Origin of the sequence: Luteibacter jiangsuensis, from assembly GCF_011742555.1 — a bacterium.
GTDB lineage: Bacteria > Pseudomonadota > Gammaproteobacteria > Xanthomonadales > Rhodanobacteraceae > Luteibacter > Luteibacter jiangsuensis.
The window spans coordinates 113,863-229,205 of the sequence record NZ_JAAQQR010000003.1; the positions used below are offsets into that span (position 1 = coordinate 113,863).

The 115,343-nt window shown below is 65.7% G+C and carries 96 protein-coding genes and 1 pseudogene (2 of these 97 only partly in view); 64 read left to right on the forward strand and 33 right to left on the reverse strand.

Going from position 1 to position 115,343, the window contains the following annotated elements; all coding sequences use genetic code 11:
- On the forward strand, window positions 1-495 hold the 3' portion of the coding sequence (locus HBF26_RS07365; RefSeq protein ID WP_167029409.1) for a response regulator. Its footprint begins 165 nt before the window's first position; 495 of the gene's 660 nt are visible here — the last part of the coding sequence; its start codon lies beyond the left edge, outside the window; its stop codon occupies window positions 493-495.
- Here the strand turns inward: HBF26_RS07365 and HBF26_RS07370 are convergent.
- Window positions 492-4,115 (reverse strand): ATP-binding protein, encoded by a 3,624-nt coding sequence (locus HBF26_RS07370; RefSeq protein ID WP_167124617.1) that lies wholly within the window; start codon window positions 4,113-4,115, stop codon window positions 492-494. The two genes, HBF26_RS07365 and HBF26_RS07370, sit on opposite strands and share 4 nt — an antisense overlap.
- Before the next feature lie 255 nt (window positions 4,116-4,370).
- Between HBF26_RS07370 and HBF26_RS07375 the strand changes: the two genes are divergently transcribed.
- From HBF26_RS07375 to HBF26_RS07435, 13 genes and pseudogenes are all read left to right on the forward strand, one after another.
- Complete coding sequence (locus HBF26_RS07375; protein WP_167029403.1) at window positions 4,371-5,408, forward strand: fimbrial protein; 1,038 nt, start codon at window positions 4,371-4,373, stop codon at window positions 5,406-5,408.
- A gap of 229 nt (window positions 5,409-5,637) precedes the next feature.
- Window positions 5,638-6,174 (forward strand): type 4 pilus major pilin, encoded by a 537-nt coding sequence (locus tag HBF26_RS07380; protein ID WP_205287602.1) that lies wholly within the window; start codon window positions 5,638-5,640, stop codon window positions 6,172-6,174.
- Between the two features lie 68 nt (window positions 6,175-6,242).
- A complete protein-coding gene (locus HBF26_RS07385; protein WP_167124619.1) occupies window positions 6,243-7,031 on the forward strand; it encodes a prepilin peptidase in 789 nt (262 codons plus the stop codon).
- An 18-nt stretch (window positions 7,032-7,049) separates the two neighbouring features.
- On the forward strand, window positions 7,050-8,573 hold the full coding sequence (gene pilV / locus HBF26_RS07390) for a shufflon system plasmid conjugative transfer pilus tip adhesin PilV (RefSeq protein WP_167124621.1): 1,524 nt from the start codon (window positions 7,050-7,052) through the stop codon (window positions 8,571-8,573).
- Window positions 8,574-8,594: 21 nt separating this feature from the next.
- The gene (locus tag HBF26_RS07395; protein WP_167124623.1) at window positions 8,595-9,110 is read left to right on the forward strand and encodes a hypothetical protein; all 516 of its coding nucleotides are present in this window, start codon (window positions 8,595-8,597) and stop codon (window positions 9,108-9,110) included.
- An 89-nt stretch (window positions 9,111-9,199) separates the two neighbouring features.
- Window positions 9,200-9,577 (forward strand): toxin co-regulated pilus biosynthesis Q family protein, encoded by a 378-nt coding sequence (locus tag HBF26_RS07400; RefSeq protein WP_205287603.1) that lies wholly within the window; start codon window positions 9,200-9,202, stop codon window positions 9,575-9,577.
- A gap of 2 nt (window positions 9,578-9,579) precedes the next feature.
- Complete coding sequence (pilN, locus tag HBF26_RS07405) at window positions 9,580-11,262, forward strand: PilN family type IVB pilus formation outer membrane protein (RefSeq protein WP_167029392.1); 1,683 nt, start codon at window positions 9,580-9,582, stop codon at window positions 11,260-11,262.
- 3 nt (window positions 11,263-11,265) lie between these two features.
- Window positions 11,266-12,546, forward strand: a complete 1,281-nt coding sequence (gene pilO2 / locus HBF26_RS07410; protein WP_167124625.1) for a type 4b pilus protein PilO2 — start codon at window positions 11,266-11,268, stop codon at window positions 12,544-12,546.
- Window positions 12,533-13,072, forward strand: a complete 540-nt coding sequence (pilP, locus tag HBF26_RS07415; RefSeq protein ID WP_167124627.1) for a type IV pilus biogenesis protein PilP — start codon at window positions 12,533-12,535, stop codon at window positions 13,070-13,072. The genes pilO2 and pilP overlap by 14 nt, the downstream gene beginning before the upstream one ends.
- Before the next feature lie 16 nt (window positions 13,073-13,088).
- Window positions 13,089-14,663 (forward strand): GspE/PulE family protein, encoded by a 1,575-nt coding sequence (locus HBF26_RS07420; protein ID WP_167029382.1) that lies wholly within the window; start codon window positions 13,089-13,091, stop codon window positions 14,661-14,663.
- Window positions 14,660-15,751 carry a type II secretion system F family protein gene (locus tag HBF26_RS07425; protein ID WP_167124629.1) on the forward strand — a complete coding sequence of 364 codons (1,092 nt, stop codon included), beginning with the start codon at window positions 14,660-14,662 and terminating at the stop codon, window positions 15,749-15,751. Before HBF26_RS07420 ends, HBF26_RS07425 begins: the two co-directional genes overlap by 4 nt.
- A gap of 28 nt (window positions 15,752-15,779) precedes the next feature.
- Window positions 15,780-16,868 (forward strand): ATPase, T2SS/T4P/T4SS family, encoded by a 1,089-nt coding sequence (locus HBF26_RS07430; RefSeq protein ID WP_167029376.1) that lies wholly within the window; start codon window positions 15,780-15,782, stop codon window positions 16,866-16,868.
- Window positions 16,869-16,932: 64 nt separating this feature from the next.
- Window positions 16,933-17,379, forward strand: a pseudogene (locus HBF26_RS07435) (lysozyme family protein); the annotation flags it as partial.
- A gap of 33 nt (window positions 17,380-17,412) precedes the next feature.
- Here HBF26_RS07435 and HBF26_RS07440 read toward each other — a convergent pair.
- Genes HBF26_RS07440 through HBF26_RS07465 form a run of 6 tightly spaced genes read right to left on the reverse strand, consistent with a single transcriptional unit; the run spans window position 17,413 to window position 22,544 of the window.
- Window positions 17,413-18,201 carry a c-type cytochrome gene (locus tag HBF26_RS07440; protein WP_167124633.1) on the reverse strand — a complete coding sequence of 263 codons (789 nt, stop codon included), beginning with the start codon at window positions 18,199-18,201 and terminating at the stop codon, window positions 17,413-17,415.
- Window positions 18,198-19,823, reverse strand: a complete 1,626-nt coding sequence (locus tag HBF26_RS07445; RefSeq protein ID WP_205287604.1) for a cbb3-type cytochrome c oxidase subunit I — start codon at window positions 19,821-19,823, stop codon at window positions 18,198-18,200. Before HBF26_RS07445 ends, HBF26_RS07440 begins: the two co-directional genes overlap by 4 nt.
- Window positions 19,813-20,379 (reverse strand): cupredoxin domain-containing protein, encoded by a 567-nt coding sequence (locus HBF26_RS07450; protein ID WP_167124635.1) that lies wholly within the window; start codon window positions 20,377-20,379, stop codon window positions 19,813-19,815. Before HBF26_RS07450 ends, HBF26_RS07445 begins: the two co-directional genes overlap by 11 nt.
- 9 nt (window positions 20,380-20,388) lie before the next feature.
- Window positions 20,389-20,562: a hypothetical protein gene (locus HBF26_RS07455; RefSeq protein ID WP_205287605.1), complete on the reverse strand. Its 174-nt coding sequence runs from the start codon at window positions 20,560-20,562 to the stop codon at window positions 20,389-20,391.
- A 12-nt stretch (window positions 20,563-20,574) separates the two neighbouring features.
- Window positions 20,575-21,816 (reverse strand): c-type cytochrome, encoded by a 1,242-nt coding sequence (locus HBF26_RS07460; protein ID WP_167124639.1) that lies wholly within the window; start codon window positions 21,814-21,816, stop codon window positions 20,575-20,577.
- Window positions 21,816-22,544, reverse strand: a complete 729-nt coding sequence (locus HBF26_RS07465) for a c-type cytochrome (protein ID WP_205287606.1) — start codon at window positions 22,542-22,544, stop codon at window positions 21,816-21,818. The genes HBF26_RS07460 and HBF26_RS07465 overlap by 1 nt, the downstream gene beginning before the upstream one ends.
- 321 nt (window positions 22,545-22,865) lie before the next feature.
- On the opposite strand from HBF26_RS07465, the gene HBF26_RS07470 reads away from it, so the two are divergent.
- From HBF26_RS07470 to HBF26_RS07485, 4 genes are all read left to right on the forward strand, one after another.
- Complete coding sequence (locus HBF26_RS07470) at window positions 22,866-23,306, forward strand: SRPBCC family protein (protein WP_167124641.1); 441 nt, start codon at window positions 22,866-22,868, stop codon at window positions 23,304-23,306.
- Between the two features lie 100 nt (window positions 23,307-23,406).
- Window positions 23,407-24,726: an ABC transporter permease gene (locus tag HBF26_RS07475; RefSeq protein WP_167124644.1), complete on the forward strand. Its 1,320-nt coding sequence runs from the start codon at window positions 23,407-23,409 to the stop codon at window positions 24,724-24,726.
- Window positions 24,727-24,736: 10 nt separating this feature from the next.
- Window positions 24,737-25,948 carry an FtsX-like permease family protein gene (locus HBF26_RS07480; RefSeq protein WP_167125487.1) on the forward strand — a complete coding sequence of 404 codons (1,212 nt, stop codon included), beginning with the start codon at window positions 24,737-24,739 and terminating at the stop codon, window positions 25,946-25,948.
- 158 nt (window positions 25,949-26,106) lie between these two features.
- Window positions 26,107-27,468 (forward strand): TolC family outer membrane protein, encoded by a 1,362-nt coding sequence (locus HBF26_RS07485; RefSeq protein WP_167124646.1) that lies wholly within the window; start codon window positions 26,107-26,109, stop codon window positions 27,466-27,468.
- A 16-nt stretch (window positions 27,469-27,484) separates the two neighbouring features.
- On the opposite strand, the gene HBF26_RS07490 is transcribed toward HBF26_RS07485, so the two are convergent.
- Together HBF26_RS07490 and HBF26_RS07495 are read right to left on the reverse strand one after the other, a co-directional pair.
- Window positions 27,485-28,021, reverse strand: a complete 537-nt coding sequence (locus HBF26_RS07490) for an energy transducer TonB (protein ID WP_167124648.1) — start codon at window positions 28,019-28,021, stop codon at window positions 27,485-27,487.
- A gap of 59 nt (window positions 28,022-28,080) precedes the next feature.
- A complete protein-coding gene (locus HBF26_RS07495; RefSeq protein WP_205287607.1) occupies window positions 28,081-28,698 on the reverse strand; it encodes a CGNR zinc finger domain-containing protein in 618 nt (205 codons plus the stop codon).
- Between the two features lie 180 nt (window positions 28,699-28,878).
- On the opposite strand from HBF26_RS07495, the gene HBF26_RS07500 reads away from it, so the two are divergent.
- From HBF26_RS07500 to HBF26_RS07520, 5 genes are all read left to right on the forward strand, one after another.
- Window positions 28,879-29,733, forward strand: a complete 855-nt coding sequence (locus tag HBF26_RS07500; protein ID WP_167124650.1) for an alpha/beta fold hydrolase — start codon at window positions 28,879-28,881, stop codon at window positions 29,731-29,733.
- 467 nt (window positions 29,734-30,200) lie between these two features.
- The gene (gene paoA, locus HBF26_RS07505) at window positions 30,201-30,791 is read left to right on the forward strand and encodes an aldehyde dehydrogenase iron-sulfur subunit PaoA (RefSeq protein WP_425482981.1); all 591 of its coding nucleotides are present in this window, start codon (window positions 30,201-30,203) and stop codon (window positions 30,789-30,791) included.
- Window positions 30,788-31,747: an FAD binding domain-containing protein gene (locus tag HBF26_RS07510; protein WP_167124655.1), complete on the forward strand. Its 960-nt coding sequence runs from the start codon at window positions 30,788-30,790 to the stop codon at window positions 31,745-31,747. Before paoA ends, HBF26_RS07510 begins: the two co-directional genes overlap by 4 nt.
- The gene (gene paoC / locus HBF26_RS07515) at window positions 31,744-33,939 is read left to right on the forward strand and encodes an aldehyde oxidoreductase molybdenum-binding subunit PaoC (protein ID WP_167124658.1); all 2,196 of its coding nucleotides are present in this window, start codon (window positions 31,744-31,746) and stop codon (window positions 33,937-33,939) included. Before HBF26_RS07510 ends, paoC begins: the two co-directional genes overlap by 4 nt.
- Window positions 33,940-34,091: 152 nt before the next feature.
- Window positions 34,092-35,165 (forward strand): NAD(P)H-dependent flavin oxidoreductase, encoded by a 1,074-nt coding sequence (locus tag HBF26_RS07520; RefSeq protein WP_167124660.1) that lies wholly within the window; start codon window positions 34,092-34,094, stop codon window positions 35,163-35,165.
- A gap of 178 nt (window positions 35,166-35,343) precedes the next feature.
- On the opposite strand, the gene HBF26_RS07525 is transcribed toward HBF26_RS07520, so the two are convergent.
- Window positions 35,344-36,111 carry a glycosyltransferase family 2 protein gene (locus HBF26_RS07525; RefSeq protein ID WP_167124662.1) on the reverse strand — a complete coding sequence of 256 codons (768 nt, stop codon included), beginning with the start codon at window positions 36,109-36,111 and terminating at the stop codon, window positions 35,344-35,346.
- A 78-nt stretch (window positions 36,112-36,189) separates the two neighbouring features.
- On the opposite strand from HBF26_RS07525, the gene HBF26_RS07530 reads away from it, so the two are divergent.
- The 4 genes from HBF26_RS07530 to HBF26_RS07545 all read left to right on the forward strand — a co-directional run bounded on the left by HBF26_RS07530 (window position 36,190) and on the right by HBF26_RS07545 (window position 41,203).
- On the forward strand, window positions 36,190-37,224 hold the full coding sequence (locus tag HBF26_RS07530) for a CDP-glycerol glycerophosphotransferase family protein (RefSeq protein WP_193569836.1): 1,035 nt from the start codon (window positions 36,190-36,192) through the stop codon (window positions 37,222-37,224).
- Window positions 37,225-37,355: 131 nt separating this feature from the next.
- Window positions 37,356-39,464: a TonB-dependent siderophore receptor gene (locus HBF26_RS07535; RefSeq protein ID WP_167124665.1), complete on the forward strand. Its 2,109-nt coding sequence runs from the start codon at window positions 37,356-37,358 to the stop codon at window positions 39,462-39,464.
- Window positions 39,465-39,537: 73 nt separating this feature from the next.
- Entirely contained in the window at window positions 39,538-40,530 is a 993-nt protein-coding gene (locus tag HBF26_RS07540) for a glycoside hydrolase family 43 protein (RefSeq protein ID WP_167124667.1), read from the forward strand.
- Between the two features lie 88 nt (window positions 40,531-40,618).
- Window positions 40,619-41,203, forward strand: a complete 585-nt coding sequence (locus HBF26_RS07545; RefSeq protein ID WP_167124669.1) for a TetR/AcrR family transcriptional regulator — start codon at window positions 40,619-40,621, stop codon at window positions 41,201-41,203.
- On the opposite strand, the gene HBF26_RS07550 is transcribed toward HBF26_RS07545, so the two are convergent.
- On the reverse strand, window positions 41,204-42,157 hold the full coding sequence (locus HBF26_RS07550; RefSeq protein WP_425482982.1) for a patatin-like phospholipase family protein: 954 nt from the start codon (window positions 42,155-42,157) through the stop codon (window positions 41,204-41,206). It abuts the gene before it with no gap.
- Between the two features lie 55 nt (window positions 42,158-42,212).
- Entirely contained in the window at window positions 42,213-43,238 is a 1,026-nt protein-coding gene (locus HBF26_RS07555; protein WP_167124673.1) for a class 1 fructose-bisphosphatase, read from the reverse strand.
- A 130-nt stretch (window positions 43,239-43,368) separates the two neighbouring features.
- Here HBF26_RS07555 and HBF26_RS07560 point away from each other — a divergent pair, with 130 nt between their 5' ends.
- The 7 genes from HBF26_RS07560 (at window position 43,369) to HBF26_RS07590 (ending at window position 48,974) form a co-directional block, all read left to right on the forward strand.
- Window positions 43,369-43,584, forward strand: coding sequence for a hypothetical protein (locus HBF26_RS07560; RefSeq protein WP_167124675.1), 216 nt, complete (start codon window positions 43,369-43,371; stop codon window positions 43,582-43,584).
- A complete protein-coding gene (locus HBF26_RS07565) occupies window positions 43,581-44,222 on the forward strand; it encodes a glutathione S-transferase family protein (RefSeq protein ID WP_167124678.1) in 642 nt (213 codons plus the stop codon). The genes HBF26_RS07560 and HBF26_RS07565 overlap by 4 nt, the downstream gene beginning before the upstream one ends.
- A 113-nt stretch (window positions 44,223-44,335) precedes the next feature.
- Window positions 44,336-45,040, forward strand: a complete 705-nt coding sequence (locus HBF26_RS07570) for a helix-turn-helix transcriptional regulator (RefSeq protein ID WP_167124680.1) — start codon at window positions 44,336-44,338, stop codon at window positions 45,038-45,040.
- A gap of 183 nt (window positions 45,041-45,223) precedes the next feature.
- Entirely contained in the window at window positions 45,224-46,951 is a 1,728-nt protein-coding gene (locus tag HBF26_RS07575; protein ID WP_167124682.1) for a DUF885 domain-containing protein, read from the forward strand.
- A 164-nt stretch (window positions 46,952-47,115) separates the two neighbouring features.
- Window positions 47,116-47,517 (forward strand): MbcA/ParS/Xre antitoxin family protein, encoded by a 402-nt coding sequence (locus HBF26_RS07580; RefSeq protein WP_167124684.1) that lies wholly within the window; start codon window positions 47,116-47,118, stop codon window positions 47,515-47,517.
- The gene (locus HBF26_RS07585; RefSeq protein ID WP_167124686.1) at window positions 47,514-48,209 is read left to right on the forward strand and encodes an RES family NAD+ phosphorylase; all 696 of its coding nucleotides are present in this window, start codon (window positions 47,514-47,516) and stop codon (window positions 48,207-48,209) included. The genes HBF26_RS07580 and HBF26_RS07585 overlap by 4 nt, the downstream gene beginning before the upstream one ends.
- 57 nt (window positions 48,210-48,266) lie before the next feature.
- Window positions 48,267-48,974 (forward strand): SGNH/GDSL hydrolase family protein, encoded by a 708-nt coding sequence (locus tag HBF26_RS07590; protein WP_167124688.1) that lies wholly within the window; start codon window positions 48,267-48,269, stop codon window positions 48,972-48,974.
- A gap of 318 nt (window positions 48,975-49,292) precedes the next feature.
- Here HBF26_RS07590 and HBF26_RS07595 read toward each other — a convergent pair whose 3' ends face one another.
- Both HBF26_RS07595 and phhA read right to left on the reverse strand, forming a co-directional pair.
- On the reverse strand, window positions 49,293-49,562 hold the full coding sequence (locus tag HBF26_RS07595; protein WP_167124690.1) for a hypothetical protein: 270 nt from the start codon (window positions 49,560-49,562) through the stop codon (window positions 49,293-49,295).
- 49 nt (window positions 49,563-49,611) lie between these two features.
- A complete protein-coding gene (gene phhA, locus HBF26_RS07600; RefSeq protein ID WP_167124692.1) occupies window positions 49,612-50,499 on the reverse strand; it encodes a phenylalanine 4-monooxygenase in 888 nt (295 codons plus the stop codon).
- Between the two features lie 118 nt (window positions 50,500-50,617).
- Between phhA and HBF26_RS07605 the strand changes: the two genes are divergently transcribed.
- From HBF26_RS07605 to HBF26_RS07655, 11 genes are all read left to right on the forward strand, one after another.
- A complete protein-coding gene (locus HBF26_RS07605) occupies window positions 50,618-51,103 on the forward strand; it encodes an Lrp/AsnC family transcriptional regulator (protein ID WP_425482983.1) in 486 nt (161 codons plus the stop codon).
- 83 nt (window positions 51,104-51,186) lie between these two features.
- On the forward strand, window positions 51,187-51,987 hold the full coding sequence (locus HBF26_RS07610) for a lysophospholipid acyltransferase family protein (RefSeq protein WP_167124694.1): 801 nt from the start codon (window positions 51,187-51,189) through the stop codon (window positions 51,985-51,987).
- A complete protein-coding gene (locus tag HBF26_RS07615; protein ID WP_167124696.1) occupies window positions 51,984-52,985 on the forward strand; it encodes a YheT family hydrolase in 1,002 nt (333 codons plus the stop codon). Before HBF26_RS07610 ends, HBF26_RS07615 begins: the two co-directional genes overlap by 4 nt.
- Window positions 52,986-53,020: 35 nt before the next feature.
- Complete coding sequence (locus HBF26_RS07620) at window positions 53,021-54,112, forward strand: PQQ-dependent sugar dehydrogenase (protein ID WP_167124698.1); 1,092 nt, start codon at window positions 53,021-53,023, stop codon at window positions 54,110-54,112.
- A gap of 14 nt (window positions 54,113-54,126) precedes the next feature.
- Window positions 54,127-54,750, forward strand: coding sequence for a YbhB/YbcL family Raf kinase inhibitor-like protein (locus HBF26_RS07625; RefSeq protein ID WP_167124700.1), 624 nt, complete (start codon window positions 54,127-54,129; stop codon window positions 54,748-54,750).
- 113 nt (window positions 54,751-54,863) lie between these two features.
- Window positions 54,864-55,022: a DUF1328 domain-containing protein gene (locus tag HBF26_RS07630; RefSeq protein WP_046965775.1), complete on the forward strand. Its 159-nt coding sequence runs from the start codon at window positions 54,864-54,866 to the stop codon at window positions 55,020-55,022.
- Window positions 55,023-55,088: 66 nt separating this feature from the next.
- Window positions 55,089-55,478 carry a DUF883 family protein gene (locus HBF26_RS07635; RefSeq protein ID WP_167124702.1) on the forward strand — a complete coding sequence of 130 codons (390 nt, stop codon included), beginning with the start codon at window positions 55,089-55,091 and terminating at the stop codon, window positions 55,476-55,478.
- Between the two features lie 26 nt (window positions 55,479-55,504).
- The gene (locus tag HBF26_RS07640; RefSeq protein ID WP_193569823.1) at window positions 55,505-55,987 is read left to right on the forward strand and encodes an ABC transporter ATP-binding protein; all 483 of its coding nucleotides are present in this window, start codon (window positions 55,505-55,507) and stop codon (window positions 55,985-55,987) included.
- A gap of 4 nt (window positions 55,988-55,991) precedes the next feature.
- Window positions 55,992-56,309, forward strand: coding sequence for a hypothetical protein (locus tag HBF26_RS07645; protein WP_167124704.1), 318 nt, complete (start codon window positions 55,992-55,994; stop codon window positions 56,307-56,309).
- Window positions 56,306-57,469, forward strand: a complete 1,164-nt coding sequence (locus HBF26_RS07650) for an AI-2E family transporter (RefSeq protein WP_167124706.1) — start codon at window positions 56,306-56,308, stop codon at window positions 57,467-57,469. Before HBF26_RS07645 ends, HBF26_RS07650 begins: the two co-directional genes overlap by 4 nt.
- A 977-nt stretch (window positions 57,470-58,446) precedes the next feature.
- Window positions 58,447-62,991 (forward strand): RHS repeat-associated core domain-containing protein, encoded by a 4,545-nt coding sequence (locus HBF26_RS07655; protein ID WP_167124708.1) that lies wholly within the window; start codon window positions 58,447-58,449, stop codon window positions 62,989-62,991.
- A 1,209-nt stretch (window positions 62,992-64,200) separates the two neighbouring features.
- Here HBF26_RS07655 and HBF26_RS07660 read toward each other — a convergent pair.
- From HBF26_RS07660 to HBF26_RS07675, 4 genes are read right to left on the reverse strand one after another with little or no spacing between them, the layout of a single operon-like run.
- Window positions 64,201-64,974, reverse strand: a complete 774-nt coding sequence (locus HBF26_RS07660) for an SDR family NAD(P)-dependent oxidoreductase (RefSeq protein WP_167124710.1) — start codon at window positions 64,972-64,974, stop codon at window positions 64,201-64,203.
- The gene (locus HBF26_RS07665; RefSeq protein ID WP_167124712.1) at window positions 64,971-66,404 is read right to left on the reverse strand and encodes an efflux transporter outer membrane subunit; all 1,434 of its coding nucleotides are present in this window, start codon (window positions 66,402-66,404) and stop codon (window positions 64,971-64,973) included. Before HBF26_RS07665 ends, HBF26_RS07660 begins: the two co-directional genes overlap by 4 nt.
- 2 nt (window positions 66,405-66,406) lie before the next feature.
- Window positions 66,407-69,598 (reverse strand): efflux RND transporter permease subunit, encoded by a 3,192-nt coding sequence (locus HBF26_RS07670; protein ID WP_167124714.1) that lies wholly within the window; start codon window positions 69,596-69,598, stop codon window positions 66,407-66,409.
- A 7-nt stretch (window positions 69,599-69,605) separates the two neighbouring features.
- A complete protein-coding gene (locus tag HBF26_RS07675) occupies window positions 69,606-70,811 on the reverse strand; it encodes an efflux RND transporter periplasmic adaptor subunit (protein WP_167124716.1) in 1,206 nt (401 codons plus the stop codon).
- 194 nt (window positions 70,812-71,005) lie between these two features.
- On the opposite strand from HBF26_RS07675, the gene HBF26_RS07680 reads away from it, so the two are divergent.
- Together HBF26_RS07680 and HBF26_RS07685 are read left to right on the forward strand one after the other, a co-directional pair.
- Window positions 71,006-71,989, forward strand: coding sequence for a LysR family transcriptional regulator (locus HBF26_RS07680; protein WP_167124718.1), 984 nt, complete (start codon window positions 71,006-71,008; stop codon window positions 71,987-71,989).
- 197 nt (window positions 71,990-72,186) lie between these two features.
- Window positions 72,187-73,305 carry a serine hydrolase domain-containing protein gene (locus HBF26_RS07685; RefSeq protein WP_167124720.1) on the forward strand — a complete coding sequence of 373 codons (1,119 nt, stop codon included), beginning with the start codon at window positions 72,187-72,189 and terminating at the stop codon, window positions 73,303-73,305.
- Window positions 73,306-73,425: 120 nt separating this feature from the next.
- On the opposite strand, the gene HBF26_RS07690 is transcribed toward HBF26_RS07685, so the two are convergent.
- Together HBF26_RS07690 and HBF26_RS07695 are read right to left on the reverse strand one after the other, a co-directional pair.
- The gene (locus tag HBF26_RS07690) at window positions 73,426-74,988 is read right to left on the reverse strand and encodes a winged helix-turn-helix domain-containing protein (RefSeq protein WP_167124722.1); all 1,563 of its coding nucleotides are present in this window, start codon (window positions 74,986-74,988) and stop codon (window positions 73,426-73,428) included.
- Between the two features lie 4 nt (window positions 74,989-74,992).
- The gene (locus HBF26_RS07695; protein ID WP_338039643.1) at window positions 74,993-75,787 is read right to left on the reverse strand and encodes an undecaprenyl-diphosphate phosphatase; all 795 of its coding nucleotides are present in this window, start codon (window positions 75,785-75,787) and stop codon (window positions 74,993-74,995) included.
- A gap of 215 nt (window positions 75,788-76,002) precedes the next feature.
- Here HBF26_RS07695 and HBF26_RS07700 point away from each other — a divergent pair, with 215 nt between their 5' ends.
- The 3 genes from HBF26_RS07700 to HBF26_RS07710 are packed head-to-tail and all read left to right on the forward strand — an operon-like array spanning window position 76,003 to window position 80,423.
- The gene (locus tag HBF26_RS07700) at window positions 76,003-77,457 is read left to right on the forward strand and encodes an efflux transporter outer membrane subunit (RefSeq protein ID WP_167124727.1); all 1,455 of its coding nucleotides are present in this window, start codon (window positions 76,003-76,005) and stop codon (window positions 77,455-77,457) included.
- A complete protein-coding gene (locus tag HBF26_RS07705) occupies window positions 77,454-78,872 on the forward strand; it encodes an HlyD family secretion protein (protein ID WP_167124729.1) in 1,419 nt (472 codons plus the stop codon). The genes HBF26_RS07700 and HBF26_RS07705 overlap by 4 nt, the downstream gene beginning before the upstream one ends.
- Window positions 78,873-78,875: 3 nt before the next feature.
- Window positions 78,876-80,423 carry a DHA2 family efflux MFS transporter permease subunit gene (locus HBF26_RS07710; RefSeq protein ID WP_167124731.1) on the forward strand — a complete coding sequence of 516 codons (1,548 nt, stop codon included), beginning with the start codon at window positions 78,876-78,878 and terminating at the stop codon, window positions 80,421-80,423.
- 132 nt (window positions 80,424-80,555) lie between these two features.
- Here HBF26_RS07710 and acpA read toward each other — a convergent pair whose 3' ends face one another.
- A complete protein-coding gene (gene acpA, locus HBF26_RS07715) occupies window positions 80,556-82,232 on the reverse strand; it encodes an acid phosphatase (RefSeq protein WP_167124733.1) in 1,677 nt (558 codons plus the stop codon).
- 36 nt (window positions 82,233-82,268) lie between these two features.
- On the reverse strand, window positions 82,269-84,089 hold the full coding sequence (locus HBF26_RS07720) for a family 43 glycosylhydrolase (RefSeq protein ID WP_167124735.1): 1,821 nt from the start codon (window positions 84,087-84,089) through the stop codon (window positions 82,269-82,271).
- 243 nt (window positions 84,090-84,332) lie between these two features.
- Here HBF26_RS07720 and glnA point away from each other — a divergent pair, with 243 nt between their 5' ends.
- Entirely contained in the window at window positions 84,333-85,745 is a 1,413-nt protein-coding gene (glnA, locus tag HBF26_RS07725; RefSeq protein ID WP_072323472.1) for a type I glutamate--ammonia ligase, read from the forward strand.
- Window positions 85,746-85,933: 188 nt separating this feature from the next.
- Window positions 85,934-87,121 (forward strand): OprO/OprP family phosphate-selective porin, encoded by a 1,188-nt coding sequence (locus HBF26_RS07730; protein ID WP_338039644.1) that lies wholly within the window; start codon window positions 85,934-85,936, stop codon window positions 87,119-87,121.
- Between the two features lie 12 nt (window positions 87,122-87,133).
- Here the strand turns inward: HBF26_RS07730 and HBF26_RS07735 are convergent, their stop codons facing one another.
- From HBF26_RS07735 to HBF26_RS07745, 3 genes are all read right to left on the reverse strand, one after another.
- Window positions 87,134-88,810: an alpha/beta fold hydrolase gene (locus HBF26_RS07735; RefSeq protein WP_167124740.1), complete on the reverse strand. Its 1,677-nt coding sequence runs from the start codon at window positions 88,808-88,810 to the stop codon at window positions 87,134-87,136.
- Window positions 88,811-88,821: 11 nt separating this feature from the next.
- Window positions 88,822-90,513, reverse strand: a complete 1,692-nt coding sequence (locus HBF26_RS07740; protein WP_167124742.1) for an alpha/beta fold hydrolase — start codon at window positions 90,511-90,513, stop codon at window positions 88,822-88,824.
- Window positions 90,514-90,617: 104 nt separating this feature from the next.
- The gene (locus HBF26_RS07745) at window positions 90,618-92,795 is read right to left on the reverse strand and encodes a glycoside hydrolase family 3 N-terminal domain-containing protein (protein ID WP_167124744.1); all 2,178 of its coding nucleotides are present in this window, start codon (window positions 92,793-92,795) and stop codon (window positions 90,618-90,620) included.
- Between the two features lie 336 nt (window positions 92,796-93,131).
- On the opposite strand from HBF26_RS07745, the gene HBF26_RS07750 reads away from it, so the two are divergent.
- The 6 genes from HBF26_RS07750 (at window position 93,132) to lanKC (ending at window position 102,093) form a co-directional block, all read left to right on the forward strand.
- On the forward strand, window positions 93,132-93,896 hold the full coding sequence (locus HBF26_RS07750) for an ABC transporter ATP-binding protein (RefSeq protein ID WP_167124746.1): 765 nt from the start codon (window positions 93,132-93,134) through the stop codon (window positions 93,894-93,896).
- A complete protein-coding gene (locus tag HBF26_RS07755; protein ID WP_167124748.1) occupies window positions 93,893-96,256 on the forward strand; it encodes an FtsX-like permease family protein in 2,364 nt (787 codons plus the stop codon). The genes HBF26_RS07750 and HBF26_RS07755 overlap by 4 nt, the downstream gene beginning before the upstream one ends.
- 19 nt (window positions 96,257-96,275) lie before the next feature.
- Complete coding sequence (locus tag HBF26_RS07760; protein ID WP_167124750.1) at window positions 96,276-97,652, forward strand: sigma-54-dependent transcriptional regulator; 1,377 nt, start codon at window positions 96,276-96,278, stop codon at window positions 97,650-97,652.
- Window positions 97,543-99,015, forward strand: coding sequence for a sensor histidine kinase (locus HBF26_RS07765; RefSeq protein WP_167124752.1), 1,473 nt, complete (start codon window positions 97,543-97,545; stop codon window positions 99,013-99,015). Before HBF26_RS07760 ends, HBF26_RS07765 begins: the two co-directional genes overlap by 110 nt.
- Window positions 99,016-99,214: 199 nt before the next feature.
- Window positions 99,215-99,349 (forward strand): hypothetical protein, encoded by a 135-nt coding sequence (locus tag HBF26_RS19750; RefSeq protein ID WP_275690570.1) that lies wholly within the window; start codon window positions 99,215-99,217, stop codon window positions 99,347-99,349.
- A gap of 68 nt (window positions 99,350-99,417) precedes the next feature.
- Window positions 99,418-102,093 (forward strand): class III lanthionine synthetase LanKC, encoded by a 2,676-nt coding sequence (gene lanKC / locus HBF26_RS07770; protein ID WP_167124754.1) that lies wholly within the window; start codon window positions 99,418-99,420, stop codon window positions 102,091-102,093.
- Here lanKC and HBF26_RS07775 read toward each other — a convergent pair.
- The 5 genes from HBF26_RS07775 to HBF26_RS07795 form a co-directional block, all read right to left on the reverse strand.
- Window positions 102,088-104,394, reverse strand: a complete 2,307-nt coding sequence (locus HBF26_RS07775; protein ID WP_167124756.1) for a TonB-dependent receptor — start codon at window positions 104,392-104,394, stop codon at window positions 102,088-102,090. The genes lanKC and HBF26_RS07775 overlap by 6 nt on opposite strands.
- A gap of 43 nt (window positions 104,395-104,437) precedes the next feature.
- Window positions 104,438-104,791 carry a DUF2946 family protein gene (locus HBF26_RS07780; protein ID WP_167124758.1) on the reverse strand — a complete coding sequence of 118 codons (354 nt, stop codon included), beginning with the start codon at window positions 104,789-104,791 and terminating at the stop codon, window positions 104,438-104,440.
- 134 nt (window positions 104,792-104,925) lie between these two features.
- Window positions 104,926-106,518, reverse strand: coding sequence for an MFS transporter (locus HBF26_RS07785; protein WP_167124760.1), 1,593 nt, complete (start codon window positions 106,516-106,518; stop codon window positions 104,926-104,928).
- Window positions 106,515-107,942, reverse strand: a complete 1,428-nt coding sequence (locus tag HBF26_RS07790; protein WP_167124762.1) for an efflux transporter outer membrane subunit — start codon at window positions 107,940-107,942, stop codon at window positions 106,515-106,517. Before HBF26_RS07790 ends, HBF26_RS07785 begins: the two co-directional genes overlap by 4 nt.
- Window positions 107,939-108,931, reverse strand: coding sequence for an HlyD family secretion protein (locus HBF26_RS07795; RefSeq protein ID WP_167124764.1), 993 nt, complete (start codon window positions 108,929-108,931; stop codon window positions 107,939-107,941). The genes HBF26_RS07790 and HBF26_RS07795 overlap by 4 nt, the downstream gene beginning before the upstream one ends.
- A gap of 148 nt (window positions 108,932-109,079) precedes the next feature.
- On the opposite strand from HBF26_RS07795, the gene modA reads away from it, so the two are divergent.
- From modA to HBF26_RS07810, 3 genes are read left to right on the forward strand one after another with little or no spacing between them, the layout of a single operon-like run.
- The gene (gene modA / locus HBF26_RS07800) at window positions 109,080-109,826 is read left to right on the forward strand and encodes a molybdate ABC transporter substrate-binding protein (protein ID WP_167124766.1); all 747 of its coding nucleotides are present in this window, start codon (window positions 109,080-109,082) and stop codon (window positions 109,824-109,826) included.
- 5 nt (window positions 109,827-109,831) lie between these two features.
- A complete protein-coding gene (modB, locus tag HBF26_RS07805) occupies window positions 109,832-110,506 on the forward strand; it encodes a molybdate ABC transporter permease subunit (RefSeq protein WP_167124768.1) in 675 nt (224 codons plus the stop codon).
- Window positions 110,503-111,180 carry an ATP-binding cassette domain-containing protein gene (locus tag HBF26_RS07810; protein ID WP_167124770.1) on the forward strand — a complete coding sequence of 226 codons (678 nt, stop codon included), beginning with the start codon at window positions 110,503-110,505 and terminating at the stop codon, window positions 111,178-111,180. Before modB ends, HBF26_RS07810 begins: the two co-directional genes overlap by 4 nt.
- Window positions 111,181-111,277: 97 nt before the next feature.
- Here the strand turns inward: HBF26_RS07810 and modE are convergent, their stop codons facing one another.
- Window positions 111,278-112,072, reverse strand: coding sequence for a molybdenum-dependent transcriptional regulator ModE (modE, locus tag HBF26_RS07815; protein ID WP_167124772.1), 795 nt, complete (start codon window positions 112,070-112,072; stop codon window positions 111,278-111,280).
- Window positions 112,073-112,221: 149 nt separating this feature from the next.
- Here modE and HBF26_RS07820 point away from each other — a divergent pair, with 149 nt between their 5' ends.
- From HBF26_RS07820 to HBF26_RS07830, 3 genes are read left to right on the forward strand one after another with little or no spacing between them, the layout of a single operon-like run.
- Window positions 112,222-113,109 (forward strand): lysylphosphatidylglycerol synthase transmembrane domain-containing protein, encoded by an 888-nt coding sequence (locus tag HBF26_RS07820; protein ID WP_167124775.1) that lies wholly within the window; start codon window positions 112,222-112,224, stop codon window positions 113,107-113,109.
- Window positions 113,106-114,245, forward strand: a complete 1,140-nt coding sequence (locus HBF26_RS07825; RefSeq protein WP_167124777.1) for a serine hydrolase domain-containing protein — start codon at window positions 113,106-113,108, stop codon at window positions 114,243-114,245. The genes HBF26_RS07820 and HBF26_RS07825 overlap by 4 nt, the downstream gene beginning before the upstream one ends.
- Window positions 114,246-114,284: 39 nt before the next feature.
- Window positions 114,285-114,761: a T6SS immunity protein Tdi1 domain-containing protein gene (locus HBF26_RS07830; protein WP_167124779.1), complete on the forward strand. Its 477-nt coding sequence runs from the start codon at window positions 114,285-114,287 to the stop codon at window positions 114,759-114,761.
- Window positions 114,762-114,774: 13 nt separating this feature from the next.
- Here the strand turns inward: HBF26_RS07830 and HBF26_RS07835 are convergent, their stop codons facing one another.
- Together HBF26_RS07835 and HBF26_RS07840 are read right to left on the reverse strand one after the other, a co-directional pair.
- Window positions 114,775-115,074, reverse strand: coding sequence for a type II toxin-antitoxin system RelE/ParE family toxin (locus HBF26_RS07835; protein ID WP_167124781.1), 300 nt, complete (start codon window positions 115,072-115,074; stop codon window positions 114,775-114,777).
- Window positions 115,071-115,343, reverse strand: partial view of a YlcI/YnfO family protein gene (locus HBF26_RS07840; protein WP_167124783.1) — the 3' portion only. It continues 3 nt past the right edge of the window; 273 of the gene's 276 nt are visible here — the last part of the coding sequence; the start codon falls outside the window, past its right edge; the stop codon is at window positions 115,071-115,073. The genes HBF26_RS07835 and HBF26_RS07840 overlap by 4 nt, the downstream gene beginning before the upstream one ends.

Here is a 115,343-nt window from a genome sequence, read left to right on the forward strand (position 1 = left end):
ATCATCGTCACCGACTTCTCGATGCCCGACGATCAGGGCCGCGACGGTCTCTCGCTGATCGAGCGGTTGCGCAGGCTCTACCCCGACATTCCAGTGGTCGTCATCACGGCCTTGCGCAACGCGGGTTTGCTCGCATCGCTGATGCGCCAGGGTGTAGCCGGTCTGGTCGAAAAGGAAGGCGACGTCGGAGAGCTGGGACTGGCCCTCCAAGCGGCCTCCAAGGGCCGCGAATTCGTGAGTCGCAACCTGCGCACGCTTCTCCTCGAGAACGAGGTGGCCATGAAGGGCAAGGACACCCCGAAGCTAACCGATGCGGAAATCGAAGTGCTGCGCCTGTTTGCGTACGACGGGCTCACCTCACAGCAGATATCGGAACGGCTCAACCGCTCGCGCAAGACCATCAGCCGGCACAAGCGCAGTGCCCAGGCCAAGCTCGGCCTGAACACCAACCAGGAACTACTCGACTATTGCCGACAGGTGGATCTCAAGGGCTAACCCTTGAGGAACGCATTCACGGCGGCTTCGAGTTCCGCCAGGGCTTCTTCGTGACCGCGTTCCTCGCTCGCGGCATCCTCGAAGCCTTCCGCGGCGTCGATAATGCTTTCGAGCTTGAACCATCGCGCCGCGCCGAGAATGCGGTGTGCCGCGGCGGCTGCATCCGTCAGGTTGTCGTGCGCGTAGGTCTCGCGGAGCTTGCGCATGTCATCTACGAAGCCCTCTCGCAGGCGCGCCAATAGCGCCGGCATCTGCTCGGCAGGAATGCCCGGTGGTATGTGCACCGGCGGCGCGTCGGTCGTGGACGGCGTGCTCTGAGCTTTGTCCGAACCCGGACCCACGGCTCGCTTGAGCAGGGAGGACAGCTGCTCGAGTTCGACCGGCTTGATCAGCACTTCGTCGACACCCGCCTCCATGCATTCGGTCTTCTGCGTATCGGTGGCGTTGGCCGTGAGCGCTACGAGGTAAGCACGCGGGGCGCCCCCGGCTTCGCGAGCCCGGATGCGGCGGATCAATTCCACGCCGTCCATCACCGGCATGGCGCAGTCGGTGATCACCAGAGGGAAGTGGCCCTTGTCGAGCGCCTTCAACGCTTCCTGCCCATTTCCGGCAAGCTCGCAGTCCGTCACGTGCAACGCCGCCAATTGTCGCAGCAGCAGTTCCTGGTTGATCGGTTGGTCTTCCACCACGAGTACCCGGCCGGGGAACGCCATACCCTTGGCGCCGTCATTCACGTCCGACGAAAGGCTGTCAAGCGCGGGGCCGTCCGAATCCTCAGCGTCGGCCACGCGCAAGGCGGCCACGATCTCGGCCCAGCGTAGCGGGTTGATGCTCAAACGGTGGTCCCCACCCTGCATGCCGAGCATCGGCGCTTCCACATCCCGGCTTACCTCGAACACGACGAGCGGGCGTTCGATGAGCGGTAGTGCGAGCCGCGTTTCGCGGAACACCAACAGGGGCTCCTCGCTGGCCTTCACGAGATCCGCCGACGTAACGATGCGCACGTTCAGCGCTTTCAGGTACTCGGCCAGGGCGCGCTGGGCCGCCTGATCGCCGATGGAAAGCCATGCCTCCCGTGCCCGCTTCGACCGCGTGGTATCGCGGATCACCGGCAGTGCGATCTCCACCACGACCTCGGTGCCTTCGCCGGGGCGGCTGTGCAACGTCACCGTGCCGTCCATCGCCTCGGCAAGCTGGCGGCAGATGGCCAGCCCCAGACCCGTACCGCCGAAGCGGCGCGAGGTCGACGCGTCGGCTTGGCTGAAGGGCACGAAGAGGTGGTCCTGGTCTTCCTGGGCAATGCCGATCCCGGTGTCGCGCACCTTCAGGCGCAGGCGCTGGGAGCCGCCCTTTGTCTCGTCCCCTTCCACCGCGATCGACACCCCACCGCTCTCGGTGAACTTGAGTGCGTTGCTCACGAGGTTCAGCAGCACCTGGCTTACGCGGTGCTGGTCGCCCACGTGGCGCATGGCCACCTCGGAGCGTACCTCCACGTCGAAACGCAGGCCTTTGCGATGCATCTCGGGCGCGAAGAGCCCGGACACTTCGTCCACCAGCTCGCGCATGGCGAAGGGGATAGCCTCCAGCGCAAGATCGCCGCGCTGGTTCTTGGAAAAATCGAGAATATCGTTGAGGATGCGCATCAGCGTACCGGCCGAACCGCGCGCCATGTCGAGCAGGTGCTGCTGGTCGGCTGACAGCGCCGAGCGGTTCATGAGGTCGAGCACCCCGATCATGCCGCTCATCGGTGTGCGTATCTCATGGCTCATCGTGGCGAGGAAGGTGTCCTTCACTCGCGAGGCTTCTTCCGCCGCATGCTTGGCGGCGGCGAGCGATTCGGCCTGTCGCTTCGCGTAGGTCACATCGATGAGGTAACCGCTGAGGATGTGCGCCGATCCGGTATCGGGCCGCGACACCGCTTCCAGTCGCACCCACGCCTCGTCGCCGTCGGCTCGGCGCAGCGGAAACTCCAGCTCGCGCATGCTCTGGCCGCGCACGGCTTCGAGCAGCGCGCGTTCCACACGGCGCCAGTCGGCCGGTGGCACCCTTTCGAGGAAAAGCCGTGGCTCTTCCACCAGTTGCTCCGGCGATAGGCCCACCAATGCGCGTGCGTGCTCGCTCACGAAGATCGGCGTGAAGCCCCAGTGTGGCGTGAAGCGCAGCTGGAAGGTCACAGCCGGCAACATCTTGGTCAATTCCTCGAGCTGGAGCTTGAGCTCCATCTCGCGCCGCTCGATGTTGCGCAGCTCGGTGAGGTCGATGGAGGCGCCGAGCACGGCACGAGGTGTCTTGTCGTCGGCGTAGCAAAGGCGAAGCCAGTACATGGCGTCGCGCGTCTCGCCGCGGCTCGACACGTATTGCAACGAGCCATGGGCCGGTTCGCCGGTGGCGATCACCTGCTCGCTGAGCTGGTTGAATCGGTCCGCGCCTTCCTTTGCCACATGGGAGGCCTGCAGGCTGGTCTTGCCCAGGAGGTCCACGGCACGGACGCCCACCGTTTCCTCGTAGGCCGGATTGATCGCCACATAGCGGTTGTCCAGGTCCTTGACGAAGATCGGAATGGGCACCGTGTTCATCAGCATCTGCTGGAACTGCCATTGGTAGCGCAGCTCGCGCTCCGTCCAGCGCCGCTGCCGCACTTCGCGCCGCAGGAAGAAGATGATGACGCCCAGCACCGCGATGAATGCCAAGGTGACGATCGCCACCGGCACGATCACGTGCCAGAGCGTACGCGCCGGCAGCTTGTACTGCACGCGGGTGGAGAGCCAGGTGTTCTGAATTCGCTCGTGGTCGTCCTGCGACACGGCCTGGAGCACACGATCGATAAGCGGCAGCAGATCGGCGTATTGGGACGAGACGGCAAAATGCAGCGACTCGCTGTACCCGGTGGGCGCAGCGACCCGCAGCACCCCGGGGTAGTTCCTGCGAATAAGGGTTTCCACCACGCCGAGGTTGCCGATGTACGCGTAAACGGAACCGTGTGCCACGCGCGCGAGGCCATCCTCGGCGGATGTCGCGGTAATGAACTGCACGTTCTGCGTTTCCGGCTCGAAACCGACGTCGCTGCCTTCGATCACCGCCACGCGCGACCCAGTGAGGTTGCCGATACCGTCTACGTAGGGCGCTTCCTGCCGCGTGACGATCACCGAAGGATATTCGTTGTACTGACGGCTCAGGAGGAACCCGGATCCCAATGCGGTGTTCTGAGTGACCGACGCGAGCAAGTCCACCCGGCCCTGGTTGGCGAGCTTGAGGGTCTCCGGCCACGTGGCACTCGGCACGCGCTCCACCTTCAGGCCGAGCGAGGTGGTGATGTAGCGCAGATAGTCACCGGAGATACCGCTCGGATGACCATCGGCGTCGACGAAGGCGAACGGCTGCCAGTCGGGCGCGATCCCCAGGCGCAACGTCGGCAGCGAGGCCAGGTACGCCTTCTCGTCGTCCGTCAGCGGGATCTTGAGATCGAAACGTTCGTCGAACGCTTCCGCGTGCGGGTCGGATTCGACGGGCGTTGCGTGCAGAAGCGGCGTCGCCAAGGCGAGGAAGAGGGCAACCAGGCAAGGCACGATGACGCGCAGAGCGGGGGCCCTCACCCAGGACGACATGGTTCCCGAACTCATGGACACCCCCTGTTCGATGTATCGCTGCAGGCTACAAGAGCTTGATTCGCACAGGCAACCCGGCAATGGAACGGTTCGGGTTTCATAGGAGATGAGCGATGGTCCGGGAAACCCGAGCGATCCTCCACGGGATTTGTCTCAGGCGTACCTGATGCAGTTCGACACTGCGAGACAAATCCCATCGGAAGGAAGCGCCTGCTTCGTCAAGATGGCTCCCATCCAGGAAACGGCGATTCGCCGCGGGAGCCCATCACCATGCGCAACACATGCATTACTCTTCGAATCTTCGCCTCGCTATTCCTGCTGGCGTGCGCTTTCGCGTCGTCGCACGCAACAGCGGCGACGACGTGCGACGCGGCGCCGTCCTCGAAGGGCTCGGATACCGGCACGTCGATCACGAGCTCCCGTCGAAGCTTCGGCGCGAGAGAGGTCATCACGCCGAATCTCGTCAACTTGAATTGGCTGCGTAGCGGCAACGGATCCACCGTCGTGACCGGAGGATTTCAATCGTGCTCTGAAGGCGGGGAAGACACAGGAACGTTGCAACTGGCGATAAACGGCACGCCGGATGGGCTTACGCTGATCGGAAATTCGCCTGCCATCACGTTCGACATCGGAAACCCCGACTATCTGGTAGCGATCGCCATCGAGGCGAGCAGTCAAGGCCGATCGGGCGGCTGGCAGTGGCTGAACAATCAATCGTTGACGTTTACCGCACCCCGCATCAATGCAGGCGGCAGCATGGTCTTCAACACCCGCGCGATCCTTGTATCCAGTCACGCCCTGTCCCCGCCCGTCGACTTCCCATCCAGCGCAGATATCGGGATCACAATAAGCGGTACGGCCACCTACGGTGGCACCACCGTGCCCCTGTCGTCAGGGCCGCTCAAGATGCAACCGGTGACATTCGTGCCAGTTACCTGCGATTGGTCGCCTTCCGACACGGATGTGTCGTTCGGTGACATAAATATCCTCGGTCTCGAGACACAGCCAGTGACGAAGCCCTTCAACATTGCGGCGAACGGCTGCAACGCGGAGAGCGTGAAAGTCAGCTTCAGCGCCGTTCCAAACATGGAAGACCCTACCCTGTTCGAAACATCCGACGAGCACCTCGGTCTGTATATCCAGGATGACAACGGCACCATCGTGGCGCCCGGCAACACCCGCACCTGGCCGGTCAATAGCAGCATCAGCCATACGTTCACCGCGACGCTGAAGAAAACAGGCACCGCACCGCTCACGCCGACGGATAGTGGAACGGCACAGATAAAGATGCTGATCGATTATCCCTGAAGTCCGCCGCGTTCGCCGCGGTGTCAGAACGACAGTGCGCCACACATGAACACACCTGGCGAACTGCTGCCACGGCCGTCGGCCAGGCAACGGAAGGAAAAGTCCACACGCCGGGTTTCGATCTCAATCATGAGACAAATCGAATCGTATCGGCGCCCGCGACCGGATGTAATTCAACTGCTTTGGTCTTACTGAGGCAATCAATCAACCAATCAATGGAGTCTGCAAAGTGGAAATCAACAAGTCAAAGCGTCGCTTCGACAGCCAGAAGGGTTTCACCCTGATCGAGGCCCTCGTCGTGATGATCGTGGGTATCGTGATCCTGGCCGCGGCGGCCGCCGGCATCGGCAAGCTGTTCCGTACGTCGGAAATATCGACCGAAGCGGCGAACATCACCCAGATGGCGGCCAACCTGCGGTCGCTGAAGAACGGTGCGAATGGCTACACGGGCCTCGATACGAAGCTCGCAGTCCAGTACAAGGCCGTGCCCGCCAACATGTCGCAGACCAGCGCTGGCGTGGTCAAGAACAGCTGGAACGGCGACGTGACCATCGGTGAGACGACGACTCACCAGGAATACACCATCGAGTACGCGAACGTTCCGGACGACGCCTGCATGCAGTTGGTGCAGAAGCTCGCCAATGCCGGTTGGTCGAAGGTCGAGGCAGGCGGCAAGACGCTCACTCCGACCTCGTCGCTGTCCGACATCCAGGCCGGCTGCACCGACCCCACGGCCAACGCCATCACCTTCACCTCCGCCAACTGATCCCGCGGACCGACGGCGCGGGCAGTCATGTCCGCGCCGCTCCCGGGTCCTTTACGAAGAGCCTTTCCATGATCTCCAGCCCGACGACATCGCCATGGTGGACCACCGCCTTCGCAGGGTTCGTGGGTCTGTGCGTGGGAAGCTTCCTAAACGTGGTCATCCATCGGCTTCCGCCGCTGCTGTTTGCCCGCGCTGCCGATGAAACGGTTACCGAAGGGCTCTGTTTCTCGCGATCGCGGTGCAATGCGTGCCGCACCGCTATCGCAGCACGCGACAACATTCCGCTGCTCAGCTACGTGTTACTTCGGGGGCGTTGTCGTCGGTGTCATGCGCGGATTTCCCTGCGTTACCCCATCGTCGAAGGATCGGTAGCGCTGCTTTTCGGTTACCTCGCTGCCGCGAAGGGCCTGAGCTACACGACCGTCGGGCTGGGGGCGCTGTTCGCCTGCCTCGTCGTCCTGGCGGCCATCGACCTGGACCACATGTTGCTGCCGGACGTCATCACGCTTCCGCTGCTGGCAGCAGGTTTGGCATTCAATGCGGGCCCGGGCCTGGTGGCCTTCCCGGCCGCGGCCGTCGGTGCGGCGATGGGACTGCTATTCCTGTGGGCCGTGGCGCTGGTGGCGAAACGGCTGGCCGGCCGTGAAGCCCTCGGCTTTGGCGATGCGAAGTTGCTGGCAGCCGTGGGCGCGTGGCTCGGCTTCGCGTGCATCGTGCCGACGGTGCTCATCGCCATCGTCGTTACATCCGCAGCCATGCTGGGTGCACGCTCCTGCCCGCGTCTGCGTCACACGTCGCCCATGCCATTCGGACCCGGCCTCGCCCTCGGCGCCGTCCTGGTGGCGCTCTACACATGAGACATGACTATGCAGTGCATGAATACAACTTATGGACGATCTGCACGAGGCTTCACCCTGGTTGAGGTGATCGTCGCGCTCATCGTGCTCACCTCAATGCTCGCTGTCGGCGCCGTGTTCCTGGCGCGGCACGATGACCAGGTGGCGAACGAAACCGTGGCTGGACAGATGAAGCGACTGGGCGACGCCGTGTCGCACTACGTAGACGATAATTACGCATCGCTGACCGGGGGCGCGGGCACTGCATCGATCAACTGGGTAGACGTCAAGCCTTACCTTCCCGCGGGCATCGATCAGAACACGGTCAACCCATTCGGCACGCGTTATGACGGCGCCCTCCGCGTCGTGACCATGCCCGGTGGCAAGAAGCGCGTGGACGCACTGATTTATACGGTACCTGTGGCTGGTGCCACTCAACCTGATGTGGCGACCCACTCCATGAAGGTGGCGCAGATCATCGGTGCGGGTGGCCTGTACCTGGATCACGACAGCCGCAATCCAGGCGCCGGCGCGAAGTACTGGGGCAGCTACGGAGAGATCGCCGATCAGGCCAGCATGGGCGGTTTCTTCGGCACCGCGCCCACTGCCATCGGCCAGATCTTCTATGCGCCCTTCATGCGCGATACCTCCACCTACGGCCCGGGCACGCTCGCCGGCGACCTGCTCCATCGCAAGGCCACTGCCGGTCATCCGGAGTGGAACCGCATGGAGACCGACATCGACATGAACAGCCACGAACTCAACAAGGTGGACACCATGGCGATGCAGGGTACCGGTGTGATCAGCGGCGTGAATCGCGTGGAGTTCGGTGGCGGTACGCATTCGTACATTACCCAGAGCACGACCGGTGACATCGTGGCGACACCCGCGGGCATGCCCGGCAGGCCTGGCACGTTTATCGTGAGCGACGGCGCCGGGGGTACTGGCGCAGTGCTCGCGAAGAGCGTGCATGCGGAGGCCGGTGTTCTTTCCGATACCGACGTCGAGGCGACGAACGATGTGGTCGCCGGAAACGATCTGTTCATCGGCAAGCACGACAAGGTCGCAGGCGCGACCTGCCCAAACCTCGGCCACGTCGGCATGGACCGCGACGGCGACGTCATGATCTGTAAGGACGATGGCGCAGGCCTCGTGTGGAACAGCGTCTTGACCCAGAAGCAGTTCGATCATCCGTACGGCGGCGGCATGGCGTGGTATGGCTCGAGCGGAGGGGACTCCAGCTTCGGACAGACGAAGGGAAATACCCAGCCGATGGAGAACCCGCTGGACGTGCCGATCTTCGTCACCGCCGCTACGGGCGGAGTTTCGGACAAGTGGCACGCACGGTGCGCGATCTTTGTCTATGAGGCCAATTCGTCAGGCAACACGCCCGATGGCGCCTGGCCGATCGCCCTTCAGCAGGTCGGCATGCATAACACATCCTATTCATCCGGTTTCCTTCGCATGGATACCTGCAGCACCAGCTTCATGGCCCGTCCGCACGCGCGTTACAACATCACAACGCTCAACTCGACGGGCATCAACTTCGCATACACGTACTGAGCCGAACCCAGGAGAACGGCCATGTGGCCCCTAGCTATCGTCCTCGTCATCGCCTTGTATTTCATGCACATCGTCACCGGTGTGTCGTCGAATGAGCAACACATCCAGAACGTTCGTGAAAGTGAAGGCGCCGCGTCGCTCTTTCGCAGCTACGACGCTGCCGGTGCGTCGATGATTGCGGCGAACCCTGCGTTGTCCGGAGCGATCGACAGTGCGCATATGAACAGTGCGCTGCGCGATGTGCACATGGACTGGGCCGGCACCGCCGGGTGGTGCGACCGCGGTGTCGTCAACTGTAGCTGGGGCGCGATCGCCGACAGCGGACAGTTCTACGTTTACCGCAACGATCTTAGCGAGGGTACCTTGCTGAGGAGCGTTTATCGCGACTTGCTGACATGGACGTCCGCACCCGATCAACTTGGCTTCAAGCGGGGCAGCAACCTGCTCGGCGCCGACGGCATACCCCTTCGCGGACGAACGTTGCCCTCCTCGGTTCAGAGCACGGTGCCCGACGGCGCATTGCTGAAGATCCTCTGATCGACCACCGCCGACGTACCCAACCTGCCGCATGCGTGCGGCGGGCCAGGCTTCGACGGCCCGAAGAATCCCCAAAGGAACCCACGACGATGAAAAACCCGATGATTTACGCCCTGGCGGCGGTGGCCTGTGCGATGAGCGCCTGCGCCTGCGCAGCTACCTCGACCAACGATCCCACCGAGCCGCCGACGGCCCCGACGACGGCCGCGCATCCCGCGAGCGTCTGGCAGGCCGTACCCGGCCAGAGTCTGCGCCAGGTCGCCAAGACCTGGGCTTCCCGTGCCGGCTACGAAGTCGTCTGGGACGCAGGCTTCGACTACCCCGTTCGCGCAAGCCTGCGCATGGACGGTGACTTCATCAACGCCATCACCGGCTTGTTCGACGCGTATGCCGCGGCCGATCGCCCGCTGTCGGTGGACATCTACAAGGAACAGAAGCTCGTGCACGTGCAGGCACGGGGAGAATGACCATGACCACGATTCGTACGCTCGTCCGGCTCACCATGGCCGCTTCCATCGCCGTCGCGCTCAGCGGCTGCGCCACCTCCGCCCTGCGCAGTGCCGAGCGCACGAACGACCAGGACATGTCCCTCGCGGGTGCGCAGGTTGCCACCATGCGTGCCATACAGGCTCCCACGGTGCGCGTGCACGAGCATGGCTACTGGGTAGCCAAGGAATCGCAACCGCTGTCCGCGGCGCCGGAAACGGTCTCCTGCGACCTCACGATGTTCGAGGCCAGCCCGGTCACGCTAAGCCAGTTCGCCGACAAGGTGTCGCGCATCTGCAAGATTCCGGTGCATGTGAGCGCCGATGCATTGCACGTGCCGCAAGCTTCGGGCAAGGGTGGCGATGACAACGTCGCCGGACACACCGTGATCCTCGGGCCGCCGCAAGCGAGTGCAAACAATGCGCCGGAAGAACCGCGGGTGTCGCTCAACTGGCAGGGTTCCCTCGTCGGCTTGCTCGATTCCGTGGGCGCGCAGCTTGACCTGCACTGGCGTGTGCGCAACGGCGCGGTACATATCTTCCGCACCGAAACGCGCACCTTCCAGATCTATGCGCTTCCGGGCACGGACGCGCTGTCGAGCAGTGTCACGACGAGCACGATGTCGTCGATGGGCATCGGTGGCGGCTCGAGTGGTGGTGGCGGCAGCGGTGGAGATTCGGGCGCTTCGGCGGGTGCGTCCCCGGGCGGTGGTGCCGGCGGTGCCGGTGGCAGCGGTGGCGGCGTCAGCGGCCAGGCAGGCAGCGCGCAGTCGGTGGCGACCACGCTCACCAGCTCGGTGATGGACGACGTGTCCAACGCCGTATCCGGCATGCTCACGCCGGGCCAGAGCAAGTTCACCCTGTCGAAGGCCACGGCTTCGATCACGGTGACCGATTCCCCTGACGTACTGGACCGCATCGCCTCGTATATCGACCACGAGAACAAGCTGTTGACCACGCAGGTGGTCCTGAACGTAAAGATCCTGAATATCACGTTCGACCGCACCGACCAGTACGGCGTGGACTGGAACCTCGCCTACAACAGCGCCCGTGCCGGCTCGATCGGCACGGCAGCGACCGACGTGAAAGGCAACACGGCCAACGTCCACATTCTCAAGGGCCCGTTCAAGGACTCGTCGCTGCTGATCAAGGCCTTGTCCGAGCAGGGTAAGGTGTCCGTCGTGACGCAACCTTCGGTGACCACGCTCAACCTTCAGGCGGTTCCCATGCAGGTGGCCACGCAGAAGGCTTATATCGCCTCGGTCAGCAACACCGCGGTTGCTCAGGTCGGTACGTCGACGGGTATCCAGCCCGGCACGGTGACCACCGGCTTCAACATGATGCTGCTGCCATACGCCATGGCCGACAACCAGCTGCTGCTCCAGTACAACATCAGCCTGAGCGACCTGGCGGACCTGGTCACCATGGGTGACAAGGATTCGCCCACCTCTATCCAGCTGCCTACCGTGGACCTGCGTGCATTCGCGCAGAAGGTGCGCCTGCGTTCGGGCGAGACTTTGGCGCTGTCGGGTTTTGAACAAAATACTGACGACAGCCAGCGCTCCGGTGTGGGCAGCCCGAACAACCAGTTCCTCGGCGGTAGCCGCAAGGCGGTGAAGAACCACAGCGTGATCGTGATCCTCATCACGCCGGTCGTGGCGAGCTGAGCCATGGCCAGGACCGACAAGGGGGCGGCGCAAGCCGCCCAAACGAAACTGTACGGCAAGGCGCTGGTGGCGGGCCTCGTCTGGCAGCCGCCCGTGCCGAAGATCAGCCGCGCGGCCATGCAACGCCAGGGCAAGGCCGCCGACTTCGGCCTGGCCGTACGGCACATGGCGGGCGCGACCACGCAGATCGGCTATGGGCCGAAGGACATCGGCGAGCCGGGCTTCCATTCGCTGGCCGCCGTGCTGGCGAAGGCGGTGGACAAGCCGGACTGGATCGGTGCGTTCCGCCTGCCCGATACCCGCTACGCGCTGGTCGGTGTACGGCAGGGTGCCATCATGGCCGGTCGCGACATCATCGGTACTCGTGGCGAGGTGGAAGCGCTGTTGCGCGACACCGTGCAACTCGTGGAAGACGCGGGCGAAAAGTGGGATGCCATCTACGCCCCGAAGGAGTTCGAAACACCGTGGCCGGAGGCGCCGCTGGTATCGCTCCTGCCGCGATCGGCGCTGAAGTCGGCCGGCAAGCTGGAATCGCTGACGGGCGAGATGACCCGGCAGCAGAAGAACCTGCTGTTCGGTATCGCCGCGGGTGTGGTGATCCTCGGCGCGGCGGGCTGGGCGATCCACGCGTATCGCGACCGGTTGGCGGCGCAGTTCGCCGCGCGCTCGAATGAAACGGTCCAGGTGCCGCCCCCGCATCCGTGGAAGTCGCAACCGCGTCCGTTGTTGCAGCTCGCCGTGTGGAAGCAGGCGATGAATCGCATTCCGTTGACCCTCGCCGGTTGGCGTGCGGATTCGATCGCACTCGATGCCGGCTCGGCAACGGTGGACTACCGCCGCGACAACGGCATGCCGGTCGCCGTGTTCCAGGCTGCCGCCGTCGCCGCTTTCGGCCAGGGACCGCAGGTCTCGCAGATGGGTGAACAGGCGCAGGTCAGCTTGACGCTGCAAGCGGCGCCAGGCGAAGAGGAAGCACTGCAATCACAGGACACAGCCCTGATCGGACTGACCTCGCACTTCCAGTCGCTCGGCCTCAAGGTGCCGTCGCTGACGAAGGGCCAGGCCCAGCTTCCGCCGCCACCACCCTCCGTACCCGGTTCGCCGCGGCAAGTATGGGCACCGGCCGACTGGCAGACCTACAACTGGACGCTCACCACCACGATGCCGCCGGACACGCTGCTCGCACAGCCGTTCCCGGGACTGCGCGTGACCACCATGAAAGTTCTCTTTTCTGACAGCGCCCCACAGTGGTCGCTCAATGGAGTGTTTTATGCGAAAGACTAATGTTGTGCTGCTTGCCGCGACGGGCCTGCTGGCCGCCTCCGCGATCCATGCACAGACTCTTCCCGCTGCGCCGGCGCCGGCCTCTGCGGCAACTACTGCCCCGGCCGTTCCGGTCGCACCCATGGACGACGCTGTGGCCACGCAGCTCGAGAAGCTGCAGACCGAAGTGATGCTGCTGAAGGCACAGACCGCCCGCGCACAGGCACAGGCGGATCTGGACAAGGCCTCAGGGGTGGGTGCCCCCGGCGGTACGTCCGCCATCGGCATGCCTGCCGTGAAAGCCATCTACGGCCGCGGTGGGGCGCTGAGCGCCACGCTCCGCCTGAACAGCGGTAGCGTGATGGACGCCCGTGTCGGCGACAGCGTACCGGGCGGCTATCGCGTGTCCCGTATTTCGGCCGGCACCGTCACCTTCAGCAAGGGCGGCCGCGAATACAGGGCCGGCCTCACGGCCGACATGCCGGCACTGCCGGGGATGCAGGGTAACGGGCTGATGGTCGCGCCACCCTTGCCAGACCGCAGTTGACGGGGAGGACGGTGCGATGAACTACACGCTTTCCGACCTGATCGCGTTGGTCCTGAATGGCGCGCGCATCCTGTCTACTGAGAAGGGCGCGCTCGAGGTCGAGGAAGACAACCGGGGGTTGATGTGCCTGGTCGAGATTCCGAGGCAGCCGGGCCGTTGCATCCTGGCCGTGTCGTCCTCGCACCGTCTCGACCCGCACGTGCTCAGCTACCACGAGACCGCGCGCCGGCATGGCTTCGAGTGCGAGGTGATCACCTGCGGCATGCGCAATGTGCTGGACCTTTACCGCCTGGGCAAGGGCCGGCAGCGTCAGTCGGTGGGCAGCGAGAGCGAAGCGCAGCGCTACATCGTGGACCTGATTCGCGAAGCGACCGCGATGCGCGCGTCCGATCTGCATATCGTGGCCCGCCACGACTACTGCGAAATCCGTTGCCGCATCGACGGCTACCTGCGCCCCGTGGAACAGCTTCGCCCCGACGAAGGGCTGCGCATCTGCGCCACGATCTACCAGAGCATGTGCGACGTCGCGGAGCCGACGTTCAAGCCCATGCAGGCGCAGCGCGCGCGTATGAAGGACGAGTTTCTGAGTGAATGCGGGCTTTCCGGTGCGCGTATCAATACCCGGCCCCTGGACCGCGGCATGATGATGGTGCTGCGCCTGCTGTACGCCGACAGCCCGGGCGCCGCACCGAAGCTGGCCGACCTCGGCTACCTGCCGGAACAGTGCGAGGCCATCGAGGAGCTGATGGAACATCGCACCGGCGTGGTGCTGCTGTCCGGTCCTACCGGCAGCGGCAAGAGCACCACACTGAAGGTGGTGATGCAGAAGCTGATGGCCGAACACACGGGCATCCACCTGCTCACGCTGGAAGATCCGCCGGAGTACGAGATCGAAGGCGCGAACCAGTCGCCGGTGAGCGGCGAGCGGGGCAGCAGCGCGGGCGTAGAACAGGAATGGGCGAACGCGATTGCGGATGCGATGCGTCTCGACCCGGATGTGATCATGGTAGGCGAGGTGCGCGATGCCGTGACGGCCAAGATGGCCTTCCGTGCCGCGATGACGGGCCATCTCATCTGGACCACCATCCACGCCAACGATGCGCTGGCCATTCTGCCGCGCCTGGAAGACGAAGGCGTGATGCAGTCGCTGCTCACCGATTCCAGCCTCGTGATCGGCCTCGTCAACCAGTCGCTGGTGCAGCGCCTCTGCAACGAGTGCAGCATTCCGCTCAAAGGCAATGAGGAACTGCTGGGCGAACGCCTGATGAAGCGCCTGACGCGTTACTGCGACCTCGACGGCGTGCGCCTGCAAGGCGACGGCTGCGAGCGCTGCAAGCAGCAGGGAACCGCCGGCCGAACCGTGGTGGCCGAGGTGATACGCACGTCGCCGGGCCTTATGCAGGCCTACATCCGCGGCCACCACCTGGAAGCCACGCGTCACTGGATCCAGGAAGGCGGTGGCATCGGCAAGGCCGATGCGCTCATTCGCAAGATCAACCAGGGCATCGTGGACCCGCGCGCCGGCGAACGCATTGTCGGCCCCATCCGCTCGACGGGAGCTTCGTTCCACCTGCCGGACGCCATCTCATGAGCAGCGCACTCGAACGACTGAACCACAAGATGGCCAAGTTCCAGTTTGGAGCGAAGAAGCGCATACGCTTCTATGGCCACCTCACCATGATGCTGGAAAACCGCATCATGCTGATCGACGCGCTGCGCGAGATGTACAACGTCGCCAGCGAGGAAGGCAAGAAGCCGGGGAACGGGTACGCCATCATTCTCGACAGTTGCTACGAGGCCGTGAGCCAGGGCAGCACGTTGGCCGAAGGTCTGCGTCCCTGGGTGAACGCGAACGAGGTGGCGGTGATCGCCGCCGGCGAGCAATCCGGTGACATGCGCAGCGCGTTCCAGGATGCCATCGCCATGATCGAGGCCGGCTCCAAGATCCGTGGCGCGATCATCGGTGCCTCCATCTACCCGGTGGTGCTGCTGGCCATGCTATGCGTGCTGTTGCATATCGTGGCGGGCAGCCTGGTGCCGAAGCTCTCGGCCATCTCCAATCCGCAGACATGGTCGGGCGCCGCGTATTTCCTCTACGAACTGGGCACCTTCGTCAATGAATGGGGCCTCTATGCGCTCGCATTCATCCTGATCCTGGCCGTCGGTATCGGGCTTTCGCTTCCCTTGTTGGGCGGACCCGTACGAACCGTGGTGGACCGCTTTCCACCGTGGTCGCTCTATCGAACGATCCACGGCAGCATCTTCATGCTCAACGTTTCCCTGCTGATCCGCTCGGGCATGATGCTGCAATCGGCGTTGGAGCTTCTGCTCGAACGGGCCGGCTCGCGATGGCTGCGCGACCGTATCGAGGCCACGCTTGAAAACATCGCGGCGGGCTCCGGCTTCGGCGATGCGCTGCGCGACACCGGTTACGACTTCCCCGACGGCGAGGCGATCAGCTACCTGCGCCTGCTGTCGCGACTGCAGGGTTTCGACCAGTCGATGGCCAAGTTCGCACGGCATTGGCTCGACGAGACCATCGCCAAGGTGCAGGCGGCTGCGCGCGGATTCTTGCTGGCGTCGATCCTGCTGATGGGCGGCATGCTCGTGCTGGTGGTGACGGCGGTGTCCGACATCGAGAACACCATCCAACAGTCCGTCTCGCAGCCGGCCGGTTAAATCATCCTTTCCTATCGAGATTATTTCCATGAACGTTTCATCCGCTGCGCAGGACCTGCGCGAAAATGACCTGGCGGCCCTGCGCGCCGCGTGTGGACCCGTCATCCTCGAAGCCCTCGACGACACCGACGTGGTCGAAGTCATCGTCAACCCCGATGGCAAGCTGTGGATCGAGTCGCACAAGGCGGGCATGTGCCTCGTCGATCCGGCCTTTCCCGAGGACCAGGCCGCGGCCATCCTTCGTCTGGCCGGCAGCTTGCAGACCTCGCCCATCCCAGCTACCGAGTCGATCATCGAGGGAGAATTCCCGCTCGACGGCTCGCGCATCGCGGGGTTGCTTCCGCCGCTGGTGACCGCGCCGACGTTCGCACTGCGCAAGCGCTCGCCCGCGGTGTTCTCGCTCGGCGACTACAAGGACAACGGCATCATCAAGCCGATAGGTGCAGCACCGTTACGCTCGGCGGCCGAGGCGGCGGCTGGGCGGCAGCGCAGCTTCGAGCACCCGGTCGATGCGATTCGCGAAGCGGTCGCCTTGCGCAAGAACATCCTTATCGTCGGCGGCACCGGCAGCGGCAAGACCACACTGACCAACGCCATCCTGCACGAGATCGCCGAACAGTGCCCGCGCGATCGCATCGTGGCGCTGGAAGACACGATGGAATTGCAGGTCACGGCGCAGAACCATGCGCTGCTGCGCACGGGCAAGGACGCCGATATGCGCCGGTTGCTGCGCGTCACCATGCGTCTCCGCCCCGACCGCATCGTGGTGGGCGAGGTGCGCGGCGGCGAGGCGTACACCATGCTCAAGAGCTGGAACTCCGGCCACCCGGGCGGCGTCGCCACCATGCACGCCAATTCCTCCGAGGAAGGCCTGCAGAAGCTGGCGCACTACATCTACGAAGACCCGGCGGCGCAGAGCTTCACGCCGGAGGCCATCGGCTGGATGATCGCCAGCGCCGTCAATCTCATCGTGGTGATCGAGAAGACCGCCGCGGCCCCCGGACGCATGGTGAGCGAGATCTGCGAAGTCACCGGCTATATGAACGAGCGTTACACGCTCAACGTGCTCCGCCTGCAGACGGGTACGGGGCGTAACGAGTTCAAGCTCAGGATCTGAGGAGCCGGCGATGGTCACGCTCTCTGCGACATGGCGCCGCCTCGCCGTTGCGGCATTCGTCATTCTGAATGCAGCAAGCGCGTCGCCGTCGCATGCGGCGCCCGCGCAGGAGCGCATCGTCTGTTCGATCGTGGCTGCCGTGAAATACCGGATTCCGGTCAACGCGATGCTGGCCGTGGCCGAACAGGAAGGCGGCCGACCCGGTCTTCGCGTGAAGAACCATAACGGCACCTACGATCTTGGCGCGATGCAGTTCAACACGGCCTACCTGGGCGAACTACGGAAATACGGCATCTCGGAACAGGACGTCTCCGGCGCCGGTTGCTATCCCTACGAACTCGCCGCATGGCGCATCCGCACGCATATCGTGAAGGACCGTGGCGATCTCTGGACCCGCATCGCGGATTACCACTCGCGCACGCCCAGGTACAACGCGGTGTATCGCCAGGCCGTTATGGCCCGGGCGGCACGCTGGGCCGAATGGCTCAGGGCGAGGTACAGGACTTATGACGCGTACTGAGCCACTGCGGCCCGGACTCCCGCCTCAACGCCCAGAGCCGTAATACTCCACCGCCTGCTCGATCTCTTGCGGCGTCATGTTGGCGGCCACGTTACGCATCTGCGCGCTCGTATCGTTGCGCCGGGTGCCGTGCGAGAAAGCGAGTAGTTGTGTGCGCAGGTAGGCGCGCGGCTGTGCGTCGAGCCAGGGTGCGCCGAGCTTGCTCGTCATGCCGCCGTGGCAGGAACCGCACGCGGCGATGTTACGCGTCGGCGAGCCGAAAGCGACGATGTCGGGTGCGTTGCCCAGGTCGCGGGCAGGTTCTCTCGGCAGTGAACCGTAGAACATGGCCAGGTCCTTGAGGTCCTGGTCGCTGAGGTCCTTCACCAGGGGCTCCATCACCGCGCTGGAGCGCGCGCCGGTCTGGTAATCGCGCAGTTGCTTGTAGATCGAAGCGGACTGCTGCCCGGCGAGACTTGGCGTTTCAGAGGTACTCACACCGCGCAGGCCGTGACACATGGTGCACTTCAAGGCGAGCGTTCCGCCGCGTCCGATGGAGCCGGGCGCATCGTGCGAGAGCGTGTCCGGCGTGAGCACCACCGTTGAAACGTGCCTTGGCGTGGGAAGCGGAGGCACGGCATCGGCCAGCCAGCCCCTGGGAATACCGGCGGCGCCGCAGATCGCGTCGAGAATCCCCTTGAAGCGGGCGTCGTTCTGCGCGGAAGGTAGCCAGACGAAGCCGACGACGCCCGAAAGGAGAAGCAACATGGCAAGCGTCGCCAGGCTTCCCCCGACGATGCGGTCACGCCACCACGGCTTGCGTAGATGCGTCATCGGTCGCCCCCCACGTACACGGCCGGTACCTGTGCCTCATGCAGCTTGATGAGCTGCCATATGGGAAAGGCGTAGTTGGTCACGGTCAGGGCGATCATGAGCCCAACCCACAAGCCAAGCCCGTTGAGCGCCCAATGCACGGACTTTGGTTCGTGTATCGCGCGACTGAAGGTATACGGCGCCACGTCGGCAGTACGACCGCGATGGTTGCGCACGAGTACTGTAATGAACAGCGCTGCCGATATCACGAGGATCGCGCCACCCACTACCGACATGATGACCGTGATGGCCTCGGTGTGGCCGTTCGGGCCCGAGTAGTCGTAGTAAGCCATGCGGCGAGGCACGCCCAGCAAACCTGCGTAATGCCAGGGGAAGGTCAGCACGATCATGCCGATGAACCAGAGCCACAGCTGCGTGCGGATCAGACGTAGATCGGTCATGGCCCGGCCGGTCAACTGCGGCCACAGGTCGTAGGCGATGGCGAAGTACATGATCACGATGGCGCCGGCGAAGATCAGGTGGAAGTGCGCCGTGACCCATTGCGTATTGTGAATGGTGGAATTGAGCTGGTAGCTCATGTTGATGAGCCCACCCGCACCGCCGAAGCCCAGCATGACGAACGACAACGCCAGGGCCAGCATCTGCGGGTTTCCCCAGGGTAACGCCTTCACCCAACCGAAGGCGCCCTTGCCGCCGCGCAGCCGGGAGGCTATCTCCACGGAGGCGCAGATGGTGAACACGGTCAGCAAGGTAGGCACGGACACCATGGCCGTGAACACCGAATGGAGGAACTTGAAGCCGGACCCAACCTGCGGATCGGCAAACAGGTGGTGGATGCCGATGGGCATCGAGAACACCAGGAACAGCACGAACGCCACCCGGCCCATCGTGTCGCTGTACAGTCGACCACCGATCGCGCGCGGCACGATCGTGTAGAAGGCGATGTAGGCCGGCATCAGCCAGAAGTAGACGATGGCATGCAACGTCCACGAGAACAGCACGCGGGCCAGCCCGGCGTTGATCGTGCTGCTGAAGCCGAGCGCTACGGGAAGAATCTGGAACAGAAGTTCCGCTGCGGCGCCCACGGCCGTCCATCCCCATAGGAAGGCGCCGGCGACGGTGGCGAACATGGGCAGCGGCACCGGCTTTCCGGGATTGGCCTTCTTCCATGCGTACATGTTCACGCCCATGAGTGCCACCCATATCCACGAGCCCACCACTACCAGCACCACGCCGAGGTAGTACGACGCGTGGCCGATCATGGGCGGGTAGAACGTATAGAGCACCGAATCCAGGCCCATGGCGATGGGCACCGATGCCACCACCGAGCCGATGACGATGAGAATGAATCCGGCCCAGGCCCAGCGTGGTCCGATCAACGACCGGCCGAGAGACAGTTCGCTGACGGCGTATCCGAAGCCCATGGCGACCAGGGTCGGGAACACATAGCCCATGACGGTACCGTGTGCCGTGACCGAGCGATAGTAGAGATCGGCGTTGCGCAGCCAGCCATGCAGCGGACTGCGGATGAACATCTGCCATTCGCCGAGCAGGATCGCGGCGCCGAAGGCGATGAAGGCCAGCCAGAAGTGGGCGAGCACGAGGCGCTTGTTAAAGATCACAGGTGAGCCTCCGTGCATGGTCGGCGAGCTGCGTGAAAGCCGACGGTTCCACGACCTTGACGTTCGCCCACATCGCTTGGTGACCCGTGCCGCAGAACTCGTGGCAGGGCATCTGGTGGTCGCCGGGCTTGTCGAAGGTGGTCTTGAACGTGGAGATGAATCCCGGCTCGATCATGGAGTTGATGTTCGTGCCCATGATCATCAGTCCATGGATCACGTCCGCGCTCGTGACCCGGAAGGTGACAGGTGTGCCGGCCGGCACCACGATGCATTGCGGAGTGAACGAGTACTGCTGGCCGACGATGCGCACCGTGACCGACCCGTCGGGTTCGACCGCGCTGCCGAGATTGGCCTCGGTAAATTCGCCCGACAGTTGCAACGTCGCCGGATCGACCGTCTCCACGCGCGAAGGCGGCATCATGGCCCAGTGCAGGCCAGTGAAGACGACCATGGCGACCAGCAGGGCGATGATGCCGAGCATGACGATCGCCCAGCGGCGCTCGGCGCGCGCGGCAACGTCGCTATGAGACGGAGATTCGGAAGCCGGCTGAGGCATGGCGAGCCTTTAGTGGATGACGCCGCGGGGAAGGAAAGCGAGGAAGTAGAAGAGAAACCACATGGCAATCACGATGGCCACGGCCACGCCTGCAACGGCCAGTGCGCCCCGGGGCCCTTTTGCGACGATGGCATCGACTTCGGCGTCTTCCTCGTGCGTACCGCTCGGTGTCGGCTCGTTCATGGCCATGCTCCGCTAATCCAGGGGCGCGGACCGCAGCGCGTTCACGTCGCGGTCGGTGATGGGGGTGCCCCGATTGCCCCACGTGGTGCGGATGTACGTCACCACGGCGGCCACTTCCTCGTCGGACAGGTCCTGGGCGAAGGGCGGCATGCCGTAAGGCCTCGGGTTGCGCAGCGTGCCCGGCGGGTAGCCGCCGTTGAGCACCATGCGGATCGGGTTCACCGGGGAGTCCATCTGGATGGACTGGTTGCCTGCAAGCGGTGGGAAATCGCGCCCGCGGCCCTCGCCACGCGTGCCGTGGCACGAGGCGCACTGGTTGGCGTAGATCTTCTTGCCCAGCGGATTCAGCCGCAACGCTTCCGCATCCTGCGCATGGCTGGAGGCCGGCGGCGTGGACCCGGGCAGGTCCTTCAGATAGACGGCCATGGCGCGGATATCGGCGTCCGACATGTACTGGAGGCTGTTATGCACCACCTCGGCCATTGGGCCATAGACGGCCCCGCGTTCGGACACCCCGGCCTGCAGCAGGTCGGAGATCTCCTCGATGCTCCACTCGCCCAGTCCGGCCTCGCGATTGGAAGTGAGCGACGGTGCATACCAGTCCTGCATCGGAATCAGGCCGCCTTCATAGGCGGCGGAACGGGAACTGCCGCCCAGGGCATTGATGGGCGTGTGGCACATGGAGCAATGCCCAGGCCCCTCGGCAAGATAGGCGCCACGGTTCCATTCCTTGGACTTGGCGGGGTTCGGCTGGTATTCGCCTTCGGTGAAATAAAGCGCGCGCCAGCCGAGCAAGAGTTTGCGATCGTTGTACGGGAAGCGCAGGGCATGGGGGCGATTCGGCTGGCGGATCGCCGGCACCGTTTTCAAGTACGCGAAGATGGCGTCGACATCCGTGCGCGACATCTTGGTGTAGGCCGTGAAGGGCATGGCCGGATAGAGCAACTCACCCGAGCGCGAGCGCCCGGTGTGCATCATCTTGTAGAACTCGTCGGCGGTCCACGCGCCGATGCCGGTATCGCGATCAGGCGAAATGTTCGGCGAATAGAGCGTACCGAAGGGGGTCACCATCGGGCGGCCGCCGGCGAAGGGCCGCTCCCCGGGCTTGCTGTGGCAGGCGATGCAGTCCGAGGCCCGCGCGAGGTACTCGCCGCGCGCAACCACGGAGGCATCCTGCGCCGTGGAAGCGTGCGCGAACGCGGCAAGAGATATCGCCAGCCAACCGAATACGCCGAATCGTGAAAGTGGCCTCATCACTTGGGTTCCCCCGTGCCGCAGGTAAGCGCGAGGGGGAGCGAACCTTCCGTCGCGGGAGCCGGGCTCAGGGGCTCGGGCAGCGATGACAACCATGCCGACACCGCGGCAATGTCGCTGTCGGTCATGCGGTGCGTGATCTTCTGCATGCAGTTGGGATGATCCGAACCGCGCGCGCCGTACCGCGATGCGCCCAACTGGGCACTGATGTACTTGGCGCGCAGCCCGAGCAGGCCGGGAATGTTCGGCGAGACGCCAGTCAACGAAGCGCCATGGCATGCGATGCACGCCGGAATGTCGCGTGCCTTGTCGCCTTCGTTCGTCAGCTTCTTGCCCAGCGCCATGACCTGAGGGCTGGCGGTCGGCGTCGGCATCTTGGGAAACGGAGGCTGCTGCGCGGCGAAGTACTGGGCCATCTCGTGGAGGTAGCTGTCCGGCAGGTACTCCAGGAGGTAGGTCATGGGCGCGTACTTGCGTTGGCCGTTCCGGAACGCGGCGAGCTGGTTGTACAGATAACCCGCCGGCTTGCCCGCCAGGCGTGGGTAGTAATCGTCGTGACTGCCCTCGCCCCGGGCGCCGTGGCAACCGGTGCATGCCATGACACGGGTATCGATCGAATCGGGCAGCGTCACGCTGCTGGTCTGCGCAAACGTCGCCGAGGCGAACGAACATAGCGAGAAGGCGAAGACCGCCCTGAGAATGCGGTCGCGCATGGCTTTCACTGTCATCGGTTGCTCCGTCCGCCTGTGGAGCATGATCGCCTCGCACAGTCCCCCACCGTGAACACGGCAGACCCTTCCGGTATCCACCGCCCATGAAACGACGCCGACCCGCTTTTAGCCAAAACGGCTCGCATTGTCACGCGCTACCCCTGCCGACCCGTGCCGGACAGCTCCAGTGAAACAGAACGAGCACACCTCGATCTTGATCTGGATCAGGGTTTTTTTGCCGAATATGCTGCGCATGCCGCGCGACATGTCGAATTCGCCCCCGCCCGTTCGACGGTACAGTCAGAGGGCCTTCCTCTGCCATCACACCGAGGTGAAACCATGGGTACCGTCAACCTGCATCGCGTCCTCCGCACCACGCCCGAGCGCCTGTTCAAGGCCTTTACCGACCCCGACGCCATGGCCAAGTGGCTGCCGCCGTACGGGTTTACGTGCAAGGTCTTCGCGATGGACGCGAAGGTCGGCGGTACCTTCCGCATGGCGTTCACCAACTTCAGCACGGGTAACGGCCATGCTTTCGGCGGCAAGTACCTCGAACTGGAGCCGGGCAAGCGTCTCCGCTACACCGACGTCTTCGAGGATTCGAACCTCCCGGGCGAGATGGTCACCACGGTGACCATGACCGCGGTGAGCGTGGGTACCGCTCTCGAGGTAACGCAGGAGGGCATCCCCGACGTCATTCCGACCGAAGCCTGCTACCTCGGCTGGCAGGAGTCGCTGATGCAGCTGGCGCAGCTGGTCGAGCCGAACATTCCGGACTGAACTGCGCCATGGCGATGTGCCGGAAGTTGGGGAGCCAATGGCACATCTCCCGGCATGCCCGAGCGTATACCTTGGTCGCCGTCATGACGTGGGGATGCGCATGCTCGGCTATTACCTGGAACTGGCACTGCGCCACATGAGGCGCAACCCCATGCTCACGGGGCTGATGGCTCTCGCCATCGCCGTGGGCATCGGGGCCAGCATGACCACGCTGACCGTGATGCATCTGCTGGCCGGCGATCCGCTTCCCGGCCGCAGCCAGCACCTTTATTACCCCCAGATCGATGTGAGCCCGGAATCCAAGGGGCGCGAGCCTTACGACGTGCTCGACTATCGGACGGCCGTCGATCTATGGAGCTCGCGCAAGGCGGACCGGCAGGCATTGATCGTCAACAGCCCGGTCAAGCTGGAGGCGCCTGAAACCACGTTGCCGCCCCTGATGCTGCCCATGCTGTCCACCACCGCGGACTTCTTTCCGATGTTCGACGTTCCGTTCCGGTATGGCAGGGGCTGGAGCGCGGACGACGACGAGGCACGGTCCCGTGTAGCCGTCATTTCCTCGGATCTGAACGAAAAGATCTTCGCCGGTGCCAACAGTGTCGGCCGCACGCTGCGGCTGCGCGGCAAGGACGTTCGCATCGTCGGTGTGCTGGCGCCGTGGCGGCCTTCGCCGCTGTTCTACAACGTGAGGGGCGGACGCTTTTCCAATGGCGACACGGCGGACTTCTACAGTAAGCCGGAAGACGTGATCACCCCACTCAGTTCGGCACTGGAAATCAACGACGGCAACTTCCAGCAGTTCACCTGCTGGAGCATGCCGCCGACGCCCGGACACCTGCAGAACTCGCCATGCGTATGGGTGGCGCTGTGGGTGCAGCTCGACAGCGCCGAAAAAGTAACCGCCTATCGGCGCTACCTCGACGACTACGCCGCGCAACAGCAGGCCCTTGGGCGCATCAAGCTGGGGAACAACAACCGGATGCGTTCGCTCATGGAGTGGCTGGACTTCAATGGCGTGGTCCCCAACGACGTGAAGCTCCAGACCCTGCTGGCTTTCGCCTTCCTGGTCATTTGCCTGTGCAACGTGGTGGGGCTGCTCCTGGCCAAGTTCCTGCGCCGTGGTGGAGAGATCGGCTTGCGCCGCGCCCTCGGCGCCACGCGCCGAACTGTCTTCGCGCAATACCTGGTGGAGGCGGGCGTCATTGGGGTCGTCGGTGGCGTGGGCGGCTTGCTGCTCACCCTGCTGGGACTCGCGCTCGTACGCCGGCAGCCGGTGCCTTATGCCGACTTCATTCACCTCGACGTGTCGATGTTCCTCACGACCTTCGCGCTATCGGTGGGCGTGAGCCTGCTCGCCGGCTTGCTGCCGGCCTTGCGCGCGAGCCTGGTCGAGCCTGCGCTGCAGTTGAAGGTGATCTGACATGACCATGGTGCAGGTCCAACCCGTTCTCGCCGCGCTGCGCAAGCACCGCATCGCCACCGTGCTTATCGCCCTGGAGATCGCGCTGGCATGCGCGGTGCTGTGCAATGCATGTTTCCTCATCATGCAGCGCGTGCAGGCGATGCATATCGTCAGCGGCGTCGACGAAGACGCGCTGGGCACCATCAAGCTGGACGGCTTCGACCCGCAGCAGGCCACCGATCTCAATGCGCGCGTGCTGTCGGCATTGCGCGGAATCGCCGGCGTCCGCGCGGCGACCGTCGTGAACGCCGTACCCTTCAGCCAGCATGCCGGGCGTGCCGGCGTGTTTCTCGATGCGGACAAGGCCCAGTTCGGCGGGGTCGTGGAGTTCTATCTCGCCAGCCCCGGTTCGGCTGAGGCTTTCGGGCTGCATCTTGTGGCCGGGCGTTTCCCGGCGCAGGAGGAATATGCCCGGGTCGGCACGTTCGTGCCGAAGGACCCGCCGGTCGTGATCACGCGCGCGTTGGCCGAGCACTTCTGGCCCGGAGAGAACCCGCTCGGAAAGACCTTCTGGAGCGGCGACACCTTCCGTGTGATCGGGGTGCTGGATCATCTGGCGGTGCCGGAGCCCGGCGGCGGCGAAGCGAAAGATCCGGACTGGTCGGTGTACGTACCCGCCCAGCCGGGGCCGCAGTTCGCGGGGCGGTATCTCATACGTGCCGATCCGGCCGATTTGCCCGGTGTCATGGCGCGTGCCAGGCAAGCGGTGCGGAAAGCCGCTCCGGAGGCGGTGCTGGATCAGGTGCAGAGCCGGACCATCCCCGAGTTGCGCCACTCCTATTTCCTGACGTCGCGAGTCATGGCCGGATTGCTGGCCGGCGTGGTGGTCGCGTTGCTGGGCACGACGGCGCTCGGCATCGTGGGACTTGCGAGCTTCTGGGTGGCGCAGCGCAGGAAACAGATCGGCGTACGGCGGGCCCTGGGCGCCACGAGCGGGGACATCCTGCGTTACTTCCAGATCGAAAACTTCCTCATCGTCACCATCGGCATCGCGCTCGGCATGGCCCTGGCCTTCGGCATCAATGCCGGCCTGATGAAGTTCTACGAGTTGCCGCGTCTTCCCGCGTGGTACCTGCCTGTCGGCGCGGTGACGCTGTGGGTGCTCGGCCAGCTGGCGGTGCTCGCGCCCGCGCTGCGCGCGGCCGCCGTTCCGCCCGTTGCGGCGATGCGCTCCGCCTGACGGTGACCGAGGGTGTCCGCGCGCGGCGTCCGCGGACAGGTTCCGCGGCGGACGCGGCGCGCCTCGGGCGGCCCGCATTGCGTGCGTCGGTCGTTTCCAGCACCCGGCACGCTTCTTGCTGACCACGCCCCATCGATACGTACGTCACAGGGGTAGACATGCAGAAGCGGACACTAACCACGTGCCTTGGCCTGTTGCTGGCACTTGCCGGCGGCTTGCCCGTCGCGGCGCGTGCCGAGGATCTCCTCGACATCTACCGCGAGGCAGTGGCCAACGATCCCGTGCTCGCCACGGCCAGTGCGCAGCGCCAGGTGGTAGCGGAGGGCGTACCGCAAGCGCGGGCCGCGTTGCTTCCCCAGCTGTCGGCGGGGCTGAGCCTGCAACAGTTCCACCCCGGCAACGCCGGCGTCGTGAACGACAACAACGGTAATTCCGAAGTTGTTTCGGGTGGCGGCCACAGCCGCCAGCGCGACCTGTCGCTCAACCTCAATCAAACAGTGATCGACCTTTCGAAGTTCGCACGCGAACGGCAGGCCAAGTCGACGGCCGAGTCCCAGGACGCAACCTACGAAGGCGAATTGCAGGACCTCTACGTCCGCGCGACCTCGGCGTATTTCCGGGTGCTCGTCGCGCAGGACCAGGTGGAGGTGTTTCGCTCCTACGAGGACGCGTACAAGCAGCAGTACGACCAGGCCACCACGATGTTCCAGCAGGGTCTGGCACCCGAGGCGGACCTCACGCAGTCGCAGGCGTACTACCTCTATATCAAGTCGTCCCGCGTCGATGCGGAAAACTCGCTGAGGGACGCGCGCCGTGCGCTCCAGCAGCTGACGGGCAAGGAGCCGGGCACTCTGAAGACGTTGCGCGACGACCTGCCCATGGAAAAACCCACACCCGACAACGCCGATGCCTGGGTGCAGCAGGCGATGCAGCAGAGTCCGGCCGTGCTCGCGGCATCGCATCTCGTCAGTGCCGACGAGCATTCGATCAATGCCGCGCGTGCCGGTCACCTCCCCACGGTGAATCTGGCGGTGGGTTACGACAAGGCCGGCGCATGGTCTAACCGGCTGCCCGGCAGCGCGAGCTATGGCACCGGCAACACCACGGTGGGCCTCGTGCTTTCGGTGCCACTTTTCAGCGGCGGCCTGACACAGTCACAGGTTCGCCAGGCCATCTCGCAACGCGATGCCGACCAGGGGCAGCTGGAAACGGTACGCCGCCAGACGGCACGCGATGCATACAACTACTTCAATCTGGTGGAGACGGGCATCGGTCAGGTGAACGATGCACGCAACGCCGTCGATGCCGCGAACAAGGCGCTGGCGTCGATGCGCGCGGGCTACGATATCGGCACCCAGAGCCTCACCAACGTGGTGGTGGCGATCCGGACGTTGGCGGAGATCCGCAGCCAGTACAGCGCGTTGCGCCATCAGTTCATCCTCGACAAGCTCCTCTTGAAGCGCACCGTGGGCGCGGCCACGCTGAAGGACGTCGAGGACATCAACAGATTGCTGCAGTGACGCTCTCCGCTGCGCCTCAGCGTGTGGCGGAAACCGACGGCACGCCGTCTTTCAGCTCGAAGCGGAACGCGTAGTCGAGACTGAAAGGTGCGGTGCTGCGCGTGGTGTTGAAGTTGCCCTTGGCGTCCTCGTGGTCCTGTACGACCGTCATGGGCGTGTAGCGCCAGCGGAGCACTGCATCCCTCACCGCCGCGAAGAACGCCGCGTGGTGTTCGCCGCCCATGGTGTCGAGGTCGCGCACGTCGGTGACCTTGCCCTCGCCGTCGACGATCACCTTGGCATGGATCGTGGCGGCGAGGTTCGCCGATACCAGTTCGGGCGGATACACGGGCGGCGGATTGTCGATGGGCTGTGCGCCGAAGGTATGCTGGCTCTTCGTCATCTGATACCGGTTGGCGGCGCTTTCCGGCATGGCGTCGTAGCTGACCTTGGCATCTTTCGTGGGGGCGGGAGCGGCGGTATGCACCGCCGGCTGGTCATGTGCGCAGCCCGCCAGTGCGAGCATGGCCGTGATGGCGCTCGCGGTGCGCAGGGAGATCCTGGTCGGCTTCATGGTGTGCCCCTGGTCGATGTGGCGCCATGATATCCATGCGAGGGGCGCTCGGGGGGCTATCAGGTGGCGGATCGCACGCGCTGGCGGTGCGCTGTCTGCTTCGCCCGGTTTCCGCAGGCCGCCATGCTGCACCAGCGGCGAACGTGGCCGCGCGTGTGGTCGGCAAAGAGCAGGGTGCAGGTCGGACCTTCGCAAGCCTTGATGTATGAGAAGTCCTCTTCGGCGACGAGCTTCGCCATGGCTTCGCCGATCGGCTGCAGCAGCGATTCCGGCGAGGACCACCGACGCGCGCGGACGAACCTGAGCGTGTCGCCGCCTTCGCTCGGCACGATCGACGCGTAGCCCTCGTCGCGCGAGAGCAACTGGTTGAGGGGTTCCAGCTCCTTCAGGTCGTCGGCACCCAGCGCGCGACCCTTCTTCGTGCGCACGAAACCCCGGAACCACTCGCGCAGGCTGCGGGCCTGATCGGCAAGGCGGTCGAGTTCGCCCGGCATCGCACGGTCGCGCATGGCGGCCAGAACGTCCAAAGGCACCAGCCCGGCCTGTTCCAGCCAGGCGAGCAGCCCGTCGCCGTCGTCGATCCAGTCGACAGGCACGTCCACGGGCGTCGCCACCGAATTCAGGAAATCCAGGCCGGGAGCGTCGGCGATGAACATGGGGGGCAGGGACTGGGACATGGGCGAAAAGCTCCGGCGTAGGCTGGGGAAAGTAACCGGCTAAAAAGTGCTTGACAAGTTACTTGTGCAGTAAATAACCTCCATAAGCACATCGGGGTGGTTACGGCTAGCTTCAAGCCGGGAGCCCACGGTGCCCATCCGATGAGACTGCCGAGTTCCATCACTTACGGAGGCAATGCCATGACCACCATCCACTACCGCACCGCCAACGTCGACGGTTTCAACGTGTTCTATCGCGAGGCCGGTCCGGCCGACGCGCCGAAGCTGCTCCTGCTCCACGGCTTTCCGTCCTCGAGCCATATGTTTCGCGACCTGATCCCATTGCTTGCGGATCGTTTCCACATCGTGGCGCCGGATCTGCCCGGCTTCGGTCTCTCCGACATGCCGCCACGCGAGGCGTTTGGTTACACCTTCGACCACCTCGCCGATGTGATCGATCGCTTCACGGAAGTGGTGGGTTTCGACACATTCGCCGTCTACGTCTTCGATTACGGCGCGCCCACGGGCTTCCGCATTGCGGCCCGCCACCCCGAGCGGATCACGGCGATCATCTCGCAGAACGGCAACGCCTATGAGGAAGGGCTGAGCGAAGGGTGGAACCCGATCCGCGCGTACTGGCAAGACCCCTCGCCGGCGAATCGCGAGGTGTTGCGAGACATGCTGAAGCCGGAAACCACGCGCTGGCAGTACGTGCATGGGGTGAGCGACGAGTCGAGGGTGTCGCCCGACGGCATCGCGCTCGACAACCATTACCTGGCCCGCCCTGGCGCCGATGAAATCCAGCTGGATCTGTTCGGCGACTACAAGAACAACGTGGCGATGTACCCCGCCTTCCAGGCGTACTTCCGCACGCACAAGCCGCGTTTTCTCGCCGTATGGGGCAAGAACGATCCGTTCTTCCTGCCGCCTGGCGCCGAGGCGTTCAAGCGGGATATTCCCGATGCGGAAGTGCGTTTCTTCGATACCGGCCATTTCGCACTGGAGACCCATGCGCCCGACATCGCGAAGGTCATCGGCGACTTCCTTTCCCGATGAACCCAGGTGCCCAGTAGAGCGTCAGTGGACGCTCATGGGTGGAGCGGCGGTGAGTGTAAAGGCGGTCTGAACCTCCGGGTGACTGCTTTTTCGCCGCCGCTTCACGCGCTTCGTCCGATGGTTTCCGGTCAAAGGAGACCCAGCCATGCCATCGAGCGTACCGCCCATGTTCGCCGACGATCCTTCGTCGGCCACCCTTCCTTCGAGTCATGAGGCGCCGAGTGCCGACCCCGCACGCGCCGCGGAACCAACCGAGCCGAACGATCTTCGGAACGGGAGCCGCTGAGATCCGCCGGTTATCCGTCCGGCGTCCGCCGCCGTGGCAGTCCGCGCGACGATGCTCTAGGCTCCAACGGCTAGTCCAGCCCGCCTGTCCAGGCTAAATCCCCAACAGCGCTGAGGACTCGATCATGGCTCCATCGAATGACTGGAAGTTCACGCGGCGCGACGTCCTCAAGATGGGCGCCATGTCGGTCACGGCCCTGGCGGCCCCCCGCTTGGTGGCCGGTGGCTCCGAGTCTGGGCTCGGAGCCACGAGCAAGCCGGTAACGGCGAAGGTCGGCATGGAGGTCAACGGCGCGCAACAAGCCTTGGAGCTCGACACGCGCACGACCCTGCTCGACGCCCTGCGCGAGCATATGCACCTTACCGGCACCAAGAAGGGCTGCGACCATGGGCAATGCGGCGCCTGCACCGTCATTGTCGACGGCCGCCGCATCAACAGCTGCCTCACGCTGGCGGTGATGCATGAAGGCGCAAAAGTCACCACCATCGAGGGTCTGGGCAGGCCTGGCAGTCTCCACCCGATGCAGGCCGCGTTCGTGAAGCACGACGGCTACCAGTGCGGGTACTGCACGCCGGGACAGATCTGTTCCGCGGTAGCGGTGCTGGACGAGATCAAGGCGGACATTCCGAGCCACGTGACGGGCGACCTGACGGCGAAGGCCAGCTTCAGCCGCACGGAGGTCCGCGAGCGCATGAGCGGCAACATCTGCCGCTGCGGCGCCTACTCCAATATTCACGACGCGATCGAGGAAGTGGCAGGGGGTGCAGCATGAGGCCCTTCACCTACGAGCGCGCCGAATCGCCGCAGGCGGCCGCCGCCGCCGCCGCGAAGACACCGAACGCCCGGTTCATCGCGGGTGGTACGAACCTGCTCGACCTGATGAAGATCGACATCGAGCAGCCGGCCCACCTGATCGATGTGAATGGGCTGGATCTCGCCCGGATCGAAGGCACGGACGACGGTGGCGTGCGTATCGGTGCGCTGGTGCGCAACACCGACCTCGCCGCCGATGCGCGCATCCGGCGCGACTACCCGCTGCTCTCGCGCGCCTTGCTGGCCGGCGCATCGGGCCAGTTGCGCAACAAGGCCACCACGGCCGGTAATCTTCTCCAGCGAACCCGCTGCCCGTACTTCTACGATACCAACCAGGCCTGCAACAAGCGCCTGCCGGGTAGCGGCTGCGCCGCGCTCGGCGGCTTCAGTCGATCGCATGCCGTCGTCGGCGGCAGCAAGGCCTGCATCGCGGTGCACCCGAGCGACATGGCGGTGGCGATGCGCGCGCTCGATGCCACCGTGGAAACCGTGAAGCCCGATGGCAGCGTGCGCCGCATTCCCATCGCGGACTTCCATACGCTTCCCGGCAACACGCCGCACATCGAGAACGTGCTGACGAAGGGTGAACTCATCACGGCGGTGACCCTGCCCAAGCCTATCGGCGGGCACCAGCTCTATCACAAGGTGCGCGACCGCGCGTCGTATGCCTTTGCCCTCGTGTCGGTCGCTCTGGTGGTTCAAGCCAACGGCAGCGGTCGCGTCGCCCTTGGCGGCGTGGCACACAAGCCTTGGCGCGTGGAGGCGGCGGACGCCGAGCTGCCGAAAGGCGCGAAGGCGGTGGCGGCACGCCTGCTCGCCGGCGCACAGACCACCGACGACAACGCGTTCAAGCTGACGCTGGTCGAACGCACCCTGGCTGCGACGCTGGCCGAGGCGAAGGAGCGCACCGCATGAAATTCGACACGCCCGCCACCACCAATCCCATCGACCGCCTGAAGGTTGTCGGCAAGCCCGTCGACCGCATCGACGGCCCGCTGAAGACCACCGGTACGGCGCCCTATGCATACGAGCGACACGACGTGGCGCCTGATCACGCCTATGGTTACGTCGTGGGGTCGTCGATCGCGAAGGGGCGCATCGTTGCCATCGACACATCGAAGGCGCGCCGCGCCCCGGGCGTGCTCGCCGTCGTCACCGCGCAGAACGCCGGAAAGCTCGGCAAGGGCAACTTCAACACGGCACGCCTGCTTGGCGGTCCCGACATCGAGCACTACCACCAGGCGGTGGCGGTAGTGGTGGCGGAAACCTTCGAGCAGGCGCGCTCCGCGGCACAACTCGTCCATGTCGACTATGCGCGCGCCAAGGGCACATTCGATCTCGCCTCAGCCAAAGGCTCGGCCACGAAGCCGAAGGACGGCAAGCCGGACACAGCGGTGGGCGACTTCGATAAAGCCTTCGCCGCGTCGGCCGTGACGCTGGATGCCACGTACACCACGCCCGACCAGAGCCACGCCATGATGGAGCCGCACGCGACCATCGCGGCGTGGGAGGGCGACAGGCTCACCCTGTGGACGGCAAACCAGATGGTCGATTGGAGCCGCGGCGACGTAGCGAAGACCTTGGGTATTCCGAAAGAGAACGTGCGCCTGGTGTCGCCCTACATCGGCGGCGGCTTCGGTGGAAAGCTCTTCGTCCGCGCAGACGCGATCATGGCGGCGCTCGGAGCGCGCGCTGCTGGAAGGCCGGTGGCCGTTGCCTTGCAGCGTCCGCTCATGATGAACAACACCACGCATCGTCCCGCCACGATCCAGCGCATACGCATCGGCACGTCGAAAGAAGGCAAGATCGACGCCATCGCGCACGAAAGCTGGTCCGGCGACCTTCCCGGCGGCGGTCCGGAAACCGCGGTGTCGCAAACGCGCCTGCTCTATGCGGGCCCCAACCGCATGACCGCGATGCGCCTGGCGGTGCTCGACCTGCCCGAAGGCAACGCCATGCGTGCCCCGGGTGAGGCGCCGGGCATGATGGCGCTGGAGATCGCCATCGACGAGATCGCCGAGAAGGTGGGCATGGACCCCGTCGAGTTCCGGGTGCTCAACGACACACAGGTCGATCCGGAAAATCCCAAGCGGCCATTCTCGCAACGCCGTTTCGTGGAGTGCATGCGCACGGGCGCGAAGAAGTTCGGTTGGGAACGGCGTGCCGCTCGCCCGGGCAGCGTGCGCGAAGGGCGCTGGCTGAAGGGCCTGGGCGTTGCATCGGCGTTCCGCAACAACCTGGTGATGAAGTCCGCGGCCCGCGTGCGTCTGGAGCGTAGCGGGCGCCTCGTCGTCGAAACGGACATGACCGACATCGGCACCGGCAGCTACACCATCATCGGCCAGACCGCCGCGGAAATGCTCGGCCTGCCATTGGACCGCGTGGACGTGCGCCTGGGCGATTCCAGCTTTCCGGTGTCGGCGGGGTCAGGTGGGCAGTGGGGCGGCAACAGTTCCACGGCCGGTGTCTATGCGGCCTGTGTGAAACTGCGCGAGGCGATCGCGCAGAAACTCGGTGTGGACGCGAACACGGCCGTCTTCGACGGCGGCGACGTCGTGGCGAACGATCGCCGTGTGCCGCTGACCAAGGCCGTGGCGGGCGGCGACATCGTGGCCGAGGACGGCATGGAATACGGCGACCTGGACGAGCGCTACCAGCAGTCCACGTTCGGTGCCCACTTCGTGGAAGTACGGGTGGACGCCGCCACCGGCGAGATCCGCATCGATCGCATGTTGGCCGTCTGCGCCGCGGGGCGCATCCTCAATCCCAAGTCGGCACGCAGCCAGGTGATCGGTGCGATGACGATGGGCGTGGGTGCCGCCCTGATGGAAGAACTGGTGGTCGATAAACGCCTGGGCTTCTTCGTGAACCACGACCTCGCGCTGTACGAAGTGCCGGTCCATGCCGATATCCCGCACCAGGAAGTCGTGTTCCTCGACGAGACCGACCCGATCTCCTCGCCCATGAAGGCGAAGGGCGTCGGCGAACTGGGCATCTGCGGCGTGGCTGCCGCGGTGGCGAACGCGGTCTACAACGCGACCGGCGTGCGCGTGCGCGATTACCCCGTCACGCTGGACAAGTTCCTCGACAAGCTGCCGCCCGTCTAATGTAGGAGCCGCTACAGCGGCGAGAGCAATTCGCCTCACGGCTAAACGGCTTCGTGGGCTCCTCGCCGCTATAGCTGCCCGCAGGGCCCGGCTTCCGGGCAGCGTCACAGCCGCTATGCTTGCCGGGTTCCCGCACTTGCACCGGTGAGACCATGGCTGCCTGGACCGACCGCCGTATCCTCGATCTGCTCGCGATTGAGCAGCCCCTTCTGCTTGCGCCCATGGCCGGGGCCGGGCTGGCGCCGCTGGCGATCGCGGTGGCGCGGGCCGGCGGCTTGGGCGCCATTCCCTGTTCGTCCATCAGCGTGGAAAAGGCGACGGCCGAAGTGGTTGCATTCCGCGATGCGGCGAACGGCCCGATCAACCTCAACTTCTTCGCCCATCGCCCCGAAGCACCCACGGCGGAAGCCAATGCGCGATGGCTCGAAAGGCTGGCGCCGTATTTCGAGGAATTCGGCGTCGACGCGAGCGGCCTGCCCCCCGCCGGCGGCCGCGCGCCCTTCGACGAGGCCATGTGCGCCATGGTGGAATCGTTGCGCCCTGAGGTGGTGAGCTTCCATTTCGGCCTGCCGGACGAACGGCTGCTGGCCCGGGTGAAAGCCACGGGCGCGGTGGTGCTTTCCTCGGCCACCACCGTGGCGGAAGGCCGTTGGCTCGCGGAGCGAGGCTGCGACGCAGTGATCGCGCAGGGCTACGAGGCCGGCGGCCACCGCGGCAATTTCCTCACCGACGACATGGCCACTCAGCCCGGCACCATGGCCCTCGTGCCGCAACTCGTCGACGCACTGCACGTGCCCGTGATCGCGGCTGGCGCAATCTCCGACGGGCGTAGCATGGCAGCGGCGCTCTGTCTCGGAGCATCGGCCGTGCAGGTGGGCACCGCGTTCCTCCTGGCCGAGGAAGCGACCACGGTCACGGTGCATCGCCAGGCCCTGCGAGAGGCTCGCGACGACAACACCGCGATCACCAACGTTCTCACCGGCCGTCCCGCGCGCGGCGTGTTGAACCGCGTGATGCGCGAGCTCGGTCCGCTGACCGGAGATGCCTTGCCGTTCCCGCTCGCGGGCGGACCGCTCGCGCCGTTGCGCAAGGTGGCCGAAGCGCGCGGCCTCGGCGACTTCCAGCCACTATGGGCCGGGCAGTCGGCGGCGCTGGCCCGGGACGGTTCGGCCACGGCCATTGCGCGCGACATCGTCGAAGTGGCCGCGCGATTGCTGCGCGTTTGAGCAAGCACCCATCGCCGCTGAAGCGGCTCCCACAGAAAGCGGGGCCAGGAGTTCCGCACCGAGCCCTGTGGAGCCGGTATGCCGGCGATCGGCCCCTACAGAGAGAGCGGGGCCCGGGCTTCGCGGTGCCCTGTGGGAGCAGGCTACGCCGGCGATCCCGCGGCACCGGGCAACGCGCCTAGGGCTTCTGGCCCTGTTCGAGCAGCCAGAGCTTCACATACTTCCGGCGCACGTATTCCACGCGCAGCAGCGCGTAGACGATGCCCCGCCAGCCGTCGAGGAAGCCCGCGCGCAGTACGTAGCCGCGAAAGAAGCGCCACATCGGACTGAGCACGATCTGCGCGAGCGTGGCGCGCTTGCCGGCGGCGAATTCCTCGGTGGCCATCATGTGCGCGTACCGTTCCTGCTTCGCCATCAGTTCGGACAGCGAGCGGTACGGATAGTGGTCGAGGAAGCCGGATAGCATGCGCACCTCGCCGTCGACACTCACCGACTCGTGAATCTCGCGCGGCCCGCGCCAGCCGCCCCGGCGGCGATCGAAAAGCCGCAGCACCTTGTCCGCGCCCGCGTTGCCGTGGCGCATGAAGCGGCCGAAGAAATCGTTGCGGCGATGGAATCGGTAGCCGGCGGCGTCGAAGCCCTTGTCGCAGGCCGCTTCGATGGCCGCGCGGAGATCGGCGCCGACGCGCTCGTCGGCGTCCAGGCAGAGCACCCAGTCGTTCTTCGCCTGCACCACCGCGAAAGCCTTCTGGCTGCGGAAGCCGTCGAAGGGCCGCGACATCACCCGTGCACCCGCATCTCGGGCGATTTCCATGGTGTCGTCGCTGGAACCGCCGTCGACGACGACCATGTCGTCGCAGAAGCCGGCGGCGGAAGCCAGGCAGTCCCGGATGCGATCGGCCTCGTTCTGGGTGATCACGCAGAGGGAAATGGGCCGTAGGGTCATCGAGGTGCGGGGTCGGGTAGCGAGCCGTCATAATGCCACGTCATCCCTTGCGGAGTGCCGCCCTTGCCCGCGTGCCTGATGTTCGCCACCGAGTCTTACGGCCTGCCGATCCTGCGTCCCCTGGCCGCGGCGGCGCGCAAGCGCGGCATAGACGTGGGCTGGGTGGTGCCGGCGGCCGTCGCCGCGCAGCTCACCCCGGACGAACGCCGTGTGCGCAGCCTGCGCGAAGCGCATGCCTTGCGGCCGGAAGCCGTGTACTGCGCCGCGAACTGGGTCTCTCCCGCGTTGCCGGGTATCAAGGTGCAGGTATTCCACGGGTTCAACGCGCAGAAGCGCGAGCCCGACCGTGGCCATTTCGCCATTCGCGGGTTCTTCGATCTCTACGTGACGCAAGGGCCCGCGACCACCGTGCCGTTCGAGGCGCTGGCGCGCGAGCATGGCTATTTCGCCGTGGTCGAAACGGGTTGGCCGAAGCTCGACCCGCTTTTCGGCCCGGCATCGCCGTCCTTGCTGGACCTCCCGCCGCGCGACGGTCGCCCCGTCATCATGTATGCCTCCACCTTCAGCCACCGCCTCAGCAGCGCACCGGCCATGCTGGAGCCGCTGCGGGCCATGATCGCGCGCGGCGACCGGCAGTGGCTGCTCACGTTGCATCCGAAGTGCGACGACGCATTGTTCGCCGCGTATCGCGGACTGGAGGCGCCCAACGCGCGCTTCCTCACGTCCGATCATCTGATCGAGATGGAGCGGGCCGCAGATGTACTCGTCTGCGACACCTCGTCCGTCGTCCACGAGTTCGCGGTGATGGGAAAACCGGTGGTCACGGTGGCGAATCGCGTCCCGCAGCCTTTCATGCTCGACGTGCCGACGCCCGCCGACGTGGACGCCGCCATCGATCGCGCGCTGTCGCATCCGCCCGAACTCATGGCGGCCATCCGCGCGCACGGCGACGACATCCATCCCTATCGCGACGGCCATTCCAGCGAACGCGTGCTGGATGCGGTGGAAGCCTTCCAGCGCGGCGAATTTGGCATGCTGAAGCGCAAACCGTTGAACCTCGTGCGGCGGTTCAAGGCGCTACGGGATATCGGGCAGCTACTCGACACGCGCTGACAAGCCTGGGAATGAGACGAATTCGCAATATTGCGTAGGCGCTGGTCTCTCGGTCATAATTGTAATGAGATTCATTCGCAATAATGACCGCGTCATCGGCCTGCCGGTGGCGTCCGTTCCCGCGGAAGCCCATGACCTTGAACAGAAATATCCTCTCCGTGCTGCTCGCCGGCACATTGGCGCTGCCGACGTCCGTCCTCTCCCAGGACGCCTCCCCTCCAGAGGCTGCCGGCGGCAAGGCCGTCCAACTCGCGCCCGTGGACGTGCACGGCCAGCGGCTGGACGAAGGTTACGCGCGCACCGACGCCAGCGGCGCCACCAAGACCGACACGCCGATCGCGGAAACGCCGCAGGCCATCTCGGTGATTTCGGCCACGCAGATGCTCGACCAGGGCGTGCTCACCGTGCAGGATGCGCTGCGCTACTCCGCGGGCGTGCGTGCGGACGCCTATGGTGTGGACAGCCGCGGTGACGACGCCTTCGTGCGAGGTACCTCGTTCACGCAGTACCTTGACGGGCTTCGCCAGTACTTCGGTTACGCCTATGCGCGCACGGAACCGTACTTCCTCGACCGCATCGAGATCGTGCGTGGTCCTTCGTCGGTCCTGTATGGGCAGGGCACCACCGGTGGCCTCATCGCGCTGAACTCGAAACTGCCGCAGTTCACCGCCTCGCACGAGGTGGAAGCTCAGCTCGGCAACTCGGAGCGCCGGCAGGTCGCCTTCGACTTCACCGGACCGCTGGACGCGGCAGGACACTGGGCCTATCGCCTCATCGGCGTGTATCGCGATTCGGATTCGCAGATCGACCACGTGCCGGACGACCGCGAGGCCATCGCGCCTTCCATCACCTGGGCGCCAGATGGCGACACGCGCTGGACGCTGCTGGCGAACCTGCAATTCGACCACAACGGCACGTCGCTCAACTTCCTCCCGCACGCGGGTACGCTGCTGCCGAATCCGAATGGCCGGATCGATACCCATCGCTTCGTGAGCGAGCCTGGGTTCGATCGCTACGACACGAACCAGAGATCGGTCACCTCCCTGTTCGAGCACCGCTTCAACGACACGTGGAAGCTCGTGCAGAACATGCGCTACTCACACGACAATGTGGACTACCGCACGCTCTACCCGGACGTCTACTCGAACCCGGCATACCCCTTCCTGGATGCCGATGAGCGCACCGTGGCACGGTACAGCTACATCTCGATCGATCGCCACAAGCGCTTCGTCACGGACACCCACGCAGAAGCCGACTTCGACTTCGCGGGCATGCGGCATCGGGTGCTCATTGGCCTCGACATCGGCTATTCGCATACCGACAGCCGCCAGGGCAATGGATACGACGGCGTGCCGTTCGACCTTTACGCGCCGGTGTACGGCAACGGATTCGTCGCGCCCGATGTCTTCCCGATTGCAAGCAGCCGCACTCGCCAGACAGGGCTGTATGCGCAGGACCAGATCAATTGGGGCGATCACTGGATCGCCACCGTGGGCATCCGTCACGATCGCGCCACGCTCACGACGGGCGACGACCGCTCGGTGGACAATGCCACGACCTCACGTTTCGGCGTGATGTATCGCTTCGACAGCGGACTGGTGCCGTACCTGAGTTACACGGAATCCTTCCAGCCGCTCGACAGCCTGGACTTCTACAACCGTCCCTATGAGCCCCTGCGCGGCAAGCAGTACGAGGCGGGCGTGAAGTACCAGCCGCCCGGCTCGCCGACGCTCCTCACCGCGACCTACTACGACCTTCGTGAGGAAAACCGCCTGGCGCCCGATCCGGAAAACCCGCTCAACCAGATCCAGGCCGGCAAGGCGAAAACCCGCGGAGTGGAGCTGGAAGCCTCGACGCGTATCGCATCGCACCTCGACCTCATCGGCACGTACACCTGGACCAAGGCGCAGCCCGACGACGGGACCATCGTGGCGGGTTTACCGAAGAACCAGGGCTCGGTGTGGGGCGTCTATCATGTGAACGATGCGGAAAGCGACGGCCTGAGCTTCGGCGTCGGCGCGCGCTACATCGGCGTGAACTACGACGAAACCGGCACGCTGCGGGTGCCGCACAAGACGCTGTTCGATGCGATGGTCGCGTACACACAGGGCCCCTGGCGGTTCTCGTTGAACGCGGCGAACCTCACCGACCAGGTCTACAACGCAAGTTGCCTCGCGCGCGGCGACTGTTTCTACGGACCGCGTCGCAGCATCCTGGGCAGTGCCCGCTACCGCTTCTGAGCCCACGGGTTGGCATCCGGACGTCCAGACCCGCTAGGATCGGACGTTCGAATCTGGCCGAAGGGGTGTGGGGATGGGCTTTCGCAACTTGCTGGGGGGCGCGCTGCTGGCTGCGCTGACGTCGACGGCGGCTCTGGCCGCACCGCCTCCCGGCCATGCCGGCAATCCTGTGTTTCCCGGCTGGTATGCCGATCCGGAAGCCGCGATCTTCAACGATACCTACTGGATCTACCCCACCACGTCGCTGAAGTACGCCGAGCAGCGCTATTTCGACGCCTTCTCGTCGCTTGACCTCGTGCACTGGACAAAACATCCCCACGTGCTCGACATCAAGGACGTGCCCTGGGCGAAGAAGGCGATGTGGGCGCCCGCGTTGGCCGAGAAGGACGGCAAGTACTACTTCTTCTTCGCCGCGAACGACATCCAGAGCGACAAGGAACTCGGCGGCATCGGCGTGGCGGTCGCGGACAAGCCCGAGGGCCCGTTCCGCGACCTGCTCGGCAAGCCGCTCATCGATGCATTCCACAACGGCGCGCAGCCGATCGACCAGTTCGTATTCCACGACGACGACGGCACCTGGTACATGATCTACGGCGGCTGGAAGCACGCCAATATCGTGAAGCTGAAGCCGGACTTCACCGGCGTCGAGCCGATGGCCGACGGCACGGTGTTCAAGGAGATCACCCCCGCACCGGAATACGTGGAAGGGCCGCTGATGTTCAAGCGCAACGGCAAGTACTACTTCATGTGGTCGGAAGGCGGCTGGACGGGTCCAGACTACTCGGTGGCCTATGCCATCGGCGATTCGCCGCTGGGGCCGTTCAAGCGTATCGGGAAAATCCTCGAGCAGGATCCGAAGGTCGCCACCGGGGCGGGTCACAACTCGGTGTTCCATGTGGCGAAGGATGACTCCTGGTACATCGTTTACCACCGCCATCCGCTCGGCGACACGAACGGGAACCATCGGCAAACGTCCATCGAGCACATGTACTTCGACAAGGACGGGAAGATCCTTCCCGTGAAGATCACGAACGAAGGCGTGAAGGCCAACCCGCTGCGACCATAGCCTAGGCAGTTAAAGCTCGACCTTTCGACACGCAAGGATTCGCTACAATCCCCGCGGGGCAGGACCATTCCTGCGGGAGTGAGGCAACATGCGTTACGAGAAAGGGCACAAAGAACAGACGCGCCAGAAGATCGTCGAGGCAGCGTCGCAGCGCTTCCGCGCCGACGGCATCGACGGGGTCGGTGTCGTCAGCCTCATGGGCGAGGTGGGGCTCACCCAGGGCGGCTTCTACAACCACTTCGGATCGAAGGAAGACCTCGTCCGCGAAAGCGTGGTGGCCGGGGCTGCCTGCGCCATCAAGCGGCTCACGGCGAAGGTGAACGCGTCGCGCGGCGAGGGTTATCGCGCGTTGATCAACGGTTACCTGTCTGCCGACCACCGCGATCAGCCGGAAACCGGCTGCGTCGCGGCCGCGCTGTCGGCCGAGATGGCCCGCCGGCCGCTGGAAACGAAAAGCGCTTTCACCGACGGTTTCGCCGAGATGGTGGATCTGATCGCATCGACCTTGCCCGTCAGCGTGCGCGGCAAGCGTCGCCGCACGCTGTCGATGGCGGTGTTCGCCTCGCTGGTGGGCTCGATGTCGCTGGCGCGTGCCGTGGCCGACGAGAAACTTTCCGACGAAATCCTTTCGCTGGGTCGCCAGGCCGCCCTGGAGCTGGTGGAAGCGGGCTGACTACTTCGCGGCGGGCGTGTTGCCCATCGCGGCGGTTTTCGCGGCCAGCTTCGCCTTGATGGCCGGCATGGCCGCGAGGGCCGCGCGTTCGCCTTCGAGAATGGCGACGTTCTTTTGGTCGAAGTCGGTGAGCCCGATCTGGCCCACCTTCGGCCGGATGACGATGTCGGCGCGCCCGAGCTCCTGCTCGGCGAGCTTGCGGCCCATGATGGTGATCGACTGGCCCACGATGCCCACCATGCTGTCGGGATTGCTGCCGTCGGGCCGGGCCGAGATGTCCACGGCGATGACGATGTCGGCACCGAGCTGGCGTGCGGCATCCACGGGAACCGGGCTCACGACGCCGCCGTCGACGAAGTGCTTGCCCGCGATCTCCACGGGTTCGAATACGCCCGGAATGCTGCTCGAAGCGCGCACGGCCTGTCCGGCGTTTCCGCGAATGAAGACGGCACGCTCGCCGTCTTCCAGTTCGGTGGCCACCGCGGCGAAGGGAATGCGCAGCTTTTCGATCGGTGTCTGCCGCAGCAGCTGGTTCACGTAATCCTGCAACTTCTGGCCCTGCACCAGGCCGCCGGAGAAGAAGCGCACGTCGCGAATCTTTCCTTCGTCGAGCGAGAACGCCGTCTCCTGCAGCTGGAACGCGTCCATGCCGCTGGCGTACAACGCGCCGACGACGCTGCCGGCGCTCGTGCCGGAAACCACGTCGGCGTGGATGCCGTTGGCCTCCAGCATCTTGATGACACCGATATGCGCGAAACCCTTGGCGGCGCCGCCGCCCAACGCCAACCCCACGCGCGGTTTCGCCGCCAGGACGGGCAGGGCGTTGTCCGGGCGGGGATCCGGCTTGCTGCCGCCGAAGCAGCCGGCGAGCAGGGCGGCGCAAAGGAGCGGAAGCCAGGAACGGGAGCGGGGAAAGCGCATGGGAGGCACGGTAGGAGGGAAAGGCAGCGGCATCATCGGGCCTCCGCGCGGCGGAGGCCTGACGGGTTCATGGCGAAAGCAGGGCCGTTTAGCCGCGGGTGTCGTCGGCTTCCAGGTGATAGCGGGTGACGATGTCGATCTCGTTCCGCGAACCGAGGAACACTGGCACCCGTTGGTGCAGGGCCGTGGGCTGAATATCCATGAGCCGTTCGCGGCCGGTGGTGGCGGCGCCGCCCGCCTGCTCGACGATGAAGGCCATGGGGTTGGCCTCGTACATCAGCCTCAGCTTGCCCGTGCCGCCCTTCGCCGTGATCTTCGCGTCCAGCGGATAGATGAAGACGCCGCCGCGGGTGATGATGCGGTGCACGTCGGCCACCATGGACGCCACCCAGCGCATGTTGAAGTCGCGGCCGCGCGGACCGGTGGTGCCGGCCAGCAGTTCGTCGATGTAGCGCTGCATCGGCGCTTCCCAATGGCGCTGGTTCGACATGTTGATGGCGAACTCGCTGGTGTCGGCGGGAATGACGATGTCGCGGCGGGTGAGCACGAAGCTGCCGTGCTCGCGGTCCAGGGTGAACTCGTGCACGCCGTGGCCGAAGGTGAGCACCAGCAGGGTGCTGGGACCGTAGACCACGTAGCCGGCCGCGACCTGCTCGGTGCCGGGCTGGAGGAAATCGCCCACCTTGGGCTCGGTGACACCGTCCGGGCAGCGCAGCACCGAGAAGATGGTGCCCACGGAAACGTTAACGTCGATGTTGGACGAGCCGTCGAGCGGATCGAACAGGAGCAGGTGGTTGCCCTTCGGGTAGGCGTCGGGAATGGGCTGCGGATCGTCCATTTCTTCCGACGCGCAGGCCGCGAGGTGGCCGCCCCAGGCGTTTGCTTCCAGCAGGATCTCGTTGGAGATGACGTCGAGCTTCTTCTGTGCCTCGCCCTGCACGTTCTCCGAGCCGGCGTTGCCGAGCACGCCGCCCAGGGCACCTTTGCCGGTGGCGACGGAGATGCGCTTGCAGGCGCGGGCCACCACCTCGATCAGCAGGCTGAGCTGGGCATTGATGTGCCCGGCGCGCTTCTCTTCGATCAGGAACTGGATCAGGGAAATCGGTTTCGTCATCGGGCGGGACTCTGGCGCGAAAGCCGGCATTGTCCGCGTCGGCGATGAACGGCGCCAGTAGGACTGCTGACAGTACGTTGTCAGCAGCCCGGGTTCAGACTTTCCCCTCAAGCAACGGGGAGGACACGCCATGAACCGCTTTCTCGACCGGCTCGCCCGTCTTTACGCGCCGCTGGGGCGCCGCGGCCAGCTGATGGACGGGCAGTACCTGTGGGAGCCAATTCAGCGGCGATCCCGCGGCAGCGGGCCAGCCTGCGACGAGCACCCTTCGCCGCTGAAGCGGCTCCCAAAAAAGCCGCCATTGGCAGGCATCGCCCAAACACCATCGACAAGGACCCTCGCATGAACACGCCGCATCGGATCAAGTTTCACCACGCCCCGAACAGCCGCTCGGGCAGCACCTTGATGCTGCTGGAAGAACTCGGGGCGCAGTACGACATGCACGTGATGGATCTGAGGAAGGGCGAGCAGCGCCAGCCCGGCTACATGAAGGTGAACCCGATGGGGAAGGTGCCTGCCATCGAACACCTTGGCGGTCTGGTGACGGAACGCACCGCGATCTTCACCTACCTCGCGGACCTCTATCCCGCCGCCGGGCTGGCCCCCGCGCTCGACAGCCCGCTGCGCGGCCCGTACCTGCGCTGGCTGGCCTTCTACGGATCGTGCTTCGAGCCGGCGGTGATGGACCGCTTCATGAAGCACGAACCCGCGCCGCAGTCGACCTGCCCCTATGGCGATTTCGACACCGTGATCGGCCTGATCGAGGCGCAGCTGGGACCGGGCCCATGGCTGCTCGGCGAGACCTTTACCGCCGCGGACATCCTCTGGGCCAGCGCGTTGGACTGGACAATGAAGTTCGGCATCGTTCCCCGCCGCGACGCTTTCGAGACGTATGTCGCTCGCCTCATGGTGCGTCCGGCCATCGTCAGGGCCGCGATCCAGGACGAAGCGCTGGCCCGCGCACAGTCCCTGGCCGCCGCATGAGCCGCGGCCATGCGGCCTGCCCTGAAGAGGTCCGACCACGCCCCGACCACCGGTGGGCCGCGCCGTGACTTCCATCGCTTCCCGCGCCGCGCGCGGGAAGCGATGATGTGCGAATGCGCCGTGCCGACCGCCTGTTCCTCATCATCAACGCCCTTCGCGGCCGGCGAACGGCGCTGCCTGCCCGGCAGCTGGCGAGCACGCTCGAAGTGTCGTTGCGCACGGTGTATCGCGACGTCGCGGACCTGCAGCTCTCGGGCGTCCCGATCGAAGGCGAGGCCGGCGTGGGCTACCTCCTGCGCAAGGGCTCGGACATCCCCCCGCTGATGTTCTCCGCCGACGAACTGGAAGCCCTCGTGGCCGGCACGCGCTTCGTTCGCGCTTTCGCCGGCGAACGGCTGGCGCGCGAGGCACAGGCCGCGCTGATCAAGATCGAAGCCGTGTTGCCACCCGAGCTGCGCGAGAAGTCGGCGCAGTCGCGCATCTTTGCGCCCATCTGGCGCGATCCGTTTCAGAACCACATCGCGATGATGCTCGACCGCCTGCACGAAGCCGTGCTCGCGCGCCGGGTGCTGTGCCTGGACTATCGCGACGCCGAAGGGCGAAGCAGCACGCGCGAGGTGGAGCCGCTTTGCCTGTCATTCTGGGGTGGCGCCTGGACGCTGGGCACGTGGTGCCGCCATCGCCAGGCCTTCCGCAACTTCCGCCCCGACCGCATCGCCGATTGCCGCGACGCCGGGGAGACCTTCCCCGACCTGCCGGGCCGCAACCTCGAGGCCTATCTGGAAACGATGCGCGGGCATTACGCGGGGCTGGAATAATCCGTGTGGGAGCCGGCCAGGCCCTTGTGGGAGCCGCTTCAGCGGCGATGGGTGCGCGCGGCTAGCTTGCCCGCTGCCGCGGGATCGCCGGCATAGCCGGCTCCCACAAAGGCGCAGCCGGCTCCCGTAGTGCGCTATGGGATGCGATGATCGGGAATCACGTCCCCCGATCACGGAGCCTGCATGTCCCCCTGGATTCGCGCCATCGCCTTCGCCGGCCTTTTCGCCGGTGCCGCCCATGCCGTCACGACGCCCGACGATGCGTTCCGCGCCATCTACACGAAGGAATGGGCATGGCGTAACGGGCAGGCCGGGATCCTCACCTCGGGCGAGGCCCAGCCGGGCGACGGGCGTCTGGATACGGTGGACGCGGCGAACCAGGCGAAGCGGCTCGCTTATTGGAACGATGTGCTTGCCCAGCTCGACCGTATCGACACGAAGGGCTTGAGCGGCAAGGCTCGCGTCGATTACGAGGTCTATCGCGCGCAGATCGTCAACCTCGCGGCGGCGCAACGCTTCCAGCAATGGCAGATGCCGTTCAACAGCGATTCGGCGTTCTGGTCCGACATCGGCTATGTGCTGCACGGCGACGACCTGCGCACGCGCGACGACTATCGCCATTACGTGGAGCGTCTGCGCCAGATTCCGGCCTACATGGACCAGGAGATCGCAAACATGCGCCTGGGCCTTGCGCGCGGGTTCACGGTGCCGCGCGCGGTGCTGGACGGTCGCGACGTTTCCATCGCAGCGGTGGCCGAACTGAAGCAGCCGGAAGACAGTGCGCTGTACAAGCCGTTCAAGTCGATGCCGAAGAACCTGCCGGAAGCGGACGCCGAAGCGCTGCGGAAAGAGGCGCACGAGGCCATCGCGAACGGCGTGATTCCCGCCTACGGCCGCCTTCTTGCGTTCTTCCGCAACGAGTATGTGCCGAAGGCACGAACCACGCTCGCGGCCGAATCGCTCCCCGACGGCAAGGCCTACTACCGGCAGCAGATTCGCGAATACACCACGCTCGATCTGTCGCCCGACGAAATCCACGCCATCGGCCTGCGTGAGGTGGAACACATCCACGCGGCCATGCTGGAAACGATGAAGGAGACCGGATTCAAGGGCGACTTCCCGGCCTTCCTGACGTTCCTGCGCAAGGACCCGCAGTTCTACGCGAAGACGCCGGACGAACTGCTGATGCGCACGGCCTGGGTGGCGAAGCAGGTGGATGCGAAGCTGGGCAAGTTCTTCGGCCTGCTGCCGAGGCAGCGTTTCGCGATCGAGCCGGTGCCGGCCGACATCGCGCCGTATTACACCTCCGGTCGCGGCGGTGCCGACGTCTATATGGTGAACACGTACGACCTGCCGTCGCGCCCGCTGTTCAACATGCCGGCGCTGACCCTGCACGAATCGATGCCGGGCCATTCGCTGCAGTTGGCGCTGTCCGCCGAGCAGCAGGGGCTGCCGGCGTTCCGCCGCGACGGTTACATTTCCGCGTACGGCGAGGGTTGGGCGCTGTATTCGGAATACCTCGGCAACGAGATGGGCATCTATCACACGCCATACGAGCGCTTCGGTTATCTCACCTATCAGATGTGGCGCGCGTGCCGCCTCGTGGTCGATACGGGCATCCACCACCTCGGGTGGACGCGTCAGCAGGCGATCGACTACCTCACCCAGAACACGGCGCTCAGCGATCGCGAAATCGCCAACGAAGTGGATCGCTACATCAGCTGGCCGGGCCAGGCGCTGTCGTACGAGCTGGGTTATCTGAAAATCCGCGAACTGCGGGCCAGGGCGGAACAGCAACTGGGCGAGAAGTTCGACCTGCGGGCCTTCCACGACACGGTGCTGGCCATGGGCTCCGTGCCGCTACCGGTGCTGGAGCAGCACGTCGACGCCTGGATTGCCTCGCGCAAGTAGGTGGGTCCTTGTGGGAGCCGGCTATGCCGGCGATCCCGCGGCAGCGGGCACCCTTGCCGCGAGCACCCATCGCCGCTGAAGCGGCTCCCACATGAAGGGCGTTGGTACAGCATTTTCTCTCTGTATGGAGTACACTGCGTCACAACTCCACAGGTGAAGCGACGATGCAGCACGCCATCCATGCCGAACCGATCCACCTCGCCGAGGCCGGCGGCCCGGCGCTGAGGGCCTTCTTCGCCTTGGCGGAGCGCTGGAAGCTCCGTCCCCCCGAGCAGCGCACGCTGCTGGGGGAACCGCCGGAATCCACCTACTTCAAGTGGAAGAAACAGCAGGACGGTACGCCCTCACGCGACGTCATTGAGCGCATCAGTTACCTGCTCGGCATCTGGAAAGACCTGCAGATCCTCTTTCCCGACCCGAACCAGGCGGACGCCTGGGTGCGCAAGCCGAACGACGCACCCTTGTTCGGCGGGCGCTCCGCGCTCGACCGCATGCTCTCGGGCAACGTTGCCGACCTCTACGTCGTCCGTCAGTACCTGGACGCCCAGCGCGGCTGGAACGGATGAGCGCGGCGCCTCCGCTCCGCCGCATCCGCTGGAGCCAGGCCTATCGGATCGTGTCGAGCCGCTTCCCGCCGGTTGGCCTTTTCGACCGTATCGCCGATCCGAAAGACATCGACGCCGTCATGGCCATCGAATCGATGACCAACCCGCGCCTGCGGGAGGAGATGGGGGCGTTGCGCCTCGTACCGCCCGACCGTCGCGTCTCGGGGCAGGGCACGTCGCCGATCATGGCCGCCTTCACCCATATCTCGCCCGAGGGAAGCCGATTCAGCGACGGCCATTGGGGCGTGTTCTACGCCGCGCACAGCGTGCCGACGGCCATCGAGGAAACGGTATTCCATCGCGAGGCGTTTCTCGCGGCTACGCATGAGCCGCCGATGGACGTGCAGGTGCGCTGCTACAAGACGGCCATCGCGGGCCGCTTCCACGACATCCGCGGCGGCTGGGCCGCCGAGCACGATCCGGATTCCTACGCGGCCAGCGTGAAACTTGCCCGCTCGCTGCGGGAGCAGGGTTCCAACGGCATCGTCTACGACAGCGCCCGTCATGCCGGTGGCGAGTGCGTGGCCGCGTTTTATCCCGACGTGGTGGCGCCCTGCATCCAGGCGGAGCACTTCATCTATCGCTGGAACGGCACCCGGATCGAAGCGGTGTTGAAGGTGACTCCGGTGGAGCGGCATGGGGGCAGGGGATGAGGGCACGTGGTGCAGCGCAGTTTGCCCCGACATCCCCATAGGTTTACGGTGGAGCGGATGAAAAAGCTCACACTCCTCCTCACCCTTCTCGTCCTTTCCTTCGGTACTTACGCCAAGGGCCCCGATCACAGCCAGTGGGAACACGACATCCAGGCCTTCGAGGCCGCGGACAAGGCGTCCCCGCCGCCGTCGAACGCCGTGCTCTTTATCGGCAGTTCGTCCATCCGCATGTGGACGACGCTGGCGCAGGATTTTCCGAACTACCGGGTGATCAACCGCGGCTTCGGGGGTTCCGACCTCGACGACAGCACGGCTTTCGCCGATCGCATCGTCACGCCGTACCACCCGGTGGCCATCGTGCTGTATGCCGGTGACAACGACCTGCAGAACGGCGACACGCCCGAGCAGGTGCGCGACGACTTCGCCGCGTTCGTGGCCAAGGTGCGCCAGGACCAGCCGGACCTGCCGATCGCTTTCATCTCGATCAAGCCGAGCATCGCGCGGCTTGCCCTCCTGGGGAACATCCAGCGCGCGAACAAGCTCGTGCGCGATTGGTCCATGGGGCAGAAGGGCGTGGCGTTCCTCGACGTGGCGCCCGCGATGGTCGATGCGAACGGCCAGCCGAAGCCGGCTCTGTTCCGCGACGATGGCCTGCACATGAATTCCGCGGGCTACGCACTCTGGGTAGCCCAGGTGGGCCCATGGCTGGCGGACCACGCGCAGGCCGCCGAAGTTAAACGGGAACCAAATGCTGCCGTGCAGTGAGACGGGAACTTCACGGGATCGGCCTTATCTAAGTATTCGATCGCCGAGAGGCGACCTGTTGGCAAGCGACGCTTCAATGAGTCGATTGTCCCGGGTCCCGCTATTTCCCCTGATAGCCTGGACCCGACGCGACCCCGGCAGCTCCTCCCCTGGCTGCCGGGGTTTTATTTTGCCTGTGGGAGCCGGCTATGCCGGCGATCCCGCGGCAGCGGGCAGCCTGGCCGCAAGCACCCATCGCCGCTGAAGCGGCTCCCACAAAGAGCAGAGCCGGGTTCCCCCGGAGAAGGACGGTTACTCCTGCTCCCGCCGGAAGCGGGGTCAGGCGTGCTGCGCCCGCGGGAAATACGGCTTGATGGACGTGTCGAACGCGCGCCAGACACCGTCGTTGCCCTGGATGTTGAGCACGATGTCGGACGCCGCATTCGCGGCCTCGATCCGGCGAGCCTCCCTGAGGGCGCATTCGAGCGCGTCGTCCCGCGAGCAGAACTCGCCGACCTCGCACTCGTTCCTCTGCAGCAGCCACAGACCGGGACCCACGGACTCGAAGGGAATATCGAAGACAACCACGGCGGAATCACCCCTGTTCATTGCACGTGGCCCCATCCTAGGGAGCCACGTGTTAGGTCTCCGTCGAGCCTCAGTTGTCCCCGCCCGAAGCGAAGCCTTCGCGGGTGCCCCGGTGGTACACCTTGTCGGTCGGGAGGATCTGGGCGGCGGCGACCGGGGTGCCCTGGGCCAGCCTGGCGTAGATGGGGGTGAAGTCCGGGCCGGTGGCTTCGAACAGCTGCTCGAAGTTGTCGATGACGAAGTAGGTCTGCTGGTAGGTGTCGATCCGGTACTTCGTGTTCATGACCCGCTCCAGGTCGAAACCGATGCGGTTCGGCGCCGGCGAATCGATGGAGTAGATGGATTCGCCCTTGGAGCTGACGATCCCGGCCCCGTAGATGCGCAGGCCCTTGTCGGTGCGGATGAGCCCGAATTCCACCGTGTACCAGTACAGGCGCGTGAGGTTCATGAGTGCCTCCGGCCCGATGGCATGCGCTTTCATGCCGCCCTTGCCGTAGGCCTGCATGTAATCGGCGAACACCGGATTGAGCAGCAGCGGCACGTGCCCGAAGAGGTCGTGGAACAGGTCCGGCTCCGACAGGTAGTCCAACTGGTCCGGCTTGCGGATCCACCAGCTCACCGGAAAACGCCGGTTCGCGAGGTGGTCGAAGAACACCTCGTCGGGAAGCAGCCCCTCCACCGCCACGAGCTGCCACCCCGTGGCCTTGCCCAGCACCTTGTTCAAGTCGTCGAAGCGCGGGATGCCGCCGTCGCCGAGGCCGAAGCGTTCCACGCCATCGAGGAATTCCTGGCAGGCATAGGCCGGCAGCAGTTCCCGCTGGCGGCGGTACAGGGTGTCCCAGACCTCGTGGTCGGTTTTCGAATAGCTGGCCCAGGGTTGCTCGACCGTGCCGGTGGCATAGACGGGCACGTATCCACGGTCGGTCTGCTGGTGTTCGACGCGGCGGGGGGTGTCCATGGCGGTCTCCGGTGGTTGAAGCAACAGCATAGCGACGGATGAGCGCAATAGGCTTGCAATGTTGCGTCTTCATCGGCCTTTATGACAATAATGAGCGTCATAGACTCAATATGACGAAATAATCGTGCAAGCCACCCTCGATCGAACGGACCTGCGCATCCTGGCCACACTCCAGGCCAACGGCCGGATGAGCAATGCGGAACTGGCCGCCGAGGTGAGCCTGTCTCCCTCCGCATGCCTTCGCCGCGTGCAGAAACTCGAATCCGACGGCGTCATCGCGGGGTACGGCGCCCGGCTGGAGCCACGTGCGCTCGGGCTGGGGCTGCAGGCCTTCGTCCGTGTGCAGCTCTCCCGCCACGAGTCCGACGCCATCGATTCGTTCACCGAGCTGGTGGCCGCGTGGGACGAGGTGGTGTCCTGCTATGCCCTCACCGGCGACATGGACTACCTGCTCCAGGTCTACGTGGCGGACCTCGACGGCTTTTCTCGCTTTCTGCTCGACCGCCTGCTCAATGCGGCGGGGGTAGCGGACGTAAACACCAGCTTCGTCCTGAGGACCGTCAAGGCCTCGACCGCCTTGCCTCTCGGTAATGTCCGCCCTTGAGGCGCCTCAACTACCCGTCCCCTAAGAATAAAATCATGCTCCCCTAGCGGCAGGCAGCGCCCCTCGTTAATCTTGTGCGCTCGATGGAAGCCGCCTCCGCCAACCCGACGCCCCGCGACCGCATGCGACCGCTTCGCTATCTGTGGCGGGTGCCGCTGCTGCTGCTCCACATTCTGTTCGGCATCGTCATTTGCGCGCTGATCCTGAGCTGGGCCGGCGGCGTGATGAAAGACGGCCGCGAACCGCTGGCCCATCGCACCATCCGCATGTGGTCCACGCTGCTGTTGCGGGTGTTCGGGTTCCGCAGCCGCCGTTTCGGCACGCCATTGCCGGATCCGGTGCTGTTCGTCGCCAACCACACCTCGTGGCTCGACATCGAACTGCTTCATTCGCAGCGTGCCGCCTGCTTCGTCGCCAAGGCGGAGATCGCCAGCTGGCCGCTGGTGGGTTGGATGGCTTCCCGCGGCGGCACGATCTTCCATCGCCGTGGTAACAACCACTCCCTCTCGTCGGTGATGGCCGCCATGGTGGAACGCCTGCGCGAAGGCCGTTCCGTGGCGGTGTTCCCCGAAGGCGGCACCGGCCACAACGGTGTGCTGCGCGTGTTCCATGCGCGCATCTTCCAGGCCGCCCTCGACGCCGAGGTGCCGGTACAGCCGGTGGCCCTGCGCTTCGCACGGCACGGCCGCCGGGTCGTCGACGCCGGTTTCCGCGAGGGCGAGAGCTTCATGGGCAATTTCCTGCGCCTTCTCGGCGAGCCGCCGCTCGACGTGGAGGTGCACTTCCTGGAGCCCGTGCCGATGTCGCCGGAGGGGCGCCGCCGCATGGCCGAAGCCTCGCGCGAGCGCATCGCGGTGGCCCTGGATACCGACACGCCGGCATGAGCCTGCCGACGGGCTCCGACTTCCGACCGCCGTGGCCACTCCGCAGTGGCCACATCCAGACCATGCTGTCGTCCAGTGGCATCCGGCGCCGGCTGCTGCCGAAAGAGGCGCGGCGCGTGCAGGAAAACGCGCAGGAAGTGCTGGTTGACGTCGGCCACGGCGACCGCCTGAGCGGCCGCTACACGGCCCAGCGCACCGGCCGCGAGTCGCGTGGCCTCGCCATCCTCTTCCACGGCTGGGAAGGCAGTGTGGATTCCACCTATGTCCTGCAGACGGGCAGCCGCCTGCTCGACGACGGCTGGGACATCTTCCGCCTGAATTTCCGCGATCACGGCGACAGCCATGGGCTCAACGAGGCGCTGTTCCACTCGTGCCGAATCGACGAGGTGGTGACGGCGATGGGCGAGATCGCGCGCATGTTCCCCGCGAAGGTCATCGGCGTGGCCGGCTTCTCCCTCGGCGGCAACTTCGCGCTGCGCGCCGGCATGCTGGCGCCCTCGCAGGGCGTGCCGGTGGACTATGTGCTGGCCGTGTGCCCCATCATCGATCCCAGCGAAGGCCTGTTCTCGCTGGAGAGCGAGGCGCCGTGGTTCTATCAGGCGTATTTCATGCAGAAGTGGCGCCGCTCGCTGCGCCTCAAACAGCAGGCGTTCCCGCAGCAGACGTATTTCGAACTGGAGGAACTGCGCCAGAACATGCGCGACCTCACGCGTTCCCTGGTGCTGCGCCACACCGACTTCGGTTCGCTCGAAGCCTACCTGGACGGCTATTCCGTCGCCGGCGACCGGCTGATGGACCTGCACCTGCCTGCCACGATCCTCACCTCGCGCGACGATCCCGTGATTCCGGTGGCCGCGTTCGACCAGCTGCGCCTGCCGCCCAACGTCGAGCTCGACATCGCGGCCTACGGCGGCCACTGCGGTTTCATTCGCGACTACGGCATGACCAGCTTCACCGACGACTACATCGCCGCCCGTTTCGACGCCATAACCCGCTGATTCCAGGCGGGTGCCATCCTCAAGGAGCCCCGTACATGCGTAGCGTCCCCGCACTCGCCCTGGTCCTCCTCGCCGGCCATGCCGTCGCCGCCACGCCGGACATGGCGTCGCTCAAGCTTCCGCCCGGCTTCCATATCGCGGTGTGGACCGACCAGGTGCCGGATGCACGGGAAATGGCGCCCGGCACCGACGGCACCGTATTCGTCGGCTCGCGCGATGCCGGCAAGGTGTATGCCGTCTCTTACGATCCGGACGGTTCGGTGCGAAAAGTGCGCACCGTCGCCACCGGGTTGCAGCTTCCGGTGGGCGTGGCGTTCCGCAACGGCGATCTCTACGTATCGGCCGTGAGCCGGATCTACGTGCTGCGCGATATCGAGAACCACCTCGACGCACCGCCGAAGCCGGAAGTGGTCACCGACAAGCTGCACACCGAAACGGCGCACGGCTGGAAATTCATCGCCTTCGGCCCCGACGGAAAGCTCTACGTGCCCGTGGGGGCTCCGTGCAACATCTGCGACCGGGGCGACGAGGGCTTCGCGCAGCTGCTGCGCATGAATCCCGACGGCAGCGGTGTGGAAACCGTGGCGAAGGGCATCCGCAACACCGTGGGCTTCGACTGGCGGCCCACCGACAAGTCCCTGTGGTTCACCGACAACGGCCGCGACATGCTGGGCGACGACCTGCCGAGCGACGAACTCAACCGCGTCACGAAAACCGGCGAACATTTCGGTTATCCGTATTGCCACCAGGGCGACACGCCGGATCCGGAGTTCGGAAAAGGCAAAAACTGCAAGGACTACACACCGCCCGTGCTGAAGTTGGGACCGCACGTGGCCGCGTTGGGCCTCCGCTTCTATGAGGGCAAGCAGTTTCCCGCCGCCTGGCACGGTGCACTCATCGTTGCGGAGCATGGTTCCTGGAACCGCTCGGTCAAGTCCGGTTACCGGGTGATGACGGTGCGCCTCAACGGCAACAAGGTCGCCAGCTACGAACCGCTGGTGGAAGGTTTCCTCAAGGACGGGAAGGTGTCCGGCCGGCCGGCCGACGTGCAGCCGCTGCCTGATGGCAGCCTCCTGGTGAGCGACGACGACAACGGCGCCATCTATCGCGTGACCTACAAGAAGTAAGAAGGAGTTAAAGCATGCGTCTCAAGAGCGACAGCATCGAGCAGGGCAAGCCGATTCCGGCAAAGTTCGCGTTCATGGAGCAGGGCGAACCGGTGAAGCCGGCCGGCAACGTCACGCCGCACCTGGCCTGGATCGAGGTGCCCGAGACCGCGAAATCCTTTGCCATCGCCGTCATCGATACCGACGTGCCGTCCAAGCCGGACGACGTGAACGTGGAAGGCCGCGAGGTCCGCCGCGACCTGCCCCGCGTGGAGTTCGTCCACTGGCTGATGGCGAACATTCCGCTGGAATGCCGCGAGCTGGGCGAGGGCGCGTGCGGCGAGGGAATCGTGCCGCGCGGCAAGCGGGAGCCCGTCGGTCCGCCCGGTTCGGTCCAGGGCCTCAACGACTACACCGGCTGGTTCAAGGGCGACCGGGAGATGGAAGGCCATTACCACGGCTACGATGGCCCTTGCCCGCCGTGGAACGACACCATTCCGCACCACTACCATTTCCACGTCTACGCGCTGGACGTGGAGCGCGTACCGCTGGAAAACGGGTTCTCCCTGGCCGAACTGCGCGACGTCATCGAGGGCCACGTGGTGGACGAGGCGGTGCTCACCGGCACCTACTCCCTGAACCCGAAGGTGAAGGCGTGACGGGGCGGTGAACCCGTTGCCTGAACGCGTATTGAGCGGGGGCGTTCGGCTTCACGCGGCATGCGCGGGGCGCGGGACTAAATGGTCCCGCGTCACTCCACGGAGAAGCCATCATGCTGCACTATGCCCTTGTCTTTCTCGTCATCGCGATCATCGCGGCCGTGTTCGGCTTCGGTGGCATCGCGGGTACGGCGGCCGGTATCGCGAAGATCCTGTTCGTCATCTTCCTGATCCTGGCGATCATCTCGTTCTTCCGGGGCCGCAGCGTCTAGCGGCCCGTGACCCAGGCGTCACCTTCTTTGACTTAACGTGCCAGACCCCGTAACGGAGAGAACTTCATGAACAAGCCCGCCGACCATGTCGCCAACGCCGCGACCGCCGCCGCGAACACCGTATCGGCTGCCGAGCGCATCGATGCGCGCGCGGAGCGCGTGAAGCAGGCCACGTCCGAGGCCGTGGACCGCACGAAGGATGCCGTCGAGCGGGCCGCGGACAAGGTGGAGTCCGGCCTGCACACCGCCACCGACAAGGCAGCCCACGGCGCCACCCGCGCTGCTGAGAAAGCCGAAGAAGTGAAGATGCGCGGCAAGGAGGCCTACGACGAAGCCGTGGACAAGACCAACGACTGGCTGGATACCGCACGCGAATACGTGCGCGAGAAGCCGGTGCAGTCGATCGCCCTCGCGCTGGCCGCGGGCTGGTTGGCCGGCCGCATCCTGCGTAACTGATCGACGACCCCAGGGGACGCAAGCGCATGTTGGACGACGGTCCCTCGGGGCGACGGGAAGCGGGCGAACCGGTGCCGGACGACGACGGCGCCGCCGCCGGCGGCGCCAAGCCGGCATCGCCTTCCTGGCTGGACGATCTTCGGCGTCTCGGTGCCGGTGCGAAGGAGCTTTTCGCCGCGCAGCTGAGCCTCATTTCCGCCGAAATCGGGCTGGCCAGAAGCGGCATCGTGCTGATGCTGTTCATGGGCCTGGCTGCCATCGTCTTCGCGGTGGCGCTGGGCTTCACCTTGCTGGCGCTCGCCGGCTGGGGCCTGGCGCAATGGTTCGGGTCCTGGGCCTGGGCGCTCACCGCGCTCGCGGGACTGCAGCTCGTATTGCTGATCGGCGCCATTCTTGCCTTCCGCCGCGCAATGCACTGGCTCACACTGCCAGCCTCGCGAGCCGAGATAGCCAGCCTGGCACGCGAGGCGGCGCGGCGGGGGAAAGCGCAAGGCGAGCAAGGGGAATGAGCACATGAGCGTCTTCAAGAGCATGGCCAAGGTCACCGCCGCTCGTGCACGGGTGATGGCGGCGCGGGAAGAAACGGTGCGCCCTGCGGCGGCCCTTATTGCCCGCGGTTACGAACACCCCCTCACCGTGGTCGGCCTCGCGGCCGGCACAGGCTTCCTTCTCAGCAACGTCAAGCTCAACCCGCTTGCCGTTCCCGGCATGAGCGGCGTGGTGGCAGGCGGCGTCGCCGACCTCATCGCGCGAGGCGTTTCCGTCGCCGCCGGCAGTTTCCTCGGCGATCTTGCCAGCGACGCAGCCGACGTCGCCGACGAGGTCCCGTGAGCGACTTTCCCAGCCCCCTCCCCACGCCACTGCCATCCACCGCGGCACCCGGCGTCGCGGTGTCGACGCTTGCCTCCCGCCCCCGGCGCAAGCCCGGCAGTAGCCGGAGCACCCGGCGCATTTCGCGCCACCTGCGTTCGATCCGCATCTCGCTCACCGGCATCATCCTGCTGGCGCTGCTCTATACGGTGGCTATCGGCAAGTCCATCCTCGTGCCGTTGGTGCTCGCCGGTTTCATCGGGCTGGCACTCAATCCGATCGTCGCCACCGCCGCGCGCATGCGCATACCGCGCTGGCTGGCGGCGGTAACAGTGATGCTTCTGTTGGGCGCCGGTCTCGTGTGGGGCGTATCCACGCTATCCACGCCGGCACTCAACTGGTTCCACGAAGCGCCGACCGCGATGCGCGCATTCGCGCCAAAAATCAAACCGATGACGCAGCAGATCGAGGCCGCCAGCCGCGCGACGCAGACGCTCGTCGGCGGCACCGTGGCGCGGGCGGCGCCGCAGAGTCCGAACTCCTTCGCGTTCACCGCGTGGGACGTGGTGGCCAATGCACCGAAAGTGCTGGCGAGCATTCTCACCGTCGCACTGCTGGTGTTCTTCTTCCTCGTGTACGGCGACGAGATCCTTCGACGCGCGGTGGAGATATCGCCCACCTTCTCGTACAAGCGGCATACGGTAAGCATCGTACGAAGCATCCAGGAAGAAGTGTCCAGCTACCTGCTGATGACGGCGTCCATCAACGTGACACTCGGTCTCGTCACCGCCGGCATGCTCTACCTGTACGGCGTGCCCGACCCCTTGCTATGGGGCACGGTCGCCACCGTCGCCAACTTCATTCCTTACGTGGGCGCCATCACCACCACGGCCGTGCTCACCATCGTCGGCGTGCTGCACTTCCAGGAACTCGGGGCCGCGCTCATTCCCGCGGGAACGTTCGCGGGAATCACCGCCATCGAAGGCAACCTCATCACCCCCATGCTCCAGGGCCGCCGCTCGCGCTTGAGCCCCGTGGCCATACTGTTGTGGCTGCTGATCTGGGGATGGCTATGGGGCATTCCGGGCGCGCTGCTTGCCGTGCCGATGCTTACGTGCGTGAAACTGATCACCGCGAAGCTGCGCGGGTGGCAGTGGTTCGCGCATATGATTTCGCGGTGAGGCAGACAAGGGAGCCGGCGGACCCGGCTCCCCACCTTCGGTTCCCCATCCCGAGAAGAACCCGAAGTACGAAAGGCGACACGGGGCTCAATCGACTATCGTATACCGCGTTCTGCCCAGCATATTAGGCGAACCGAGAACCAGTCCCCATGACTCTACTTCCATCCCTGGTTTGAACTGACTGAGCCTATCCGGGGCGATGAATGCAGTGGCCGGTTTATCAAATGTCCATTGCACAGACTCCCCAGGGCCGACATCCTCGTGCGAAAAAATGAGCATGAGCCGTACGTTCGCCGCAGGGCCCGTGTACGCCGGATACCGAAGCGTAATACCCCGCGAAAGTCGGGCCATGGGAATGACATTTCCTGCCGCCTCTACTACTTCCACTGCCTCCCACCGTGGGCTCTGCTGACCTTTTTCCTTGCCTGACATGTCACTTCTCCTTGTGATCCGACGGGGATCAAAAGGGTACGTTCGATGCTGCGGAGGATTCAACGTCCGGCAATCCTCCGAAACTTGCACACAAACCTAGGCTTGCACCGACTCATTCCCAATAGGTGTGACGAAAGCGACAGGGAGGGAAGATCGAGTAAACGGGTCTGCGAAGGAACTGAACCACATAGCCCCAGTCTTGCCGGGATGACATGCAAGTCGTAATACGAGTTGCTACCACGCGATCGTTACGCGGTCGCGGAAGAATGCGCCGGATGACGATTCGCGTTCGGTAAGCAGTGCTTCCCACACGATGCCTTCCGCGCTTTCGGCGGCAGGTCCGCGGCACCGCCCCGCGGGCGGTGGCGGTGGCGGTGAGATGTCTATTATTTAAGGCGGTAGGTCTATAAGCCGTCACGTGGATTGTGCATATGTCAGGCACTGAGCCTTCGAAAAATCGTAGCTGATTTTCAGAATTTTCCCGTATCTTTCGAGGCCTTCGGCCTTCAGCCTTGCGGGCTCTATAGTTCGCAGGGAAGAAAGTCATGCCGTTCGATCGGTTATCGCGCACACGGCTTGCAGGTCGTCTATCTGAAAAGCTTATGCTCCTTGTCGTACTAGTGTTGCCATCGACAAGCCACGCAGTGCAGAAACGCGACGCTTCTCCATTCGTTGAATACAAATCCCCTGGTGGGGAGTTCTTTCTGACTCACGAAGAAGCGGCAGCAGCAGCCATGGCCTATCACTGCGCCCGGAGTGGCTATGCCGAATGTATCCTCGAGGCATCTGAGGATACGGATATCGGCTACGCTTACACTTACTCCTATGTCTTATTTGGGCAACGTCTGACGGGGAGGCAACTAGGCGCAGCTTATTACTCCTGCCCGTCGTCCTATGACCTTTATGCGAAATTCGTCGACACACTTTTCGGCCCCTATGGCAACCGAGAAATTGGGCGCTCGCAAGGCGGAATGGACATCGTCTGCTTGCACGCACAGAACCCTGAAACCGAAAGTGAATTCCAAAGCGATCTAGGTAGCAATCAATGCAATGCCATGGTCGGAAACCCGATCAATGTCGGAGCCGGAAACAAGTTCCAGACTTACATTGACATCACGCCCACGAGTGCGTCGCCGCTCATGTGGGAGCGTTTCTACAACAGCGGCGTCGTATGGGTGGATCGCGAGAACAATCAACTGACCGGTAGGACCGCTCCCACGACTGCGCGGCTCGGCAGCCGCTGGCGCGGCAGTTACAATCGTTCCCTTGCGCCCACAACCGTGCCGACCCCAGCGGGTCCTGTTCCGGGAATCCGCTTGTATAGACACACGGGAGAGCGCATCGATTATGTGGAAAGTGGTTCACGCTACGAGAGCGTTGTCGATCCTCGAGGGCTCCTTCGCAGGGCTCGTGCGGGATGGACCTATCGCACACCAGCGGGAGAACTCGAGAAATACGACGCGGAAGGTCGCCTATTAAGCATCGAAGGGAATGCGGGCCGGCACATCACTTTTACCTACAGCGATGCTTCGACACCGCCGGAAGTAGCACCCGAGATCGGGGTCCTCATTCGTGCCACGGACCAAAACGGCCGGCACCTGATCTTCGACTACGATGCCAAGGGACGGATGGCGTCGGTTCGCCAGGCTGGTGGAGCAAAGGTGGCCTATACCTATTCGGAAGGGGACGAGGGCGGTCTCAAGGCGGACTTGTCCAAAGTCACGTACGCCGATGGGCGTTCCGTCGAATATCGATACAACGAGGCGGATTACACGCAAGGTGCCGCGCTGCCCCATCATTTGACCGGCATTATCGACGAGCACGGGCGCCGCTTTGCGACCTACTCATATGACGAGGCAGGCCACGCTCAGGGTAGCGAACATGCGCTCGGTGCTGACAAGGTCATGGTGGGGTACTCGATGGATACTGCACAGGGATTCGTCTTCGGTCCTACCGGTGCCATACACACCTACAGCTTCGAGAGCGTCCGTGGGTCGCAACGCCTTGTCGGCGTCGACCAGCCAGGGGGCGCCGGCTGCGACCCGGCATCGTCGAAACTGGAATACGGCAGCAATGGGAAGGTCTCCGCACGGACGGATTTCGACGACGTGGTGACACGCTTCACTTACGATACTGACGGCAACGAGATTGAGCGCATTGAGGCTGCCGACACGGCGCGAGCGCGCCGCGTGACGACCCAGTGGCACGCGGACCTCCTGCTACCCGTGCACATCGCCACTCCGGGACACGAGGAAACCCTGGCATATGACGCGCGCGGCAACGTGACCCAGCGACGAGTTGCCGGTGCGATCGATCCGTCCGATCCCGCCGCGACGCCCAGCGTGATCCGCATCTGGACATCGACCTATGACACGTCAGGCCGTCTTCTGCACGTCGACGGGCCGCGCAGTGACAGCGCCACCCCGCAACGTCTGTTCACCCATACCTATCGCCGTAGCGATGACCCGAGCTGCGCTATCGGCGGCACCTGCGCATATCGCCAGGGCGATCTATGGAAGACCGAAAACGCCCTCGGCCATGTTGAGGAAATCCTCGCCTACGACGGTAGCGGCCGCGTCCTTGGCCGCAGCGATGCCAGCGGTGTGACCGCTGCATACACCTATACACCGCGTGGCTGGCCTGCGACGGAGACCATCACCGACGTTGAAGGCACCGTGGCCGTCACTCGGTTCGATTACACGGCCAGCGGGCAGGTGGGGCGGATCACCGACGCCGATGGCGTAGCGGTTACCTTCGAGTACGACGAGGCACATCGCCTCGTCGGCGTGACGGATGCTGCGGGGCACCGTATCCGCTACACGCTCGATGCCGCGGGTCAACGCACGGCGGAGCGGATCGAAGACAAGGACGGCACTCTCGTTCGCCAGTTGACCCGGACATACGATGCCCTGGGTCGCGTCGCCACCCAAACGGACGCTTACAACCACACCACGTCGCATACCTACGACACTATGCATCGCTGGACGGGTTCGACCGATGCGCGCGGCACGCGCACGACCGCATCCTATGACGCCCTCGGCCGGCTGCGCGAAACCATCGGCGACATCGATGGCGTAAAGGCGCGCATCGCGACGGAGCACGATCCGCTCGACCAGTTGATCTCACTCACCGATCCGAAGGGTCTGACCACGGCTTACCTGACGACTGGCCTGGGAGACCTCTCGTACCTCGACAGCCCGGACACGGGGAAGGCTTGGAGCGAATACGACGCAGCCGGTCTGCTTGCCGTGCACGAAGCCGCCGGCGGCATCGGCAGCCATTCGGTCACTCGCGACGCGCTGGGCCGGGTGCTGACGAAGACGTTCGCGGACCCCGCCCTAGCCATCACGATGACTTACGATGTCGCGGACAGCCGATGCCCGGCGAGCGAGCGGTACGCCATCGGTCGCCGCACGTCCATGAGCGACGGCTCCGGCAGCACCGCGTATTGCTACGACTCGGCTGGCCGTATCGCGCGAAAGTTCCAGACCGCGGGCGGGCGCGACCTGAGCGTGGCCTACCGATACACCAAAGCCGGACGCCTCGCGGGTGCCACGCTTCCTGACGGCAGCATGGTGAGTTGGCGTCATGACAGCTTTGGTCAGGTAACGGGCATCGACGTCGCTCCCGCAGGAGGCATTACCGCCCCGCTGCTATCCGACGTCACCTGGAACGCACTCGGCAACGCGGCCGGTTGGTCCTACGGTAACGGCCGTCACCTCGCGCGCAGCTATGACGCCAACGGCCGCCCCACCGGAGTCACCGACATGGCACCTGGTGGGCTCCGTCACGCATTGACCTACGACGAGGTGGGCCACGTCGTGGGCCTCGATGCCGACGGCGCCTCACGCTCCTTTACGTACGACGGGCTCGGCCGCCTCACGGAAACACGTGATGCTGGCACCAACGTTGCGCTTCATCAGTACACCTATGATGCCACCGGCAACCGGACCTCGCTCACTATCGGTGGCGCCACGGACCACTACGTGTATGCAGCAGACAGTCACCAACTCACCACCGCCGACGGCGCCTTGCGTCGTTACGATGCCGCCGGTAACACGATCGCCATTGGCAACCTGGAATCGATTCATAACGCGGCGGGGCAACTCGCGTCGATAAGTCAGTCCGGCACCACGCTCGCCAGCTACCGCTACAATGGAGACGGCCAGCGCGTGACGCGGACCGAGGGCAACCACATCACGCATACGGTTTACGACGAAGCGGGCCATTGGCTCGGCGACTACGATGCCGCTGGCAAGGCCATCGCCCAAGCGATATGGCTAGGTAACTACCCGGTCGGCCTAATCGTCGATGGTCGCGTGCTGTACATCGAGCCGGACCACCTGGGCACACCGCGTGCCGTCATCGATCCAGCGCGTAACGTGCCGGTGTGGCAGTGGAAGCTCGAAGGTGAGGCCTTCGGTGCCGACCGGCCGAACGAAGACCCGGATGGCGACGGCCAGACATTTACGTTCGATCTGCGCTTCCCAGGGCAACGGTACGACGCGGTCTCCGGCCTGTACTACAACTACTTCCGCTATTTCGATCCGGTGAGTGGGCGATACATCCAGAGCGACCCGATCGGATTGGCGGGTGGCATTTCTACGTATGCGTATGTCGGAAACAATCCGCATGTGCGGATTGATCCGCGGGGGCTGCGGGCCGATATGGATCTATGTGCCGGGCTAAGCGCTCAAGCTTGCATGGCGATGGGTATGAACTTCTTGCCCGATTACGTAGTGATCAACGCAACCGTCCCGTCTCTCTTCGAGTTTGGGTACACCTTCACGAAGTCAGGAGCAGTGTTCAGTCACGGCGGAGGCGCCGTCGGAAACCCAAAGGGTATGCTGACTGGCAAGAACTGGGGCTTTTCGGCAGCTGCGGGTCGGATGACCAAGACTTGCACCGCCGAAGAGGTCGATAGCTTTATACAGGGAGGGACTTGGGGTGCTTCGTTGTACCGAGGGATCGGTGGCGGGATTGCAACAAACCGATCGGGTACAGCATTTGAAACCGGGTTTGGATTTGGGGGAGGCGCTATCGACTATACATACTCGCAGCAGATTGTTCCCCCTGGTGCTAAACGGTGAGATATCTGTTCTCGATGCGCTCCCTCGCTCTAGGCCTCTATTGGTCATGTGCCGTAACTGCACTATGGCTAGTGGGTAGCGCTATCGATACAAGTGAACAGCGAGCCTATCCGGGAGAGCCCGACCGGGAGCTGATCTTGAGTAGTTTCAACGAGGCTGTGTCGTCAATTGAAGGCGTTCCTGCTGGTTCTCCGAAGAACTTCCACAGGGGCGGTGAATCTGGGATCAGCCAAGTATTCTCGCTGCATACGCCTCTCCAAGTGTCAATGATTAGGATCGAGGCGTTGATGAGCGGTCGCGGATGGAAGGTTGTGAAAAGAGGAATGTATAAAGGCTACCCCAGTTACCTGAAACTCTGTAGGGGTGAGCTTTCCGCGATGTTCAGTGCGGACCGAACCTACGCGGAGAAGCGTTTTGACGTCCGCGTCGTCTGGGCAAAGGAATCAAACCAATCGGGATACTGCCCCAGATGATGGCCAATGAATGCGATCGATAGAAAGCAGACACCCTGCCTATGCTGCTTTCGTTCCAAAGATCCGCCACGCCCCAAGGAGCCGGCGGCCGCCGTTTCCGGAGCGATTCCGCAGGGGGGGCGAGGCCGGACGAGGACTTAGCGGGGGTGGCCGCCGTCGACGACACACCGCCACATCGGAAAGCGACAGCAGCAAAGAACTAACCCTTCGACCACATGCTCTGCGATCTGATCTCAACTCCGGCCCATTGGACTGGATGGGAGGTACTAGAGATGATTCTTCTTGTGATGGCCGTCGCCCTCATCATTCTGATGTTTGTTCTATTTCGTCGGTCGTTCCGATCATATGTCCTGACGGGACTATTGGCGCTAATCGTTATCGTATGCGCAGCAGTCTATCTATTCGACGACGATATAGATCGGTGTCTCGACGCCGGCGGTGCATGGTCGCGAGAGAATGCTGCGTGCCAGCTTAGTGGAAACAACAATCGGTGACTGGGTTTCCTCGCTCGCGCCCATGGCGCGGCGGCTGCGGGAAGAGCTCGCTTTTCGCCTTCAATCCAATGACTAGACACACCCGAAAGAGCCGGCGGCCGCCGTTTCCGGAGCGATTCCGCAGGGAGGCGAAGGCCGGACGAGGACTTAGCGACGGAAATGGCGGCCGTCGGCGACGCGCCGCCACGTCCGAACGCGACAACAGCAAGCGCGATGGCGAAGCCGAGCCAGCGACGACAAACCTACCAGGCGATCTTCGTCCGATCCCGAAAGAACCCGCCCGTAGCCGCTTCGCGTTCCGGCAGAAGCGCTGCCCACACGATGCCTTCCGCGCTTTCGGCCGCAGGCCTGCCGCCACCGCCGCCTAACTCGGTGGCGGTCCAGCCTGGGCAGACGGCGTTCACGAGGATGCCGCTGCCTTCGAGTTCGCGGGCCAGTACCTGCGTGTAGGCATTCAGCGCCGCCTTCGATACCCGATAGGCGGGACTGTTCTCGCCGCACATGGCGTGGAGGGCGCATTCGCTCGACACATTCACCACGCGGCCATAGCCGTGCCGCTTCATCAGCGGCAACGCCGCCGCGGTAAGACACCATGCGCCGATCAGGTTCACGTCCAGCGCGCCGCGGATCATCTCCAGGTTCGGCGCGGAAGGTACGGCGTCGTGGTCGTAATAACCCCCGGCATTGTTGATCAGGATGTCCAGCCGGCCGAAATGCTCGGCGATATGCGCCACGACGCGGTCGATGTCCTTCGACTTCGTGACGTCGAGCTTGATGGCATGCGCGTCGCCGCCGAGTTCCCGGATGATGCGCGCCGCCTTCTCGCCCTTGCCGGGTTCGCGCATGCCCATGAACACCGTGACGCCGAGGGACGCGAGCTGTTTCGCGACCTCGAGGCCAATGCCGCGGTTCGCGCCGCTCACCAGCGCGACGCGCTGGCTGAGCGGCGGCTCCACCGATACTGCTTTACTGCGCCGGTTCTGCACGGGCAGCTGATGCACCTTCGCCGCGCTCATGGCACCTTTGCAACCTCGCTGCACGCGTCGTCGCCACAGGCCTGCCAGCCGCCGCCCAATGCCTTGTAAAGCTGCACGGCGCGCAGGTTGATGCCGGCTTCCGCTTCCGCCAGCTGGTCTTCCGCCGCGAGTTGCGTGCGTTCGGCGTCGAGCAGTTCGAGGTAATCGGTGCGGCCCGCGTCGTAGCGCAGTTTCGCAAGCTGGGCGGCCCGGCGGCTCTCGGTCGCCTGCACCACCAGCTTCTCCACCCGCTCACGCTGGCGGTTGAAGGCGACCAGCGAGTTGTCGACGTCCTCGAGCGCGGTAAGTACCGTGCGATCGTAGTTGGCGCGAGCTTCGTCGGCACGCGCCTCGGCGCCCTTCACGCCCGAACGGACGCGCTGCACGTTGAGGCCGGACCACGAGATGCTCGGTGCGATGGACCACGCCCGCGAATCCGCACCGCCGAAATCGTTGCTGCGGCCGGCCAGGAAGCCGATGAAGCCACCCAGGGAGATGTGCGGGAAGTAGTCGGCCTTGGCGACACCGATGCGGGCGTTCGCGGCGGCGAGTTCGCGCTCCGCAATGCGGATGTCCGGACGGCGCTGCAGCACCTCGTCCGCGCCGCCGATCGCCAGCGTGGCGTCGATCGGCTTGAACGAGGCGGGTGAGAGATCGATGTCCAACTCGCCGGGACGCTCGCCGAGGAGCACCGCCAAGCGGAACCGATCGGCGCTGGCCTGTGTTTCCAGCACTGGAAGCTGCGCTTCGACGGCCGCGAGGCGCGCCTTGGCGCTGGCGAGGTCCTGCTCGTCTCCGGTACCCACTTCCACACGCGCGGAGATCACCTTAAGCGAATCCCGCTGGTTGGCGATGTCGCGCTTCGCCACGTCGATGCGCAGCTGCGTGCCGCGCAGGTTGAAGTAGTTGCGCGCAACCTCCGCGAACAAGGTCACCTGCGCGTCCTGCAACGACGCCTGGCCGGCCGACGCATCGGCGCGCGCGGCCTCGACCGAGCGACGGATCCCGCCGAACAGATCGAGCTCCCACGACGCGTCGAAACCGGCCTGGTACGCCGTGACCGTCTGTCGCTGATCGCTGAAGCCCGGCTGCTGCTGCCGGCTGCGCTGATACGACACGCCTGTTTCGATATCCGGAATCTGCTGCGACTTCGCCGTGCCCAGCGCCGCACGTGCCTGGGCAAGGCGCGCCACGGCGATCTTCAGGTCAGGCGCGTTCTTTGCGGCGCGAACGATCAGCGCGTCCAGCGTGGGATCGCCGAACTGCTTCCACCACTGCGCCTGGAATCCGGCGCTCTCCTGATGGGCGGCGTCGACGCCTTGCAGCGTCACCGGTGCTTCCTTCGGTGCATGGTAGTCGGGACCCACGCTCGCGCAACCGGCGAGAACGAGGGCCGCGGACAGAGCGGTACTACGGAACATCGTTTTCATGATCAGGACTCCCGTGCCGCATGTTCCAGGAGACGGCGCTCGCGGCGCGCCTGGCGGCGGGCCTCGGAGCGCTCGTTCCAGGCGCGGATCAGCACGTAGAAGAGCGGGGTGAAGATAAGGCCGAAGAAGGTCACGCCGAGCATGCCGGAGAACACGGCCACACCCATGGCATGGCGCATCTCCGCGCCCGCACCGTGCGAGGTCACCAGCGGCACCACGCCCATGATGAAGGCGAACGACGTCATCAGGATCGGGCGCAGTCGGAGACGGGCGGCTTCGAGCACCGCGTCGACACGGTTCATGCCTTCGATTTCCGCTTCACGTGCGAACTCCACGATCAGGATCGCGTTCTTACAGGCAAGGCCCACCAGCACGATCAGGCCGATCTGGGTGAAGATGTTGTTGTCGCCGCCGGTGATGAACACACCGAAGATCGCGGACAGCAGCACCATCGGCACGATCAGGATCACGGCCAGCGGCAGGCTCAGGCTCTCATAGAGCGAGGCCAGCACCAGGAACACCAGCAACACCGACAGCGGGAACACCAGCACGGCAGTGTTACCGGCGAGGATCTGCTGGTAGGTCAGCTCGGTCCACTCGAAGCTCATGCCGTTGGGCAGGTTGGCTTTCACCAGCGCTTCCATCGCGTCCTGCGCCTGGCCGGTGCTGTAACCCGGTGCCGGGCCGCCGTTGATCTCGGCGGTGGGGAAGCCGTTGTAATGCTGCACGCGGTCGGGGCCGTTGGTCTGGCGCACGGTGAGGAACGAACCCAGCGGCACGAGGTCGCCGGCGGCGTTGCGGGTCTTCAGGCCCACGATGTCGGACGGCTCGTGACGGAACGCCGGCTCCGCGGACACGTTCACCTGATAGGTGCGGCCGAAGCGATTGAAGTCGTTGACGTAGAGGGAGCCGAGGTAGGCCTGCATCGTCTGGAACACGTCGCCCAGGTCGATGCCTTCCGACTTGGCTTTCTCGCGGTCCACATCGGCGTCGAACTGCGGCACGCTCACTTGGTAGCTGGTGAACAGGTGCGCGAGTTCGGGCGTCTTCTGGCTGGCGGCGATGATGCCCTGCGTCTGCTTGAAGAGTTCCTCGAAGCCCAGGCCGCCGCGATCCTCGATCTGCATGCGGAAACCGCCGATCGTGCCGAGGCCGTTGACGGGCGGCGGCGGGAAGATCGCGATGTACGCATCCTGGATCGAAGCGAACTTCTGGTTCAGCGCCGCGGCGATGGCATCCGCGGACACGTCGGCACTACGACGTTCCTCGAACGGCTTCAGCGTCACGAAGACGATGCCGGCATTCGTGCTGTTGGTGAAGCCGTTGATCGAAAGGCCCGGGAACTGCACGGCACTTTCCACGCCGGGCTGGGCCAGGGCGATGTCGCCCATGCGGCGGATCACGCTCTCGGTGCGATCCAGCGAGGCCGCATCCGGCAACTGGGCGAACGACACCAGGTACTGCTTGTCCTGCGAAGGCACGAAGCCGGTCGGCACCTTCGCGAAGCCGAGGAAGGCCAGGCCGACCAGGCCCGCGTACAGCACCAGCACGATGCCGGAGAAGCGCAGGATCTTCTTCACGCCGCCCACGTAGCCGTGCGCACCGCGCTCGAACGTACGGTTGAAAGGACGGAACAGCCACCCGAGGCTGCGATCCATCCACACCGTGAGCTTGTCCTTCGGCTCGTCGCGACCCTTGAGCAGGATGGCCGACAGCGCCGGGCTCAGCGTCAGCGAATTGAAGGCCGAGATCACCGTGGAGATGGCGATGGTGAGCGCGAACTGGCGATAGAACTGTCCGGTGAGGCCGCTGATGAAGGCAGCCGGCACGAACACGGCGCAGAGCACGAGGGCCGTGGCCACGATGGGGCCGGTGACCTCGGTCATCGCCTGGCGCGTGGCCATCTTCGGATCGAGCCCGTGCTCGATGTGCCGCTCCACGTTCTCCACGACCACGATCGCGTCGTCGACCACGATGCCGATCGCCAGCACCAGGCCGAACAGCGACAGCGCGTTGAGCGAGAACCCGGCGAGATACATCACGGCGAAGGTGCCGATCAGCGACACAGGCACGGCCACCAACGGAATGATCGAGGCGCGCCAGGTCTGCAGGAACAGGATCACCACCAGCACCACGAGCACGATCGCTTCGAACAGCGTGTGCACCACGGCGTCGATGGAGCCGCGCACGAACACCGTGGGGTCGTAGACGATGGAGTAGTCCACACCCTGCGGGAAGTCCTTCTTCAGCTCGGCCATCTCCTTGCGCACTTCGTCGGAGATGGCGATGGCGTTGGAGCCCGGACGCTGGAAGATGGGGATCGCCACCGCTTCGCGGTTGTTCAGCAGGCTGCGCAGGGCGTAGTTGTTCGAACCCAGTTCCACACGCGCCACATCGCGGAGGTGGGTGACCGAGCCGGAAGCGTCGCTGCGCACGATGATGTTGAGGAAGTCGTCCTCGGTGACGAGACGGCCGCGCGTGTTGATGTTCATCTGGAACGCGGCGGAGCTCGGGCCCGGAGGCGCATTGAGCGAGCCGGCCGCCACCTCGATGTTCTGTTCGCGGATGGCCTTGATCACGTCACCCGTGGTGAGGTTGCGGATCGCGAGCTTCTCCGGATTCATCCAGATGCGCATGCTGTATTCGCCGGCGCCGAACAGCTGGACGTCACCTACACCGTCGAGACGGGCGAGCTGGTCCTTGATGCGCGTGCGGGCGTAGTTGGACAGGTACAGCATGTCGTAGCGATGGTCCGGCGACGTGAGGTGCACGACCATGGTGAGGTCGGGCGAACTCTTGTTCGTCGTGACGCCGAGGCGCTGCACTTCCTCGGGCAGGCGCGGCAGCGCCTGCGACACGCGGTTCTGCACCTGCACCTGCGCGTTGTCCAGATCGGTGCCGAGCGCGAAGGTGACCGTGAGGGTCATCGCGCCGTCGCTGGTGGCTTGCGAGGAGGTGTAGAGCATGCCTTCCACGCCGTTGATCTGCTCTTCGAGCGGCGTGGCGACGGTTTCGGCGATCACCTTGGGGTTGGCGCCGGGGTAGGAGGCCTTCACCACCACGGTCGGCGGGACGACCTCGGGGTATTCGCTGATCGGCAGCTTGAACACGGCGATACCGCCCGCGATCAGGAACAGCACCGACAGCACGCCCGCGAGGATCGGGCGGTCGACGAAGAATTGGGCGATTTTCATGGGTGGATCAGTCCTGGTTCTGCGCCACGCTGTCGACGCCGGCCGAGTGCGACGCGACATTGCGCGCGCTATCCGGTACCAGCGATGCCATCGCGACACGCTTCGCATTCACTTCGACACCGGGGCGCACGCGCTGCAGGCCGTTCACCACCACGACGTCATCGGCGCCAAGGCCGGAATCGACCACGCGCAAGCCGTCCACCAATGCGCCGGTGGACACGCGGCGGTATTCCACCTTCTTGTCCTTGCCCAGCACGTAGACGAACTTGTTGCCGAGATCGGTGCCCACGGCCTTGTCGTCGATCAGGGCGCGAGGCTGGGTGTCGGCGCTACGCAGCTCCACGCGGGCGAACAGCCCGGCGGTAAAGGCGCCGTCGGCGTTCGGGAACACCGCGCGCAGGCGGATCGTGCCGGCGCCGGAGCGCACCTGGTTGTCGATGAAGTCGATCTTGCCGGCGTGCGGATAACCCTCCTCGTCGGCGAGGCCCATTTCGACGGCCGGCGCACGGCCGCTCTGGCGGCGCAGGCGGTCGAGCTTCAGGAAGGTCTGCTCGTCCACGTCGAAGTAGACGTACATCGGGTCCACGCTGACGACGCTGGTGAGCGTGTCGTTGGGCGTCACGAGGTTGCCCGCGGTGATCTGGGCGTTGCTCACCTTGCCGTCCACCGGTGCGCGCACCTGGGTGAACGAGAGATTGAGCTGCGCGGCATCGAGCGCGGCCTGCACCGACGCCACCTGCGCCTTGGCGCTGGCCGCGGCGGTATCGAGGCGGTCGGCTTCCTCGCGCGACACGGCGTGCTGTTCCACCAGCTTGTTGCCGCGGGCGGCGTTGGCTTCGGCATTTTTGGCCTCGGCCTTCGCCTGGGCCAGGTTGGCGGCAAGGCGGTCCACTTCGGCGCGGTACGGGCGCGGGTCGATGGTGAAGAGCAGGTCGCCCTTCTTCACGGCGGCGCCTTCGCGGAAGTGGATCGAGTCGATGTAGCCGCTGACGCGCGGCTTCACCTGGATGGTGTCCACCGCCTGGATGCGACCGGTGAAGGCATTGGTGTCGGCCACCGGACGCAGCAGGACCTGGGCCACGGTGACTTCCGGTGCCGGCGGCGCGGCGGCAGGCTCGCTGGCATGGCTGGCCGAGCTGCCGGCGCTCAGCCAGATCGCCGACGCGACGGCGACCGCGAGGGCGGACGAACCGAACAGGAGTTTCTTCTTCATGGGAGGCCCTGGAGGTTTCGATTGGGATGGATAAGGGGGCGGGGGGCCGGCAGCCTGGGGCCTCAACCTTGGTTGAGGTCAAGCCGGTCCATCGCAGGCTGCGAAATCTAGGTCTTGCCTCGCACGCGAAAAATGGGTCTACAATCATTCCGGCTGTGACCCTCAGTCACGAATCACTATCCCCGGAGTTAGCGATGGAAGACTTTTCCGCTATCAGCGTTTTTGTCCGCGTGGTGGAGGCCAAGAGCTTTTCCTCGGCCGCACAGCACCTGCAGATGACCCCGTCCGGGGTCAGCCGCGCCATCTCCCGCCTGGAGGAAAGCCTGGGCGCGCGGCTGTTCTTCCGATCGACACGTTCGCTGCGGTTGACTGACGATGGCTCCGCGTTCTACGCACGATGCAAGGAGATTCTTGCCGATCTGACGGAGGCCACCGAGGCCCTCGGGTACGCCAAGACCAAGCCGGCAGGCAAGCTGAGGGTGGCCGCATCCTCGGCGGTCGGGCGCGCGGCGATCATTCCGAACCTGGCCGAGTTCGAGCAGAAATACCCCGACATCCGGCTTGAATTGACGATGTGCGACTTCCCGTTCGACCTGAACGAGGAAGGCTTCGACTGCGCCATCCGCATGGGCGAACTGGCGGATTCCAGCCTCATCGCACGCAAGATCGGCCACTTCAGCAACGTGCTCTGCGCCGCGCCGTCGTACCTTGCAAGGCACGGCACGCCCACCTCGATCGAGCAGCTGAAGAACCACAAGGCGGTGAACTTCGTGCACCCGAGCACGGGCAAGCCGTACCAGTGGCAGTTCGATTCCCCGAGCGGCAGGGTGTCGGTCGATGTCGACGCCCACATGCTGATCAACGACGGCGAATCGGTGATCCAGGCGGCCATCGCCGGTCTGGGCATCATCCAGGCGCCGCATTGCCTCGCCAGCACGGCGCTCGAAAAGGGCCTGCTGGAGATCATCATGACCGACACGATCTCCACCGGCTCCAACCTCTGGATCGTGTATCCGCAGAAGCGCCACCTCTCCGCTCGCGTCCAGGCGTTCATCGAATGGACCAGCGAGCTGTTCCAGCGCACCAGCGAACCCAAGTGCAAGCTCATGCAGCAACAGCAGGCGGAGCTGGCCCGCAAGCGCACCATGCGCCCGGAAGAGATCGCCGCGGTGGCGTGAAAGACCCTGTGGGAGCCGGTCTGCTCTGTGTGGGAGCCGGCTGTGCCGGCGATCCCGCGGCAGCGGGCAAGCTCGCGGCAAGCACCCATCGCCGCTGAAGCGGCTCCCACAGCGGCCTTCATAAAACTTCAGACGCACTTCAGGCGCTTCAGACGCGGCTTCGCTTCACTCGGGCTCCCACCACAGGAGCCGATGCCATGCGCCATGCCTTCCGAACCCTTGCCGTCACGATAGCCCTTGCGGCAGCACTGCCCGCCGCCGCGGGAACGTACCGCCCGCCCACGCGGGCCGACGATGGCTGGCCCGTGGCCGATGCCGGCACGCTCGGCTGGAACACGGCGAAGCTCGCCACCCTGGAAGACAAGGTGGCCGACGGCAGCTACAAGAAGATCACCAGCGTCCTCGTCGCCGACCATGGCCGGCTCGTCTACGAGCACTACTTCAACGGCGGCTCGCCGGAACTGCTGAACGACGTGCGGTCGGCGAGCAAGAGCCTTACGGCCATGCTCGTCGGTGCGGCTATCCAGCGCGGTGCGATCCCGAATGTGGAAGCGCCGGTGTATACCTTCTTTCCGGATATCCACATCGAGCACCCCGACCCGCGTCGCGCCGCGATCACCCTGGAAGACCTGCTCACCATGAGTTCCATCCTCGAGTGCGACGACGAAAACCCATTTTCGTCCGGCAACGAGGAACGGATGTACGTGAGCGAGCGCTGGCTCGATTTCGCGTTGAACCTGCCGATCCGCGGTTACGCGCCGTGGGTGAGTCGTCCGAAGGATTCACCATACGGTCGGACGTTCTCGTACTGCACGGCAGGCAGCTTCATCGCCGGCGCGGCGGTGGAGCGGGCGACGAAAAAGCCGCTCGCCGCATTTGCCCACGAGGCACTGGAGGAGCCGCTCGGCATTTCGAAGGTGAAGTGGAACGTGTCGAGCGAGGGCATCGGCATGGGCGGCGGCGGTACCCGCTACCGCACACGCGACCTCGCGAAGCTGGGTCGGCTCGTCGCCGACGGCGGCCGCTGGAACGGCAAGGCAGTGCTGCCTTCCGGGTGGGTGCACGCGATGCTGACGCCGCACGCGCAGGCACGCGACGATGCGGATTACGGGTACTTGTGGTGGCAGTTCCGCTTTCCCATCCACGGGGTGGAAACGAAGGTCTGGGCGATGAGTGGAAACGGCGGGAATTACGTCTTCGTATTGCCGGAACGCGAGCTCGTGGCGGTGATCACCAGCCAGGCGTACAACCAGGGCTATGCACATCCGCAGTCGCAGGCAATCTTCCGCGACATCGTGCTCGGTGCGATACCGTGAGTCGTAGGGAGCCGGCTGTGCCGGCAGCGGCCTTGTGGGAGCCGGCTGTGCCGGCGATCCCGCGGCAGCGGGCCAGCTCGCCGCGAGCACCCATCGCCGCTGAAGCGGCTCCCACAGGATTCAATGTGTACCGGAAGCGAGCAGTTCTTCTGGGCACCACGGCGCCGCGAGTACCCGCTCGCGTTCGGATGCCACCCGGCGCTCGATGGCATCGATCACCGCCGTGAAGCCCGGGTCCGCGCGTAGCGGCGCGAACAGCGGCGACGCACGGAGATACCCCGCGTCGCGCCAACCCTTGTCCACGGCGTCGGACAGCGCCGCCAGCGCGCCGCGACGGTCGTGCGCGGCTTCCAGCAGCAGGGCCAGTTCGAGTCGGCTGCCCGGCCAGGGGTCGCCTGGCACCGCGGCGCGTGTCATGGCAATCCGTTCGCGCAGCCACGCGGTGTCCACCGGCGTCGGGCCGTACAGCGCGGCCAGCGTGGTGGGCAGGGTGGCCGAGGGGCGCAGGGCCTTGGCTTCCGCGAACGCTTTCGCCGCCGCGACGGCATCGCCGCGGCGTAACGCAAGCTCTCCCGCCATCTGGGCCAGCTCCGCGCGCGCGGTGCCGCGTCGCTGCGCTTCGGCGAGTGCCACGCCCGCTTCGTCGAAACGCTGCTGCGCGAAGAGAAAGGCAGGCCAGCCGATGTTCGCGAAGACATTGTCTGGCGACAGTTCGAACACGTGCCGGTAGCGGGCCTCCGCCGCCGCGGCGAATCCCAGTAGTTCGTATTCGCGCGCCACCTGCACGTCGCGGAAGCGGACCCTGGACGGGTCGCCGTGCATGTCCATGTTGGCGTGCAGCGCATCGGCCAGGCGGCCCTGCTCCTGGTAAAGGTAGGCGGCCGAGGAGCGGGCGGCATCGTTGGTGGGATCGAGCCGCACGGCGCGCTCGTAGGCCGTGATGGCGCCCGGAATATCGCCGAGGCAATCCCGTGCGTATCCAAGCGCGGACCATGCGCCGGCATGGTCCGCGCGGACGGAAACGGCACGCGTGGCCAATCGCAGTGCTTCGCGGGCCTCGTCGGGTCCGGCGTTGTAGAGACAGGTGCGTGCCGCGCGCGTGCGGCTGGCGCCGGCGAGCGCGTCCACGTCGTCGGGTGCTTCGCGCAAGGCGCGGTCGTACAGCGCAAGGGCGCGTTCGTTGTTGTCGCGCTGGCCCATCGCGCCGTACCAGCGCGCGCGTTCGAGGATCTCGTGCTGCGCGCTGGCGGGCGGTTTCTGCTCGCGGGCCAGGAAGCCCACGCCCAGGGCTGTGGCGGCAAGCACGCCCACCGCGGCGACGGCGGGCCACAGCGTGCGGCGCCGGGATACCTCGTCGGCGGCCACCGGCACGGGCGGCGCGCCCAGCTGGTAGCCCCGACTGCGCACGGTGCGCACGTAGCGCGGCTGGCGGGCGTCGTCGCCCAGTGCCTGGCGGAGCAACCGCACGCGCTGGGTCACCGTTTCCTCGTTCACCACCGCCGGTGCCCAGACCTCCGCCATCAGCTCGTCGAAACCGACGACGCGGTCGCCGCGCTCGACCAGGCAGGCAAGCAGCCTGAAGCTGAGTCCCGCCACGTCCAGCGGCACGCCATCGCGTTCGACCCGCTGGCGCGCGAGGTCGATCGTGAGGTCGAGCAGGCGGTAGCGGGCGGCCTCGGGCACCGCGTCAGCCGCCAGCGGGCAGGAACAGCAGGAGCGCGATACCGAGCGCGATGCGGTAGATCGCGAAGGCGGTGAAACGATGCGAGCGGATGTAGCCGAGCAGCCATTTCACGGCCGCGAACGCGACAATCGTGGAGACGACGAAGGCGACGGCCAGACCTGTCCAGTCCTCGCCGGCCGCGCCACCGCCATGCATGGTCTTAAGCAGTTCATAGCCGGTGGCCGCGTACATCGTGGGAATGCCCACGAGGAAGGCAAACTCCGTCGCCGCGGCGCGGTTGTTCGTGCCGGCCAGCATCGCGATGAAGATGGTGGCCGCGGAGCGCGAGGTGCCGGGGAACACGCCCGCCACGATCTGCGCGAGGCCGACCAGGATCGCCACTTTCCAGGTGACGGCCGTATGGTCCGGCCGGTTCGCGGCGAACTTCTCCGCAAGCAGCATCCACACACCGCCGACGACGAGCGCCCAGGCGATGGGCGTGACGGTTTCCGGAAGCTTGAAACCCATCTTCGACACCACGAGGCCGAGCGCGGCGGTGATGAGGAAGGCCACGGCCAGCTTCATCACGTAGTCGCGGGTTTCGGGGCGGCGCCAGTTCTGCATCATGCTCCACAGCGTGCGCCAGTAGATGAAGGTGACGGCGAGGATCGCACCTGCCTGGATGGCGACGTTGAAGAGGTCGGAGCGGGCGCCGAGCCAACGTTCGGCGATGAGCAGGTGGCCCGTGCTGGAGATCGGCAGGAACTCGGTGATCCCCTCGACAATACCGAGGAGGATGGCGCTGAGCAGGTCGTTCACGTGGTGGGGATTCCTGTGGGGACGCCTCCATAGCTTAGCCCGTGGGCCCCTTGTCCCGTCACGCATTGCCCACGCAGTGCACTGATATGTTCGCCCGGACGCGGCGAACGGACGCGAAATCCGCCCGACCGCAAGAATTCTCGAACGGACTTGCCATGGTGCCAGACCCTTCCCCACCGGGCCGCTTGCGCGGTTCGCATGCTGTCGTTTGTGCTGTGGCGCTTCTGCTTGGCGCCTGCGCGCCGCCCGTGCGGCCGCCCGCGTTCGCGCCGCGCGAGGAGGTGCCGCTCGCGGGCGTTTCGGTTGGCAAGGCCGGCTGGCCATCGCCCGAGTGGTGGCGGAGCTATCGCGACCCGCAATTGGATCGCGTGGTGGCATTAGCCATGCGTGGCTCGCCCGACATGGAGCAGGCCGAAGCGCGGTACCGCGCCGCGCAGCGGGCAGTCGACACTGCGCGTGCGGAACTGAATCCGCAGGTGCGCGGCCTGTTGAACGGTGGCCACGGCTACAGCGATGTGGACGTGCGCGGCGATGTGCCGGGCGCGCCGGGCAACGCGCAGGGCTTCCAGCTGAATCCCGGGCACAGCTGGAGCAACAGTGGCGCAGCCGGCGCTCTTGCCACCTGGGACCTCGACCTCTGGGGCAAACAAAAGGATGCCGTGGCGGCAGCCGTCGGCCAGGCGCGCGCCGCGGAAGCGGAACGCGCCGCGGCCGCCACGTCCCTGCAATACAACGTGGCCAACACGTACTTCGACTGGCAGGCGCAGCAGGCGCGGATCGGCGTGGCACGGCACGCCGCGACATCCGCGGCTGACTATCGGGAACTCGTGGCGCTGCGGGTAAAGCACGGACTCGACGATCCCACCGCCCTCGACCAGGCCGATGGACGGCTTGCAGGCATGCGCCGGTCCGTGGCCCAACTGGAAGGCGCGGCCAGGCTGGATCTGGTCCAGCTGGCGGCACTGGCGGGCGTGTCGCCGAAGGAACTGGGCACGCTGACTCCTTCGCCGCTGCCGATGCCGGACACGAGGCTGCCGCCGGACGCGCGCCTGGAACTGTTGGCCCGCCGTCCGGACATCGCGGCCGCGCGATGGCAGATCGAGGCCTCATCGAAGAACATCGACCAGGCGCGCAAGGCGTACTACCCCAATGTGAGCCTCACGGCGCTCGGCGCGTTCCTGCGTACGTATCCGGATCTCGGCTCGGGTACGCGCACGGACCTCACGATCGGTAACATCGGTGCCGCCGTGCAGCTTCCGATCTTCAGCGGCGGACGCCTGCGTGCACAGTACGAGAGCGCGCAAGCCCAGCTAGACCTCGCCGTGGCGCAATACGACGGCGCCGTCGTGCAGGCGGCGGGACAGGTGGCGCAAGGCGTCGCGACGCTTACCGCGCTGGACGAGCAGCGCGTGCAGGTGGATCGCCAATACGAGGCGAGCGCCGCGCAGAAGCGCAAAGCGGCCGACCGCCGCGCGAAGGGTCTCATCGACGACCGCACCTGGCTCGATGCCGACATGCAACTGGACCAGCAGCGCGATGCGCGCCTGCAACTGACCAGCCAGATGCTCTCCGCCAACCTTTCCCTCATCCACGCGCTGGGCGGCGGCTACCGCGCCGACGACCTGCCCGAGCTTCCGGCCGCCCGTGGCGGCGAGGATTCCACCCGATGACCCCCGAAAACGACGACCCACGCGACACCGGCGAGAGCGGCGCGCCGCTGCCGTACAAATACCGCTACAAGTACCTGCACAAGTACGGTGACGAATCGCCGCGCGGAGAGCGCGACGACGATCGCGTGGACGACGACGAGGAGGACCGGAAGGGACGGTCTGAAGACAGCGACGACGAGGGCGAGAAAAAAGACGGGGAGAAGCAGGAAGACAAGGACAAGAATGACAAGGACAAGAAGGAAGACCCGAAGGCGAAGCGCCGCAAGGTCATCATCCTGTCGGTGATCGCTGCCGTCTTCCTGCTGGGCGGCCTTGCCTGGCTGCTGCTCTACATCTTCGTCTTCTCGCAGCGCGAAACCACCGACGACGCCTACGTGAAGGGCGACATGGTCACCATCTCCTCGCGCATCGCAGGCACCGTGATCGAGGTGGCCGTGGAGGAGACCGACCGTGTGCACCGGGGCCAGGTGCTGATCAAGCTGGACCCGGTCGATGCTCGCGTGAGCCTGATGAATGCCGAGGGACAGCTCGCCCAGGCGGTGCGCGAAGCCCAGGCACGCATGCAGCAGGCCAACCAGGCCGACGCCGCCATCCCGCAGCGCCGCGCGCAGTACGAACAGGCCCGCGACGAATACAACCGCCGTCACCCGCTGCTCGCACGCCGTGCCGTGTCGGCCGAGGAAGTCGATACCGGGAAGCGGCAGATGCAACAGGCGCTCGCGGCATTGCAGGCGGCCGAGCGCGAAGCCGCGGCGGCGCACGCACAGGTGGACGGCACCACGGTGGAAGACTTCCCGGCCGTGATCCAGGCGCGCGCGCAGTTCCGCAACGCCTGGGTGAACAACGGCCGCAACGCCATCGTATCGCCGATCGAAGGCTATGCGGCTCGACGGCAGGTGCAGGTGGGCCAGCGCATCCAGCCCGGACAGGACCTGCTGACCGTGGTGCCTCTCTCGGACGTCTGGGTAGATGCGAACTTCAAGGAAACCCAGCTGGAAAACATCCGTATCGGCCAGCCGGTGAAGGTCACGACGGACATGTACTCGGATGTCGAATACCACGGCAAGGTGGTGGGCCTGAACGCCGGCACGGGCAGCGCGTTCTCGCTGCTTCCGGCGGAAAACGCCACGGGCAACTGGATCAAGGTGGTGCAGCGCCTGCCCGTGCGTATCGCCATTGACGCGAACGAACTCGAGAAGCACCCGTTGCGCCTGGGACTGTCGGCGGACGTGAACGTGGACACGCACGACCGCGACGGGCGCGTGCTCGCCGAAACGCCGCGGAACAAGCCGCTGGCCAGTACCGATGTCTACGCGCAGGAGATGGATCGTGCGGATGAACGCGCCGAGGAGATCATCCGCGCGAACACCGTCACCGGCACGCCGAAACCCGTTCCGGCCCGGCGTGGCCACTGAGCGATGGCGAAGCCGCGGCAGGACAATGGCCGGAAGCCGCTGACCGGCGGTGCGCTCGCCCTGCTGACGGCGGGCGTGGCGCTGGCCACCTTCATGGAGGTGCTCGACATCTCCATCGTGAACGTGTCGGTGCGCACGATCGCGGGCAATCTAGGTGTCAGCAGCAACGAAGGCACCATGGCCATCAGTGCCTATTCCATGGCGAGCGCCGTGATGCAGCCGCTGACGGGATGGATCGCCAGGCGTTTCGGAGAGGTACGTACCTTCTCCATCTCGGTGATGCTGTTCGTGGTGTTCTCCGCGTTGTGCGGCCTGTCGCAGAGCATGACGATGCTCATCGTGTTCCGTCTCTGCCAGGGCGCCGTGTCCGGACCGATGGTTCCTTTGTCGCAGACGCTGCTGCTCAACAACTACCCCGTGGCGAAGCGGCCCATCGCGCTGGCGCTATGGGCGATGACCGTCGTGGTGGCCCCGGTGTTCGGACCGATCCTCGGCGGCTGGATCACCGACAACTACCACTGGTCATGGATCTTCTTCATCAACATTCCGGTGGGTATCTTCGCCATCGTCATCACCTACGCGCTGCTGCGCGACCGTGAATCGAAGACCGCGAAGCTGCCGATCGACGCCGTCGGCCTGTTCCTGCTCGCGGTGGGTGTCGGATGCCTGCAATTCATGCTCGACAACGGTAACGACGACGACTGGTTCACCTCGCGCACCATTACCGTGCTGGCCATCGTGTCGCTGGTGTGCCTCACCTTCCTCGTGGCGTGGGAGCTGATGCACAAGAACCCGGTAGTCGACCTTCGGCTGCTGGCGAAGCGCAACTTCCTTGTCGGCGTGATCTGCCTGTCGCTCGGCATGTTCGCATTCTTCGGCGGCACGGTCGTCATGCCGATGTGGGTGCAGGAGGTGCTCGGCTATACGGCCACCTGGGCGGGCTTCGTGGTCGCGCCGATCGGGTTGCTGGCCATCGTGATGTCGCCGCTGGTCGGCGCGTTCCAGAACAAGTTCGACCTTCGCCTGCTGAATACCGTCGGATTTGCGATCTTCGCAGGCGCGTCGTTCTACATGTCGACCCTGAGCACCAACGCGCCGTACAGCGAACTGGCACTGCCACGTATGTGCATGGGTGCGGGCGTGGCGTTGTTCTTCGTACCGGTGAACCAGATCATCCTCTCCGGACTGCCGGACGAGCAGGTGGCGAGCGCGTCAGGCCTCTCCAACTTCTTCCGCACGCTGGCTGGCAGCATCGCCACCGCGGTGAGCACCACGATGTACTCCCACCGCACGACATACCACCACGCGGTGCTGGCCGAGCACGTGAGCGACGGCAGCCGGGCCACCAGTGAATATCTGGAGCGCTTCCAGGCGCTCGGCGCGCAGGGGCCCACGGCGAATGCCGCGCTCAACCGCATCGTGGACATGCAGGCCGCCACGCTCGCGGTGAATGACGTTTTCTGGCTGTTCGGCCTGATGTTCGGCCTCGCGATGTTTGCGGTGTGGTTCGCAAAGCCGCCGTTCGCCTCAGGCGGTACGCCGGGGCATTGAGGCCGATGTCAGGCGCGTCCCTTGTGGGAGCCGCTTCAGCGGCGATCCCGCGGCAGCGGGCACGTGCCTTCGCGAGCACCCATCGCCGCTGAAGCGGCTCCCACAGAGAGCGCTTCCGCGCGATGCCAGCGATCAGCCGAACTGAAGCGTCTCGGTCAGATCGCCCGGCGCCGGCCCGCCCGCCGCCAGCATCGCCTTCTCGCGCTCGACCAGCCCCGGCAGTTTCTCCAGCTTGAAGCGGCGGGTGATGAAACGCGCGATGGAGCCGGTGTCGTAGACCGTGTGCTCCACATGCCCCTTCTTCGCGTACGGCGAGATCACCAGGGCGGGGATGCGCGTGCCCGGTCCCCAGCGGTCGCCCTTCGGCGGGGCCACGTGGTCCCACCAGCCGCCGTTCTCGTCGAAGGTGACGATCACCAGCATGTCGTTCCAATGCGGGCTTTTGCGCAGCGCATGCACCACGTTGGCGATATGTCGGTCGCCTGCCTCCACGTCGGAGTAGCCGGCGTGCATGTTGAGATCGCCCTGCGGCTTGTAGAACGTGACGGGCGGCAGCTTGCCTGCCGCGACGTCGGCGAGGAAGTGGTTGGTGGACGGCGTTTCGCCGAGGCCGCCATCGCGCAAGTGGCGCTTGCGCGCTTCCGTGCCGGGTGCCAGCGAGACGAAATAATTGAGCGGCTGATGGTGCGGCTGGAAATTGGGCGTCTGCGGAAAGCTGCCGTCGTCGCCGTCGCCCTTGCCGTCGAGCGCGGCCTGGAAGGCGCCGCCATACCAGGCCCAGTCGACGCCCTTCGCCGAGAGCATGTCTCCGATGTGCCGGTGCGATTGCGGCGGCAGCGTGTTCGGGCTGTTGGCATCGGCCAGCAGCGGGTTCTTGCGGTCGACGTTGAAGCCGGGCGAGTAGGGCGGGCCGATGGTGTTCACCGCCCAGAAGTCCGGCGTCAGCGTGTTGTGGTGCGCGAACTTCGGCTTGCCGTTCATCGCGCTCTTCGGCGAATCTTCGGCCATCTTCAGGCGATGGTCCTTGGGATCGCCGCTTTCCGTTACCGCGATATTGAACTGCGCCGGACTCTTGTCGGCATTCGGGTAGAACGGCGGCTGCGCCGCGACGAGGTATTGGTGGTTGAGGAACGAACCACCGAAAGCACCCATGAAGAAGTTGTCGCACAGCGTGAACTGCTCGGCCAGGCGCCACAACCGCAGGTGCACGGGCGCGCTGGCATAGTGGCCCATGGTGAGCGCGCCGTTGTCGCCCCACGCCACGAAGCCGTCGTTCTTGCCACCGTTGATCTGCAGCTGGTTGTTGTAGAACGCGTGGACGAGGTCCCGTGTGACGACGCCGTGCGGCAACGGCGTGTGGCCATCGCCGGTGTGCAGGGCCCACGGCGCATTCGGCAGTCCGACGATGTCCTTTTCCAGAATCTTGTACGTCTTGTGGTCGACCACCTGCTCGTGCGGAACGAGGCCGCCCCAGATCGGGGGAAGCGTTTTGAGCACCGTGCCGTCGCGATCGCGCTGGAGGTAACGCTCCTTCGGAACGGCACTCAGCGGGCTCTGCAATCCGGGGAAGTCGGCAAACAGATTGTTGAAGCTGCGGTTTTCCGCGTAGATGACCACGACGTGCTGGATGTGCTTCTCGAGCAGTGCATCCATGGCCTTGCCGCCCGGCGCGACAGGTGCCCCCTGCGCGGCATTCGCCGTCGCGTCGGGGAGGCCGCCCAGGGCCAGCAGCGCCCCGGTGGTGGCCATGCCACCCAGCAGGCGGCGCCGGCCGGCGTCAAGGGTGTCGTCGTCGTGCTTGTTCGTCATGTCGTGGATCCGATGGGGGTCTGCGGCCGCCCATCGTCATGGAACGATCTGTACGACCTGTGACAGCGGAGAGACACCTCGCTCGTCGAAGGCCTCCACGGCCACGACGTAACGAACGCCCTTGTTGAGGCTACGAAGGGTAAACGAAGTCGGCCGATCCGCGAAACGCTGGTACGTGGAATGCAGGCGGTCGGCGGCAAGGCCCCAGCGCACGTTGTAGCCCACTGCGCCCGGTACAGGCTTCCACGAAATCGTGGCGTCCCTCTCGTCGCTGCCGCGTGTCGCCTGGACATCCTGCGGAGCGGCGGGCGGTGCGCCGTCCGCATTACCGAATACACGCAGATCGGAAATCGCAAGATGCTTCGCGCCCACATGCTTGTGCACGTAGCGAATGAAGCGCAGCTTCCGCGGTTGTTCCAGTTCGATGTACGCGTTGGGGCGGTCGCGCGTTTCCTTCGACAGGTCGGCCAGCGTGATCCAGCGTTCGCCGTCCGTCGAACCTTGCAGGACGAACTGCGTGACGATGTCGGGGGCGTCGCCATAGCGGCCGGATTCGAAATCGGCGTAGTCGACCTGCACGGCGCGAACGGTTGGGGTTCCGCCCAGGTCCAGCGTGAGCGTCTGGCCGGCGTCGTTCGTCTTGGCCACCCAGAATGTGCGCGGATCCTCGTCGGTCAGCGTGGACGCCGGGTGCGCGGGCAGCGACGACGACGCCACCACCGGCTTGCGGTACGACAGCAGCATCCAGCCGGTGAATGTGTCTTCGTTCTCGCGCAGCTTGTGGTCGGGCATCCGATGCGGGAAGTCGCCGAAGCGCGTGTCCACCCACATCTGCCCGTCGTCGTGCCACCCCGCGGGAAACAGGTCGATGCGGCGTTCGAAGGTCCAGTTCACGCCGAGCCAGGCGGTGCCCGTATTCCAGGCGTTGCCATACGCGTCCTCGAAGGTGGAGCCGTGGCCGGCTCCGGTGACGAAGCCGCCAGGCTTGTATCCGACCGGGTTGTAAGGAGCGTATTCGAACGGCCCCAGAGGCGTCTTTCCGACATACACGCCCGTGGCATACACGTTGTATTCGGTGCCCGGGCCGCCGTACTGGAAGTAGTAGCGGCCGTTGTGTTCGTTCATCCAGGCCCCTTCGATATACGAGGGCTTGTCGCCCATCGTATGGTCCGGGCCGAAGCGCTCCCAGCCATGGTTCGCCGGATCCAGACGCAGGAAGGGGCGGGGCTTCGTCAGGAACGACAGGCGCTTGCCCTCGCCCTCCGTGGAGCCGAGCTTCAGGTCGAGCTCCGCACCGTACAGCGGATAGACGTACGAGGAGCCCCAGTACAGGTACACCTTGCCGTCCCTGTCCTGAAACAGGCCGGGGTCCCACGGCCCCTGCGGCAGCTCACCGGGCTTCAGCAGCACGCCGGGTTGCTCGTTCCGCACGGCACCCGGCACGGGCGGCAGCAGACGCGTCCAGAACTGCCACCGTCCGCTGGCCGGGTCCGTGCTGACCATGAGCGGCCGCGGCGCGACGGCCGACTGCATGAGGAACAGCTTGCCGTCCGCAACGAGCGTCGCCGGCGCGACCACCCCGTCGTAAGGCCAGTGGTCCGGCTTCACGAAGTCCCAGTGCAGCAGATCCTTCGACATCCAGTACCCGTCGGCGAGCGTCTGGAACAGGTAATAGGCATCGCCGAAGCGCACCACGGCCGGATCGGCTCCCGTCCGGTACGAAACGCCCTCGTTCATCTGCTCGAAGTTGTAGCGGTAGTCGATGTCGATGGGGTTGGCGTACGTCCGCTGAGCGGCATGGGCCAGGACGGGCGAGGCCCCGAGGGCGGCGGCCAGGGCGATGAGGGAAAGATGCATGCTCGTTCCTGCGGAGTGATGGCCGCATCCTGCCAGCGTAATCAGCGTTACGCCGGACCCGGGCATCGTTGGCCCCGAGCGTGGTGCAACGCCTGCCAATTTGCACCAACGTGGTGCTTTTGCACAAGGCGCTCACGGCCGTTCTATGATGCGCCGGCTTGGTCCATGCCGGTCCGCCGCACGCGGCAGCGCTGGCATAGCGTTTGCTAACCGCATCCCGCCCCATACCCATTCGAGGTTTGTATGTCCGCCGCTTCCAAAGTGCTGAACCTGATCCAGGACGAGGAAATCGAGTTCGTCGATCTGCGCTTCGCCGACATTCTCGGCAAGCACCACCATGTCACGTTCCCGGCCCACGCCATCGACGAAGGGACCTTCGAAGACGGCAAGATGTTCGACGGTTCGTCGATCGCGGGCTGGAAGGGCATCAACGAGTCCGACATGGTGCTCATGCCGGATCCGGAAACGGCACACCTCGACCCGTTCAGCGCGCACAAGCAGCTGATCCTGCATTGCGACGTGCTCGAGCCGAGCACCATGCAGGCCTATGGTCGCGATCCGCGCTCCATCGCGAAGCGCGCCGAGGCCTACCTGAAGTCCACCGGCATCGCCGACACCGCCTTCTTCGGTCCGGAACCGGAATTCTTCATTTTCGACTCCGTGCGCTGGCAGAACGACATGGGCCGCGTGTTCTATGAAATCGGCTCCGAGGAAGCGGCCTGGTCGTCGCGCTACAAGTACGACGGCACGAACACCGGCCACCGCCCGGGCGTGAAGGGCGGCTATTTCCCGGTCAGCCCGGTGGACAGCCTGGGCGACCTGCGCGCGGACATGTGCAAGGTGCTGGAATCGCTGGGCCAGGTGGTGGAAGTGCACCATCATGAGGTGGCCAACGCGGGCCAGTGCGAAATCGGCACCCGCTTCAATACGTTGGTGAAGAAGGCCGACGAACTGATGACGATGAAGTACGTCATCAAGAACGTCGCCCACCAGGCCGGCAAGACGGTGACCTTCATGCCGAAGCCGATCGTCGGCGACAACGGCTCGGGCATGCACGTGCACCAGTCGCTGTCGAAGAACGGCGAGAACCTGTTCGCCGGCGACCTGTACGGTGGCCTTTCGCAGACCGCGCTGTGGTACATCGGCGGCATCTTCAAGCACGCCAAGGCCATCAACGCGTTCGCCAACTCCACCACCAACAGCTACAAGCGACTGGTGCCGGGCTTCGAGGCGCCGGTGATGCTCGCCTACTCGGCGCGCAACCGCTCGGCTTCCTGCCGTATTCCGTACGTCTCCAGCCCGAAGGGCCGCCGTATCGAAATCCGCTTCCCGGACCCGATGCAGTCGGGCTACCTCACCTTCACCGTGCTGATGATGGCCGGTCTCGACGGCATCCTGAACAAGATCGACCCGGGTGCGCCGGCCGACAAGGATCTCTACGATCTTCCGCCGGAAGAAGAGAAGAACATCCCGCAGGTGTGCGCCAGCCTCGACGAGGCCCTGGTGGCCCTCGACAAGGACCGCGAGTTCCTGAAGGCCGGCGGCGTCTTCACCGACGACTTCATCGACGGCTACATCGCGCTGAAGATGCAGGAAGTCACACGCTACCGCGCGAGCACCCACCCGCTCGAGTTCCAGATGTACTACGCCATCTGACGTTCGCTCGGTCGGATGAGGGAAAGGGGGCGCTTCGGCGCCCCTTTTTCTGGTTCTTCACGCGCTCTTTTAAAGACATGGGCGAGCCTGCCGATGAACTGAGTGCGGGGTTGAGCGGATTCTCAAGCACGCCATAACCATTGATGTCGCAAACCGGTGCCGCCGGTTCGCTTGAGAGGGGTTTCACCGTGAAGAAGACCATCGTCGGCGCGCTCGCGCTGATCGCTCCCGTGCTCGGCGCCGCCGCCGCGCCGGCGTCCAACGATTACGACTGGCGCACCAACTGGCCCACCCACTACGTGTTCGCCGATGGTACGGACATCGGTTTGTCGCTGAAGTATCAGTACGATCTGGACCGCTTTTCGCACGACGAGGGCACGTACGAAGACGCGCAGACGAACCGCCGCAAGGAGTTCGGCTTTTTCGTCCGCAATAAGGGTGTGTACGACGGCACGGTGGTTTTCGACTTCCAGACGAAGACGTGGCTGGACGTGTTCTTCCGCCTGCAGAGCAAGGCCCTGTTCGACAGGGATATTGGCGCGTTCCGCGTCGGCTTCATGAAGACGCCCGTCGGCTTCGAAGGCAACACGAGCACGGGCAGCACGTCGTTCATGGAAACTTCGCTGCCGATGCAGGCGATCTATGCAAACCGCCGCTTGGGCTTCGACTGGGCGCTGACGCGTAAGGCGTACCTCGTGCAACTGGGCTATTACAAGGGCGGCAACCTCCAGGGTGATCTCGACGGTCGCATGGTGGCCGCTCGCGCCGCGTGGACACCGATGAACAGCCCGGGCAACGTGCTCCACCTGGGCGGGTCGTATTCGCGCGAAAACCCGGACGGCAGCACCGACGGCCGCGGGCGCTACAACCCGCCGAGCGTGCGCCTGCGCGCGCTGCCGGAGGCAGGCCTCGCCTCGCGCCGGCTCATCGACTCCGGCGCGCTGAGCGTGGCCGAGCACGTCGAGCGCCGCGGCCTGGAAGGTCTGTGGATTCGCGGCCCCTGGTCAATGCAGGGCGAATACCTTTCCGCGCGCGTGAAGCTCGAGAACAAGCCGGCCTATGACGCCCACGGCTGGTATGCGTTCGGCAGCTGGGTCGTCACCGGCGAGTCGCGCACCTACAGCGCGGGCAACATCGGCGACGTCGTCCCGAAGGGCCCCTGGGGCGCCCTGGAGTTCGTGCTTCGCTACAGCACGCTCGATCTGGACGACGGCCCCACCTTGGGTGGCACCGAGCATGACTGGACGCTCGGTGCCAACTGGTACCTCACGAAGTACTTGAAGTTGCAGGCCAACTACGTACGTGCCACCAGCGACCGACGTGACCTGCGCATCGATCCGCACATCTTCCAGATGCGTGCGCAGGTCATGTTCTGATTCAAGTCGCTATCAGAGTTCGTCGTGAGCGGCCGGTGCCGGCAGGGTCACGGCAACTGGCTCGACGACGGGCAGAGGCGGCTCGCCGGGAATACCTTCCAGCGGGCTGCCGTGCGTGCCGTCGCACGCGAAGGCCCGGGAACCGGTTTCGGGCAGCTGGCCGGTGGCGAGATAGCGTGCGGCAGTGAGCTCGATGCACGGCGACCGCGTGAAATTGAAGAGGCCGTGTTCATCCGAGTTGCGCACCAGCAGCATGCGGGCATTGGCGAACCTGTCGAGCGCGTTCATGGCACCCGTGAGCGGGGTCGATGTGTCGGCGTCCGACTGCAACATCAGGAACGGTGGTGCGAGTTCGATGTTCGCACTCACCATGGGCCTTGCTGTCGGCGGACCCCAGCGCAGGCAGATGATCTCATCCAATACCTCGTGCCCGGTCGTGCTCAGGTAGCGACGCGCGTTTTCGCGTGCCGCCCGACGAACGGCGCTTTCGCTGCGTGTCCACAGCATGTCGTTGCAGGGAACGACGACGCGGACGGAGTCTCCTTCGGGTCCTGATTGGAACCTTGGCGTGGTGCCAGGCTGCATGTACACCAAAGCCGCCAGCTTGTTTGCCATGTGACGCAAGCGCGCGTCCATGTTCGGGTCAGGCGCCAGCGGATTCCGCAGCAGGCGCAACATGGCGTTAAGCGTTGCGGGTTTTCGTACCTCCCACAAGTTTGCGAGGTGCAATGTGGCCGCGAGTTCCTCCGGCGTTTTGATGGCCGCCAGACGCAGTTTGCGCATGCGCCCGGGGAGCTTGTCGACGGCTTCGGTAACGATGCCGGGGTTGCTGCCGAACCCATACCGTGCGGGATCGCTGAGGATGGGGTTGAGCGCCTTGCGCACGATGGCGTCGTGCTGGGCGACGATAGCGCTCTGGAGCGCGGAGGCATAATCGCGCGTGACGTCCAGGCCGGAATCCCAGAGCATCCGCCCGGTGTGATAGGGGTAGACCGATGCATACCATGCGCCGACGAGGGATCCGTAGGAGATGCCGTAAAAATGGAGGCGCTCATCGCCGAGCGCGCGACGCAACATGTCCATGTCGTGTACGTGCTGTTCGGTATTGATATAACGCGCATGCCATGGAGCGCGACAGGTGTCGGCCATGGCCTGCGCTTCCGAGAGCATCAGGTTCCAGTTGGCGTCGCTCAGGTCGCCGGACAGGGTCTCGTAGGAAGGCGGCATGCCGGTCACGCAGCGCAGCTCGCCACTGCCGACGAGTCCACGCGGAATGACGGCGACGAGATCGAAGCGCTCGCTCAGGTGGTGCTGGTATATCCAGTCGGAGTCCGTCCAGGCCCTCGCGATGGCTTGCAAGAGCGTGCCCGGATGCGCACCCGGGCCGCCGGCCTGGAAGAAGATCGAGCCTTCGCGCAGCGCCGGCACGGCGGCGCGTACACGTATGACACCGATCTCCAGCAAGTTCCCGTCAGGTGCTTCGTGATCGAGTGGCGCCGACATGCTGCCGCACTCGAGGCGGTCGCCGAGATCGGGTGACGCGGGACCGGTCCATGCGTCCGGGCATGGACTCCACGTGATGGAGGGCACTGTGGCGGTGGCGTTGTTCACGCTGGCTTGTGCCGGCGACACGGCGACGGCGAAGAGGGGCAGACAGGCGACGTGGGCCGCAAGGCGAAGCATTTTCATGGTGCGCGTCCTTAGAGTTCGTCATGCACGGCCGGGGCGGGCGCGGGTGTCGGGGCAGCCGTGGGGCGGCGCGGGGCATTCGGCATGACGTCCGCGGCGTTGCCTTGCGTGCCGTAGCACGTGGCCACACGCGTCGGTGTGTCAGGTAGCGCGCCCGTCAGCAGGTAGTTGGCGGCCGTACCCTCGATGCATGGCGAGAGGGTGAAGTTGAACAGGCCGTGGACGTTGGAACCTCGCACCATCAGAAGGCGCGCGTTCGGGAAGCGCTCCAGCACGTGTGCCGCGCCGCTCGGCGGGGTGGTGTCGTCATTGTCGGATTGAAGCATGAGGAACGGCGGCACCTGCTCCAGCAAGGCAAGGTCCGGTTGCCGGGCCGTGGATCCCCCCCATTGCAGACACATGAGCTCCTGCATGGTGGTGTCGCCCGTATAGCTCCAGTAGCGGCCGGCATCCGCCTGCGCGCCCTCGCGGATGTCCTGTTCACTGCGTACCCAGGGAATGTCGTTGCAGACGACGATGGACCGGACGGAATCTCCCTCCGGAGAGTCGGCGAACAGCGGGGTGGTTCGCGGCGGGGCATACAGCTTTGTCGCCAGTAATCTGGCCGCGAGGCGGATCCTCTCGGCCATTCCGGCATCGGGGGTGATCGGCGCCCGCTGTATGAGCGCTTCCATGGCGTCGTAGCTGGGCGGGCGCGCGTCGCGCCACCACGGTGCAACGAGCAGAGCGGCAGCAAGCTCCACGGGGGATTCCATCCCCGCGAACCACACCTCCCGGATGCGAGAGGGGAGGTGGGCAATGGCGGAGGCCACCGCCTGAGGGTCCCTGCCGAAGCCGAAACGCGCGGGATTGTCGAGTACCGGCTGCACGACTTCCCTCTGGATGGTGTCGTGCCTCGCCCTCAGGTTAAGGCGCACCGCGGTCACATAGTCGTGGGTGAAGTCGAGGGTGGAGTCCAGGAGCATGCGGCCCGTGTTCTGCGGGTAATTTGCCGCATACCAGGCGGCGATCATGCCGCCATAGGACGCACCATAGATGTGTATGCGTGCGTCGCCGAGCGAGCGACGGACCATGTCCATGTCGTGCACGTGCTGCTCGGTATTGACGTAAGGGGCGTGTGCGGGCGCGGCGCACGCCCGCACCACCGAAGCCGCGGCAACGGTCATGAAACCCCAATTGACGTCATCCAGGTGCGTCGGCACATAGGCATGGGCGCCCGGAAGCCCGTCGAGGCAGCGGACTTCCGTGCTGCCCACCAGGCCGCGCGGATTCACCGCGACGACGTCGAAGCGGTCGGCGAGGAGGCGTTTGCTGCCCTCATGCGGATCGCTTGCGTCGGTGTCGGCCCAGCCGTTGACGATGGAACGAAGGAACCTCCCCGGATGGATGCCGGGACCGCCGGGATTGAAGAAGATCGATCCTTCGCGCTGCGACGGAACACCCGCGCGCACGCGAATGACGCCCACGGCAAGTGTTCGTCCGTCACGAATCGCATGGTCGAGCGGCGCCTGGATCGTGGCGCACTGCAGACGGTCGCGAAGGCGGCCGGGCGTGCTGCCCACCCAGGCATCCGGACAGGTGTCCCAGGCGATCGGCAGGCTGGGAACGGGAGCGGCATAGGCTGCCGTGGCGTGGGTTGTCTCGGATGCGGCGAGGATGCCGAACATCCCCGCCGCTATGGCTAGCGTGCGTAATCGGAGCATGCGTGTGTTCCTTCGACGAAAAGGAACACGATGCTAGGTAACGCTTATTTTCCGTCGTATCGGTGCAGCGCTCCGCAGCCCGGTGCCAGGGCCTACATGCGTCGTCAGCAGTCGCGGAGCGTGAAGCTCGCGGCGTCGCCTGTGGCGGACGAGCCGGCGATCCACACCAGGAATTCGCCGGGCTCGGCTTCGAACGTACGGCCGTCGCGATGCGTAAACGCGAGATCGGCACGCGTGAGTTCGAATGCCACGTCTTCCGAGGCACCGGGACCGAGCAGGATCTTCCGGAAGGCTTTCAGTTCGCGCACAGGGCGAACGCGACTGGCCACACGGTCGTGAATGTAGAGCTGCACCACTTCTTCGCCGGCGATGTCGCCGGTATTGGTCACGTTTGCGGACACGACGATGGTCTCGTCCCAGCCCACCGTCGCGGCGACGCGCGGTGCGGAGTAGGCGAAGCGCGTATAGCTGAGACCATGCCCGAACGGGTACAGCGGCTCGAAGGTGACTTCCCGGTAGCGTGCCTTGAAGGCGGGCGGCTGGTCGGGCAGTTCGGGGCGACCCGTCCGCGGATGGTTGTAGAAATAAGGCTGTTGCCCGGAGTCCTGGGGAAAACTGACCGGCAGGCGCCCGGACGGGTTGTAGTCGCCGAACAGCACGTCGGCAATGGCGGGGCCGGTCTGGCTCCCGAGGAACCAGGTCACGAGGATGGCACCGGCTTCGCGCACCGCGCCGGTCAGTGCGAGCGCCCGTCCGTTCTTCAACAGCACGACGACGGGCTTGCCGGTGGCGGCCACCGCCTCGGCCAGTGCCTGCTGCGCGGCCGGCACGACGATCTGTGTGCGCGACTGCGCTTCGCCGGAGTAGTTCTGCGGTTCGCCGATGGCCAGAAGCACGACGTCGGCGCGGCGCGCGGCGGCCACGGCCGCCTCGATGCCGCCCTCCAGCGGAGCCTCCAGGCCCGAGCCGGCCACCACTTCCAGTGTCGAGGCGTCCGCCAGGGCGTCGCGCAGGCCGCGCTCGATGGTCACGTGCCGGGCCGCGTCACCGAACAGCGTCCAACAGCCTTCGAGGTTTTCGGTATCGGCGCCGAATGGGCCAATCAACGCGATCTTCTGGCCGTTCTTGCGCAACGGCAGCACGCCCTCGTTCTTCAGCATGACGATGGATCGGCGCGCGGCGTCGCGTGCCAGCGCCGCATGATCGGCATCGTGCGAACCGTCGGCCTCCGCGGCGGGATCGAGCGAACGATACGGGTTGTCGAAGAGGCCGATGGCATCCTTCACCGCGAGCACGCGGCGCACGCCTTCGTCGAGCACGTCCATCGGCACCGCGCCGGATTCGACGAGCGCGGGCAAGTGTGCTGCGTAGAAGCCGCTTTGCATGCTCATGTCCACGCCGGCCAGGAACGCGAGCCGTGTCGCGTCGCGTTCGTCTTCGGCGAAACCATGCGCGATGAGTTCCATGTCGGCCGTGTAATCCGACACAACGAGCCCGCGAAACCCCCACTCGCCACGGAGGATGTCCGTCATCAACTCGCGATTGGCCGATGCCGGCACGCCGTTGATGTCGTTGAACGCGCTCATGAAGGTCAGCGCGCCCGCGTCCAGCGCGGCCTTGAACGGTGGCAGGTGGACGTCGCGCAGCGTCTGCGGCGAGATGTCCACGGTGTTGTATTCCATGCCGGCCGCGACGGCGCCGTAGGCGGCAAAATGCTTGGGCGTGGCCAGCAGCGAGTCCCCGGCCGTGAGGTCCGGACCCTGGAAGCCACGCACGCGGGCGGCGGCGAACGCCGAACCCAGCACCACGTCCTCCCCCGCCCCCTCGGCGACGCGGCCCCAGCGCTGGTCGCGCGCGATGTCCACGGCCGGGGCGAACGTCCAGTGCACGCCCGCGGCGGTGGCCTCGATGGCCGTGGCCCGCGCGGTGCGCTCGGCCAGGTCCGGCTCGAACGAGGAGGCTTCGGCCAGGGGGATGGGGAATACGGTGCGCATGCCGTGGATGACGTCGGCGCCGAACAGGAGCGGGATGCCGAGCCGGCTCTCCTCCACGGCCACGCGCTGCGCCTCGCGACCCTCGGCAGCGCCCACGCCGTTGAACAGCGCGCCCACGCGTCCTGCCCGGACCTGTTCGAGAACGTCGGCTGCCCCCCGTGCGTTCACCTCCGGATTGATGTCCGGGGCGAACGGACGCACGGCATCGGCGAACACGCCCAACTGGCCCACCTTCTCGTCGAGGGTCATTCGGGAGATCAGGTCTTCGATGCGGGGATTGCGGTTCATGGGGCTGGCCTTGGGACGAGGCGACGGGGGAATACGCGTCAAGCGGACAAGGATACCGGCATCGGGTACGCAAGTGCGCACGTAAATGACGTTACAGGTAAACGTTTACGTCCTTGGGGCCCAAGACGTGCAGGAGACGTCGGCACGCGGCCCCGGCCCAGCTTTCGCATGAGCGGCGCCTGCGGCCCGGCATGGGCAAATCGGCAGGCGATGCACGGCGACGTAACTATCGTTACGTCTTTCCGGCAACATCGGGAAGATTGCTATTGGAGACGGGTTCGGCGGCCACGACAAGCCATCACGCTGCGTTATGTTGACCCCATACGGAGTCGCGCGATGCAGTGCTTCACCCATCCAACGATCATCGAGATGCGAGGCGTCGGGAAAGCATTTCCCGCCGGCTCAGCCGACTGTCACGTGCTGACGGACATTCACCTGAATGTGCGGCAAGGCGAATTCGTCTCGGTGGCCGGACCTTCGGGCTGCGGCAAGACCACGCTCCTGTCGCTGATGGGTCTGCTGGACGTGCCGACGAAAGGCGAACTGCGGTTCGCGGGTCAGCCGGTGCAGCATCTGGGGCGCGCGCAGCGTGCCATCCTGCGCAACAGGCACATCGGGTTCGTGTTCCAGGCTTCCAACCTTATCGAGGATCTGAGCGTGGCGGAAAACGTTGCGCTGCCCCTCTCGTTCCGAAAGGGCATTTCGCGGCACGAGAGCCGGCGTCGTGTTCGGGATGCGCTGGCGGGCGTCGGCATGGCGCATCGCATGCGCTACTACCCGTCCCAACTCTCCGGTGGGCAGAAGCAACGAGTTGCCGTCGCGCGCGCGCTCGCCGGCAATCCGACCATCCTGCTGGCGGACGAACCGACGGGAAACCTGGACCTCAGGAACGGCGAAGCCGTCATGTCGCTCTTCTCGCGCCTGCATGCGGAGGGGCGGACGATCTGCATGGTGACTCACGACGAACGTTTTGGCGCCATGGCCGAGCGCACGGTGCGCCTGTTGGACGGACACGTCGTCGACGAGAGCACGCACCAGCAGCGGCTCGCCGAATCGGAATCGGGCCTCGACCAGTACAGTCTCGGCGAGCCCGTGCAGTGAAGTGGCGCCCGCAGGCTTCTCGCGACGCGCATGCGCTCGCGCGCTGGCCGGCCTTCATGTTGCTGGCTTCCGGAACGCTGTCGCTGGGAGTTGCCGCCGCGATCGGCGGGGTCACGCTGCTCGACGCCGTACTGCAACCCCCGCCTTGGCCGAACCACGAGCGGGTGGCGATTTACGGGCGCCGCACGCCCGACGACCCCATGCGCGCGATGTCGCCGCAACTGTACGATGCCGTTGGCCAACCGGCGATGGTGCTGTCACGTGGGATCGCACGTATTCCCGAAACGGTGAACGTCGTTGCCGGCCGGCACACGGAAATCCTTCGCGCCCAGCGGGTCGACACCGGATTCCTTCACACGCTCGGCGTGGCTCCCTCAGGCACCACGGACGGCGGGATGGGCCATGGCGCCCTGGTGTCTGAAGCCCTGCGCGCTCGCCTGGCGGACATCGCACCGCAGGTTGTCGGACAGACGATCGTCGTCGACGGGTCGAATGTCGAGATTCGCGGTGTGCTGCCTGCGGAATACCGCTTCTTCTCCGACGTCGATTTGCTCCTTTCGCTCGACCCGTTGAACGGCTCGACGGCGCTGGATGGCAACATGACGGCCGTGGCGCTGTTGTCGTCCGCGAGCGACATCCGCCCGTTTTCGGCCCGCGTGCTGCGTGCCGCCCGCGACATTGGCCCGGACCCGCATGGTGAGGACGTCCGATGGAGCGGCGCCACTCCGATAGACGATCTGGTGGCGTACCGCGCGCGCGCGCCCCTATGGGGCTTTGCGCTGTCGGGCGTGCTCGTACTTGCCGTGGCCGGGATGAATGTCTCGCAGCTGATATCGACGCGCATGTTCGCTCGCATCGACGAAACGGCGGTGAAGATGGTGTTCGGTGCGAGGTGGGAACCCTGGCGATCGGCGGGGTTCGATGCCCTGGCCGTGGGCGTCCTCGGCTTCGCCGTGGGCCTGCCCGGCGGTACGGCGCTGGTGCGCCTGTTCAAGCCATTCATTCCTCCCGCATGGCTGGTCTCGGCGGCCCCCATGGCGCCCGGCTGGCGCGTGCTGTCGGTGGTGGCGGCGATGACGTTCGTCGTGCTCGTCCTGGCGGCCGTCATCGGGGCGGCACGCGTGATGGGTCGCCTGCGCCATCGGGAGCGCACGATGATGAGCGGCGCCCCGGCCATGCGTGTGACAACCGGCTGGACGGCTTCCGCACTGGTTCTCGCCCAGGTCGCGTTGGCGACCTTGCTCGTCTCATACGGCATGATCGCAGTGTCGCGGGCATGGCTACTGGCCGGTACATCTCCGGGTTTCGACACTGCGGACGGCGTGGTGGTGGAACTGCATCCCCCGATGGGCGCATATCCGGAGTTGAGCAGTGTCGTTCGGCTGGCCGATGCCATCCGTTCGACGGTATCGGCATTGCCGGGCGTGGAAGCGGTGGGTTGGTCGAGCGACGTCCCGACGGGAAGGGGTTTCCGCATGCCCTTCCTGCGTCGCGGCGGCGGCAGCCGGTTCATACCCTTCGCGGTGGTTTCGCCTGGCGGAATCGAGGCCATGGGCCTGCGGTTGCTCGCCGGCCGAACCGTCGTCGAAAGCGACGGCTCCGATGCCCATCCCGTCGCCATGGTGAACGAAGCCTACGTGCGTGCGTTCGGCAGCCGCGGCATCGGCGGTTTCGTCCGGCCAGCGGGCCGGGGCGCGCGCGAGGCCCGTATCGTCGGCATTGTCGGCAACACCCGGCGCGACGCGAAAGGCGCTGCGGCACCGGCGGTCTATGTTCCTCTCGCGCAGGTCGATCCGCACGTCTTCGCGTTGATGCGCCAGCTGCAACCCTTGTTCGTCGCGATCCGGGGGCCCGCCGCCGCCACGGTTGCGAGCGACGCACTGCCGTCGATCGTCGGCGAAGCCGCACCTTCGCTTGCGCTGTCGCCGCCCGTTCCGCTCGAACGGATCGCCGACGCGCCGCTGGCAGGAGCACACCGGGATGTCGCACTCTTTGCCACGCTTTCAGGCGTTGCCGTAAGCCTGACCGCGGCGGGCCAGTATGCGATGCATTCCGTGGAGGTCGCCGCGTCACGCTACGCGTTGAGCCTGCGCATGGCTCTTGGTGCCACCCCCGGCCAGCTCCTTGCCCATGTGGTCCGGAAGGCGTTCCGCGTGGCCCTGAGCGGTATCGTCCTGGGCCTGTTCGGCACGTGTGTCATGCAGCACTTCTCGCTCGGAATGGTCATGCCCGCAGGTACCGCTATCGGCGTGTCCATGGCTGCGGCCCTTGTCATGGTGTTCGGGACCCTGGTTGCCGTGGCCGCGCCCGCGAGCCATGCGGCGGCGCTCGAGCCTTGGCGAGTGCTCCGCAGCGATTGAAACGTGGGGAGTGGCAGGTATGTCCAGAGGTCAAGAATCCGCAGCGCCGGTGCTCGTCGTGGACGATCATCCGGACGTCCGACTTGCGCTACGCATCCTGTTGCAATCGGAAGGTATTCCGTCGGTCGACGTCGGCTCTGCGGCCGCGGCGCTGGACGCCGTGGCACGGACCGAATTCGCCTGTGCCGTCGTCGATCTCAACTATGCATCGGACACGACGTCCGGGCTCGAAGGTCTGGAACTCGTCACCCGTCTACGTCAGGAAGACCCGGAACTGCCGGTGGTGACCATGACGGCCTGGGGCAGCATCGAGATCGCCGTGCGCGCCATGCGCCTCGGCGCATCCGATTTCATCGAGAAGCCCTGGAACAATGCTCATATGGTCCACACCATCCGCACACAGATCGCCGTGCGCCGGATGCAGGAGGAAAACCGGCGATTGCGGGCGGAGGCTGCATTGTCGCGGGAGGCTGGCGACATGCTCCGGATCGGCGAGTCCTCGTCCATGCGGCGCGTATTGGACCTGATCGGCCGCATAGCCGGCGGCGAGGCCAACGTGCTTGTGCTCGGCGAGAACGGTACCGGCAAATCGCTGGTGGCGCGCGAGATCCACGCCTTGTCGCCCCGCGCGGAGCACCCGGTCATTCGCGTCGACATGGGTACGCTGCCGGAGTCGCGCTTCGCCGAAGAAATGTTCGGAGAAGATCTGCCTACTTCACGTCCCGGCCGGTTCGAACTGGCTCACGGAGGCAGCCTCATCCTCGAGGAAGTGGGAAGCATCCACCCGCTCCAGCAGGCGAAACTGCTTCGCGTCGTGGAAGAGGGGGAACTTGAACGTTGCGGCGGCATGCGCACGCGGCGCGTGGACGTACGTGTCATATCCACGTCGAATGCCGATCTGGAAGCTGCCATCCGCCATGATCGCTTCCGTCGCGACCTGCTCTACCGGCTCAATGCCATGCAGGTGCGCCTGCCGCCACTGCGCGAACGGCAGGAAGACATCGTACCCCTGGCCCGTCACTTCATCCTTCGCGAATGCCGTCGGCGGGGACGTGGGGCGATGCTGCTGACGCCGTCGGCCGAGAGGGCACTTCGTGGCTATGCGTGGCCCGGAAACGTGCGCGAACTCGAACACACGATCGAACGCGTGGTGCTGTTGACCCCGCATGACGGGATCGATGCCGATGCCCTGTCGCTGCAACGACGCGCGGACGAACCCGTGGTGCTCGACAGCCTCACTCTCCCCGAGGCCGAAGAACTGCTGATCAAGCAGGCGCTCGAACGCCATGGCCACAATCTGCAAAGGGCGGCCGAGGCCTTGGGTATCTCCAGGCAGGCCCTGTATCGCCGTCTCGAAAAGTTGCGGGCCCGGACCTTTCTGGCGCCGATCACCTGAAAGCTCAATCAACCTCCCTTTCGTCGGGATCACCTTGAACCTCGACGCGCGTTCGACCAACCTGGCCTCCGGAGCGATGCCTGCCGTCGGTATCGTGCTTTTGCCCGTGGCTGCGATGGGCGGAACGCTCGTCGTCGTCGAGGGCCTGTCCTGGCAACTTCGGCTGGGCCTTTTCAGCTTGGGCATGTCGCTCACCCTCGCACTGGCCTGGGTCATTGGAGGCCGCATGTTGCGCACGCTGGGCACGATAACCGAACTGCTCGGCGCGCTTAGCGAGGGAGACTTTTCGCTCCGGGGACACGTACGGCCGGGAAGCGATCCCCTGCAGGGGATCGTGGCAGACGTGAACCTGCTGTCCGACGCCCTGAGTAAAGCACGGCGCAAGCGCACGGAAACCTCGCGCTTCCTGAGCAAGACGGTCACGGCCCTGAAGGACCCGGTGTTCGTTGCAGATGATGAAGGGAAACTGCGTCTGATCAACGCGGCCGCGCGAACCTTGATCGACGCGGAGAGCGTTGCCGTGCTCGGCCGCGATCTCGACTCCCTAGGGCTCACGGAGGCTTTCAATACTCCGGACAACGCCATCTTCCATGGTCGCTTCCCGGGTGGCGAAGGGCGATGGGCCGTGCGCCAGGTGGCATGGCGCAGTGATGGCCGCGAGCATCGCCTGGTCATGCTGCGTGACCTCAGCGCGGCGCTGGGGCAGGAAGAACGCCGCGCATGGCAAAGGCTCATCCGCGTGCTGAGCCACGAGCTCAACAATTCACTGGCTCCGATCGCATCGTTGGCGGGCAGCCTCGCCAGCCTTCTGGAGGATCGACCCGCAGAGGAAGTGCGCACCGATTTGCACATCGGTCTCGACGTTATCGGGCGGCGCGCCGATTCGCTTGCGCGTTTCCTTTCCGGATATGGCAGGCTGGCCCGCTTGCCGCCGCCGCAATCGACTTTGTTCCGCCTCGATCTCGCATTGTCCCGGCTGGCGCTACTGGAGCGCCGGATCGATGTCGTCGTCCTCGGCAGGGAGCCTGTGGTGCTCTACGGCGACGAAGACCAGTTGGGCCAGGCATTCATCAATCTCGTGCGCAACGCCGCGGAAGCGGCACTGCCGGTTCGTGGCGGAGTGCGCCTGGATTGGGTCACCGAGGGGCGGCGGATCCGGGTGGTTGTGGAGGATGACGGCATGGGTCTGCCTGATAGCGACGCATTGTTTGTGCCGTTCTTCACCACCAAGCCCGATGGATCGGGCATTGGTCTCAGCCTGACACGTTTGATCGTCGAAGCTCACGGTGGCACGGTCGAACTGACGAACCGGCCCGGCGCTCGCGGCGCGATCGCCACGGTACGGCTTCCGTTGCCCTATTGAGCCTGCGCTGTCCGTTGCCGGACACGACTGTCCGTTTCCGGACATGTCGGTGACCGTTTTCGATACGGACCTTGCAAAAAATTGAATTTCAGGCGACCGAAAACGAAATCCCCGCGAATTTCATCTTGAGCATGCAAGTATCCGGCGCCTAGATTCGCGCGGCGCAAAGGGCGCGCACGAATCGATCATCGAGGACGACATGAACCGGATACTGGAACTGCAACTCCTGCAAGTCGACAACGCGTCGCAGAACGAGACGAACGAAACCAACTACAGCACCTGCAGCCACAGTGCCTGCTCGACGGCGAACGGTGACGGATTCGAGGATCTCTGAGACGCGGGGACGGTGTCGGGAGAGCACCGTCCCGGTCGCAGGGCGAGGACTTTCGGGGAGCGCGCAGCATGGAGCGGTACACGGAACTGTTGCAGTACACCGCCGTCGATCGGGAATTCTTCGAACCCTACGGCAACCGCGAGATCGACCTCGCCGACTTCGCAGAGCCCGTGCAGCGCATCCTTCCCGCCACGTGGACGATGCAACGCGCCGGCATATGGATGCACTGCCAGCCACCCGGGGTCGATCTACCCGACCAAGGCTGGAAAATACATGTCTCCAGCGTGGCATCCACCGCACGTATCGTGCTGTCGATTGCCGCGGCGACGCTCGCGGTCTCGCAGACCGCCTTCAAGTTCGCTGCCGACGCGCGCATGCTCGCCGCGATCAATGGAAAGCGCTGGCCGCGCGGCGGATCCGGGAAGTTCATCACCGTGTATCCGGTCAACGTGGATGACTTCCGCCGCATCATCGACGACCTGCATGTGGCGCTGTCAGGCTACGTGGGGCCTTACGTCCTCACCGACCGACGCTACCGCGATTCGCGCGTGCTCCATTACCGCTATGGCGGTATCGCGGGCCCATACCGCACTACCGCGGACGGTCGGCGTGAGTATGTTCTCCGCTCACCCGACGGGGGCCTGGAGCCAGACGAGCGCAAGCCACACTTCCACCTTCCCACCTGGCTGCGCGATCCGTTTCCCGAGGAAGGCACCGACACCAGAGAGCGGCACGCCCACCTGGGTGGCGGCCGCTTCCGGGTTCGCCACGCGATTTCCTTTTCATCCGCCGGCGGCATCTACCTCGGTGACGATCTCGACGCGGGCCGCCGCGTGATCATCAAGGAAGCGCGCCCTTACATAGGCGGCGGCGACACGGCGGTGGCGATGCTCCGCAAGGAATTCCGTCTGCTGCGCCATCTGGCGCCGCACGGAGTCGCCCCCTTGCCCGTGGCGCACTTCCGGGACTGGGAGCACAGTTATCTCGTCGAGGAATACATCGAGGGCGATACGCTTCGCCACTGGCTTGCACGACGGTATCCGTGGTTGAAAACGCGGACGACGCGTGATGACGTACGCCGTTACCTCGGGGAATTCGCCGCGGTTTTCACGCGGTTCGCCGAGGCGCTCCAGCTGGCGCACGGCGCAGGCGTGTCGCTGGGCGACCTTTCGTTCCACAACTGTATCGTCACGCCACAGGGCGACATTCGCCTCATCGATCTGGAGACAGCGGTCGAGGAGGGCCTGGATCTTCCGGCGGACGTACGCACGCCCGGCTTCGCTTCGCCACGCCCGCTGCGCGATCATCCTGACGGCGCGCGCGCCGAGGACGCCTACGCTTTCGGCGCCAACCTGCTGGCCGCGATCATGCCGATGAACGCCATGCTGCCCCTGGATCGTCAGGCAGCGGCGCGATTCGTGCGCCGACTGAGCGAAGACCTCGGTTATCCGCACGAACTCGGCGCCATCATCGCGTCCCTGCTGGACACCGAGGCCACGAGGCGCACCTCGCCGATAGTGGCGATGGAGCGCCTGCGGGCCGCACTGGACGCCCCGTCGACGGCCCGCCCCACCGTGAGCCACGCACCCCCGCCGGACCATGCGGATGCCCTCTTCGCCTACGTCGACGCGATGGCGAGACGGGCGCGGCCGGATCGGTATGTCCCCGCAGGGCCCGAAGTGTTCCAGACCCACCCCTGGGGCGTGGCGCATGGCGCGGCAGGTGTGCTGCACGCCTACCTGCGTGGCGGCCGGAAGGCGCCGGAGGGACTGCTCTCGTTCGTTGCCGATGGCGCACGGCGGAGGCGTGACCGCGGCACGAATCTCATGCACGGCGACGCAGGCATCGCATGGGTGTTGTTCGAGGCGGGCGAGGGCGAGCTGGCGGCGGATATGCTGCGCGACCGGATGCCGGACACCGGCCTTTGCGAGCGTGCCGGATGGCACGACGGTCTGGCCGGGTGGGGTCTTTCACGGATCAAGGCATGGCGCGAGACGGCGGAAGAAGGCTTTCTTGCCGCCGCCGCCGAGGCGGGCGAAGTGCTGCTCCGGACAGCGGTGTCCGGTGACGGTACCTTGTGCTGGCCAGTGGGCGACGTGCAGCCGGTCGGTCTTGGTCATGGGGCCACCGGGGTTGCGCTCTTCCTTCTCCATCTGCACGTTGCCACGGGCGACGAGCGCTTCATGCGTGCCGCCGACGCCGCGCTGTCGTTCGACCTTGCCCAGCGCGGCAGCAATCCCGATGGCGATCCCACGTGGCCGAAGCAGGTCGGCGGCGCCACGACGTTCCCCTATCTCCGGCACGGTACGGCAGGCATTGTCGCGGTGGCGGCGCGCTTCCATGCATGCACCGGTGATGCGCGGTACCGTCATGCCGTCCGCGGCGCCGAGGCCGATCTGATGCGCCGGCATGCGATGTCACCGGGCCTGTTCGAGGGCCTTGCCGGCATTGGCGAAACCCTGCTGGATCTTGCAGGGATGTTTCCGGACAGCGCCGCAGGGTATCTGGCAGCCGCGTGTCACATCGCACGCGGCATCGAGCCATTCCTCGTCCCGCGGCACGAAGGGCTTGCCGTGCCAGGCGTCGAACTGCTGCGCCTGAGTTGCGATTTCGCCACCGGCAATGCAGGCGTGGGTGCCTTCTTCGATCGCCTCCATCGCGGTGGTCCTGCGTCCTTCATGCTCGACGAGCACCTGTCGCTCGCTGCATGGAGGCCGGCGGCAGGCGTGGTGTTGAACTCATAGGTGAAACTTTGCCTCGACCAGCCAGGTTCGGGACGGGTAGGGGTAGTACACGTAGTAGCGCCGGTTGGTGAGGTTATCCACGCCTGCGCCGAGGTCCACGTGGTCGTTCGCTTTCCAGGTCACCTTGGCGTCGAAGGTCAGGAAGTCGCTTGCGCCGCCGAATGTGTCGGGGTTCACGTCGCTGTGGTCGAGGGTGTTGTACTGCCGCCCGGAGTAGCGCCCCGCCAGGGTGAGTGCCAGGCGTTCGGTCGCGCGCCAGGTGGCCACCAGGTTCGCGCGCCAGCGCGGGATACGGTAGAACTGCTTGCCTTCGGAGGCGGGGTTGCGGCGATTGCGTACCGTGGTCGCCTGGGTATAGGCCGCGTTCGCCGTGAGGTCGAAGCCCTGCCAAAGCACATCGCGCGCATCGTAGCTGGCTTCGGCACCGCGGGTCCGCACCAGCCCCACGTTCTGCACGTTGGTGACGTTGGGAAACACGGTGGTGTCGGTCTGGCTGAAGAGCGTGTTCCTCGTGTCGCTGCGGAACACGCTGAAACGTGCCACGCCGTTCTCGCGATACCACTCCGCCGACAGCTCGCGCGACAGGTCGTTCTCCGGCTTCAGGTTCGGATCGTTGTTCACGAGCGCGATGCCGTTGAACGTGCCCTGGAACAGCTCGTTGACGGTGGGGAAACGGTACGCGCGGGCCGCGGACAGGCGCAATAGCACAGTGTCGCTGGCGGACCACGCCAGCGAGGCTTTCGGCGAGGTGTGCGATTCCTTGCGTTCCGGGTAGCCGATGCGCGCCGTCGCCGTCGAACGCATGCCACCGAAGGCGCGCCACTGCTCGTAGCGCGCACCCACGGTGAGTCGCCAGCGCTCCGCCAGCTGCCATGCATCCTGCAGGTAGACGGCCTGGGTCTGCGTGCTGCCGCCATTGCTTGCGGTGAGCGGACCGGCGGCCCCGTTGCGCCACGCATCCAGCGAATAACTGGCGTTTGCCAGCCGGTATCCATCGTAGTGGTAACCGAAACTCACGGTATGCGTGTTCGTTCCCGTTTCCGTCGGTGTGTGGCTGGCGCGCAGGTCCAACGTACGCCAGCGGCTGCCGTCACCCGCCGTGAGCAAGCCCACGTCGTCGTAGGTCACTGCGGAGGCGACACGGTCGCGATTCCGGTCCATGTCGAAGTACGACACGTTGCCCTCGACGTTCCAGCCAGAGTCCTTATGCGTGCCCAGCGAGAGGCCATAAAGGTAGTTGCGGCCCTGACGCGTGCTCGGCGCGAAGTAGTTCGCCGGCAGCGTGTATTGCCTGCCGTCGATCGTGACCGGGCCCGACCACACGGGCTGTCCCTGCGCGTCGCGCAGGAACGTGTCGGTACGGTGCGACAGATCCTGCTTCCAGTAGCCCGCCGTGAATGCGCCGGTAAGTTCGTTGGTGAAGTCGTAGGTGAGGCGCACATGCGCTTCGTCCTGGCTCGTGGCTTCCTGTCCCTCGCTGTTGATGCCGACCACCTGCCGGGGCAACCCGTTGGCGCCGGTATCGGCGATCGCTCCCGTCACGGGGCGGGCAAGACCCGGGCGCGCCGAGGTGGACTGCGTGGCGTACACCAGCGGCTGGCCGTTCGCCTTCAGGTGCGACACGCCGACGAGGAAGGCGAAGCGACCCGAGCGGTTGCCGAGGGTGGCCGCCTGGCGGCTGCCGCCAAAGTCGCGGTCCACGCCGTATGTGTCGACGTGCTGGGTAAACGCCTGCGCCTCGGCGGTGACTTCGAGCCTGTCCGGCATGCGCGTGGTCATGAGCACGGTGGCGCCGATGGCGTTGCCCGGGTAGAGCGCGGAGTAGGCGCCGTAGATCACGTCGACGCGCGCGAGGTTCCCCGGAAACGCCATGGACCAGCGCGGCGGGTTCGCCCAGTTGTTGCCGAGGAGGTTGGAGAGGAGCAGGCCGTCGAGGTAGACGAGTCCACGCGCGCTCTGCTGGTTGCTGGTGCCCCGTACGGAAAACGTGGCGTTTTCGTCACCGACGAAACGCTTCCGGATGCCGAAGGCGGGCAGGTACTTCAGGGCGTCCTCGGTATTGACGATGTTGAGATGGTCGAGCTTCGCCGCGCTGACGGTTTCCACTGCGGCCGGCATGTCGGAGTCGACGCTGCTCGCGGCATGCGTTGCCGAAACGCGTACCTCGCGTAACGTGGTGGCGCGCTGGGGATCGCTGGCTGGGTTATCGGGCTCGGCGGCATGTGCGGCGAGCGAGGTGGCGCCCATGGCACAGGCGATGGCGCGCGCAAGCGCGCGCCCATGGAGGAAAGGCAAGGGCATGACAAAGGTCCAATGTCGTTGGCGTGGGTCGGGATCGGATCGATCAGACTCGCGCGGACGGCGGACCTCGGGCGGGAGCATGGATGAGAGGGATGGACGGCGCGGCGCGCCCTGCCGGCGCGGCGCCCGGCATGTGTTTCAGCGGCTCGAGCGCATGACCGACGAAGACGCCGCCCGCCATCGCGGGCTGCTGCGCGAAGAGCGTGCAATAGCCGCAGGCGGCGTCGCAGTCCCCTCCGTTCCGCGGCGCTTCCGGCATGGACGCGTGATCCATGTCGTGGTGGTGCATGCCGGCCATGGGTGCGGACGCATGCGCATGCGCGTGCATCGCCATCGTGCCGAGCGCGCGCGACGTGGTGGGGGCGAGCACGATGAGCCAGGTGGCGACGAGCGCCATCCAGTTCCACCATGATGTTCGCGCCGGGCCTCGTCGCACCGGAATCACCCTCGTTCAACCCTGGACATGGGTCCAGGGATCATCGCACGACCCCGTGTGAACCCCATGCGACATGGTGTCGCTGCGCTCGTGGCCTACCAGGGGCGGGGCGGCACTGCCGGAGGCGGCGTGCCGATGGCCGGTGCCTCACGCAGGCACAGCACGAGACAGACTCCGAGCAGGCCAACGACCGCCGCCAGCAGGAAGCCATCCAGCGCGGAAAGCGTGTATGCCTGCGCGCGCACCGCGGCGGCCAGCAGCCCGATCCCGCGTTCTTCGGCACCGCCCGTGCCCTGGGTGAGAGGGGTCATGGCCTTTGCATAGCTCGCGATCCGCTCCATGGTGACGGGATCGCCGTTGGCCACATGCTCGCCGATCAGGTACGAATGCCACTGTTCCGCCTTGCGCGTGAACAGGATCAGCACCGACGTGCCCAATTGCCCGCCGAAGAGTCTCGCCGTCTGGATGATCGCGCCGAACGTGATGCCGTCGGCGGGCCCGAGGTGGTGGCCGAAGAAGTAGATCACCGCCGTGAGTTCCAGCGTCTCGCCCATCGCCTGGAGGAGCAGGGCCACACTGAAGTTCGATTCCACCCACTGCGAGGTGATGCCGGTCGCCAGCAGGAAGCCGGCGGTGGCGATGGCGAGCCCCGTGCCGATGGCGAAGCGGGGTTCGATGCGGCCGAGCATCCAGGCCACCGTGGGGGCGATCACGAACTGGGGCAGAGCCACCCACAGCAGCGCGTTGCCCACCTCGAGCGGACGCAGGCCACGTACCTGGATGAGGTAATTGGCGACCAGCGAATTGCTGGCCGTCACGAGGAAGCGCGTCACCAGCACCAGCACGATGAGGACGATGACATTGCGCCGGGCGAGCAGTGCGAAATCGAGACTCGGCGTGTCCAGGGTGGATTCGTGCAACAGGAAGAGGCCCAGCGCGATGACCCCAAGCGCGAGGAGCGTGACCACGAGTGTCGACGAGAACCAGTCCAGCCGGTCGCCCTGGTCGAGCGCGACGAACACGAGCGTGAACCCGGCGGCGCCGAGCAGCATGCCGCGGAAGTCGCCATGGCGGAGGTAATCGTGGTCGATGGGCAGGCGGCGCAGGCCGAACCAATAGAGGACGAACAGCGGGCCGGCCACGACGGTGTTCTGCCAGAAGATCCAGTCCCAGGTCACGTGCTCCACGTACCAGCCTTCCAGCGAGGAGGCCACGTTCAACCCGAGGATGATGTTCATCGCGTACGCCGCGAGGCCCCATGGCCACAGCGTTCGCGGCAGGCTCGTCAGGATGAACGAAGCCGTCAGCGGAATGAACGTTCCCGAGCCGAGCCCCGCCATGACCTGAAGCAGCAGGAACGTGCGCAAGTCCGGCGCCAGGGGCAGCAGGAACTCGGCCACGCCGTAGACCACGCAACCGACGAGAAGCACCCGGCGTGGCGTGAAGGCGCGCCCCAGGAAGATGGCCAGCGGGCCGATCATCATCTGCGCCGCGGAAAACGCGGTCGGAATCCACGCGCCTTCGTCGAAACCCGCCCCGATCGCGCCGCGCACGTCGGCGAGGCCGATGGACGTCAGGCGGGTCGTGAGTGTCGTGGTCACCGCACCCACCAGAACCGCCGCAATGCCGAGCCACGGCAGGGGAGCCGGCGGTGCCGGCGCGGCGACGGCATCGGCGCTGGCATTCATCGCGGCGCTCCGGCGGACGCCACCGGCTGGCGGGGTACCGCATCGCCTTCCTGCCATCCGCCGCCGAGGGCCTTGATCAGCGCCACCGTGGCAAGGAGGCGCTGCTGGTCGTTCTGGATGGCGGCGCGGCGGCTTGCCAGCGCCTGCCGTTCCGAATCGACCACTTCGAAATAACCCGCCAGGCCACGGTCGTAGCGCGAACGCGACACCTCTGCGGCGGAGGTCGCCGCATCGACGGTCGCGGCCAGCGCCTCGCCCTGCTCGCGCAGCCAGCGCGCGTCGCTGAGGGCATCCTGCACTTCCCGGAACGCGACGATGCCACCCTGCCGCCAGTTCGCCAGGGCGCCGCGGTATGCCGCTTCGGCCGCCTGCAGGTTGGCGCGGTTGCGGCCGCCGTCGAAGATCGGCAGGCGGACGACAGGGCCGATCGACCACGCACGGCTGTCGCGGCCGGTAAGGTCGCCGAGGCTGTCGCTGGCCACGCCGCCCGCCGCGGTCAACCGCACCTGGGGGAAGAACGCGGCTCGCGCCACGCCGATCCGGGCACTGGCCGCCGCAAGCGCACGCTCGTCCGCGGCGACGTCGGGGCGCCGTTCGAGCAAGCTGGACGGCAGACCGGCAGGTACGTCGGGCAGTACGGGCGTCCATGCGCGCGCGGCCAGCGTGAAATCCGGCGCGTTGCGACCTTCGAGTACCGCGAGCGCGTGCTCGAGGTTGTCCCGGCGGCGCCGGGCATCGGCGAGGTCGGCCCGCGTCTGCGCGAGGTCGGCGCGGGCGCGCAGCACGTCCAGATCGCCGACCACGCCGGCATGCGCACGTCGCTCCGCCAGCCGAAGCGCGTCGTCGCGCAGGCTTACCGTGCGCACCAGCACCTCGATGTCGCGGTCGGTGCTGCGTAACGAGACATACGTGGAGGTGGTGGTCGCAGCGAGGCTGAGGCGGACGGCGGCCACGGTATCCGCGCTGCCTTGCACGTCGGCACCCGCGGCTTCGACGCTTCGTCGCACGCGCCCCCAAAGGTCCACTTCGTAGGCGACGTCGACGGGTACGCGCCACAGCGTGGTTTCGAGTTCGGGGAGGCGGTTGTCCACGGTGCTCGACGTCCGTGCACGCGCATAGGCCGGATCCAGCGAAACGTCCGGAAACTCGTCGGCACGTGCCACGCCGAGCAGGGCACGGATGCGGTCGTGCCGCGCAAGCGCGGCGGCGAGGTCCTGGTTGGCGGCAAGCGCCGCTTCGACATGGCGATCCAGTTCCTCGTCGCCGAACAGGGTCCACCAGCGGTCCGGCAGAGGCGCGCCCGGCGCGGGTGCCTCGCGCCAGGCGTCGGGCGGTGCGGTATCGGGCCGCCGGTAGTCCGGCCCGACGACGCAACCCGCGAGTGCGGCGACAAGCAGGCACGGCAAGGCGGCGCGTATCGTCATGGCCTGTCGTTTCCGCCGGCGCGGATCCGCACCACCGTCGACAGGCCCGGTGCCAGCCGTTCGCGGTAGCGGCGCAGGTCGTCGGCCGCGAAGAGGATCTTCACCGGCACGCGTTGCACCACCTTCGTGAAATTGCCGGTGGCGTTGTCAGGGGGGAGCAGCGCGAATTGCGAACCCGAGGCCGGTGAAATGCTGTCCACCCGGCCTGCGAAGCGTACGTCGGGCAGGGCGTCTACGGTCATGTTCGCGACGGTGCCGCGGCGAATGCCCGCCAGTTGGGTTTCCTTGAAATTGGCCACGACCCACACGTCGTCCGACACGATGGAGAGCAGCGTCTGGCCGGCATTCACACGCGCGCCGACCTCGACGGTGCGGCGGCCGACGTAACCGTTCACAGGCGCGATCACCTTGGTGTAGCCGTATGCCAGCTGTGCGTCGTGCAGGGCGGCTTCTCCCGTCGCCACCTGGGCCTGTGCCGACTCCCGGGCAGCCATGGCGGCCACCTTGCGCGCGGCGGCGCTCGCACGATGGGCCACCGCGGAATCGGCCGCCGCCTTCGCCGCATCGTATTCCTGCCGGGAGATGCCACGCGGGGTTTCATTCACCAGCTCCCCGGCGCGGCGCAAGTCCAGCGTCGTCTTCCTCACCGATGCGTCGGCGGCGGCGATGGCGGCGGCGGCCTCCGCCACTTGCGCCTCCGCGCTGGCCACCTGGCCCTTCGCCCGGGCGATCTCGGCGCGGGCCTGCTCCACGCGCACGTCGAAGTCGCGGGTGTCGAGCTCGAGCAGTACCTGTCCCGCCAGCACGTGCTGGTTGTCGTCCACGTGCAGCGCCAGCACGGTACCGGTGACGCGTGGCGCGACCGGATGAATGCGGCCGGTCACGTAGGCATCGGTGGTCGTTTCGGTACGGTCCAGCCAGAAGAAAAGGAAGACGGCCAACGTGCCGAGCACGAGCATCCCCCCGACGATGCGCAACGCGTGTTTCATGCAGAGCGTTCCTGACGATAGCCCGTCACGCTGCCACCATGGCGCCCCGTTAGCTTGGCGATTCCTGTGTCGCGGCACGGCGGTTTTCACGTTGACCTGCCGCTATATAGGTTCCTATATTGCGGTCCTTCCCTTCCGGAACCGGCCCATGCGCCTTCGCCTCTTCGTCGCGCTGATCCTGCTCGCCGGGTCACCGCTGGCCGGTGCCGCCGATCTCGTCGTATCGGCGGCTGCCAGCCTGACCGACGCCTTTCGTGCCACCGCCCGGGCCTACGAGACGGCCCATCCCGGCACGCACGTGGTGCTGAACTTCGCGGCGTCGGACGTGCTGCTGCGCCAGATCGTCAATGGCGCGCCGGCGGACGTCTTCGCTTCGGCCGATCAGGCGGCGATGGACAAGGCCGTGGCCGCGAACGCCGTGGAGCCGGCGTCCCGCGTCAATTTCGCACGCAACCGGCTGCTGCTGATCGTCCCGAAGCCCCCGCGCGTGGCAGTCACGTCGCCCGCTTCCCTCGCCGAAAGCGCGGTGCAGCGCGTGGCCTATGGCGATCCGGCCTCGGTGCCGGCGGGCCGCTATGCGAAGGCCGCGCTGGAAGCGTCGGGCCTGTGGGAAACCGTGTCCGCCAAGGGCGTACTGGCGCAGAACGTGCGCCAGGCGCTGGATTACGTCGCGCGGGGCGAGGTCGATGCGGGCCTGGTGTTCGCCACGGACGCGGCGATGATGCCCGATCGCGTGCAGGTGGTGGCCACCGTGCCCACCACCACCCCGGTCACCTATCCCATCGCCGTCGTCGCCGGCTCGAAGCAGGGTGCGGAAGCCGCATCGTTCGTCGCCTTCGTCACATCGGACCAGGGCCGGCGGATCCTGGCCCGCTACGGTTTCGGGGCGCCCTGACGGTCATGGACCCACTCTGGGTGCCGCTCGCGCTCACGCTCAAGGTGGCCTTGTGGGCGACCGCGATCAATCTGGTGCTCGGCGTTGCGGTGGCATTCGGGCTCTCGCGCTGGCGCTCGCACATGCGCGAGGTGGTGGACTCGGTGCTCACCCTTCCGCTGGTGCTGCCGCCGACCGTGCTGGGTTATTACCTGCTGGTGCTGCTGGGCCGGCGCGGCACGTTCGGCGCGTGGCTCGATCGCCTGGGCATCGAGCTCGTGTTCACCTGGCAGGGCGCGGTCATCGCGTCGACGCTGGTGGCCTTTCCCCTGGTGCAGAAGGCCGCGCGAGCCGCGTTCGAAGCGGTGGATCCGCAACTGGAGGACGCAGCACGCGTGCTCGGGTTGGGCCGCGCAGCGACCTTCTTCCGCGTATCGCTTCCGCTCGCGAGCCGCGGTATCACCGCCGGCGCGCTGCTCGCTTTCGCGCGGGCGATGGGCGAGTTCGGCGCGACGCTGATGATCGCGGGCAACCTGCCGGGCCGCACGCAGACACTTTCCGTGGCGATCTACGCCGCGGTGCAGGCGGGTGACGATCGTTCCGCGGGCGTCATGGTGGCCGTCACCTCGATCGTCTGTGTCGTGGCGCTGCTGCTGGCCGGCTGGCTGGCGCCGGACCACCTGCGGAAAACGCGGCCATGAGCGTCGACGTATCGATCCGCAAGGTGCTGCGCTCGGGCGACCGCCATTTCGAGCTGGACGTGACCTTCGCGTCGAACCACCGGCGGATCGTGCTCTTCGGCCATTCCGGCGCGGGCAAGAGCCAGACGCTGCGCGCCATGGCGGGGTTGCTGACGCCGGACGCGGGGCATGTACGCGTCGACGGCGCCACCTTGTTCGACGCATCCGCGGGGGTGAACCTTCCGCCGCGCGAGCGCGGCGTCGGATATGTCTTTCAGGACTACGCCCTGTTCCCGCATCTCACCGTGGCGCAGAACATCGGCTTCGCGCTGGAGGGCGGCTGGCTCAACCCTCGCCGCCGGGCCCGCGGCGAGCGGGTGCGCCGGTGGATCGACATGTTCGAACTCGGTCCGGTCGCAGAGAGCCACCCGTCGCGCATCTCCGGCGGGCAGCGGCAGCGTGTCGCACTGGCGCGCGCGCTCGTGGCGGAACCGCGGCTCGTGCTGCTCGACGAGCCCTTCGCCGCGCTCGATCCCGCACTGCGCGCGCGCATGCGCAGCGAACTGTGCGCGTTGCAGGCGCGCCTGGACCTGCAGATGCTGGTGATCACGCACGATCCGGCGGACGTCGAAGCGCTGGACGGCCACACCATCGAACTGCGCGACGGGCGTGTCGTGACGACGGCACGCTTGTAGGAGCGTGCCCCGCGCGACATGTTTTCGGGCCAGTCCCCAAGTGGGCGCGCCAGCTCCCGGTCACGGCCTCAAAACATGTCGCGCGCAGGGCGCGCTCCTACGTGGTCACTCCCAGAATCACCGACGACGCATCGAAGATCGCGACGACGCTCTTGCCCTCGGCGAGTTCCAGCGCGTGCACGCTCTCCATGGTGACGATGGCGGCGATGTTGCCGCCGCCGCCGAGGGCGATACTCACCTCGCCGTTCACGGCGCCGGGTGACACATGCGACACCGTGCCCGGCAAGCGGTTCGAAGCGGACAGGCGCCATCCGTCGCCGGGTAGCCCGACCATCACCCAGCTCGCTTTCACCAAGGCGACCACGGGGCGGCCTGGAACAAGGCCGAGACTCGCCGCGCTTTCGCGCGTCACCGTGGCGACGAGGCAGGTGTCGCCGGGCAGCCGGATCTCGACGGTGTCGTTCACGACGCCCTCGACCACTCGCGACACGATACCGGCCAGCTGATTGCGTGCACTCGTGCGCATCGTGAAATTCCTCAGCATGTGGAGATCGTCGGCAGCGCTATCGCCCAATGCCGCGAGACGGTCAACGAAGTGGCGGTGTTCGGTCTCGATGCGGCGAAACGATTCGATCAGGCGTTCGGCACGCGGCGTCAGCCGGGCACCACCGCCGCCACGGCCGCCGGCGGAACGCACGACCAGCGGTTCGCCGGCGAGGTTGTTCATGGTGTCCACCGCATCCCAGGCACCCTTGTAACTCATGCCCACGGCCTTGGCGGCGGCCGTGATGGAGCCGGTAGCAGCGATCTGCGCCAGCAGTTCCACGCGGTCGATGCCGCCCCAGCGGCGGGCGCCATCGGTCAGCCAGAGCGAGCCTTCGTAACGGAGCATCGTCTTTTCCCAAGGGACCGTCGAAGTTTAGGCTTCCCGGCCCGGTCGTGGGATCATTCCCGGCATTCACGACGATACGACAGGCAGGCGCGGCGGTGCTCAGGCAGGATTCGAAGACTTCGAAGGCGATCGCGGCGCGGACGGCGAAAATGCTCGTGATGGCCGCGATCGTCGGTGGCGCCGTGTTCCTCCTCCACCGCTATATCGAACGCATGGCCTGGCAGGACGTGCGCGAGGCCATCGACCGCATACCGCGCTGGCATGTGGTGGGCTCCATCGTCGCCACGCTGATCAGCTGGATCTGTCTGACCGCTTACGACGTGTTCGCCGTGGAGACCGTGGTTCCCGGAAAGGTGTCGATGCGGATGAAGATCTTTTCCGGTTTCACCACCCACGCCATCTGCAATGCACTGGGCTTCCACGCCATTACGGGCACGGCGCTGCGTTATCGCATGTTGTCCACCCAGGGCGTGGGCGCGGCCGATGTCGCGCGCGTGGTCGGGCTGATCGGCTTCGCGGTGGGCATGGGGTTTGCCTCCGCCACGTGTCTCGCGCTGATGCTCGAACCGTCCATTGCCCAGGGCTGGGGGCGCTGGCCCGGCGTGGCCTTGCTCGTCGCCTTCGTGGTCCTGCTGCGCTGGCTTGCCGGGAAACACGACGAATTGAAAGTATGGAAATTCAGCACACCGGTGCCGTCGGCACGCTCGGCCGGCGCCCAGATGGCGATCGGCGTGGTGGAAATGGTCGGCGCCACCGGTGCGATGTACTTGCTGCTACCGACCGAGATCGCCGGCAGCTTCCTCGACTTCGCACCGATCTACGTGGGCGCGATCCTCGCCGGCATCGTCAGTAACACGCCGGGCGGCATCGGTGCGTTCGAAGCGATCACCCTCGCGGCATTCCCGCAGGAGCAGCGGGCGCAGGTACTGGCTGCCTTGCTCGCCTATCGCGCCATCTATGGTCTGGGACCGCTGGCGGTGGCATCGCTGGCGCTCGCGGTGTTCGAGGTGCGGCGCCGGGTGGCCAGCCCCGCATGAAGCACCTGACGATACTGGCCCTGCTGTTCCTGGCGGGCTGTGCGGCAACGCATGCCCGGCGCACCGATGTGCTGTTCTGGAACCAGGCGCAGCGTGAGGCGTCGTTCCGCGCGATGGAAACGCATTACGCAAGCAACGTGGTGCGGCACGGGGTGGCCCATCCGCTGCCTGCCGGAGCGCCGCTCGAGCCCCGGTTCGACGACGGGCGAACGCTCGAAACGTACATGGCGGCGCACCATGTCGCCGGGCTCATGGTGGTGCAGGACGGCCACGTGCGGGTGGAGCGCTATGGCCTCGGTGCCGGGCCGTCGACGCGCTGGACCTCGTTCTCGGTGGCGAAATCGTTCACCTCGACCCTCGTGGGCGCCGCGCTTCGCGACGGTGCGATCCGCAGCCTCGACGACAAGGTGACCCGATACGTTCCCGAACTGGCGGCAGGCGCCTATCGCGATGTCACGGTACGTCAGCTCCTCGACATGACATCGGGCGTCCGCTGGAACGAGGATTACGCCGATCCGCATTCCGACGTGGCGATGATGTACGAGGGCACGCGCGAACCGGGCGTGCCGCTGCTCGTGACGTACATGTCGCGCCTGCCGCGTGAATTCGCGCCGGGCGAGCGCTGGGTCTACAAGACCGGCGAAACCGACCTGGCAGGCATCCTAGTCACGCGCGCCACGGGCAAGTCGCTTGCGGCGTACCTGTCGGAAAAGATCTGGAAGCCCTATGGCATGGCGTCGGATGCGCTCTGGCTGAAAGACGAGGTGGACGGCACCGAGGCCGGAGGTTCGGGCGTGTCGGCCACGCTGGCCGATTACGCACGGCTCGGCCAGTTCCTGCTCGACGGCGGCGTGGCGGCGGGAAAGCCGGTATTGGCGGACGGCTGGCTCGCCGATGCCACGCGCCGGCACTCCGACATCGGCGTGCCGGGCCGCGGCTATGGATACCAATGGTGGACCTACGACGACGGCAGCTTCGAAGGCATCGGCATCTTCGGCCAGCTGTTGCATGTGGACCCGCGGCGGCACCTCGTCATCGTGCAACTCGCAGCGTGGCCCGTGGCGACAAGCGACGCGGAAGCCAACGCGCGGGCGGGCCTTGTGAGGGCGGTGAATCGGGCCGTGGACGGGCTCTAGGGCCTAAACTATCCCCTCCCCCTCGCATCAGGCGCCCCCATGGCCCTTTCCTGGAACGACCTCACCTGCACTCCGGACAAGGAGGCCATCGACGCGCTCGCCGAATCCTGGCGCTGGCGCATCGGGGACGCCTTCACGCCGCTTCTGTTCACCGCGCTCGGCGACATGTTCTACGAAGCCGACGAGGGCGGCATTTTCTGGCTCAACACGGGCACGGCCGAGCTGGAACGCGTCGCGGAGAGCGTCGAGGGCTTCAACAATCTGCTGCGCGAAGAGGTGGCCGAGGACTGGTTGTTGCCGTCGCTCGTGGAAGCATTGATCGAGGCCGGCAAGAGCCGCGCGGAAGGCGAGTGCTACACGTACGTGACCCTGCCGGTGTTCGCGGAAGGCGAATACTCGGTGGAGAACCTCAATCCGGTGCCGGCGAAGGAGCACTTCGAACTCACCGGCTCCGTGCTGCAACAACTCCAGGACGTGCCCGACGGCACCAACGTGAACATCGACATCACGCATTGAGCGTTGGTGCCCGTTACAGGAAGTAGTCGTCCTCGCGCTGGTGGCGCAGTGCCAGCAAGGTGACGTGTTCCACTCCGATATGGAACAGCACGACATAGCCGTTGCCGCCGAACGGAACGACGAGCTCGCGGAGGAACGGATCGTCCGCGGCGGCTCGTCGGCAGGTGTAGGGAAATTCCTCGAGGATACCCACGGCGCGAACCAGCGTCTGGATCGCCCGGTCGGCCACGTCCGGGTCCTTCGCAGCGAGAAAATCGGTCAGTCGAAGTAGATCGGCCCGCGCGCCGTCCGTGTAGCGAACCTCGTACTTCATCCCTCTCCCTTCGTCTTCCGCGCGGCAGCGACGCGCGCCGCAGCCTCCTTATGTACGTCCGCGGCGGCATGGTAGCTGCCGGTGCGCTCCGCCTGGGCCAGTGAGGCAAGGCCACGCGCCAGGAACTCTTTCTGCATGGCGCGCCGTTCCACCGCCTCAGCGACGGCGGTTTCGATGAATGCGGAGAGTGTTTCTTCCTGTCCGAGCACAGCTTCCGCTCGCTGACGAAACTCGGGCTCGATACGGATCGAGGGGAAGGTGGCGGTCTT

Bases quoted from the DNA above. Each gene is read 5' to 3' on its own strand.
- modE (WP_167124772.1), bottom strand. From the start codon at position 112,072: ATGCTCCGTTACGAAGGCTCGCTCTGGCTGACCGATGGCGCCCGCCGC.
- HBF26_RS07565 (WP_167124678.1), top strand. From the start codon at position 43,581: ATGAACACGCCGCATCGGATCAAGTTTCACCACGCCCCGAACAGCCGC.
- HBF26_RS07420 (WP_167029382.1), top strand. From the start codon at position 13,089: ATGAACTACACGCTTTCCGACCTGATCGCGTTGGTCCTGAATGGCGCG.
- HBF26_RS07450 (WP_167124635.1), bottom strand. From the start codon at position 20,379: ATGCCTCAGCCGGCTTCCGAATCTCCGTCTCATAGCGACGTTGCCGCG.
- HBF26_RS07440 (WP_167124633.1), bottom strand. From the start codon at position 18,201: ATGACGCATCTACGCAAGCCGTGGTGGCGTGACCGCATCGTCGGGGGA.
- HBF26_RS07685 (WP_167124720.1), top strand. From the start codon at position 72,187: ATGCGCCATGCCTTCCGAACCCTTGCCGTCACGATAGCCCTTGCGGCA.
- HBF26_RS07655 (WP_167124708.1), top strand. From the start codon at position 58,447: ATGCCGTTCGATCGGTTATCGCGCACACGGCTTGCAGGTCGTCTATCT.
- HBF26_RS07400 (WP_205287603.1), top strand. From the start codon at position 9,200: ATGAAAAACCCGATGATTTACGCCCTGGCGGCGGTGGCCTGTGCGATG.
- HBF26_RS07510 (WP_167124655.1), top strand. From the start codon at position 30,788: ATGAGGCCCTTCACCTACGAGCGCGCCGAATCGCCGCAGGCGGCCGCC.
- HBF26_RS07790 (WP_167124762.1), bottom strand. From the start codon at position 107,942: ATGACGATACGCGCCGCCTTGCCGTGCCTGCTTGTCGCCGCACTCGCG.
- HBF26_RS07465 (WP_205287606.1), bottom strand. From the start codon at position 22,544: ATGACAGTGAAAGCCATGCGCGACCGCATTCTCAGGGCGGTCTTCGCC.
- paoA (WP_425482981.1), top strand. From the start codon at position 30,201: ATGTCGGTCACGGCCCTGGCGGCCCCCCGCTTGGTGGCCGGTGGCTCC.
- HBF26_RS07795 (WP_167124764.1), bottom strand. From the start codon at position 108,931: ATGAAACACGCGTTGCGCATCGTCGGGGGGATGCTCGTGCTCGGCACG.
- HBF26_RS07760 (WP_167124750.1), top strand. From the start codon at position 96,276: ATGTCCAGAGGTCAAGAATCCGCAGCGCCGGTGCTCGTCGTGGACGAT.
- HBF26_RS07460 (WP_167124639.1), bottom strand. From the start codon at position 21,816: ATGAGGCCACTTTCACGATTCGGCGTATTCGGTTGGCTGGCGATATCT.
- HBF26_RS07455 (WP_205287605.1), bottom strand. From the start codon at position 20,562: ATGAACGAGCCGACACCGAGCGGTACGCACGAGGAAGACGCCGAAGTC.
- HBF26_RS07475 (WP_167124644.1), top strand. From the start codon at position 23,407: ATGCTCGGCTATTACCTGGAACTGGCACTGCGCCACATGAGGCGCAAC.
- HBF26_RS19750 (WP_275690570.1), top strand. From the start codon at position 99,215: ATGAACCGGATACTGGAACTGCAACTCCTGCAAGTCGACAACGCGTCG.
- HBF26_RS07745 (WP_167124744.1), bottom strand. From the start codon at position 92,795: ATGAACCGCAATCCCCGCATCGAAGACCTGATCTCCCGAATGACCCTC.
- HBF26_RS07580 (WP_167124684.1), top strand. From the start codon at position 47,116: ATGCAGCACGCCATCCATGCCGAACCGATCCACCTCGCCGAGGCCGGC.
- HBF26_RS07615 (WP_167124696.1), top strand. From the start codon at position 51,984: ATGAGCCTGCCGACGGGCTCCGACTTCCGACCGCCGTGGCCACTCCGC.
- pilV (WP_167124621.1), top strand. From the start codon at position 7,050: ATGAATACAACTTATGGACGATCTGCACGAGGCTTCACCCTGGTTGAG.
- HBF26_RS07670 (WP_167124714.1), bottom strand. From the start codon at position 69,598: ATGAAAATCGCCCAATTCTTCGTCGACCGCCCGATCCTCGCGGGCGTG.
- HBF26_RS07485 (WP_167124646.1), top strand. From the start codon at position 26,107: ATGCAGAAGCGGACACTAACCACGTGCCTTGGCCTGTTGCTGGCACTT.
- HBF26_RS07395 (WP_167124623.1), top strand. From the start codon at position 8,595: ATGTGGCCCCTAGCTATCGTCCTCGTCATCGCCTTGTATTTCATGCAC.
- pilN (WP_167029392.1), top strand. From the start codon at position 9,580: ATGACCACGATTCGTACGCTCGTCCGGCTCACCATGGCCGCTTCCATC.
- HBF26_RS07375 (WP_167029403.1), top strand. From the start codon at position 4,371: ATGCGCAACACATGCATTACTCTTCGAATCTTCGCCTCGCTATTCCTG.
- paoC (WP_167124658.1), top strand. From the start codon at position 31,744: ATGAAATTCGACACGCCCGCCACCACCAATCCCATCGACCGCCTGAAG.
- HBF26_RS07520 (WP_167124660.1), top strand. From the start codon at position 34,092: ATGGCTGCCTGGACCGACCGCCGTATCCTCGATCTGCTCGCGATTGAG.
- HBF26_RS07555 (WP_167124673.1), bottom strand. From the start codon at position 43,238: ATGACGAAACCGATTTCCCTGATCCAGTTCCTGATCGAAGAGAAGCGC.
- HBF26_RS07530 (WP_193569836.1), top strand. From the start codon at position 36,190: ATGTTCGCCACCGAGTCTTACGGCCTGCCGATCCTGCGTCCCCTGGCC.
- HBF26_RS07705 (WP_167124729.1), top strand. From the start codon at position 77,454: ATGACCCCCGAAAACGACGACCCACGCGACACCGGCGAGAGCGGCGCG.
- phhA (WP_167124692.1), bottom strand. From the start codon at position 50,499: ATGGACACCCCCCGCCGCGTCGAACACCAGCAGACCGACCGTGGATAC.
- HBF26_RS07370 (WP_167124617.1), bottom strand. From the start codon at position 4,115: ATGAGTTCGGGAACCATGTCGTCCTGGGTGAGGGCCCCCGCTCTGCGC.
- HBF26_RS07425 (WP_167124629.1), top strand. From the start codon at position 14,660: ATGAGCAGCGCACTCGAACGACTGAACCACAAGATGGCCAAGTTCCAG.
- HBF26_RS07710 (WP_167124731.1), top strand. From the start codon at position 78,876: ATGGCGAAGCCGCGGCAGGACAATGGCCGGAAGCCGCTGACCGGCGGT.
- HBF26_RS07640 (WP_193569823.1), top strand. From the start codon at position 55,505: ATGTTGGACGACGGTCCCTCGGGGCGACGGGAAGCGGGCGAACCGGTG.
- HBF26_RS07785 (WP_167124760.1), bottom strand. From the start codon at position 106,518: ATGAATGCCAGCGCCGATGCCGTCGCCGCGCCGGCACCGCCGGCTCCC.
- HBF26_RS07660 (WP_167124710.1), bottom strand. From the start codon at position 64,974: ATGAGCGCGGCGAAGGTGCATCAGCTGCCCGTGCAGAACCGGCGCAGT.
- HBF26_RS07525 (WP_167124662.1), bottom strand. From the start codon at position 36,111: ATGACCCTACGGCCCATTTCCCTCTGCGTGATCACCCAGAACGAGGCC.
- HBF26_RS07590 (WP_167124688.1), top strand. From the start codon at position 48,267: ATGAAAAAGCTCACACTCCTCCTCACCCTTCTCGTCCTTTCCTTCGGT.
- acpA (WP_167124733.1), bottom strand. From the start codon at position 82,232: ATGACGAACAAGCACGACGACGACACCCTTGACGCCGGCCGGCGCCGC.
- HBF26_RS07585 (WP_167124686.1), top strand. From the start codon at position 47,514: ATGAGCGCGGCGCCTCCGCTCCGCCGCATCCGCTGGAGCCAGGCCTAT.
- HBF26_RS07545 (WP_167124669.1), top strand. From the start codon at position 40,619: ATGCGTTACGAGAAAGGGCACAAAGAACAGACGCGCCAGAAGATCGTC.
- HBF26_RS07765 (WP_167124752.1), top strand. From the start codon at position 97,543: ATGGCCACAATCTGCAAAGGGCGGCCGAGGCCTTGGGTATCTCCAGGC.
- HBF26_RS07595 (WP_167124690.1), bottom strand. From the start codon at position 49,562: ATGAACAGGGGTGATTCCGCCGTGGTTGTCTTCGATATTCCCTTCGAG.
- HBF26_RS07675 (WP_167124716.1), bottom strand. From the start codon at position 70,811: ATGAAGAAGAAACTCCTGTTCGGTTCGTCCGCCCTCGCGGTCGCCGTC.
- HBF26_RS07500 (WP_167124650.1), top strand. From the start codon at position 28,879: ATGACCACCATCCACTACCGCACCGCCAACGTCGACGGTTTCAACGTG.
- HBF26_RS07495 (WP_205287607.1), bottom strand. From the start codon at position 28,698: ATGTCCCAGTCCCTGCCCCCCATGTTCATCGCCGACGCTCCCGGCCTG.
- glnA (WP_072323472.1), top strand. From the start codon at position 84,333: ATGTCCGCCGCTTCCAAAGTGCTGAACCTGATCCAGGACGAGGAAATC.
- HBF26_RS07810 (WP_167124770.1), top strand. From the start codon at position 110,503: ATGAGCGTCGACGTATCGATCCGCAAGGTGCTGCGCTCGGGCGACCGC.
- HBF26_RS07620 (WP_167124698.1), top strand. From the start codon at position 53,021: ATGCGTAGCGTCCCCGCACTCGCCCTGGTCCTCCTCGCCGGCCATGCC.
- HBF26_RS07430 (WP_167029376.1), top strand. From the start codon at position 15,780: ATGAACGTTTCATCCGCTGCGCAGGACCTGCGCGAAAATGACCTGGCG.
- HBF26_RS07825 (WP_167124777.1), top strand. From the start codon at position 113,106: ATGAAGCACCTGACGATACTGGCCCTGCTGTTCCTGGCGGGCTGTGCG.
- HBF26_RS07720 (WP_167124735.1), bottom strand. From the start codon at position 84,089: ATGCATCTTTCCCTCATCGCCCTGGCCGCCGCCCTCGGGGCCTCGCCC.
- HBF26_RS07630 (WP_046965775.1), top strand. From the start codon at position 54,864: ATGCTGCACTATGCCCTTGTCTTTCTCGTCATCGCGATCATCGCGGCC.
- lanKC (WP_167124754.1), top strand. From the start codon at position 99,418: ATGGAGCGGTACACGGAACTGTTGCAGTACACCGCCGTCGATCGGGAA.
- HBF26_RS07570 (WP_167124680.1), top strand. From the start codon at position 44,336: ATGCGCCGTGCCGACCGCCTGTTCCTCATCATCAACGCCCTTCGCGGC.
- HBF26_RS07575 (WP_167124682.1), top strand. From the start codon at position 45,224: ATGTCCCCCTGGATTCGCGCCATCGCCTTCGCCGGCCTTTTCGCCGGT.
- modA (WP_167124766.1), top strand. From the start codon at position 109,080: ATGCGCCTTCGCCTCTTCGTCGCGCTGATCCTGCTCGCCGGGTCACCG.
- modB (WP_167124768.1), top strand. From the start codon at position 109,832: ATGGACCCACTCTGGGTGCCGCTCGCGCTCACGCTCAAGGTGGCCTTG.
- HBF26_RS07740 (WP_167124742.1), bottom strand. From the start codon at position 90,513: ATGCTCCGATTACGCACGCTAGCCATAGCGGCGGGGATGTTCGGCATC.
- HBF26_RS07775 (WP_167124756.1), bottom strand. From the start codon at position 104,394: ATGCCCTTGCCTTTCCTCCATGGGCGCGCGCTTGCGCGCGCCATCGCC.
- HBF26_RS07535 (WP_167124665.1), top strand. From the start codon at position 37,356: ATGACCTTGAACAGAAATATCCTCTCCGTGCTGCTCGCCGGCACATTG.
- HBF26_RS07540 (WP_167124667.1), top strand. From the start codon at position 39,538: ATGGGCTTTCGCAACTTGCTGGGGGGCGCGCTGCTGGCTGCGCTGACG.
- HBF26_RS07625 (WP_167124700.1), top strand. From the start codon at position 54,127: ATGCGTCTCAAGAGCGACAGCATCGAGCAGGGCAAGCCGATTCCGGCA.
- HBF26_RS07665 (WP_167124712.1), bottom strand. From the start codon at position 66,404: ATGAAAACGATGTTCCGTAGTACCGCTCTGTCCGCGGCCCTCGTTCTC.
- HBF26_RS07680 (WP_167124718.1), top strand. From the start codon at position 71,006: ATGGAAGACTTTTCCGCTATCAGCGTTTTTGTCCGCGTGGTGGAGGCC.
- HBF26_RS07780 (WP_167124758.1), bottom strand. From the start codon at position 104,791: ATGGCGCTCGTCGCCACCTGGCTCATCGTGCTCGCCCCCACCACGTCG.
- HBF26_RS07560 (WP_167124675.1), top strand. From the start codon at position 43,369: ATGAACCGCTTTCTCGACCGGCTCGCCCGTCTTTACGCGCCGCTGGGG.
- HBF26_RS07610 (WP_167124694.1), top strand. From the start codon at position 51,187: ATGGAAGCCGCCTCCGCCAACCCGACGCCCCGCGACCGCATGCGACCG.
- pilP (WP_167124627.1), top strand. From the start codon at position 12,533: ATGCGAAAGACTAATGTTGTGCTGCTTGCCGCGACGGGCCTGCTGGCC.
- HBF26_RS07550 (WP_425482982.1), bottom strand. From the start codon at position 42,157: ATGCCGCTGCCTTTCCCTCCTACCGTGCCTCCCATGCGCTTTCCCCGC.
- HBF26_RS07470 (WP_167124641.1), top strand. From the start codon at position 22,866: ATGGGTACCGTCAACCTGCATCGCGTCCTCCGCACCACGCCCGAGCGC.
- HBF26_RS07645 (WP_167124704.1), top strand. From the start codon at position 55,992: ATGAGCGTCTTCAAGAGCATGGCCAAGGTCACCGCCGCTCGTGCACGG.
- HBF26_RS07635 (WP_167124702.1), top strand. From the start codon at position 55,089: ATGAACAAGCCCGCCGACCATGTCGCCAACGCCGCGACCGCCGCCGCG.
- HBF26_RS07750 (WP_167124746.1), top strand. From the start codon at position 93,132: ATGCAGTGCTTCACCCATCCAACGATCATCGAGATGCGAGGCGTCGGG.
- HBF26_RS07830 (WP_167124779.1), top strand. From the start codon at position 114,285: ATGGCCCTTTCCTGGAACGACCTCACCTGCACTCCGGACAAGGAGGCC.
- HBF26_RS07735 (WP_167124740.1), bottom strand. From the start codon at position 88,810: ATGAAAATGCTTCGCCTTGCGGCCCACGTCGCCTGTCTGCCCCTCTTC.
- pilO2 (WP_167124625.1), top strand. From the start codon at position 11,266: ATGGCCAGGACCGACAAGGGGGCGGCGCAAGCCGCCCAAACGAAACTG.
- HBF26_RS07385 (WP_167124619.1), top strand. From the start codon at position 6,243: ATGATCTCCAGCCCGACGACATCGCCATGGTGGACCACCGCCTTCGCA.
- HBF26_RS07835 (WP_167124781.1), bottom strand. From the start codon at position 115,074: ATGAAGTACGAGGTTCGCTACACGGACGGCGCGCGGGCCGATCTACTT.
- HBF26_RS07820 (WP_167124775.1), top strand. From the start codon at position 112,222: ATGCTCGTGATGGCCGCGATCGTCGGTGGCGCCGTGTTCCTCCTCCAC.
- HBF26_RS07490 (WP_167124648.1), bottom strand. From the start codon at position 28,021: ATGAAGCCGACCAGGATCTCCCTGCGCACCGCGAGCGCCATCACGGCC.